Raw genomic sequence first — 115,343 nt, 5'->3', positions numbered from 1 at the left:
GGCGTCGTTGACGATCAGCAGCGGCCAGAGATACTGGTTGCAGCCATAGATAAAGGTGATGACGAACAGAGCCGCTAGGTTGGTTTTCGACAGCGGCAGCACGATATCCCAGAAAAAGCGCAGCGCGCTGGCGCCATCGATGCGCGCCGCTTCGAGCAGCTCGTCCGGCAGCGAAAGAAAGAACTGGCGGAACAAAAGGTCGCGGTGGCGGAAGCCGTCAGCAGCAGCGTCAGGCCGCTGTAGCTGTCGAGCAGGTTGAGATCGGCGATCACCTGCACCGTGAGAAAAATTCGCACCTCGACCGGCAGCATCAGGGTGATAAAGATCAGCCAGAGAAAGAGCGAGCGCAGTGGAAAGCGGAAACAGAATAGTCAGCACGCCCAGCACCAGCAGCGTGTGGCTGAAGATATCCAGCCCGCGACGATTTTCAATCATTGGTACTGTACCTTACGCTCAACGAAGCGGAACCGAATAACGGTCAGGCCGATCACCAACAGCATCAGCACCACCGACTGCGCCGCCGAGGATGAGAGATCCAGCCCGGTGAAGCCTTCGCGGTAGATTTTGTAGATCAGCGTCGTGGTGGCCTGCACCGGCCCGCAGCCGGTCGCGGCGTCGATCACCGGGAAGGTGTCGAAAAAGGCGTAAATCAGGTTCAACACCAGCAGAAAGAAGCTCACCGGCGTAATCAGCGGCAGTGACAGGTTGAAGAAGCGTCGCACCGGGCCGGCACTGTCGATCGCCGCCGCTTCCACCAGCGATTTGGGAATAGACTGCAGCGCGGCGAAAAAGAACCGGAAATTGTAGCTCATCTGCTGCCAGACCGACGCCACCACGATCAGAAACATCGCCTGGCCGCTGTTCTGCGCATAGTTCCAGTTGTAGCCCAGCTGGTTGAGGAAATGGCTAATCAGGCCGAGGCCGGGATTGAACAGGAACATCCACATGTCCGCCGCCACCGCGTAAGGCAGCAGCAGCAGCAGGGTCTGATAGAGTTTGCGCAGGCGAATCACGTAATCCACCAGCGCCGCCAGCAGCAGCGACAGCACCATGCCGCATACCGTTACCAGCATGCTGAACACCAGGGTGGTCCAGAAGGCGTCGAGATAGTAGCTGTCCTGAAACAGGCGCTTAAAGTTGTCTAAGCCGACAAAGGTGCTGGAGAGGCCAAAGGGATCGAGGCTCTGTAGCGAATACCACAAGGCTTCGCCAGCCGGCCAGAGAAAGAAAATGGCGGTAATCAGCAGCTGGGGTAACACCAACAGATAGGGTAAGGGACTGGTGCTAAACACCGGACGGGATGAAGACATAGCGTACTCTGTCAGAGATTGTGATCGGGGCCAGCAAGCGCTGGCCCCCTTTGCCGATCAGGGTTATTTCACCTGCTGCTCAAAGCGGCGCAGCAGTTCGTTGCCGCGTTTGGCAGCATTGTCGAGCGCGGACTGCGGCGACTGCTTGCCGTTCCAGACGCTTTCAAGCTCTTCGTCGACAATGGTGCGGATCTGCGGCATGTTGCCCAGGCGCATGCCTTTGGTAAACGGCAGCGGATCCTTGTTCAGCATCTGACGCGTGGCGATATCCGCGCCGGGGTTTTTGTCATAGAAGCCCTGCTGCTTGCTCAGCTCGTAGTCGGCGGTGTTGATCGGCAGGTAGCCGGTCTTCTAGTGCCACTCGGCGGCGATCTCCGGCTGCGCCAGGAACTGCATAAATTCCGCGACGCCCTCGTAGGTACCAGCGTCTTTGCCTTTCATCACCCACAGGCTGGCGCCGCCGATAATGGCGTTCTGCGGCGCGTTCGGCACGGTATCGTCATACGGCATCATGCCGACCCCGAAGTTAAATTTGGCGTAGTGCTTGATGTCCGCCAGCGAGCCGGACGAGGCGGTGGTAATGCCGCAGTCGCCGTTGTAGAACTTGGCGGTGGACTCGTCTTTACGACCGAAGTAGGTGAAGTCGCCTTTTTTGTTCATATCCTCCAGCATCTGGATATGGCGCACCTGCATCGGCTTATTGAACTCCAGTACCGCGTCGGTTCCGTCAAAACCGTTGTTTTTGCTGGCGACCGGCAGCGCATGCCAGTCGCTGAAGTTTTCAATCTGGATCCAGCCCTGCCAGCCGCTGGCGTAGCCGCAGCTGACGTCCGTTTTGCGCAGCGCGTCGGCGTCTTTCGCTAGCACTTGCCAGGTTTTCGGCGGCTAATTCGGGTTCAGGCCCGCTTTTTTAAAGGCGTCTTTGTTATAGTGGAGCATCGGCGTGGAGCTGTTGAACGGCTGCGAGATCAGGTGGCCGCTGGCATCGCTGTAGTAGCCCGCCACGGTCGGCACAAACTGTTTTTCATCAAACGGGATACCGGTATCCTGGAAGAACTGATGCACCGGCACGATGGCTTTCGACGCCATCATAGTGGCGGTACCGACCTCATACACTTGCAAAATGGCGAGCGCTTTGTGCTAGTACGTACCGCTGCGATCCCTACCGCAAGACTCTGTTCGTAGTTACCTTTGTAGGTAGGGACAATTTTATAGTCGGGATGTGCCTGGTTAAAACGTTGCGCCAGAGAGTCAACTTCTTTGCCTAACTCACCCTCCATAGAGGGCCAGAAAAGAATTTTAGTGGCGGCCAGCGCATTGCCGCTTATGGCCAGGCCCAGAACCGCACTCATTAGTGCTACGACGAAAAGTAAACACGGACATAGAATTTTCCTGTGCAGGTAGGTACGCGCGATATCACGCATTTTTTGTTCGCGAAGTAACATGATACGCGGAAATGACGGATTAATAACAGATAAATGACAGCCAGATGACGGCAGGATGAAGGGAAGAAGGTCTGTTTAAAGCTGATTAGCGAAACGGTTATGAAGCGCCCTGACCGCAATTTGCTAATGCACTTTTGTCGAGGGCCGTCGGCGGCGCAGCCAGTTCGGCACCGGCCAGCGTGCAGCATCCGGAGCGTACATGAGTACGTGAGAATTACTCGCTGTGCCCGCCCCCTCAGGGCCGCCCTTACAGGCGTTCAAGTTGCTAAAGCAACTTGTGCGAGCACTGCCCTAAGCCCCGAGATAGGCGCTGCGAACGGCTTCGTTGGAAAGCAGGGCTTCGCCTGTATCTTCAAGCACCACATGCCCGTTCTCCAGCACGTAGCCGCGATCCGCCAGCTTCAGCGCCTGGTTGGCGTTCTGCTCCACCAGAAAGATGGTCATATCCTCTTTGCGCAGCTGCTCAATGGTGTCGAAGATCTGCTGAATGATGATTGGCGCCAGTCCCAGCGACGGCTCATCCAGCAGCAGCAGGCGCGGCTGGCTCATCAGCGCGCGGCCGATCGCCAGCATCTGCTGCTCGCCGCCGGACATGGTGCCGGCGCGCTGGATTTTGCGCTCCGCCAGCCGCGGGAAGAGCTCATAGACGCGCGCGATGCGCGTCTGGTACTCCTGGCGGCTGGCGAAAAAGCCGCCCATCGCCAGATTCTCCTCTACCGTCATGCGCGAAAAGACGCGCCGTCCTTCCGGCACGATGGCGATCGCCTCGCGCATGATGCGCGCGGTCTGCCAGTCGGTAATCACTTTGCCGTCAAAGGTAATGCTGCCCTGAGTGGCGCGCGGCTCGCCGCACAGCGTGCCGAGCAGCGTGGTTTTGCCCGCGCCGTTGGCGCCGATCAGGGTGACGATTTCGCCCTGGCTGATATGCAGGCTGACGTTTTGCAGCGCCTGGATTTTGCCGTAGTGCGCGCTGACGTTGTTAACGGATAACATCGGGTTTGCCATGTTACGCCTCTCCTAAATAGGCTCGGATCACGTCCGGATTGTTACGCACCTCTTCCGGCGTGCCGTTGGCCAGCGGCGTACCCTGGTTCACCACATAGATACGGTCGGAAATGCCCATCACCAGCTTCATATCGTGTTCAATCAGCAGCACGGAAACCTTGTGCTCGCCGCGCAGTTCGGCGATCAGCTCGTCCAGTTCGTGCGTTTCTTTCGGGTTCAGCCCTGCCGCCGGTTCGTCCAGCATCAGGATCTCCGGCCGCGTCACCATGCAGCGCGCGATCTCCAGACGGCGCTGCTGGCCGTAGGCCAGATTACCCGCCTGACGGTTGGCAAGATCGAGCAGGCCGATGCGCGCCAGCCAAGTGGCGGCGCGATCCAGCACCTCGCTCTCGCCACGCCGGAACGCCGGGGTTTTAAACAGGCCGGAAAAGAGGCCGCTCTTCAGATGCTGATGCTGCGCCACCAGCAGGTTTTCGATCACCGTCATCTCGCGGAACAGGCGCACGTGCTGAAAGGTGCGTACCACGCCCATGCGGGCGATCTGCTGGCCGGGCAGGCCCTCAAGATGCTGCTCGCGCAGCTTGATGGTGCCGCCGGTCGGCTTGTAGAAGCCGGTCAGGCAGTTAAAGACGGTGGTTTTTCCCGCGCCGTTGGGGCCGATAAGCGAGACGATCTCCTGCGGGCGCAGCTCCAACGCCACATTGTTGACCGCCAGCAGGCCGCCGAAGCGCATCATCAGGCCTTCAACGGCTAATAAAGGCTGACTCATGCTGCTCTCCTTGTTTCTGCTTCAGTTTCAGGTGCGGACGCTTCATCGGCAGCAGCCCCTGCGGACGCCAGATCATCATCAGCACCATCAGGCCGCCCAGCACCAGCATACTGTATTCATTCAGATCGCGCATCAGCTCGCGCGACGCCACCAGTAGGATCGCCGCGAGGATCACGGCGAACTGCGAACCCATGCCACCCAGCACCACGATCGCCAGCACAAAGGCGGACTCGACGAAGGTAAAGGATTCCGGACTGACGAAGCCCTGGCGCGCGGCGAACAGCGTGCCGGCGAAGCCAGCGAAAGCGGCGCTGATGGTAAAGGCGGTCAGCTTGATGCGCGTCGGGCTGAGGCCCAGCGAGCGGCAGGCGATCTCATCTTCGCGCAACGCTTCCCACGCGCGGCCCAGCGGCATGCGCAGCAGGCGGTTGATCACAAACATTGTCAGCGCCACCAGCAGCAGCGCCACCAGGTAGAGGAAAATCACGCGGTCGCTGGGGTCATACTTCAGGCCGAAGAAGTCATGGAAGGTGCTCCAGCCGCCCTCGGAAACTTTGCGGCCGAACTCCAGGCCGAACAGCGAGGGTTTCGGGATATGCGCGATGCCGTTGGGGCCGCCGGTAATGGCGGTGTTGTTCAGCAGCAGAATACGCACGATCTCGCCGAAGCCGAGGGTGACGATCGCCAGGTAGTCGCCGCGCAGGCGCAGCACCGGAAAGCCGAGCAGCAGGCCGAACAGCGCCGCGACGATGCCCGCCAGCGGCAGACACTCCCAGAAGCCGAGGCCGAAATAGTGATTCAGCAACGCAAAAGTGTAGGCGCCGATGGCGTAGAAACCGCCGTAGCCGAGCACCAGCAAGCCGGAAAGACCGGCCACCACGTTCAGCCCCAGGCCGAGCATTACGTAGATCAGCGTCAGGGTGGCGATATCCACCGCGCCGCGCGACACAAAAAAGGGCCAGGCCACCGCTACCACCATCAGCACCAGCATAAACAGCTTCTGCTTAGGGCTTGAGCCATCAATACCGGGCAGCACCAGCGCCGTGCCAGAAATCTTCTTCAGGCCGCGCTGCCAGAACGGGCGCAGCAGCTGGAACAGAAACACCACGGCGCAGCCGACGAAAATCCAGTTCCAGCGCACCTCGCCGGCGCTATGCACCACCAGCTGCATGCTGTCAAGGCCGAGGCGCATGCCCATAAAGAAGCTCGCCAGCACCAGCAGCATCACGGATGAGAGCAGCGCGTTGATAAAGGAGGATTTCATACTTTCTCTACCTCCGGGCGGCCAAGAATGCCTGTCGGCATCACCAGCAGCACCACGATCAGCAGCGCGAAGGAGACCACGTCTTTATATTCGGTGCTGAGGTAGGCCGAGGTCAGCGCTTCGGCGATGCCGAGCACTAGGCCGCCGATCATTGCGCCCGGAATGCTGCCGATGCCGCCCAGCACCGCGGCGGTAAAGGCCTTCATTCCGGCCATAAAGCCGATAAAGGGGTTGATGGAGCCGTAGAACTGGCCGAGCAGCACGCCTGCTACCGCTGCCATTGCCGCGCCGATCACGAAGGTCAGAGAGATAACGCGGTCGGTATTGATGCCGAGCAGGCTCGCCATCTTCAGATCTTCGGCGCAGGCGCGGCAGGCGCGACCCATGCGCGAATAGCGGATAAACAGCGTCAGCGCCAACATTGCCAGCAGGGTCACCAGCCAGATGACGATCTGCATCGTCGATACCGTGGCGGCGAAGCCGTTGCTTTCGCCCAGCGTCCACTGCCCGTTGATCAGGCTCGGCAGCGCCAGATCGCGCGAGCCCTGCGTCAGGCTGACGTAGTTTTGCAGGAAGATCGACATGCCGATGGCGGAGATCAGCGCGATTAACCGCTTCGATGCGCGCACCGGCTTGTAGGCAACGCGCTCGATGCTCCAGCCGTAGGCGCTGGAGATCAGAATCGCCATAACGAAGCCGGCGGCGATCATCAGCCAGGCGGTGTCGATGCCCATCATCATCAGGGCGGCTATTACGATAAAGGAGACATAGCTGCCGATCATATAGACCTCGCCGTGGGCGAAGTTGATCATGCCGATAATGCCGTAAACCATGGTATAACCGATGGCAATCAGCGCATAGGTGCTGCCGAGGGTGACCCCGTTAAGCATCTGCTGAATAAAATAGAGAAACTGCTCGGACATAGTGAGGACCTGCTCAGGAGCAAAAAAAATCCCCTTTCTGCTCAACGGAAAGAGGCCAGGACAGAAGGGAGGCCGCCGCAAACCGGCGTGCCTCTCTTCCTTCCCTCCCTCTCCCGCCGGCAGGAGAGGGTCTGTTCAATTACTTAACGGCAGTAGAAGAGCCGTCTTTGTGCCACTTAAAAACGCCGAACTCGAAGCCTTTCAGATCGCCCTTCTGGTCCCAGCTCAGGTTTGCCATCACCGTCGGCACCGGCCCGCTGCCCTTCAGGCTTTTCACGATCTCTTCCGGCTCGTCGCTCTTGCTGCGCTCGATACCGGCCGTCAGCGACTGGATCGCCGCGTAGGTGGTCCAGACAAACGGACCGGTCGGATCTTTGCGGTTCTGCGCGCTGTTGGTTTTAATCGCGTCGACGATTGCCTTGTTTTCCGGCAGCTGGTCATAACGCTTCGGCAGCGTCACGTAGATGCCTTCAGACGCGTCGCCCGCGATGTTAGACAGTGAGGCGTTGCCCACGCCTTCCGGTCCCATAAAGCCGGCATTCAGACCAGCCGCCTTCGCCTGACGCAGGATCTGGCCCATTTCCGGGTAGTAGCCGCCGTAGTAAACGAAATTGACGTTCTCTTTTTTCAGGCGCGCGATCAGCGTAGAGAAATCTTTGTCGCCGGCGGTGATGCCTTCAAACAGCACCACGTTGCCGCCTTTGGCCTTCAGGGTTTTCTGGACCGACTCCGCCAGTCCCTGACCGTACTGCTGCTTGTCATGCACTACCGCGATACGCTTCGGCTTGATCTGGTCAAGGATATAGCTGGCGGCTGTCGGGCCCTGATCGGAGTCGAGGCCGGTGGTGCGCATAATGGTTTCATAGCCGCGTGCGGTCAACTCCGGCGCGGTTGCCGCCGGGGTGATCATCAGCACGCCTTCATCGTTATAGATATCAGACGCAGGCTGAGTAGAAGAGGAGCAAAGGTGGCCGATAACATATTTGATGGCGTCGTTGACGACCTTGTTCGCCACGGCGACAGCTTGTTTCGGGTCGCAGGCGTCGTCATACTCTACGCCCACTAGTTTGTTGCCGTTTACGCCGCCTTTAGCGTTGATATCCTTAATTGCCTGCGCAGCGCCGGTGAACTGCATATCGCCATACTGCGCGACCGGGCCGGTAATGGCGCCCACAATCGCAATTTTAATGTCGGCAGCCAGGGAGGCGTGGCTCATCGCCAGCGCAACGCAACCCGCCAGTAATGCGCGGCCTTTACTCATTTTCATGCAGACTTCCCCATCTTGTTGTGTCTGTGATTTGCTGTTGCTACCGGATAAAGCTGAAAAATGATGTGTTATTAAGCACTTAGCGAGCTGTCCGGTATTTGTTGGTAATAAGGCTTTATTTTTCAGGTTATTAAACAGGAAGTTTCTTCTGTAAATCAACTGACACATTGGGATACAGCCGCACTGAACAGCATAATCCTCTGGTTGTTCTGCAGGCTTGCCGCCATTTTCCCAGCGCGTTATGCTGGCTTTTGCGCCACTTGTTATTCTTTACTTCCATCATCCTAGCATCCAGACCATCTTTTGACCTGTTTTCATCATAAAAAAGTGACGGCGCTCTGACTGTCTAAATTCGCTACACTAGCCTCTTTCGATTAGTACAGGTGTTTATTATGAAACTCACGATTTTGCGCCTGACGACGCTGACGGCGCAGGACCAGAGCGATCTGGCGAAAATCTGGCCGGGGGAAGATCTGGCGCAGCTAAGCAGGGACTGAGTGAAAACCACCGGCTTTATGCGGCGCGCTTTAATGCGCGCCTGTTGGGCGCGTTAAAGCTGGAGATCGTCGGCACGCAGGGAAAGGTTTCGCAGCTGGAGGTGCACGAGGTAACGCGCCGTCGCGGCGTAGGTCAGTATCTACTGGAAGAGACCATGGCGCAGAACGGTTTGCTCTCCACATGGTGGGTGGCGGATGACGGCAGCGCGATCGCGCCGCCTTTATGCAGGCCTGCGGCTTTCGCGCACAGGTTGATGGCTAGGTAAAATAGCGAGCAAAAAAAGGGCGACTTCGCGTCGCCCATTTTCGTTATGCTTCTATCGCCATGCGCAGTTTTTCCATAGCGTTTTTCTCCAGCTGCCGCACACGCTCGGCCGAGACACCGTAGCGATCCGCCAGCTCCTGCAGCGTGGTTTTGTTCCCTTCGTCCAGCCAGCGAGCACGGATGATGTGCTGGCTGCGCTCGTCGAGGCCCAGCATCGCGTCATTCAGCTTGTCGGCGGCGTGCGCTTCCCAGTTATCCTCTTCGATGCCGTCGGCGAAGTCGGAGGTTTTATCCTGCAGATAGAGCACCGGCGCCATCGCTTTGCATTCGCCGCTCTCATCATCAGCGGACATATCAAAGGTCATATCCTGCGCGGCCATACGCGATTCCATTTCGCGCACGTCTTTGCTGCTTACGCCCAGTTCACGCGCCACCATCTCGACTTCGTCCTGGTTGAACCAGCCCAGACGCTGCTTGGTTTTACGCAGGTTAAAGAACAGCTTGCGCTGCGCTTTGGTGGTAGCGACCTTCACGATACGCCAGTTGCGCAGCACGTATTCGTGGATCTCGGCTTTAATCCAGTGCACGGCGAAGGAGACCAGACGTACGCCCACTTCAGGGTTAAAACGACGCACCGCCTTCATGAGGCCGATGTTGCCTTCCTGAATCAGGTCCGCCTGCGGCAGGCCGTAACCAGAGTAATTACGAGCGATATGAACTACAAAGCGCAGGTGAGACAGGATCAGCGTCTTGGCTGCATCCAGATCGCCCTGGTAATGCAGCCGTTCAGCCAGCGCTTTTTCCTCTTCTGCCGACAGCATCGGCCAGACGTTGGCAGCCCGAATGTAAGATTCTTGGTTGCTAAGAGGAGCAATAGCTAAAGTTTGCATTTCTTTGGTCATTCAAATCCTCACATAGTCATTAAGTTGCTGCATCTTCCCTTTACGCAGACGTTACCTTAAGTCAACGTCAGAGAAAATCCGAAAGCAATCTGTGCTACTTCGAGTAGCTAATTTATCCACAGGTCAAATTATAGCAGTGAATATTTTACACACAGATGACGAGGCAGGAAGAGAGGCGGTTTCTCTGCGCCCGGATCGTCGGCAGCAGAGGAATATTATATCAAAAAAACATTGCAGGCGGTTACTGAGGCGTAAAACGACGTAAATGTTGCACCGTCGACAGCCAGGCGGCGATCAGCAGCAGCAGCCCTTCGTCCCATGAAAAGCCCTCCAGCACGAAGGCGGTGCCGAAGACCTGCGCCACCACCGACTACAGGCACAGCACCAGCACCTCGGAGAGGATCAGCAACAACACCGCGCCGCTGAAGCCGAGCAGCGCGCCGCCGTAGAGGAACGGGCGCAGGATAAAGCCATCGGTGGCACCGATCAGCTTCTGCACGTTAATGGTGTCGCGCCGGGCGAAGATGCTCAGCCGCACGCTGTTGCCGATAACCAGGAACACCGCCACGATCATCAGGATGCCGATCATCGAGGCGACCTGACCCACCAGCCCGGTCAGCGCCGCAAGACGGGCGAACCCGCTGTCGTCCATGCGCACCTCATCGACGCCCTGCACCTTCGCTACCGTATCGTGCAGGTTTTGCATGGTGTCGGAGTTCTGAAAATTGAGCTTCGGCGTCACGATCGCCACCGCCGGCAGCGGGTTCTGCTCCAGCATATCCATCGTACCGCCAAAGCCCGACCAGTTGCGGAATTCGTTCAGCGCCTCTTCGCGCGTCAGATAGTTGATGCTGTCGACGCCGTCGACCTGCTTCAGCTGCGCCAACACATTTTTTTCCGCGGCGGTGTCGTCCAGCGTTTTCGAAAGATAGACAGTCAGCTGCGGCGCCGGTTACCACTGTGTCGCGGCCTGGCTGACGTTCTTCCACACCATATAGCAGACGCTGGGCAGCGTCAGCGAGATAGCGATAACTATGACCGTCAGCAGCGTCGCCAGCGGCTGGCGGTACATATCCGACAGGGTGCCGCGCCATGCGTAGCGCCACTGCTCTTGCCAGCCGCCCTTCAGTGCTTTGCTTTTGGACGGCGCTTTGGCTTTCGGCGCGGCGGGACGTTTATTGCGTCTATTTCGTGGCCTCCATGCAGGCGTCCCTGATTGAGCGTCATCACGCGATAGTGACGTCGCGCGAGCAGGCCGCTGTCGTGCGTCGCCATTAGTACCGTCACGCCCACGCGGTTGAACTCCTCAAACAGGCGCAAGATATCTTCCGACAGCGCGTCGTCGAGGTTGCCGGTCGGTTCATCCGCCAGCAGCACGACGGGCTTGTTCACCACGGCGCGCGCGATACCGACGCGCTGCTGTTCACCGCCGGAGAGTTGAATCGGAAAGCTTTTCTCCTTGTCGAGCAGGCCGACCTTATCCAGCGCAGCCGACACGCGACGGCGAATATCTTCGCCGCTGGCGCCGGAAATAATCAGCGGGATCGCCACGTTATTATAGACCGAGCGGTCCATCAGCAGGTGGTGATCCTGGAAGATCATGCCGATCTGTCGCCGCAGAAAGGCCACCTCGATGTTGCGCAGCCGGGAAATGTCGTGGCCGCTGAACCAGATTTGGCCCGCACTCGGCCGATCAATGCCACAAATCAGCTTCAGTAAGGTGCTCTTGCCCGCGCCGGAATGGCCGGTCAGAAACGCCATTTCGCCCGTGCGCAGATGAAAATCCACGCCCTGCAGCGCCTGACGTCCACCGAGATAGGCCTTACTGACCTCTTCAAAGCGAATTATCCCAATTAGTCCTCTTGGGCAAACAGTGACTCAATAAAATCCTCGGCCTTAAACGGCCGTAAATCTTCAATGCCTTCTCCGACGCCGATATAGCGTATCGGGATACCGAACTGATCGGCCACCGAAAAGATCACGCCGCCTTTCGCCGTGCCGTCCAGCTTGGTCAGGGTAATGCCGGTCAGGCCGACCGCTTCATGGAAAAGCTTCGCCTGGCTGATGGCGTTCTGGCCGGTGCTGGCGTCGATGGTGAGCATCACCTCGTGCGGCGCATCCATGTCCAGCTTTTTCATCACGCGGGTGATTTTCTTCAGCTCCTCCATCAGATGCGATTTGTTCTGCAAGCGTCCCGCCGTATCGGCGATCAGCACGTCGACGCTGCGCGCTTTCGCCGCCTGGATGGCGTCGAAAATCACCGAAGCGGAGTCTGCGCCGGTATGCTGCGCCACCACCGGAATGTGGTTGCGCTCGCCCCAGACCTGCAGTTGCTCGACGGCGGCCGCGCGGAAGGTGTCGCCTGCCGCCAGCATCACCGACTTGCCCTGCGCCTGATACTGGTGCGCCAACTTGCCTATGGTTGTGGTTTTGCCCACGCCGTTGACGCCGACCACCAGGATGACAAACGGCGCTTTGCCGCTGACGTCGAGCGGCGCGTCAACCTTCGCCAGGATGCCTGACATCTCCGCTTTCAGCACGCCGTAAAGCGCTTCCGCGTCACGCAGCTGCTTGCGGTTCGCCTGCTGCGTCAGGTTGGTGATAATGCGGCGCGTGGTTTCGACGCCAACGTCGGCGATCAGCAGCTGCTCTTCCAGCACTTCGAACAGATCGTCGTCGATTTTCTTGCCGCGGAACAGGCTGATAAAGCCGGATCCCAGATACTGGCGGGTCTTCACCAGGCTGCGCTTCAGACGCGCGAAGAAGCCCTCTTTGGGCGGGCGCTCCTGCTCCTGAGCGACGATCGGCGCGGCGGCGAGCGGCAGATCTCTGACGGTATATTGCGCTTCCGCCTGGTCTGCGGCCTGCACGCTGTTTTGCTGGCGCGCCGCGTCGGCAGCCATCTCTTCCTTACGGGGCGCCTCTTCGGCAGCCGCCGCAGCAATCTCATTCAGCTGGCGTGTCTCTTCGGCGGCAACCTCAGCCGCCGCCTCGTCCTGCGGCGCCTGCGCTAACGCCATCGCCGCCAGCTCGTCGTCATCCAGCAGCGGCTCCTCTTCCAGCAGCGTTTCCGGCAACATCTTCTCCACTACCGGTTGCGGCGCAAGGGGGGGCTCTTCTTCCGGCACGATCTCTTCCGACGGCGCGATAATCGCTGCGTCTTCTGCCGGATGATCGACCGTTTCCACGCCCAGCGCGGCGTCGAGCTGCGCGTCGGCAACCTTCTCGGTCACCTCGACGGTATGCGCCGCGTCCGCTTCCGCCTGCGCTAACGCCGGCTCTTCCGGCTGCTGCTCAGAGGGGTCCGCAGGCTGCTGCTTTTCTTCTTCTTTGCCAAATCCCAGCCAAGAAAAAAAGCCACGTTTTTTCTCTTTTGCCATTGTGTGACCACACTCCGCTATGGCGTCATCCTGGTCGGTCGCTGTTTCCAGGGGATAGAAATGAGTTCTGGTTTATCGCCAGCAGGGCGAAAAACGGCAGAATTATGTATTACTTCAGAAACTCATTAGTCTAACACTTTCCAGCCAGCGCACTACAGCACCCTTTTTTAACGTTTCTTCTCACCGATTAGCCCGTTAAACTACGCAATAAATTATGACGAGTTGTGAGCAAGATGAGTAACCCTCCTCGCAGCGCCGGACAGATCAAAATCATCGGCGGCCAGTGGCGCGGTCGCAAACTGCCGGTGCCGGACAGCGCCGGGCTTCGTCCTACCACCGCTCGCGTGCGTGAAACGCTGTTTAACTGGCTAGCGCCCGTGCTGCCGCAGGCGCGCTGTCTCGACTGCTTTACGGGCAGCGGCGCGCTCGGGCTGGAGGCTCTGTCGCGTCATGCGGCGTCGGTCACGCTGCTGGAGCTGGAGCGTCCCGTGGCGCAGCAGCTGGAAAAAAACGTGCAAACTCTGCGCGCCAGCGCGGCGAAAGTGGTCAACGCCAATACCCTCAGCTGGCTGGCGGCTGCCGGCGAGCCTTATGACGTGGTGTTCGTCGATCCGCCGTTTCGTAAAGGGCTGCTGGCGCAGACGCTACAATTGCTGGAGCAGAATCGCTGGCTGGCAGAGGAGGCGATGATCTACGTGGAAAGCGAAGTGGAACACGGCGCGCCGCCGGTGCCCGCCAGCTGGTCGCTGCACCGAGAAAAAATCGCCGGGCAAGTGGCGTATCGTTTATATCACCGACAACAGGAGACATCTGATGTTGCTTAATTTAGGTCGCCTGTTGACGCTGTGCATCTGGGCGTTTTTGCTGTTCAACCTAGTGGCTCCCTACCCGAAGCCGCTGCGCTACTTTATTCACTTTGCGCTCTTTTTCATGGTGCTGGTGCACGGCCTGCAGCTGACGCTGCTGCGCGCCACCCAGCCGAAAGACGCGCCGCCCATCGACCACTGGACGCAGACGAAGATCTTTCTGGTCGGCGTGTTTGAACTGCTGGCGTGGCAGAAAGCTAACTTTCCGAAGAAGAAGTAACAGAGAGCCAGCGCGCTGGCCGGGACGGAGAAGCATTCGCGCTGCGTCCCGTGCCCAGTTGCTGTCCGGGGCGGCAAGCAGGCCGCCTGTCGCGTCGCCTGCCCCGCCAACCTCGATTAACGCCCTGCTAGTTAACCGGCGTAAAGCTGACGAAGCGCGATCCCTGCATTTTCAGCTCGCCCCTGGCGCCGGTATCCATCTGGTTATAATCGCGATCACCGACAATCGCCTTGATATCTCGGGATGAAACCAGGCCTCATAGCGCATATCTTCGCCGGCGATCACTTCTCGCTGGCGAGATCGGCGACTGGGCTACGGGTATTCCCGCTTGGTTTTGACCTTCACCGTCAGGGTGCGCACCGGCGACACATCGTTGACGGCGGCTTCGCGTCGCTGCTTGATAAACTGCCGGGTCGCCAGAACGGCGATCACGGCCAGTACGATAAAAAAAGAGTAGCGGTGGTTTGCTCATGGTTTTTTCCGTCTTGTTCAGCCCTGAAAAGCAGTGTGAGGGAAGCATACAACCAGAGTTGCCTGATTGTCACATTGCAAGGCCGTAACCTAAACTGGGATCTACTTGTCGGGAATTTGACCATCTGATGGACAGGTTGTCCTTTAAGGGAGCTGCGATGCTTTGGTCCTTTCTTGCCGAACTTTTCTCTGGCTGGCTCTATGTAGACGCATCCTATCGCGGCCCGCATGGCAGCGCTGGCTGTTTAAGCCCATTACGCTACTATTGCTGGTAGGCTGGGCGTGGCAGGCGCCTGTGCTGCAGGCCACCGACTACCTGATCATGGCCGGGCTGGCGGCGACGCTGATCGGCGACGCGCTGCTGCTGCTGCCGCGTCAGCAGATGCTCTACGCGCTGGGCGCCTTTTTCCTTTCTTACCTGCTTTACACCCTCTACTTCGCCGCCAACATGACCATGACCTTCTACTGGCCGATTCCGCTGACGCTGCTGATTATCGGCGCGATCACCATCGCGACCATCTGGAGTCGACAGGAGACGCTGCGCTGGCCGATCTGCACCCTTATCGGCATGGCGTTGGTGATGACCTAGCTGGCTGCCGAGCAATATTTTTTCCGACCGAGCGACGACAGCTTTACGCTGATCGTAGGTGCTGGCCTGCTGCTGCTGGCAAATATTATCCGGTTCGTCAGCCATTTCCGTCGTCGCTTCCGCGTCGACAGAGCCATTATTGCCGCCTGCTATTTTGCCGGGCACTTTATGATCGTCCGCTCGCTCTGGCTGGTCTGAGATAACCGCGCTTGACTCTGGAGTCGACTCCAGAGTGTAGGATGCAGTAGCGGGCGGCGTCGCCCGCCCGTTACTGGAGGTTATATGCATCATTATCACGCCTGCGGCTACCAGCGCCACGCCCATTCAGCTACACCCCTGTGCGCCATCCTCAGCGCGTCGCCCACCAGCCTCACTGTTCGCGCCGCCTCGCCCGTTCAGCATTAATGCGGCGGTAATTGCTGCGCGACAGAGAGCAGCGTCGGCAGCGAGGACGACAGGCGGCCCGTCGCTTCTTCCGTTCAGCCTGAATGCGACAGCGGTTGCTGCACAACAGACAGCCGTGCCGATGGCACGTCTGACGACGAGGGCGACAGACTTCGCGCCGCCCAGCGGCTCAGCTGGCGCGTCAGCGGCATGGACGGCCCCGGCTGCGCCCGTACCCTTGAAACCGCCGTCGGCCAGTTGCTGGACGTCATTCGCGCGCGCGTAGTGTTCGCCAGTGAAAAGCTGCTGGTCGACGCCCGCGCCGATATCTCCGCCGCGGTAGAAAAGGCGGTTACGCGCGCTATTTTTCAGCTTTACCGCGACGCGCCGCCGCTGCTCGCCAGCGCGGCGCTGAGCCAGTTCGCCCCGCGCTGGGGCGACGGATTATTTATCCTCACCACGCTGGTGAGCTTATGGCCGGTGGCGCGTAGCGCATACCGGCGCGCGCGCAGCGGCGTGACGCAGTTGATGGCGCTGCGCCTGGAGAGCGCCACCAGCGTAGATCGTCTGGTTGAGATTGAGGTGACGTCAAAGCCGGGCGAAAGCACCATCGACCGCATTCTGACGCTGATAGAAGAGGCGGACAGCCATCGCGCGCCGGTAGAGCGCTTTATCGATCGCTTCAGTCGTCTCTATACGCCGCTGATTATGCTGCTGGCCGCGCTGGTAATGGTGCTACCGCCGCTGCTCGGTTTCGGCGACTGGCTGCCGTGGATCCACAAAGGGCTGACGCTGCTGCTGATCGGCTGTCCCTGCGCGCTGGTGATCGCCACGCCTGCGGCGATTACCTCCGGCCTCGCCGCCGTGCGCGCCATCACCTTCGACAAGACCGGCACCCTGACCGAGGGCAAGCCGCAGGTCACCGCAGTGTTCGCTTTCGCCACGGCGTCGGAGGATGAGCTGCTGGCGCTGGCGGCAGCGGTAGAACAGGGTTCAACCCATCCGCTGGCGGCGGCGATCGTGGCCGCTGCCGAGGCACGGCCGCTGACCATGCCGCAGGCGAGCGGTCAGAGGACGCTGGCGGGCAGCGGCGTCGCCGCGCGGATCGACGGCGCACAGGTGGAACTGCTGTCGCCAGGCCGCGCCGCCGCCCTGAACACCGCGCAGCGCGCGCAGATTGCGCAGCACGAAGCACAGGGACGAACGCTGGTGGCGATCCTGCGATTGCTGGCGAGCTGGGCATCGACTATCGCGCCGGCCTGCTACCCGCCGATAAAGTCAGCGGCCGTTCAGGCGCTGAGCCAGCAGCAGCCGCTGGCGATGGTCGGCGACGGCATCAATGATGCGCCCGCGATGAAAGCGGCCGCCGTCGGCATCGCCATGGGTAGCGGCAGCGACATCGCGCTGGAGAACGCCGACGCGGCGCTGACGCGCGATAACCTGCCGGCTGGCGTCGCTGCTGGCGCTGGCGCGGCGTACCCGCGCCACGCTACGGCAGAATATCGCCATCGCGCTGGGGCTGAAGGCGCTGTTTCTGGTGACGCCCCTGCTGGGCTTTACCGGCCTGTGGCTGGCGGTGCTCGCCGATTCCGGCGCGACGGTGCTGGTCACGGCGAACGCGCTACGCCTACTGTGCACGCGCTAGCCGACGCGCGATATCAGGCGCCGAGACCCTTCTGGATCAGATAGCGATAAGGTAGGGTTTCGGTCTGCTGCGCCAGCAGGCGGTGCTCCATAAAGCGGCAAAATCCGGGAATATCGCGTATGGTTGCGGGATCGTCGGCGACAATCAGCAGCGTCTCCCCGTCCTGCATGTTACGGACCGTTTTACGCATGATCATCACCGGTTCCGGACAGCGCAGGCCGAACACGTCAAGATGGTAATCGGCCGTCGGGAAGGTATCGCTCATAATACACTCGCTCTAAATCAGGGGTGCTCATTTTAGCGCGCAGCCCCTCAGACACAAGACGAGAACGATTGCGTTAAAATTAACCATTGCGTAAATAGCACAGCGCGGTAATATGCCGCGGTTTTTTAATTCGGCACCGTCACGCGGCTCTAGTTGCGAGGCAATGGGTTCCCTCACCCCAATATGAAAAAGGTCCACTATGATCGAATTCTCTCTGCGTCAGCGTCAGCACGCGCTGATCTGGCTCTCGCTGTTTCACCTGCTGATGATTATCTCCAGCAACTATCTGGTGCAGCTGCCGGTTTCCGTTTTTGGCTTCCATACCACCTGGGGCGAGTTCAGCTTCCCGTTTATCTTTCTGGCGACCGATCTAACGGTGCGGATTTTCGGCGCGCCGCTGGCGCGACGCATTATCCTTGCGGTGATGATCCCGGCGCTGTTCGTCTCCTATATGGTGTCGAGCCTGTTTTATCAGGGTCAGTAGCAGGGCTTAGCGGAGCTGCATAACGTCAATCTGTTCGTGGCACGCATCGCCTGCGCCAGCTTTATGGCCTACGCGCTGGGGCAGATCCTCGACGTGCACGTCTTTAACCGCCTGCACAAGCTGCCGCAGTGGTGGGCCGCGCCTGCCGCCGCCATGTTTCTCGGCAACGTCAGCGATACCCTCGCCTTCTTCTTTATCTTTATCGCGTTCGACAAGAGCACCGATCCCTTTATGGCAGCACACTGGGTCGAGATCGCGCTGGTGGACTACAGCTTATAAGGTCCTTATCTGCCTGGTATTCTTCCTGCCGGCCTATGGCGTTCTGCTTAACGCGATGCTGAAGCGCCTGGCGGAGCGCACGCAGCGTCCGCAGGTAAATTTTAGCTAATCCACCATAGAGCCTTTCTTCACGACCCGCTAAGATCTGCTGACAATCAGGCGGTTGCTTTTGCCGCCTGATTCACGTTGTATGAACGCCTTACTGAATGAAATAAAGGGATTCAGATGCAAAACTTAGTGAAATATACGGGTATCGGCTTGCTGGTGCTGGGCCTGGCGGCCTGCGACCAGAAGAAAGAAGAGACCACCGGCGGCAACAGCACCAGCGCCAGCGCCAGCTAGTCGGCGCAGACCGTGAACCTGATTGACGGCAAGCTGAGCTTCTCGCTGCCGGCCGGCATGTCGGACAAGAGCGGCAAGCTGGGCAACCAGACAACCAATATGCACGTCTACGCTGATGAAACCGGCGCGCGCGTCATTATCGTGATCGCCGGCGACGCCACCAACGAAGGGCTGGACGTGCTGGCACAGCGCCTGGAGCAGCAGCAGGTGGTTTCCAATTAAGGCGATTACCCTGAAAGATCAGCCTGCGCAGCGTCTCGACAGCGTGGTATCGGCTAATAACCAGACCTCCTGGTCCTCAATGGTTCTGGCGAAGGTCGACTGCAAGCTGCTGACGCTGCAGATTACCCTGCCGGGCGATAACCAGCAGCAGGCGCAGAGCGACGCGCACAGCATCGTTCAAAGCATCATGCTGAAATAAAGCTGTTTTAGCAGACGGCTAAACAGTTTAAGCGTGGGTGGTACCCTACCTAAATAAAAACGGCGGGAATCTTCCCGCCTTTTTTTGCCCTAACCGCGCGCGGCGCGCCAGTAGTCGATCAGCCGCAGATAGTTGCCCTTCACCTTCTCCACCAGCGCCGCATCGTCCAGCTCGCCCTGCAGCCACTGGTACGACGGCTGACCGAAAATGGTGCGGCCTACCGCGAAGCCCTTCACCCACGGTGCCTGCGCGGCGGCGGCGAAACCCGCCTTCAGCTTCTCCTCCGGTGCGTCGAGGCCCAGCAGCAGCACGCCGCGACAGTAGGGATCCTGCTGCTCAATCAGGCTGCCGATCGCCTGCCAGCTCGCGGCCGACAGCGGCGGCAGCTTCCACCAGTCAGGCTGGATGCCCAGCTGATAGAAGTGACTCAGCATATCCACATAGTAAGCTTCGTTATGATCCGGGTTGCTCTCTGGCAAGATCACCTCTAGCAGCAGCTCGTGCCCGCTTTTATTGCATCCCCTCCAGACGTCGAGGATCAGGTCATCCTGCTCTTTGCGCAGTTCGGCGCTGTCATGGGGATGGTAGAACACCAGGCATTTCACCACGTGCTCGGCGGGCCAGTCGATCAGCTGCGACCCGATGTTGCCGTGCTCAAGGCGCAGCGGACGCGAGCTGGGCAGCTCAATGGGACGGCCAATCCACCACCCTTTGCCGGTAATGGCGTTCAGCGCCTTCTGCCCATAGGTGGTATCGGCCAGAATGCCGCTCTTGCTCTCTAGCCCCGCCTCGCGCGCCGCCTCTTCGGCGGCCTTCAGCAGCAGCACTTTCAGTGCTGGAATCTTGCTCTCGTCCACGCCTGCTTCGCGCGCCATATCGGCCAGCTGTTTGCGATGGTCAAAGGCGAAGACGTTCAGCTCTAGCCACGCTTGCCTGCGCGTGGTGACGCGATGCAGATGGTTCAGGCGCGCGTCGAGATCGGGACGCTTAACGTCGCTATCGCGGCTGAGAAAGTCATCCAGCTCCGCTTTGGTCGGCATCGCCGGCGCGCAGCCGTGGCGCGATACCACCAGCGCGCCGCAGGCGTTGGCGTAGCGGCACGCCTGCTCCCAGCCCTCATCGTTGAGCCAGCCGCGCAGCAGACCGGACATAAAGGCATCACCCGCGCCCAGCACGTTAAGCACCTCGACGCGCACGCCGCTGTGCAACCGTGTCTCTTCCCAGAGGTCGGGGATCGCGCCGTCAAACACTACGCAGCCCAGCGGGCCGCGCTTGCACACCAGCGTCGCCTGTGTCGCCTGTCGCACGTTCTTCAGCGCGGCAAGCGTGTCGGTGCTGCCGCCCGCGATATGAAACTCCTCTTCCGTGCCGACGATCAGGTCGAAATAGTGCACCACTTCCTGCAGCTGTCGCGTGACCTGCTCCGACTCGATAAAGCGCGTCTCGCCGTCGCCCAGCGAAGTCAGGCCCCACAGTACCGGGCGATAGTCGATATCCAGCGCGGTGCGCAGGCCGTTGCGCTTCGCGATATCCAGCGCTTTCAGCACCGCGGCGCGCGTCTGCGGATGGGAAAGATGGGTGCCGGTGACGGCCACCGCGCGCGACGAGGTGATGTAGGCCTCGTCGATATCCTCCGGCACCAGCCCCATGTCGGCGCAGTTGTCGCGGTAGAAGATGAGCGGAAAGGTATCTTCATCTTTGATGCCCAAAATCACCAGCCCGGTCAGCCGCTGCTTATCGGTAATCAGGCCGTCGGTGTTGCATCCCACTCGATTAAGTTCTTCGCGCAAAAAGCGACCGTTATGCTCATCGCCCACGCGCGCCAGCATCGCTGATTTCAGTCCTTGGATCGCAGTGCCGTAGGCCACATTGCCGGAAGAGCCGCCAAGATATTTGGTAAAGGTGCTCATATCCTCCAGCCGCGCACCAATTTGCTGCCCATAAAGGTCAACGGCGATGCGTCCAATACAAATCACATCTAGCCGCTTTTGTTGTGTACTCATACCTGTGGTTTCCTTCTGTGATAAGCAGACTAGCGGGCAAGAGAGGCAACCTCCCGGCGTGGATCTGGTTTTGTTGCTTGCCAGACTGGCGATGGGGAGAGTATGAGGATTAAAAATTTTAAAGACAACATAAAGTGAAACATACATTGCGATTTTGTGAACCAAGTAAAACTCTGCACCGCCGGCGTAAAAGCCCTGAAACCCACAGCACGTTTCGCGACGCCAAAGGGTTATGAGGCAGATCGCAAGAAAGCGTCTGTAAATCCGTGAGGCTGCTGGTGCGAAATGAATTTTTCTCTTTAGGCGACGCAACCTGCCGCGCGTTTCACTTCCTCCTGCCTGAGCGCCGCTAATCCCCCTGTTTCGCGGTTAAATTTGATCTCAATCGCAAAATGAAATATTTCCTCTGTAATCATATTTTATGAAAAATATATTTACTTATATATAATCGTTTCACGTTTCAGTTACCTGCGGTCGCCCTACGCGGCACGCCACGTCGCTGACCTGCCACCAGGTTGCAGCATGTAGAGGAAAAGCATATGGCCACAAGCAGAATGACCACCGCCCAAGCGCTGGTTAAGTTTCTTGATAATCAATACATCGATGTCGATGGCGTGGAAACGAAGTTTGTGAAAGGCATCTTCGCCATTTTCGGCCACGGCAACGTGCTGGGGCTGGGACAGGCGCTGGAGCAGGACAGTGGCGATCTGGTTGTGCATCAGGGCCGCAACGAACAGGGCATGGCGCACGCGGCTATGGGCTTCGCCAAGCAGTCGCTGCGCCGCCAGATTATCGCCTGCAGCTCGTCGGTCGGCCCCGGCGCCGCCAATATGATCACCGCAGCGGCCACAGCCACCGCCAACCGCATTCCTCTGCTGCTGCTGCCGGGCGACGTTTTCGCCACGCGCCAGCCCGACCCAGTGCTGCAGCAGATCGAGCAGAGCCACGATCTCAGCATTAGCACCAATGACGCCTTCCGCGCCGTCAGCAAATACTGGGATCGTGTCAGCCGTCCCGAGCAGCTGATGAGCGCCTGCATCAACGCGCTGCGCGTTCTTACCGATCCCGCCGAAACCGGCGCGGTGACGCTGGCGCTGCCGCAGGATGTGCAGGGCGAAGTCTGGGATTTCCCGGACTACTTCTTCCAGAAGCGCGTGCACCGCCTCGATCGCCGCCTGCCGACCGCCGCGCAGCTTAGCGACGCGCTGGCGCTGATTGGCCGCAAGCGCAAGCCGCTGATCGTACTGGGCGGCGGCGTGAAGTACTCCGAGGCGGGCGAGGCGCTGCGCCAGTTCGCCGAGCGCTACCGGATCCCCTTCGCCGAAACCCAGGCGGGCAAAGGTACTATCGTCTCCGATCATCCGCTGAACGTCGGCGGCGTGGGCGAAACCGGCTGTCTGGCCGCCAACCTACTGGCGAAAGAGGCGGATCTGGTGATTGGCATCGGCACGCGCTACACCGATTTCACCACCGCGTCGAAATGGATCTTCCAGCATCCTGAGGTGAGATTCCTGAACGTCAACGTCAGCAACTTCGACAGCTACAAGCTGGACGGCGTGCAGCTGCTGGCCGACGCGCGCGAAGCCCTCGTCGCGCTCGACGCGGGGCTGGCGGATCAAGAGTACCGCAACGACTGGGGCGATCAGATCGCGCAGGCGCAGAGCAAGCTGCTGAAAGAGACGCAGCGCGTCTATCAGGTGGAGTACAGTGGCGAAGGCTTTATTCCAGAAATCGCCGACCACATCGATCGCGACGCGGTGTTCGCCGAATTCAATCGCCTTACCCAGTCGGTACTCACCCAGAGCCGCGTGCTCGGCACGCTAAACGAGCAGCTCCCAAAGGATGCGGTGATTGTGGCGGCAGCGGGCAGTCTGCCCGGCGATCTGCAGCGCGTCTGGCGCACCCGCGATTACAACGCCTATCACGTTGAGTATGGCTACTCCTGCATGGGCTATGAGGTCAACGCCGCGCTGGGCGCTAAGCTGGCGCAGCCGGAGCGCGAGGTCTACACGCTGGTGGGGGACGGCTCCTTTATGATGCTGCACTCGGAGCTGGTCACCTCGATCCAGGAGCGCGCCAAAATCAACGTGGTGCTGTTCGACAATATGACCAACGGCTGCATCAACAACCTGCAGATGGAACACGGCATGGACAGCTTCACCACCGAGTTCCGCTTCCGCAATCCTGAAGGCGGCAGGCTGGACGGCGGCTTTGTGCCGGTGGACTTCGCCGCCATCGCCGCGGGCTACGGCTGCAAAACCTGGCGCGTCACCACGCTGGAGCAGCTGGAAACCGCGCTGGAAGAGGCGCGTCACTCGCCGGTTTCCACCCTTATCGACATCAAAGTGTTGCCGAAAACCATGGTGCACAAATACTTTAGCTGGTGGCACGTCGGCGTCGCCCAGGCCTCTGATTCAGAACGCGTGCAGGCGGTGGCGGAGAAGCTCAACGCCCACCTCGACCAGGCGCGCAAATATTAATAATTGGCCGGCAGCCCCGGCCCTTTTCCTCGATACGAACCCTACAGGTGTAATTATGACTTTGAAACTTGGCGTTATCGGTACCGGCACAATCGGTCAGGAACACATTCGTCGCTGCAACAATGTCCTGCAGGGGGCAAAAGTGGTGGCGGTATCGGATATCAACGTCGACGGCGCGCGCCCCGCGCTGCAGCGCCTGAATATCGAGGCGGAAATCTATGCCGACGGTCATCAGGTGATCCAGTCGCCCGACGTCGAGGCGATTCTGGTGACCTCCTGGGATCCGACCCATGAAGAATTTACCCTGGCGGCCATCGCCGCTGGCAAGCCGGTGTTCTGCGAAAAACCGCTGGCGATGAGCGCAGAAGGCTGCCGCCGCGTGGTGGATGCCGAGATAAAGCACGGCAAACGCCTAGTGCAGGTCGGCTTTATGCGCCCTTACGATGCAGGCTATCGCGCGCTGAAAAAGGTAATTACCGAGGGCGCCATCGGCGAGCCGCTGATTCTGCACTGTGCGCACCGCAACCCCACCGTGCCGGAGAGCTACACCACCGACATGGCGATCACCAACACGCTGATCCACGAGCTGGACGTGCTACGCTGGCTGACCAATGACGACTATAAAAGCGTGCAGGTGGTCTTCCCACGCGTCACCTCGAAATCGCACGCGCACCTGAAGGATCCGCAAATCGTGCTGTTTGAAACGCAAAAAGGGGTGCGCATCGACGTCGAGATCTTCGTGAACTGCGCCTATGGCTATGACATTCAGTGCGAAGTGGTGGGCGAAACCGGCATCGCGAAGCTGCCGGAGCCGGCATCGGTGCAGATACGCAGCGAAGCCAAACTCTCCACCACCATCCTGACCGACTGGAAAGACCGTTTCATTGAGGCGTACGACGTTGAGCTGCAGGCCTTTATCAACGACGTGAAGGCGGACGAACTCACCGGCCCGTCAGCCTGGGACGGCTTTGCCGCCTCGGTGGCCGCCGACGCCTGCCTGAAGGCGCAGCAGAGCGGCGCCATCGAGCCGGTAGAGATGCCGCCGCGTCCGGCCTTCTACGACAAAAACTAAGCGTTTCCCTTTCCTTGTGGGCGGCGGCCGCCGCCCTGACCTGTCGGGATTAAACAGATGAACAAAGAGCACGTAAAACTGGCTATCGCGCCGATTGGCTGGACCAACGACGACATGCCGGAGCTGGGCAAAGAGAACACCTTTCAACAGACGGTGAGCGAGATGGCGCTGGCGGGCTTTACCGGCAGCGAAGTGGGCAGCAAATACCCGCGCGATCCGGCCATCCTGAAGCCGATGCTTGAGATTCGCGGTATCGAGATCTGCAACGCCTGGTTCAGCACCTTTTTCGCCAGCGGCAACAAGGCGAAAACCATCGGCGAGTTCGTTAACCATGTGAACTTCCTGCACGCCATGGGCGCGCGCGTGATCGGCTGTTCCGAGCAGAGCAAAAGCATTCAGGGCACTACGCTGCCGGTGCTGGAGCAGAAGCCGATCTTCAGCAACAAGGAGTGGCGTCTGACGGCGGAAGGCTACAACGAACTGGCAGAGATCGCCGCCGCGAAGGGGATGCGCGTGACGCTGCATCACCATATGGGCACCGGCATTCAGACCGTGGAGGAGATCGACCGCTTTATGGCACTGACCAACGATAACGTCGGTCTGCTCTACGATACCGGCCATATCTACTACTCCGAAGGGTCGCAGCAGGCGATGCTCGACGTGCTGCAAAAATATCTGCCGCGTATTTTCCATGTCCATCTCAAAGACGTGCGTGACGAGGTGGTGGTACAGGTGCGCGACCAGCATCTGTGCTTTCTTGACGGCGTGAAAAAAGGCACCTTCACCGTGCCGGGCGACGGCGTGATCGACTTCCAACCGGTGTTTAAAATCCTCGATGACTACGGCTATCGTGGCTGGATGGTGGTTGAGGCCGAGCAGGATCCGGCGCTGGCCAATCCGTTCGAATATGCAGTCAAGGCTCGCAAATATATTCGCGAGCATGCCGGCCTGTAACGCTTTTTCCCGCGCCGTCTTGCGCGTCGCTGCAGCGCGCAGGATCATTCAGATCCGCTTTATCTCTAGGTTTTCACCTCTTTTCCCCTCCGATTCCCTGCATTATGTGAGGTAATTCATAAACCCACGAAATAAAGCCCGCGTTGAGCGCAAACAAATGAAATTTTCCGTTCATCTGATACTATAGCGCTCATTATCCAGCCATGTTTCTTTTTTAACGGGCCGAAGTAATGACCAATACCCCTACCCAGCTATCCCTGTTACAGGATGATATTCGTCGCCGCTACGAAACGCTGAGCAAGCGCCTGAAGCAGGTGGCACGTTATATTCTCGATAACAGCAACTGCATTGCCTTTGATACTGTGGCCTCAATCGCCGCGCAGGCGGACGTGCCGCCTTCCACGCTGATCCGCTTCGCCAACGCCTTTGGCTTCAGCGGCTTTAACGAAATGAAACAGGTTTTCCGTCAGCATCTGATGGAAGAGACGGTCAACTATACCGAACGCGCGCGCCTGTTCCGTCAAACCGCTACCGATGACGCCACCTCCTCGCCGGAAAGCCCGGCGGAAATCCTCAACGTCTTTACCATGGTCAACAGCCAGGCGCTGCAGCAGCTGGCGATGCAGGTCAATCCCGACCAGCTGAACAAGGCAGTGCAGCTGATGAAGGACGCCGAGAATATCTATGTGATCGGCCTGCGCCGCTCGTTCAGCGTCGCCTCCTATCTCGTTTACGCGTTGCGCCATCTGGAGCGCCGTGCCTTCCTGATTGACGGACTCGGCGGCATGTTCACCGAGCAGTTCAGTCTGGTGACCCCCAAAGACGTAGTGATCGCCATCAGCTATTCACCCTACGCGCGCGAAGCGGTGGAACTGGTGGAGATGGGCGCGAAGCTCGACGCGCATCAAATCGCCATTACCGACAGCCAGGTCAGCCCGCTGGCGGCGTTCAGCGACGTCTGCTTTGTGGTGCGGGAAGCGCAGGTAGACGGCTTCCGCTCGCAGGTCGCCTCGCTCTGCCTGGCGCAGACGCTGGCGGTGTCGCTGGCGTTAAATAACGCCAGCGTCTGAGGACTGTTTTTAGCAGTAAAAAGGCAACCCTGTGGTTGCCCTTTTTCATTTCTGAACGCGGCCGCTAGTCGCGCGGATAGTTATCGCTGTTGACCCAGGCGTGGTCTTTCTCCCAGGTGAACTTCCACAGGCGTACTGGGCCTGCCATGACGTTCAGGTAGTAGTTGTTATAGCCGGCGAGCGTGGCGACCGGATGGTAGCCTCGCGGCACCGTCACCACGTCGCGGTTATAGGGCGCCATACACTCATCCAGGCTGCGGTCGTCGGTATAGACGCGCTGCATGGCAAAGCCCTGCTCGGGATCGAAACGGTGGTAGTAGGTCTCTTCCAGGTAGGTTTCCGCGTCGCTCTGCTCATGATCGTGCTTGTGGCTGGGATACGAGCTAGTGTCGCCCTCATAGGTATAGACCTCCACCACCAGCAGGCTGTCGGCCGGTTTGTCATCCGGCAGAATATTGTGCACCAGCCGCTTGTTGCGGCCCTTACCGCGCCGCTCCACGCCGACGTCGGCAGGCGCAATCAGCCGCGCCGGCAAGTTGCCCTGGCTGGGCGCATTGCACACCGCCAGTTCTAGATCGCTGTCGGCAACGATTTCCACCTCGTCGCCGTGCGGCACGTACACGGAATAGGGCGGCGTGCGCTCAAAGGGCGACATGCGTTTGCCGATGCCGGGAAACTCCGCATGGCGCGTTTTTACCGAGGCCAGCCCCGCCACCAGCACCAAGCAAAGCTCTTTATCACCGCTGCTCAGACGCAGGGTTTCGCCCTTTTTCAGCAGATAGGCATCAAAGCCGACATAGCGCCAGCCCGCGCTTTCCGGGGTAATGTGCTGAATGCGTCCCTGGCCGTCCGGCTGCTGCGCTTTTGCAAGTAAAGACATCCCCACTCTCCTTTTTAGCCTGAAAACAAGTCGCTACAGGCGCGTCGCCGCGGCCTGCAGCGATCGTAACCCTCAGCTGCGCTTAGCTCAGGGTCGGCATGCTGAATTCCGACACCGTCTGCTGGCCGCTCGGCCAGCGCGCCGTGGCGGTTTTCATGCGGGTATAGAAACGCACGCCGTCCGGGCCATGGACATTCAGCGCGCCGAACACCGAGCGCTTCCAGCCGCCGAAGCTGAGAAACGCCATCGGCACCGGTACCGGCACGTTGACGCCCACCATGCCCACCTCCACATCCTGCACAAACTCGCGCGCGGTGTGGCCGTTGCTGGTAAAAATGGCGCTGCCATTGCCGAACTCGTGGCTGTTCACCAGCTGCAGCGCGCTGGCGTAGTCCGGCGCGCGCATAATGCTCAGCACCGGCCCGAAAATCTCTTCGCGCCAGATGGTCATCTCTGAGGTCACATTATCGAACAGCGTGCCACCGACGTAGTAACCCTCAGCGTGGCCCGGCACCTGGAAGTTGCGGCCGTCGACCACCAGCTTCGCGCCCTCCTGCTCGCCCTTGTCGATATAGCCCAGCACCTTTTTCTGGTGCGCGGCCGACACCACCGGCCCCATATCATTCTCTTCTTCGCCCTGGTTAATGCCGGGACCGACGCGCAGCGCCTTGATCAGCGGCGTCAGGCGCGCAATCAGCTTGTCGGCGGTATCGTCGCCGACCGCAACCACTACCGGCAGCGCCATGCAGCGCTCGCCGGCGGAGCCGAACGCGCCGCCCATAATGGCGTTGACGGTGGCGTAGAGATCGGCGTCCGGCATCACGATGGCGTGGTTTTTCGCCGCGCCGAACGCCTGCACGCGTTTGCCGTGGGCGCTGGCGGTGGTGTAGATATGCTCGGCGACGCCGGAGGAGCCGACGAAGCTCACCGCCGCGATGCACGGATCTTTATACAGCTGCTCGGCGTCGTCGTTAGAGGAGTGCACCACGTTGAACACGCCGTCCGGCAGTCCCGCCTCTTTCAGTAGCTCCGCCATGCGTACCGCCGCAGAGGGATCGAGCGCCGGCGGCTTCAGCACGAAGGTGTTACCGCAGGCGAGCGCGATCGGGAACATCCACAGCGGCACCATCGCCGGGAAGTTGAATGGCGTAATGCCCGCCACTACGCCCACCGGCTGCATCAGCGAGTAGCTGTCGACGCCGGTGCCAACGCTGGCGGAATATTCGCCTTTGATCAGGTGCGGAATGCCGCAGGCGAACTCCACTACTTCGAGGCCGCGCGTCAGCTCGCCCTGCGCATCCGACCAGACCTTGCCATGCTCGGAAACAATCAGTTTGGCCAGTTCATCACGATGCTGTTCCATTAAGGCTTTGAAGTTAAACAAGACGCGGGCGCGGCGCAGCGGCGAGGTTTTCGACCATGCCGGAAAGGCCTGATGCGCGACGTTGATCGCCTCAGCCACTTCCGCGCCAGTACTCTGCGTCAGCTCGCGCACCACTTTGCCGGTTGCCGGATCGTAGACGGGAATGGTTTCGTTGCTGGCGCTGTAGGTAATCTGACCGCCAATGAAGTTTCCGATGATCGTCATGTTGTAGCCTCTTTGAATGTGTGATTTCCCTGCAGAGCCTTGGCGTGACGCCATGCTGTCTGATTGGGCAGGAGCAAAAGCGTGCTATAAAGCTATTATAGATGAAATTAATTTTTCAAATAAATCTTGCCGCGAAATTTCCTTTTAGCGGTGCAGATCGCATTTTCCTCTGCAAGCCGCGAAACCGCCTGCTGACAGGCGTTCAGGCGGCACCAGCGCGCGTCGTAGATGCGCGATCTCCTCTGATAAAACAGGACAAGCTGGACGGATCTGCCACGAAATATAAAATTATTGCGAGGCAGATCTCAACTCTTAAATTCCACAATTCACTATGTATGAAATAAATGTTTTCTTTGGCTCCAGCTGACTTCCTTTACTTTTTCGCACAGCTACAGGAGCCGCAGCATGGCCATCGATCCAACCCGTTTCTGTATTAACCGTAAAATTGCTCCCGGTCTGTCGCTGGAGGCCTTTTTTCAGCTGGTTCAGCGTATGGGTCTGAACAAGGTGGAGCTGCGCAATGACATGCCGAGCGGCAAGGTATGCGATGACCTGAGTTATGAACAGACGCGCGCGCTGCTGGAGAAATACCATATCGAGGTGGTGACCATTAATGCGCTCTACCCGTTCAACCGCGTCGATGAGGCGTTGCTGGCGAAGGCAGACGCGCTACTGCAGGACGCGCAGGCGATCGGCGCGAAAGCGCTGGTGATGTGCCCACTCAATGAAGGCGTCGCGATTGCGCCGGACGACACGCTGGCGGCGCTCGCCGCGCTCGCGCCGCGCTTTGCGCAACATGGCGTACAGGGACTGGTAGAGCCGCTGGGCTTCCCGGTCAGCTCGCTGCGCTCGGCGGTACAGGCGCAGCGGCTGATCCGCGACGCGCAGGCGCCGTTTAAGCTGGTGATCGACACCTTCCACCACTATCTCTACGAGCATGCCGAGCAGGAGTTCCCGGCAGAGATCGACGTCGAGATGATTGGGCTGGTGCACCTTTCCGGCGTGGAAGATACCCGCGCCACAGCTGAACTGACCGATGAAGAGCGCATTATGCTGAGCGATCGCGACGTGCTGAACAGCTTGGCGCAGGTGAAGCGGCTGGAGATGCTGGACTATAAGGGCGTCTACGCCTTCGAGCCGTTCTCCTCTGAATTGAACAGCTGGACGCCGGCTGAAATCGAACGCCAGATCCGCCACAGCATCGCGCTGCTGCAGGCCTGACCATCGCGCGGCGGCTCACGGGCCGCCGCGCCGCCCTACCCTTATCTGTGTCTTAAGACACATTTTTGGCCTCGGTCGGAGGCCGTTTTTTTATGGCTCTTTCACCTCCGCCGCCGTCTCAGGCGTGCGCCGAATAAGACGCAGCGTGCAGTACAGCCCCAGGCAGACCAGCAGCCCCGTCAGCAGATAGACCAGCGGCACCCGCGCGAAGCCCATAATAAATCCCGCCACCGGACCGGTAATCCCCAGCACTAGATCCATAAACGCCATGTAGGTCTCCAGCGCGCAGATGGCGATGATGATGGCAGAGAGCAGCAGCAAGCCGCCCTGGCGATAGATCATCAAGCCGAGCGGCGCCCTCAGCGCCATCGCGCCGTAGGTGCAGATGCCGTTCCACAAGATGACGCGGCCGATATGCAGCGAGCCGACGCGCGCCACGCCCCACAGCGAGGTGCCGGTCCCGGTAAAGCTCTGGCCGACGCAGAGGATCACTCGTCCGAGGCACAGCAGCGCCAGGCTGGCGAGGGGCGCGGCGGAGAGCCAGCTGGCCAGCAGATAGCAGAGACCGCTGATCAGCACCCCCGCCAGCCCCAGCACTACCAAGCGCTTCGGCCTCCAGATATCGGCGTAGCGTCCGGCATGCGGGCAGCTCAGCAGCGTCGCCAGATATTGCAGGCTGATCACGGCCCCTACCCAGAAGGCGCTGTAGACGAGCTGCTCATGCACCAGGCCAGGCAACGCCGCCAGCTGTAGCCCGATGGTGAGGTAGCTGGCGAAGTTATACATTACGATAGAGATAATCAGCAGCGTTAAGCCGATGCCTTTATGAGCAGGTTCCGCTGCGGGTTGGTCTGGCATGACAAATTTCGCTCGTGGTTGACGGAGATTGCTATACAGCTTGCCACCATAAGCGCCGCTTTTCGAGTCGTGACGCGTCTGCGTCGCCGCCCTGCTGGTCATCTTTTCGTCATAATGGCCGCCTAGACTCGCGCCAGCAAAGTCCCACAGAGGATAACTATCTGATGACGTCCCTGAGTTTTTAGGCGCGCGTAGCTGCCCGTCCCCCGCGTCTACGGCTGGAGCGGAGCGATGACGCGCGCCTCCCTGCCCATTCCCCCTGAAAGCAGTCAGCTGGTCGATCAACCAGCAGCGCATCCTGCACAACCTGTCGCTGCAGCTCGCCGCGGGCAAAACGCTGGCGCTGCCTGGCCCGTCCGGCTGCGGCTTCGTCGCCAGCGCGCAGCATATGCTGCCGCCGGAAACGCGCCAGCTCGGCATGGTGTTTCAGGACTACGCGCTCTGACCGCATATGAGCGTCGGCGAAAACGTCGCGTTTCTGCTGTGCATGCGCGGCGTCGCGAAAAAAACCCGCGAAGCGCTGGCGCGCGCTGGTGGCCGAACCCACCATCGTCCTGTTTGACGAAACGCTCTCGAACCTCGACCGCGCGCTGCTCGAAAGCCTGGTGCACAGCATGAAGGCGCTGCTGCGTCAGTCCGGCGCCACCGCCGTCTACGTCACGCACGATCGCGACGAGGCGCACATTATTGCCGATCGCATACTCCATCTGGCGCAGGGCCCGGTGGTTTCTTTTACCCACACCTCAGGGGATCCCCGTGCTTTTTCTCAAGCCCGTTAAAACAGGAGCCATAGCGACGATGCTGCTGACCGCTGCCGTGATGATGAATGATGCGCATGCGCTGACGGTTTACACTGCCGGCCCCGGCTTGCTGGCGAAAGGCCTGGCGAGCAGCTTCGAAAAGCAGACCGGCATCAAAGTGAATGTCTTTCAGGCCACCACCGGCAAGGTGATGGCGCGGCTGGAAGCGGAGCAGGCCGACGTGCTGATTTCCGCCTCCAGGGATACCACCGAAGCTTTGCAGCAGCGCGGCTAGCTGCTGCCCTACCAGAGTCGCTATGCCGACAAGGTGCCGGCGGCGTTTAAAAACGCCGTCCTATGTGGCGCAGGGTATTTCCGCGCTCGGCATCGTCTGGAATACCCAGAGCGGCACACCGAAGCCGAAAAGCTGGCAGGATCTGACCGGCCCGGCGTTCAAGGACAAGGTCACCACGCCTGATCCGGCGCTCTCCAGCGCGTCGCTCGATCTGCTGATGGGCCTGCAAAACGGCAAAGGCGAAAAGGCCTGGACGCTGTTCCGCCAGCTGAAAGAAAACGGCATGGCAATCAGCGGCCCGAACGAGCAGGCGCTGACGCCGGTGTTGCAGAGAGCTAAAGCCGCAGTGTTTGGCGCTGTAGACTACGTCACCTACAACAACATCGCCCAAGGCGAAGCGGTAAAGGTGATCTTCCCTGAGAGCGGCACCATGGTCGCGCCGCGTCCGTTGATGATCCTGAAAAGCAGCCAGCACGCGCAGGAGGCGAAGCAGTTTATCGACAACGTGCTCTCTGACGAGGGATAAAAGCAGGTGGCGAAGGCCTGACTGATGCCGGCGCGCACAAATATCCCGGCGCAGCGTCCGCTGATTACCGAGATTCGGCTGCTGCCGATGCAGCAGTCGGGCAATGCCGACCGTGCGTCGGTGCTGAAGCGCTTCGCGACGCTGTTTGCCCAGTAAGATGTCGCGTGCCCTGAACGGCCTGATCCTGCTGGCGCTGCCGCCGCTGTTCATCTTGCTGCAGGCGATCTTCCCGCAGCTGGGCGCTGGCAGCTGGCAGTGCGCGTTCAGCGCCCTGCCGCGCCTGTTCGCCGACGACGCGCTACTGGCTATGTGGAGCGGCACGCTGAAAGTGGGCGTCGGCGTGGTGCTGTGCAGCCTCGCCGTCGGGCTGCCGCTCGGCGTGCTGTGGGATCTGCTGTTTCTGGTGCCGTTCCTGACGCCGCCCTATATCGCGGCGCAGAACTGGACGCTAGCGCTGCAGCGCAACGGCTATCGCTCTATCTGCTCGATATCAAGTTTGCGCTGCTATGGGGCGTGGTGGCCTTTATCCTCAACTATATCCCCAACATCGGCCCGATCATCGCTGGCATCCCGCCGGTGCTGCAGGCGCTGCTGCTTAACAGCGTCCACGACGCGACGCTGGTGGCGGCGCTGTTTATCGTTATCCAAAGACGCCGTTGCCAGTGCGGATATCGACCCTGCCGGTCATATCCAGCGCGATCAGCGCCTCGCGGATCGGCTGACGCCGAGCTGTTTCGCCAGCTCGCGCTCCGGCGGTAGCGCCGCGCCCGACGCGAAATCGCCGCGTTGATGCTATCCATAATCGCACTGGCGATCTGGCGATAGAGACGTTCCGTTTTCAGCACGGGCAGCGCCATGGTATTTCTCCTGTCAGCAAAAGCGCAGCGTAGCATACGCCGTGCGCCGTTTCCGGCAGACGCAATTCGCGGCGCTGCAATCGCGATCACGGTCTTTGCCGTCAGGCTAGCATACTTTCGCTCTAGTGGCTTGCCTACTGGGCCAAACTCTCTGGCTAATGAAAATGGAACACACATGGCGCTGGTATGGCCCCAACGGATCCGGTCTCGTTAGACGATGCGCGCCAGGCGCTGCTGGCGGCAAAGGGGCTGGTCTGGTCTGTGGTGGAAAGCATTCCGATGCATGAGGCGATCAAGACGCAGCGCGGCGCGCCAACTATCAGCAGTCGATACGCAACCTGGCGGCGTGCGGCGTCGAGATCGTCTGCTACAACTTTATGCCGGTGCTCGACTGGACGGGCACCGATCTCGCCTGGACGCTGCCAGACGGTGCGAAAGCGCTGCGCTTCGACGCCAACGCCTTCGCTGCGTTCGAGCTGCATATTTTGCAGCGGCCCGGCGCGCAAGAGGACGATTCCGCAGCGGAGCAAGAAGCCGCCGCGCACTGCTTTGCCACGATGAGCTATGACGACAAGGCGCTGCTGACACGCAACATTATCACTAGCCTGCCGGGCGCGGAAGAGGGCTATACGCTGGAACTGGAGAAGAGGGCCACACGCTGGATCAGTTTCGCGCCCAGCTGGCGCAGTATGACAGGATCGACAAGGCGACGCTGCGCGAGCATATGACACATTTTCTTCTGCGCGCCATCGTGCCGGTGGCGGAAGCGGTCGGCGTGAAGCTGGCGGTGCATCCGGAAGATCCGCCGCGCCCTATTCTCGGCCTGCCGCGCATTATCTCCACGGAAGAGGATATGCAGTGGCTAAAAGAGACGGTGGACAGCCTGCACAACGGCTTCTGCTTCTGCACCGGCTCCTACGGCGTGCGCGCCGACAACAACCTGACGCAGATGGCGGCACGCTTTACAGATCGCATCAGCTTTATCCACCTGCGTGCCACGCAGCGCGAGGAGAACCCCAACAGTTTCCATGAGGCGGCGCATCTGGCAGGCGACGTAGAGTAGATATGGTGGGCGTAATCAGGGTGATTCTGGCTAGAGGAGCAACGCCATCGCCGCGCGGGTGAGAAGCATGCCATTCCGATGCGTCCCAACCACGGCCATCAGATGCTTGACGACCTGCACAAGCGCACCAATCCGGGCTACTTAGCGATTGGCCGCCTGAAGGGGCTGGCAGAGCTGCGCGGCGTCGAGCTGGCGCTGCGCCAGATGCTATTTAACGATTAACAGGCTGTACATCAGTGCATGGGCAAAGCGCCCATGCACTGTAATCGCCGCTACGTCCACCTTATTCGGCAGAATCTTCAGTGCGCTGAAGAGATCCGACACCTTCTGCACCTTCGCGATATCCTCCGCCGTTACGGCGCGAATGCCGTACGAAAGGTGCGCGGTAATCCTCTCCGCATCGGCAGGCGGCAGGCGCGTCAGCTGCACATAGACCTGATTATATTCCTCTTTATGGCTCAGCACCCAGGCGCGCGCCGTGCTGCTCGGCGATGCCGAGATAGGGATCGAAGGTAGCCCAGGCGCCGATCTGTCCGGCTTTAAAGGCGGCGCTGGCGTCGGTCGGCATCACAAATCGCATCGGCAAGCTGTCGCGCGGCACCTTTGCCTCCTCCTGCGCCTCATACAGCAAGTGCTGCGAGATGCTGCCGCGTGCCGAGGAGACCACCACCTCCTTGCCCGCCAGATCCTTGACGCTGCGCACCGGCGAATCGACGGGTACCACAAGCCCGTTCGATGCGGCGTCGCCGACGTTGGTGCCGATGATTTTCAGCGGCACGCCGCCGGAGGCGGCCATCAGCACCGGCAGGTCGCCGGCGTACGAGGTGTCAACCGCGCCGGCGCGCTGCGCTTCAAACAGCGGCGCCGCGCCCTGTAAGTTCACCCAGCGATAGTGGTAAGGCGCATCCTTCAGCACCCCAGACGCCTCCACCAGCGAGCGCAGATTGCGCGCCTGATCGCCCAGCACCAGCTTCACCCGGCTAAGATCCGGCGCGGCCTGCGCCATCGCGCTGGCGCCCAGCAGCAGCGCCGCCGCAAAGCCTTTTATTGCGTTCATCACGGCTCCTTACAGCACGTTGCGGCTGAGCTGGCGAATATAGGCATCCCAGTGCAGCTGATACTTTTTATTGCGGATGCTGTTGTCGAACGCCTGCGCCGCCTTCTCCGCCACCGCCTCCGGCAGCACGATCAGCGCCGCGCCGCCCGACTGGGCGGCCAGCTGCGCCTGACAGGCACGCTCGAGATAGTAGAGGTTATAAAACGCCTCTTCGATGCTGCCGCCTGAGGTCAGCACCCCCTGATTGTGCAGGAGCAGGGCGTTCAGGCTGCCGAGATCGGCGACAATGCGCTACTGTTCGTCGAGATCGAGCGCGATCCCCTCATGGTCGTGGTAGGCGACGCGGCTGTGAAAGAGGGTGCTGTGCTGAGAGATCATCAGCAGCCCCTGCAGCTGCGCCGACACACCGATGCCGGCGGCGGTATAGGTGTGCATGACCGTGTGGGCGTCCGGACGGGCGCGGTGGATGGCGCTGTGGATCACGAAGCCCTCCGGATTGATCCACAACCCCGTGGGATCCTCGACGATATAGCCGTCGATATCGATCTTGACCAGCGTTTCCGGCCGGATCTCGTCAAACGTCTGGCCATAGGCGTTGATCAAAAGCGAGCCAGCCGCACGCCAGCTTTTTCAAAGAGCAAATTTACCACGCGCAGTCGCAGCGCTACCCCATCAGCCTCACTATTTAAACGCCCGGCGCGGAGCTGACGCGCGCCTGGCGACAGGTGATGTTTATTTTCCTGCCGATGACGGCCATTCTCTCTATTTTGCTGATGGTGCTGGCCGCCAACTGGCTGCAGCGCCGCATCTCCTAGCTCGACGAGATCCGGCGCGCCATCCATGCGCATCAGTTTTCGGTGCACTATCAGCCGGTTTATAACAAACTTACCCAGAGCTGCACTGGCACCGAGGCGTTGCTACGCTGGACGCTGCCGAGCGGCGACGCCATCCGGCCCGATATCTTTATCAGCGCCGCCGAGGCGGAAGGCATGATCGTGCCGCTGACCCGCCATCTGCTCGATCTGATCGCCGACGACGTGCAGCACTGGCTGGTGGCGCCAGGCTTTCATATCGGCGTCAACGTCGCCGCCGAACATCTGCAACATCCGGCGTTAGTCGACGATATGCTCGCCTTTGCCGATAAAATTAAGCACACGCCGCTACAGATTACGCTAGAGCTGACCGAGCGCAGCCTTATCAAAGATGGTGAAGACGTGGCGAGAAAACTCGATCGCCTGCGCGCCGAAGGCATGAAGGTGGCGATTGACAATTTCGGCACCGGCCACTGCTCGCTGAGCTGTCTGCAAACCTTCTCGCTGGACTACCTCAAAATCGACCACGGCTTTATCAACGCCATCGAGTCGCTTTCTGGCGAAACGCCGGTACTGGATGCGATTATCACCCTCAGCCACAAGCTGCAGTTGGAGGTGCTGGGCGAAGGGGTGGAGACGGCGCTGCAGTATCGCTACCTGCACCAGCGCGGCGTCACCTTTATTCAGGGCTACTACGCCCGCCCAATGGATAACCGCGCGTTTGTCGCCTAGCTTGAGGAGCAGCAGTTTCAGCCGATGCGCATAGAGGAGATCTCCGTGATGCTTAACTGTACCCTTCTTGATGATTACCTGCAGGTCGCGCTGGGGCTGGCCGACTGGGACGCGGTGCGCACCTGCGCGCTAATTGGTGGCAACATGGTGAAGGTGGCGCAGGCGTTTGGCATGCTGATGCCGTCGCTGACGGCACTACTGGCGGCGAGCGACGTGGTGTCGCTGCATCTGGTGCTGAGCGAGCGCACGCGCTGCCTGCTGGATGCCGCCGCGCTGGCACAGATGAAGCCGGGCGCCCTGCAGGAGCATCACGACAATATCAAGCAGAAAATCAAGGATATCAATGCGAAGATCGCCCGCCAATCGGCGGGCTTTTTTCCCCGCCGCGCACATTCTTCATTCTCGCGCGTTAAGGAGTAAACTGTTGATACTTTTTTTTTCACCTGCGTAAGAATGACTATGTCTGAATTTTATCTGATCCAGCGTCCAAGAAGGCTGCGTGCCAGCCCGGCGATGCGTGAACTCTTCCAAGAAACCTCCCTAAGCCTGAACGATCTGGCGCTGCCGATTTTTGTTGAGGAAGGTGTTGACGACTACAAAGCGATGGAGGCGATGCCGGGCGTGATGCGCATTCCGGAAAAACGTCTCGCGTATGAGATCGAGCGTATCGCCAAAGCCGGCATCCGCTCGGTGATGACCTTCGGCATCTCGCACCACACCGACGCTACCGGCAGCGATGCCTGGAACGAAAACGGGCTGGTCGCGCGCATGTCGCGTATCTGTAAGGATACGGTGCCGGAAATGATCGTCATGTCCGATACCTGTTTTTGCGAATACACCAGCCACGGGCACTGCGGCGTGCTGTGCGATCACGGCGTCGACAACGACGCGACCCTGATTAATCTCGGTAAGCAAGCGGTAGTCGCGGCGACGGCGGGCGCGGATTTTATTGCGCCGTCGGCGGCGATGGATGGCCAGGTCAAGGCGATCCGCCAGGCGCTGGACGCGGCGGGCTTTACCCAGACCGCCATCATATCCTACTCCACCAAGTTCGCCTCATCGTTCTACGGCCCGTTCCGCGAAGCGGCCGGCACCGCGCTGAAAGGCGATCGCAAAACCTACCAGATGAACCCAATGAACCGTCGCGAAGCGATCCGCGAGTCGCTGATCGACGCCGCTGAAGGCGCAGATTCTCTGATGGTGAAACCGGCTGGCGCCTATCTTGACGTACTGCGCGAAATCCGCGACCGCACCGAGCTGCCGCTGGCGGCCTACCAGGTCAGCGGCGAGTACGCCATGATTAAATTCGCCGCGCAGGTGGGCGCGATTGACGAGCGCAACGTGGTGCTGGAAAGCCTGGGCGCCATTAAGCGCGCCGGCGCCGATGTGATTTTCAGCTACTTCGCCCTTGATCTCGCCGAACAAAAAGTGCTCTGATCCTCCCTGTGCCTGCGGTCGGCCATCGCAACGACCGCAGGCGTCTTTTCGCCTTTACGGCAACATCAGCTTCGCTTCACCTGTATAACTAACGATAAGAGTAACGCGATGAAAGCACCTCAACACCCAGCGAATGAGGCACAACGCCTTGTCCAGCTGCGCGAGATGAACATTCTCAACCCCCCCCCCTCCGGAAGAGCGCTTCGACCGCCTGACGCGCTTGGCGCGCAGTCTGTTCGATACGCCCGTCTCGCTGGTCAGCCTAGTCGATGCCAGCCAGCAGTGGTTTAAGTCGGTCGCGGGCGATTACTAGGCGTCCAGCACCTCGCGCGATATCTCATTTTGCGGCCACGTGCTCCTGCAGGAGGATGTGATGGTGGTAGAGGATGCGCTGCAGGATGAGCGCCTCCACGACAACCCGCTGGTGACGGGCAAGCCACATATTCGCTTCTATGCCGGCTGTCCGCTGCGCGGGCCGGGCGGCGTCAATGTCGGCACGCTCTGCATTCTCAGCCCGGAACCGCGCGCATTCGACGCCGACGATCGCGCCACGCTACGCGAGCTGGCGGCCTTTCAAGTCGCCACCTGCGACGAGATGACGCAGATCAACAACCGACGCGGCTTTATGACGCTCGGCCAGCTGGTGCTGAACGACTGCCTGCTGAAGCAGCGTCCCGCCTGCCTTACCTTTCTCGATCTCGACAAATGTAAGCTAATTAACGATACGCTCGGCCACCGCGAAGGCGATCGCGCACTGATGGACTTCGCCGACACCATGAAGGTCTCTTTCCGCAATTGGGATCTTTTTGCTCGTCTGGGCAATGGCGAATTTGTGGTGCGGTTTAACGGCCTGTGCCAGACCGATGCGGAAGCGCTGCTGGCGGAGTTTTCGCGCTCTCTCCAGCAGCAGACGGCAGGACTGAATCGCCGCTACGCGCTGCGCTTTTCATCCGGCGTAGTGGAATTTGATCACGCCCGCTCGCAGAGTCTGAAACAGCTGCTGGAAGCGAGCGACGCACGCATGTACGCCGCTAAATAAAAAAGAGAAAAAAGCGCAGGCGTGACCTGCGCGTGGTTAGCGCGAGGCGATCGCCTCGATGAGCGTCTGGTTAAACTTCTCAGGCGCCGCCATCTGCGGCGCATGCCCCATGCTGGGAAACTCGATCAGCCGCGAGCCGGGTATGCGCTTCGCGACATCCTTGCCCAGCACGTTGTAGTGGCCCAGCGTTGCCTTCACCTCCGTCAAGGCGATATCGCTGCCGATAGCGGTGGTGTCGGCGGTGCCGATCATCAACGTCGTCGGCACTTTCAGATCGCCGAACTCATAAAAGACCGGCTGAGTGAAGATCATGTCGTAGATCAGCGCCGAGTTCCACGCCACCTTTTTATGTCCCGGCCCGGCGTTCAGCCCCGCCAGCATATCCACCCACTTGTCATACTCCGGTTTCCACTGGCCGCTGTAGTAGGTGTGCTGCTCATACTTTTTGATACCCGCCGCGTCGAGCTTCAGCTCGCGTTGATACCACTGATCGACGCTGCGCCACGGCGCGCCTTTGGCTTTCCAGTCCTCCAGCCCGCTCGGGTTCACCAGCACCAGCTGCTGGGTGGCGTCAGGATACATCAGCGCGTAGCGCGTGGCGAGCATACCGCCGGTGGAGTGGCCGACGATAATGGCCTTTTTTACTCCCAGCTGCGCCAGTAGCTGATGCGTATTGTCCGCCAGCTGCTGGAAGCTGTACTGGTAGTTATCCGGCTTGCTGGCGCTGCAAAAGCCGATCTGGTCCGGCGCCACCACGCGATAGCCCGCCTGGCTCAGCGCGCGGATGCTCTCTTCCCAGGTGGCGCCGCAGAAGTTGTTGCCGTGCATCAGCACCACGGTCTGGCCGTTGGCCTTCTGCATCGGATTGACGTCCATATAGCCCATGCTGAGCGCCTGCTGCTGCGAGGAAAAGTTGAAATGCTGCAGCGTAAAAGGATAGCGGAACCCTTCTAGCTGCTCGCCATAAACGTTGGCGGCCAGCACGGGCGCGGCGGTGAATAACGCCATCGAGGCGCATAAGGCGGCGAGCGGTTTTTTCAGGCCAAAAGTCGGACGCATGCAGTACGATCTCCCTTCAGTTAAAAGAACGGCAGTATGGCACGCGCGCTGCCGTCAGGTATTGTTGTGCTGTGTCATGGCGAAAATTTTACACAGCAAGCATAGAGGGCAATGGGCGATCGCGCCTCTCTGCGCAGAGCGCGGCGGCTGTCGATATTATTGAGAATGGCTAACGTTTTTCTTTCATCACAAATTTTTATTTTACTCTTCTTTTTTATTTTGGCTAAACAGAAAGCAACATCCACTCCTCTTCGATAAAAAGCATCGATTTAGCGGCGCTCGCTGAAAAATAAAAATGCACTTTTTGATAATTCTTTACCGAACACGCGTATAGAGAAAGATTAACCTCTCTACTGTGCGCAATTTTTGATGAGGTGGATTATGCGCGAGAAAAAATATAATGAAGAGGTCATCGATACCCTTACCGACTGGATCAACAGCCATCTTGAATCAGCGATTGAGCATCGACGATATCGCTGAGAAATCAGGCTATTCCAAATGGTATTTACAGAAACTGTTTTGCGCTATCGTAAAAAAACGCTGGCGCGCTATATCCGCAAGCGAAAGCTGGCCGCCTGCGTACACGCGCTGAAAAACAGCTCGACGCCCATTATTACGCTGGCTTTGAAATACCATTTTAAAAGCCAGCAATCTTTTACGAGCTAATTTAAACAGGTGATGGGCTGCACGCCTTACGTTTGCCGCCGGCGTCAGCTGGAGGCGTATATTCAGGCGCAGCTGGAGGGTAATATTAATCCCTGCGCGCTCTGTCACCAGGCACAGCCAGCGACGGGCGGCCAGCAGCGCTTTACCTCAGCGCGTCTGGCTGTGTACAATATCGATACGCGGAGCCGTGTCATCGCGGCGATCGGGTCTGCAACACGTCCTGATCAATCCTCTTTAGCAGCGCTGTTTTACGGCTCGTCTGGCGTATAGTACTGCACACCGATTTTGATGCGCTCGCGCCCGCTGGCGACACGGTGGCGGTTGGTGTCGCGCAGGGAGTAGATACAGCCGCAATACTCCTGCTGATAAAAGCGTTCGCGCTTGCTGATCTCAATCATGCGCGCTGAACCGCCGCCTTTTCGCCAGTTGAATTCCCAGTAGAGCATGTCGGGATAGCGCGACGCCGCGCGCACGCCGCAGTCGTTGATCTGCTGCATATTCTTCCAGCGCGAGATGCCGAGCGAGCTGGTAATCACCGGAAAGCCGTTTTCATGGGCATAGAGCGCGGTGCGCTCAAAACGCATATCGAAACACATGGTGCAGCGTTCGCCGCGCTCTGGTGCCCACTCCATGCCTTTGGCGCGCTTGAACCAGTTGTCGCGATCGTAGTCCGCGTCGACGAAGGGCACGCCGAACTGCTCGGCAAAGCGGATATTCTCCTCTTTGCGCAGCTCATACTCTTTCAGCGGATGAATATTAGAATTGTAGAAAAAGATGGTGTAGTCGATGCCGGAGGCGAGCATCGCCTCCATCACCTCGCCCGAGCAGGGCGCGCAGCAGGAGTGCAACAGCACTTTATTGTGGCCGCCAGGCAGCGGCAGCGGCTTACGCTGAACGGGTTGAGACATAGTCGCTCCTTGTCAGAATATGCCATGAGTGTAGTGCGTTGCCGCCGCAGATGCAAAGGGGCCGCGACGCGCAGGTCAGCGGCGTGACATCCCCTGTCGCCGGGGAGAGCGCGTGGCGTGGCGCGCTGGTTTACCACTGCAACAGCTGTCCGGCGTAGTCAACGTAGTGGTGGCCGCCGCGTTTGCGATACGCTACCAGCCGCTGCACCAGCCCTTCGCCGCTCTGCTCGACCGTGACCGGCGCCGACTCGCCGCCCATATCGGTTTTCACCCAGCCCGGATGCAGCGACAGCAGCGTGCCGTTGTGCGCCTCTACCTGCGGCAGCAGCGCGCGGCTCAGCATATTGAGCGCCGACTTGCTGGCGGAATAGATTGGCATCGTCGCCGCGTCGTTCTCGTTCAGGCTGCCGAGAATCAAGGTTGTAAAGTCGATGACGCCGTTCTGCTTCGCCAGCAGCGGCAGCAGGGTTTCCGCGCAGCGCACCGGCGAAATGGCGTTGGTCAGGCACAGCTGCGCCAGCTCGGCATCACTGCTCTGCAACAGATTTTGCTGCGACGGGCCGGCGATGCCCGCGTTGATCAGAATGGCGTCGAACGAATCGCCCTGCAGCGCCGTCGCCAGCTGCCACACCTCATCCTGATGCGTCATATCCAGCGCGTGCCACTGTGCCGCCACCTCAGGCGCGCTGCTGCGATAGGTAGCGGTAACCTGCCAGCCCTGCGCCGCCAGCGCCTTAACCACTGCCAGACCGATGCCGCGCGAGGCGCCAATTACTAATGCTTTGCCTGCATATCCCGTTCCTCTTTGTGTGAAGTGACGTAATCAGCTTAGAGGCTGGCGGGTAAACGTGGGGACATCCGGTGCGATCGTGAGAAATTACCGGGCGCAGCGAGAAACTGGCGGCCGCGCTTTATCAGAATGCGCAGCAGCATCCGCGTCTCGCCATCGATTTGCTGCTGCGCCATATGGAGAGCGGCTACCAGCCCGACATCTGTCGGGCTGGTAAGGGGGCACTGCGGCTGTTTACGGCGGAGAATCTCGCGTAAAGGAGCCGTGTACCTCCATCGGCACGCCGTCGTGATGCGACATCGCCAGCGAGCTGGCGCTGGCGGGATCGAACAGCGACAGGCTTTAGATCTAATCCACCATCAGCACCTTATTACAGAACGCCATGGCGTTTTTCGGCTCGGAGGTCAGCGTAATGCAGTGATCGGCGTACCAGCAGCTGTAGTTGTGCTCAATCGATATGCTGAGCGTTTTGCTGTCGCGATAGCCGCTGAGCATCAGGATGAGCACGATATTGGCGGTGTTTTCATACTCAAAGGTGGCAGCGTGCACCACGCCCTCCTGCATGCACTGATAGAGCAGCTGCTCGACGCTGTTGGATTTGGAGAGCTAATGATAGATATCTTTGCGGACGCTGCTGTTCAGGCGCGCGCTCGCCAACCAGTTTGAGCGGTACATGCAGAACATCACCGCAAAGGCGAGCATCACCACTACCGGCGCCTGGATACCGAGAAAACTCCAGTTCATAAACTCCATCTGCCAGCGCAGATGTTCGCCCGGCACAACGTGCAGCGTGCTAGCGACGCTGGAAATAATCAGCAGGATCAGCAAGATAATAGCAGTCTCTAGCATCCCCTGCAACACGAAGATGCAGCCGTAGAGCGCAACGAGAAAATAGACGTCCCAGCCGAAGCTGCGGCGGATTTTAAAGTGGGGGAGATCGCGGCTGGTATACTAGTAGCCGCACACCATTAGCATTATGAATATCGCCGTTCCCATCTCAGACTCCTTTCAGCGAGTCGACATGGCGCTAAAAATCTTCATGCACTTACTCACTCAGCACATTCACCGAGGTGTTGCCGTCTTCATCGATAATGATGCGCTCGCCATCGGCGATAGAGTCGTTGATATCCTGGCGCGACATTCCTCGGATAAAGCTCCTGGGGCTGGAAAACAGGGAATGCAAAAAGGTGAGCATTGAGGGCGAATCTCCTCTATGATAAATTAGGAGCCTGAAATCCAGGCGGCAAATCGCGCCAGGCAGATTCGTCTAAAAGTGTTACGCGTCAGGGGATTAGCGAAGCGGTAGGGGAATGAACGAAGCGGTAACAGAGCAGCGAAGCGGATCGTGCCGGCGCAAACGCCCATGCGGAACTCCACGCCCATTGGAAGTTATAGCCGCCCAACCAGCCGGTCACGTCCACCACTTCGCCGATAAAATAGAGACCTAGCTCGTCACGGGCCTCCATGGTTTTCGATGACAGCTGCGTGGTATCGACGCCGCCCAGCGTCACCTCCGCCGTGCGATAGCCTTTGGTGCCGTTGGGCTGCACGCGCCACACTGGTGCAGCGTCTGCGCCAGCTCCGCCTGTTGCTTGCCGTTGAGCTGCTTCAGCGACACATCCGGCACCTGCCCTATCTCCTGCAGCACTTCCACCAGCCGCTTCGGCAAGAGCTTCGCCAGGCTGTTTTCAGGCTCAGGTTTGGGTGCGCCTCGCGCTGCGCGTTGATAACGTCATCAATCGAGGTGGCGGGCGACAGGTTGACGCTGACGTGCTCGCCCGGCTGCCAGTAGCTGGAGATCTACAGCACCGCCGGGCCGGAGAGGCCGCGGTGGGTAAAGAGCATAGCCTCTTTGAACTGCGTGCCATCCTGCGCTTCGATGGTAGGGTCCACCGCGACGCCGGAAAGGGTCTGTAGCCGCTCCAGCAGCGGCTTGTGCAGGGTAAACGGCACCCGCCCGGCGCGCGTCGGATAGACCTTCGGGCCGAACTGCTTGGCGATTTTATAGCCGAACGGCGAGGCGCCAAAGCCCGGTATGGAGAGACCGCCGCTGGCGATCACCAGCTTCTCCGCCTGCACCGCCACGCCGTTAAGCTGCAGTGTATAGCCGGCCGCGTCTCGCTCGACGCTCAGCACTTCGCTGCGCAGCCACAGCGTGACCAGGCCTTTTTTGCACTCCGCCATCAGTAGATCGACAATCTGCTGCGCCGAGTCGTCGCAAAACAGCTGGCCGAGCGTTTTTCGTGCCAGGCGATGCCGTGGCGGTTGACCAGATCGATAAAATCCCACTGGGTATAGCGCGCCAGCGCCGATTTGCAGAAGTGCGGATTGTGCGACAGTTAGGCGGCCGGCTCGGTGTACATATTGGTAAAGTTGCAGCGGCCGCCGCCCGACATCAGGATTTTGCGGCCGGGCTTTTTGCCGTTATCCAGCAGCAGCACGCGGCGGCCTCGCTGCCCGGCCTGCGCCGCGCAGAACAGTCCCGCCGCACCGGCGCCGATAATAATAACGTCAAACGTTTCCACTGCTCTACCCTGCCCGTTCTGAGAGGCGCTGATTGTAGTGGTCTACTCTGCCGGACGCCAGCATCAAAAAATTGTCGCAAATATATCACAATGTAAATAACTAATTTTAAAATACTTTTATCCGTACCGAACCATTTCGCGACATTCTTAAGTCAAAACAAGGCTATATTTTGCTTTCCCACACAGGGCGTTGTCGCAGATAATGCGCCGCGCTCATGTCCTCAAATAATGGCGTAATGTTTATGCTACATTTGTTCTTGTTCGCTGGTCTTGACCTCAGTACCGGCCTGTTATTGGTTCTTGCTCTGCTGTTTGTATTGTTTTACGAAGCAATCAACGGCTTCCACGATACGGCTAACGCCGTTGCCACCGTTATTTACACTCGCGCGATGCGCGCGCAGCTCGCTGTCATCATGGCAGGCGTGTTTAACTTCCTTGGCGTGTTGCTTGGCGGCTTAAGCGTGGCTTACGCCATTGTGCATATGCTGCCAACCGATCTGCTGCTGAACGTCGGCTCCGCCCACGGTCTGGCGATGGTCTTCTCCATGCTGCTGGCCTCCATTATCTGGAACCTCGGCACCTGGTATCTGGGCCTTCCCGCCTCCAGTTCGCACACGCTGATCGGCGCCATCATCGGCATCGGCCTGACCAACGCGCTGATGACCGGCACCTCGGTCATCGATGCGTTGAATATCCCGAAAGTCATCAATATCTTCCTATCGCTGATCCTGTCGCCGATTGTTGGCCTGATTATCGCAAGCAGCCTGATCTTCCTGCTGCGTCGCTACTGGAGCGGCACGAAAAAGCGCGCGCGCATCCATATGACGCCCGCCGATCGCGAAAAAATCGACGGCAAGAAAAAGCCGCCGTTCTGGACGCGTACCGCGCTGATTGTCTCCGCTATCGGCGTCAGCTATTCGCATGGCGCCAACGACGGCCAGAAGGGCATCGGCCTGATTATGCTGGTGCTGATTGGCATAGCGCCGGCGGGCTTCGTGGTGAACATGAACGCCAGCAGCTATGACATCACCCGCACGCGCGACGCGGTAAACCATCTGGAGCAGTACTATCAGCGCCATGGCGATGCGCTGACGCACGTCGTGCAGATGGCGCCGCCGGCGCTGCCGACGCCAGAAGAGACGCCGTCGGGCCCGCAGGCGTTCCACTGTGACAGCGCGCGTGCGCTGCAGGCGGTACAGCGCGCGCAGGGGCTGCTGAACACCAATCTACAAAGCTACGATCAGCTCACCGTGGAGCAGCGCAGCCAGATGCGCCGTCTGCTGCTCTGCATCGCTGACACCGCTGAAAAAACGGCGAAGCTGTCAGAAACCAGCGCTGAAGATAAGCGCTTCCTCGGCAAGCTAAAAGGCGATCTGCTGGGCACCATCGAATATACGCCGGTGTGGATTATCATGGCCGTCGCGCTGGCGCTTGGCATCGGCACCATGATCGGCTGGCGTCGCGTGGCGACAACAATCGGCGAAAAGATTGGTAAAAAAGGCATGACCTATGCGCAAGGCATGTCGGCGCAGGTAACGGCAGCGGTTTCTATCGGCATCGCCAGCTACACAGGGATGCCGGTTTCCACCACCCATATACTGTCGTCGTCGGTGGCGGGTACCATGCTGGTTGACGGCGGCGGGCTGCAGAGCCGAACCATTAAAAACATCGCCATGGCGTGGGTGTTTACGCTGCCGGTCTGCATCGTGCTGTCGGGCAGCCTCTACTGGCTGGTGCTGAAGCTGATCTAATCGGCTCCCACACCGCAAGGGCGACGCAAGTCGCCCTTTTTGTTTTAGTGCCAGATGGCCATGCAAATCAGGCTGAGGATCACCAGCCCGCACAGCGCGCTGGTCAGCATAAACTGCCCGCGCACTCGCTCGCAGCGGCGAATGAATTCGTCGTCGTGATGGTCGAGATAGCATTTCGCCCAGATATAACGCACTAACCGCACCTGTTTGCTCGGCTGGCCGTGCGAGGTAAAGAATCCCGCGCCATCAACGTACTGATAGAGCAAGGGATCGCAGCCTCGCAGCACCGCCAGCAGCGCGCGCAGAGAAGAGAAATAGCGCGCCATATTCACGATACACACCACACAAAGAGCCCAGAAAAGCGCGATAGTGCTGATCATATTCCCCTCCCGACTGGAGCCGCAGCGACAGGTTATGCGCGGCTGCGCTTAACGCTCCACGGTAAAAAGCCAAACGCTAAATGACCCGAACAGATCTGTTGTTTTTGACAAGCTTAAGCAGTCAGCGTCAGGTAAGAGTAACCGTTAATTTGTAGTGTAGGAGAAGTTTGAAAAATTTTTCCAGCGAGGATTTTCGTTCGCGGCGAGCGGAAAAGACGCTAAGCCTTGATCTTATTCATAACCGAAGCGCGTGCGAAAGCATTTGTAGGGCGTCGCCGCTATACTGGAAAGATAACAACAATCTGCTGGCCCAGCCCACAGAACATCTGGTAACGCATATCGCCCGTTCGCGTCATGGATTTCGCAGGCAATAACGCGACAGAAGACAGGTTGCTAACCTGAATCTTGTGAAAGGGGTTACATCATGGCTTATAAACATATCCTGATTGCAGTCAACCTTTCTCCCGAAAGTCAGTTTTACTGGTGGATAAAGCCGTTTCGCTGGCACGCCCCTACGACGTCAAAATTTCGTTAATCTACGTCGACGTTAACTATTCCGATCTCTATACCGGCCTGATTGACGTCAACCTTGGCGATATGCAAAAGCGCATCTCGGAGGAGACGCATGCTGCACTATGCGGTCTGTCGGAAGCGTCGGGTTATCCTATCAGCGAGACGCTGAGCGGCAGCGGCGATCTTGGCCAGGTGCCGGTGGACGCGATCAAAAAGTATGATGTGGATTTAGTGGTGTGCGGCCACCATCAGGATTTCTAGAGCAAGCTGATGTCATCGGCGCGCCAGCTGATCAACACGGTGCATATCGATATGCTGATTGTGCCGCTGCGCGACGAAGAGGACGAGTAAAGATCCCCTGCCATTCCTAGAGCCAGACTGAACAGCGGCTGACAGGGAACAGATCCGATGAAGAACGCACTTCAGCGTATTTGTATGGGCCGAGCGAGCAGAGAGGCGTAAAGCGACGCCTATCACCGACTATCATAGCTGATTCGATCGCCTCAGCTAACACCCATCAGCCTGTTTACCCTTTACGTCGCAAGCGGCGGATAAATATCGAAGCGATGGCTTTTCGTCACCACCGCCGACTGTGTTGCGATGCCCGCCAGCGGTGGCGCATAGTCGGGCCGCTTCACGACGATACGCTTTTTCGCCAAGCGACGCGCCGGCTCCAGCAGCGCGTCGGCGTCCTCATCGGTGCCCACTAGCGACTGAAACACCCGCATCTCCTTTTTCACCATTGCGCTCTTCTGCCGGTGCGGATACATCGGATCCAGATAGACCACGTCCGGCGCGGGTGTGATAGCGCCGAGCGCCTGCGCGCTAGGCGCGTGGATCAGCGTCAGCCGCTCCCACAGCCAGCCGCCAATCTCCGCATCCTGATAGCCGCGCTGCAGCCCGTCGTCTAGCAGCGCCGCGACGACCGGATGGCGTTCCAGCATACGTACTCGGCAGCCCACCGCCGCCAGCACAAAGGCGTCGCGTCCTAATCCTGCGGTGGCGTCCACCACGTCCGGCAGATAATCGCCCTTCACGCCGACCGCTTTGCCCACCGCCTCGCCGCGTCCGCCGCCGAATTTCCGCCGGTGTGCCATCGCGCCGGAGATGAAATCGACAAAAATGCCGCCCAGCTTCGGCTCGTCACGCTTGCGCAGCTCAAGATGCGTCGGCGTCTGCACCAGCGCCAGCGCGTTGTCCGCATCGTGCTCCAGCTGCCAGCGCTGCACCAGATGCGACAAGGCGCCGTCACCGGCGCCCGATTCATCAATCAAACAGATTTTCACTAACGCCGTTACCCCTGGATACCGTAGTGTTCCAGCATCGCGTCGAGCTGCGGTTCGCGGCCGCGGAAGCGTTTGAACAGCTCTATCGGCTCTTCCGACCCGCCGCGCGTCAGGATGTTGTCGAGGAACGACTGGCCGGTCTGCCGGTTGAAGATGCCCTCTTCTTCAAAGCGCGAATAGGCATCCGCCGCCAGCACGTTTGCCCACAGATAGCTATAGTAGCCCGCCGCGTAGCCGCCCGCGAAGATATGGCTGAAGGCGTGCGGGAAACGGCCCCATTCCGAGCTCGGCACCACCGCCACCAGCTTTTTCACTTCGCGCAGTGTTTCGAGGATCTGCGCGCCTTGCGCCGGATCGAACTCGGCGTGCAGGCGGAAGTCGAACAGGCCGAACTCCAGCTGGCGCAGGATAAACAGCGCCGCCTGGTCGTTCTTCGCCGCCAGCATCTTGTCGAGCAGCGCTTTCGGCAGCGGCTCGCCGGTTTCATAGTGGCCGGAGATAAACGCCAGCGCGTCCGGCTCCCAGCACCAGTTCTCCATAAACTGGCTCGGCAGCTCCACCGCATCCCACGGCACGCCGCTGATGCCAGAGACGCCCGGGGTTTCGATGCGCGTCAGCATATGGTGCAGGCCGTGACCGAACTCGTGGAACAGGGTAGTAACTTCGTCGTGGGTAAACAGCGCCGGCTTGCCGTTGACCGGACGGTTGAAGTTACAGGTCAAGTAGGCGACCGGCTTCTGCAGCGTGCCGTCAGCCTTGCGCATCTGGCCGACGCAGTCATCCATCCAGGCGCCGCCGCGCTTGTGCTCGCGCGCGTAGAGGTCGAGATAGAAGCTGCCACGCAGCTCGCCGCTTTCGTCAAACAAGTCGAAGAAGCGCACGTCGGGATGGTAAACGTCGACGTCGGTGCGCTCTTTGGCGGTGATTCCGTAGATGCGCTTCACTACTTCAAACAAGCCGTTAACGGCGCGCGCTTCCGGGAAGTAAGGACGCAGCTGTTCGTCGCTGATGGTGTAGAGGTGCTGCTTCTGCTTCTCGCCGTAGTAGGTGAGATCCCACGGATTCAGCTCGCTGACGCCGTACTCTTTCTCGGCGAAGGCGCGCAGCTGCGCCAGCTCTTTTTCCGCCTGCGGCCGGGCGCGCTTCGCCAGATCGTTCAGGAAGTCGAGCACTTGCGCCGGGTTTTCTGCCATTTTGGTGGCCAGCGATTTGTCGGCGTAGGAGTCGAAGCCCAGCAGCTGCGCCAACTCGTGACGCAGCGCCAGCTCTTCCGCCATGATCGGGCCGTTGTCCCATTTACCGGCGTTCGGCCCCTGATCGGAGGCGCGCGTCGAGTAGGCGCGATACATCTCTTCACGTAGCGCGGCGTTGTCGCAGTAGGTCATTACCGGCAGGTAGCTCGGAATATCCAGCGTCAGCAGCCAGCCTTCCTGCTCTTTGGCTTCGGCCTGCGATTTCGCCGTCGCCAGCGCGCTTTCCGGCATGCCGGCCAGTTCGCTCTCGTCGGTGATCAGCTTGCTCCAGCCCATGGTGGCGTCGAGCACGTTGTTGCTGTAGGCAGAGCCGAGTTCAGAGAGGCGCGCGGCGATTTCGCCGTAGCGCTTCTGCTTCTCTTTATCAAGGCCGATGCCGGAAAACTCGAAGTCGCGCAGGGCGTTATCCACCGATTTTTTCTGCGCCACGTCGAGTGCGGCGAAGCTTTCGCCCTCTTTCAGATCGCGGTAAGCCTGATACAGCCCGGCGTGCTGGCCGACCCAGGTGCTGTACTCAGAGAGCAGCGGCAGCGTCTCTTCATAGGCTTGACGCAGCTCTGGGCTGTTTTTTACCGAGTTAAGATGGCTGACCGGTGAGAAAATGCGGCCCAGGCGATCATCCGCCTCGGCCAGCGGCTGCACCAGATTCGCCCAGGTGTAGGGCGCGCCCTGCGCCACGACTTTCTCTACTGTCGCACGGCATTCGTTCAGCGCCTCGGCGACGGCAGGCAGCACATGCTCAGGCTGAATGGCGGAAAAAGGCGGCAGCGTAAAAGGCTGGAGTAACGGATTGGTCATAGTGCAGTCCTTGTTCAATGTATGGGGCGCGACAGCGCGCGCAACGCAATCGTATTAACATGCGGTTAAGTGTAGCGAAAATCAATGGCGGCCCCGACTGAGCGGCGAAGAAACAGCTGGGCGCGCGCCGCGTCTGAGGATCGACCAGCATTTTTCCCCTTCAGCAGGTATGATCGTGCTTACTTGCAGTACGCCCTTTTTTACGCCAACCGCGGAATCTCCACTGTTATGCTGAGCTATCGCCACAGTTTTCACGCCGGCAACCATGCCGATGAACACACCGTACAGAGCCTGATCATTAGCGCGCTGCAAGGGAAAGAGAAGCCGTTTCCCTGTCTCGACAGCCACGCAGGCGCAGGCAGCTACCTGCTGAGCGGCGAGCACGCCGAACGCACCGGTGAATATCTGGAAGGCATCGCCTGCATCTGGCAGCAGCCGGACGCGCCGGAACTGCTGAAGCCCTACTTCAAAGCCATTCGCGACCTCAACCACAGCGGCACGCTGCGCTACTATCCCGGCTCGCCGCTGATTGCGCGTCATCTGCTGCACGCAGAGGATAAGCTGCAGCTCACCGAACTGCACCCGAGCGACTCCCCCCCCCCCCCTGCTGCGCGGCGATTTCCTGAAAGACAGCCGCGCCCGCGTCGAGCGCATCGATAGCTATCAGCAGCTGAAGGCGAAGCTGCCGCCGCCGACCCGCCGCGGCATGATCCTGATCGATCCGCCCTACGAGCTGAAAAGCGACTACCAAGCGGTGGTCAAAGCGATTCACGAAGGCCACAAGCGCTTCGCGACCGGCGTCTGCGCGATCTGGAGGCGACCGGCATTCGCAATATTCGGCAGATCGAGCTGGCCATGCGTCCCGACAGCGATCAGCGCGGCATGATCGTCATTAACCCACCGTGGAAGCTGGCGCAGCAGATGAACGATCTGCTGCCGTGGCTGCACAAGAAGCTGGTGCCGACCGGCACTGGACACTACAGCGTGACGCAGATCGTCGCGGAGTAATATTGCCGTATGTCAACGCTGGCCGACCTGTCAGTCTGGATAGTGCTGGCCTGCGCGCTGGTGCTGATGCAGCAGATTGTTACGGTCGCCGCGCTGCCTCTGCTGGCCTGGCTGCGCCGACGCGGCATCGCGCAGCGCAGCGACGAACTGGCGCTGGCGGCTATTGCCGTTGAATTGTTTCTGCGCCTTTTCCCCGGTTTCCAGCGCGTGCCGCAGCTCAATGGCGCGCCGATTGGGCCGCACAGCCTGCCTGGCGCCTTCAGCTTCAACGCCGATAAGGCGCTGATTCCCTTTGTGCTGTTGGCCTGCGCGCCGTCGCTATTTCGCGCCCGCACCTGCCCGCCGCGCCGCACGCTGGCGTGGCTGGCGCTGCTGCCGGGCGGACTCGGCTTCGAGCGCCACCTGCCGGACTGGCTGGGACGCTTTATGCTGGCAAATCTCTTTTTCGTCGCGCTGGCGGAGGAGGCATTTTTTCGCGGCTATCTGCAGCAGCGGCTGCGCGCCAGGCTGGGCCGCCCGACGGCGCTGCTGCTGAGCGCGCTGCCGGTGCTGTTCGCTGCGCTGGCCGGCGCTGCAGCGCTAGCGCACGGGCCAAGGCTACAGCGTAAATACCGCCAGATCGTGCGCCAGTTCGGTGTCGGGAAACACCGAGCGGCACTCCTCCAGCAAACGCGGCATATCGCGCGGCAGATAGCGCGAGCTGAAATGGGTCACGATCAGGCGTTTCGCGCCCGCCTCTTTCGCCGCCTGCGCCGCCTGCAGCGTGGTGGAGTGGCCGCGCCCATTAGCCTTCTCCTGCAGCGCCGCCTCCAGCGTGGCCTCATGCACCATTAGATCGACATCCGCCGCCAGCTGCAGCGCCATCGGCGTCGGCGCGGTATCGCCGAAAATGGCCAGCGTTTTGCCTTTGGTCGCCGGGCCGAGATATTCCGCGCCGTTAATCACCCGGCCATCTTCCAGCGTCACAATCTCTCCCGCTTTCAGCTGCTTATACCAGGGTCCGCGCGGCACGCCCTCCTCTTTCAGGCGCGCGGCGTCGAGAAAGCCCGGCTTGTCGTGCTGCTCAATGCGGTAGCCGAAGCAGGTGAGCGGATGCACCAGCGGCCAAGCGCTGACGCGGAACTCGCCGTCGTCGAGCACCGTGCCCGCCTCGATCTCAACAATCCCCAGCGGATAGTCGGTATAGGAGCCGCTCAGCGACAGCGCGGTCTCCACGAAAAGTTTGATGCCCGGCGGGCCGTAAATGGTCAGCGGCTCGGTGATGCCGCCCATGGAGCGGCTGGTCAACAGACCCGGCAGGCCGAAAAGATGGTCACCGTGCAGGTGGGTAATAAAAATTTTATTCATGCGCCCCGGCCTGAGCGGCGAACGCATGTACTGGAGCTGCGTCCCTTCGCCGCAGTCGAACAGCCAGGTGTCGCCGCGCGGCGAGTGGGTAAAGGCGATAGAGGTGACGTTGCGTTGCAGGCTGGGCGCGCCGCCGCCAGTGCCGAGAAATGTAAACCGCATGCTATGCTTCCCTGTCAGTGATGGGAGGAATTCAACCCTATTACAATCATAGGTGCAAACTTTGCGCCGTCTCGTCTCTCAGCGTTACAATCCCGACCAGACTCTCGTAACCGGATGGATACACAATGACACGACACTATGATTATCTCGCCATTAGCGGCGGCATCGCTTCGATTAACCGCGCCGCGATATATAGCCAGAAATGCGCCCTGATTGAAGCCAAAGAGCTGGGCGGCACCTGCGTAAAAGAGGGTTGTGTTCCGAAAAAGGTAATGTGGCATGCGGCGCAAATTGCCGAGGCGATCCATCTTTACAGTCCGGATTACGGCTTCGATACCACGGTAAACCATTTCGACTGGAAGACGCTGGTGAAAAACCGCAGCGCCTATATCGACCGTATCCATACCTCTTACGACAAAGTACTGGGCAAAAACAACGTTGAAGTTATAAAGGGTTCGCTCGCTTCATCGACGCGCATACCGTGGAGGTGAACGGCGAGCGCATCACTGCCGATCACCTCCTGATCGCCACCGGCGGCCGCCCGAGCCACCCGGACATGCCGGGCGCAGAGTATAGCATCGACTCCGACGGCTTCTTTGAACTGGAAGCGCTGCCGAAGCACACCGCCGTCGTCGGCGCGGGCTATATTGCTGTCGAACTGGCGGGCGTGGTCAACGCGCTGGGCTCAGAGACGCACCTGTTCGTGCGTAAGCATGCGCCGCTACGCAGCTTCGACCCGCTGCTCACCCAGACGCTGGTTGAGGTAATGCATTTTGAAGGCTCGACGCTGCACATCAACGCCGTGCCAAAGGCGGTGATTAAAAACGCAGACGGCAGCCTGACGCTGCAGCTGAAAGATGGTCGCAAGCAGACCGTGGAGTTGCCTAGTGTGGGCAATTGACCGTGAGCCGTCGACCGATAACCTGAATCTGGACGTTACCGGCATTGAGCTGAATGAGAAAGGCTACATCAAGGTCGATAAATATCAGAACACCAACGTCAGCAACCTCTTATGCTGTTGGCGACAATACCGGCGCGGTCGAGCTGACGCCGGTTGCGGTCGCAGCAGGCCGTCGTCTTTCCGAGCGCTTGTTCAACCACAAGCCGGATGAGCATCTCGACTACAACAATATCCCGACCGTGGTGTTCAGCCATCCGCCGATCGGCACCGTGGGTCTCACCGAGCCGCAGGCGCGCAAGCAGTACGGCGACAAGCAGGTGAAGATCTATACATCTACCTTCACATACCTTCACAGCGATGTACACCGCCGTGACGCAGCATCGCCAGCCGTGCCGCATGAAGCTGGTGTGCGCCGGCCCGGAAGAGAAAATCGTTGGCATTCACGGCATCGGCTTTGGCATGGATGAGATGCTGTAGGGCTTCGCGGTAGCGCTGAAGATGGGCGCGACCAAGAAAGACTTCGACAATACCATGGCGACTCACCCCACGGCGGCGGAAGAGTTTGTCACAATGGGCTAAAGATTATCGGCGGGCCAGCCAATGCTGCCCCTGCTAATCTCTGACCGGAGTTGCATCAGGCGTTTCGTTCACTGGCCTGAACGCGGTTCAGCTCTTCTTCAGTCAAGCCGGTGGCCTACATAATCGCCTCGCGCGGCATTTTCATTTTCAGCAGGCTGAGTGCGACTTTAACTATGCCTTAACGCTTTTTCCTTCGAGTCTGCTTTCCTGCTTAAGCTGTTCTGCAATGGTCATCAGTGCATCCTTCTGTTGCGGCATCCGCTGTGCCATCTCGTGGAGAAAGGCGCCACCATCGGTGGCCTCCCCTGCCTGAACAATATAGTGTCCCAGCGTTAATATCTGGGAAGAAGAGAGCCAGCCCGCCAGTAAAACTGACGTCAGCCTGTCTATTACCTCCGCCAGGTCCCGCTGATGGATATGCTTTTGCAGCAGAGTGAGCGCCGGCATGCTGCGATGCTCAGAGGTCTCTTCATCCGGTATCACGGTAACGTCCACAGCGGAAACGCGTTGCCATAGACGCTTTCCGCCAGCGCCAGATCGCTAAATTTGTCCAGCCAGCGGGTAAGGAAAGGGATAAGGGCTGCGCTTGCCAGCGTAAAATAGCAGCGGAACGACCAGCGGCAGCTTTTTGTGCCCCGCCAGATGACGCTTCATGGCGGCCACAGCATAGCGCATCAGTCGAAACGCCATGTGCCTGTCGGGCGTGGACTGATGTTCAATCAGCACATGCACATAGCCGTCATCGCCGCGGCGGGTTTTCAGACTGAACAGCACGTCGCTGAAGTACTGACGCAGGTCGTCCTCAACGAAAGAGCCGGACTCAAGCTTCAGCGTGCTGAGATCGCACAGAGCACGCAGTTCGGCAGGAAGGTGGAGTTCTATAAAGTTGCGAGCGACGCTGGGCTGGCCGAGAAACTGCCGGAAAGTCGCATCGTGCGGGGTCGGGGTTCTGTTTTTCTTCTTCATCTTTCCTGACACTGAAAAAACATGCGCAGATCCTGACACAGAAGAAAGAACCCGTCATTAGCAAGACAGGTAAAGAGGAGCCGGGGGAAGCGTATGTATGAGAGTAAGGCCGCAATATGCGGCCTCTTTTCTCTCGCGGCGGCGACCGTCGCTCGATCAGCAAAAACAGGTAAAAGTCCATCGCGGGACTTTTACCTGTTTACCCCTTATTGCAGCCTGACTAAGGCCTGGCGCGCCAGCGCCTTGTGCACCATGGTGTAGGCGTAATCCACGCCCATGCCGTAGGCGCCGCTGTGTTCACGCACCAGATCCATCACCGCGTCGTAGGTCTCTTTACGCGACCAGTCACGCTGGTACTCGAGAAGCACCTGCTGCCAGGTGACCGGAATCGTGCCGGCCTGCACCATGCGCTGCATGGAGCGTTCGTAGGCGTCCACGCTGGTGCCGCCGGAGGTGTCGGTCACTACGTAAACCTCGTAGCCCGCTTTCAGCGCCATCAGCGCCGGGAACGTCAGACAAACTTCGGTCCAGAGCGCCGAGATCACTTGCTTCTTACGCCCGGTTTTCTCTACCGACTCGACAAGTTTCGCATCTTCCCTAGAGTTCATCGAGGTGCGCTCAATCGGCTTCGATTCCGGATGCACCGCCAGCAGCTCCGGCCAGATATAGCCGCTAAAGCTTTCGGTTTCGACCGAGATGTAAATCACCGGCACGTTAAAGATTTTTCCCGCCTTGGCCAGGGCGACGGTATTATTTTTTAAGCTGATGGCGATCAATATTGGCGACGCCGAATGACATCTGCGGCTGGTGGTCGATAAAAATCAGTAGTTGAGTTCTGTGGGTCCAGCGGGTCGAATTTAGACATTGTAGTGTTCCTCTCAAGGAGGTTGAATATTGTGTTTCCGTTGAGATGAACTTTACGCAGACCCGCCGCCAGGAGATAACGGAAAGAATTTTACAACTTATCAAAATTTCTTTTAGATAGTTGATAATAAAAAATTTTATCCATGCAGCAGCGGGAAAATCGCGCCATTATTCGCGTTCGTCGCGTCGGCGAAGTAGGCTTAACGCATATAAAAACGACCTGCTCATCGCACTCACTATGATTGTTCGTCCTGACCAACACTGGTTTTGTCGGCTGCTGGGCTGGCACGGCTCGGTGCTGCCGAAAATCGGCTTTCGACTGTCGCTGAATCTGGCAATCTCCCTGACCGCCATCGTCTGCTATCCGTGGTATGAATCGCTCAGCATTCACCTTACGACCGCGCCTTTCAGCCTGCTCGGCGTGGCGCTGGCGATTTTTCTCGGCTTTCGCAACAACGCCAGCTATGCGCGCTTTACCGAAGCGCGCACGCTCTGTAGCAATATGCTGATTACCCACCGCTCGCTGCTGCGCCAAGTAAAAAGCGTGCCGCTGGAGAAAGAAGAGGCGCGCGAATTCGCCGCGCTGCAGATAGCGTTCAGCTACAGCATGAAGCACCAGCTGCGCGAAAGCGAGGCGCGCGCCGATCTGACGCGGCTGCTGCTGCCGCGCTGGCGCGACGCGGTGCTGGCCAGTCCGATGCCGGCCAGCAGGACGCTGCTGTGCATAGGGCAGTGGCTGGGGGAGCAGCGCCAGCAGGGAAAGGTCTCCGATATTCTCTGGCAGAGCATGGATGAAAACCTCAACCGCCTGTCGCAGACGCTGGGCGACTGCGAGCGCATCGCCTCGACGCAGATCCCCTTCGCCTACTCGCTGATCCTGCACCGCACCGTTTCCCTGTTCTGCACCCTGCAGCCGTTTGCGCTGGTAAACGATCAGCTCGGCATGACGCCGCTGGTGTCGATGTTTATCTCCTATACCTTTCTGGCGCTAGAGTAGGTATCGGAAGAGCTGGAGGATCCCTTCGGCGTTGAGGCCAACGATCTGCCACTTAACGTCCTGTGCGTCAGCATCTAGCGCAGCCTGTGGGAGATGAACGACGACTTTCCGCTGCCGCCCGCGCTGGAGCCGGACCGCTGTCGCATCCTGACCTGATCAGCTGAGGCGGTCGAGCCAGCGCACGTAGGCCTGGTCCCACAGCACGGCGGGGGATCCCGCTTTGCCGAGGCCAAAACCGTAGCCGCCGCGGCTGATTTCGATCAGCTCGACCGGCACGCGGTTGCGGCGACAGGTATCGCGCATCAGCTCGGTATTAAAGGGGTTGGAAACGGGGTCATCTTCCGCCTGCGCCAGGAAGGTGGGCAGATAGCTGCGGGTAACGTAGTTCTGCACTGACCAGCTCGCCTCTTCGGCGGGCGAGGCGTTGTTGCCTACCAGAATGCGGTGCGTTGTGGTGTGGGTATAGGGCGCTTCCAGCGTAATGACTGGATAGATCAGGCCGACGCTGTCGACTTTCGGCACCACCTGATCGAGCGCGTCCTGCGCGGAATAGGAGCGGAAATCGGGTCGCTCAGCGGCCATGCCAAGCAGATGGCCACCTGCTGAAAAGCCCAGCACTGTACCTTGCGCTCAAACGAGCGCACTGGCCGAATAGCGCGCTGCGCATCCTGCAGCGGTGCCAGATGGCCCGCCTGCCAATTCTCTTCTGGTAGCCGATAGCTCAGCACGTAGGCGGTGTAGCCGTTGCTGTTGAGCCAGCGCGCCACGGGCCAGGCCTCGCACCCTATGCCGATAAACTTGTAGCCGCCGCCGCCGGCGATCAGCACCGCTTCGCCGTTGGGGTTTCCTGGCCGAAAGCGCTGAATGGCCAGGCTGGCCACATTGCCCCAAGATCCATGCTTATTGACGCGCAACGGCCCCGGGCCCGCCGCCTGGCGGCTCGTCCGGCCACAGCGGAATAACCTCGTCGCGAGCAAAAAGCTGGCCTGTTGTCATAGAGAGAGAAGAGCTGCCCTGAAACCGAGAAGGAAGTGTCGACGCGTGATCATGATGCCCGTTGAGTCAATACCAGTATGCTGATTCAGACGCGCCTGCCTGCGGCGGCGCTGTTATTATGTGATGTTAATCAACTGTTGGCGATTATGTACGCAATTCGGGGAAAAACGCCACAAAAAAACGTGCCCTCAGGACGCGTTTTTAGCGCGACAGACCTCAACGGCCGCGCTTAATCTTCCTGCTGGAACTGCGTCATGACAGTCTGTTCGCACTGCTGCTCGTTGGCGCGCAGTTTGCCGCGCTCATCTTCTTCCCAGCGGCAGCCTGGCGTTCGCCACTTCATTCGCTACATCCTCGTCGAACTGCGGCTGGTTCATCGCGCTGGAGGATTTGCTCATCGCCGTGTAGCTTTTCATCTTTTTTTTGCACGTAGGAATCCGCCGTGCCGACCTGCGTTTCGCCGCTGACGATATGGCAGAGCTGGCTGGCGTAGACGTTCTCCTGCGGAATATTGGTGTCGTCATCCGCGGCCAGCGCGGCGGATGAGGCCAGCAGCCCCAGTAGAATCAATAATGGCTTTTCATATTTGCTCCTGTTTTAATCGGGTGACGGTTTACTCATCGTTCTGCCGGGCGGAAAGGCGCGCGGTACGCCAGTTCAGCTGCGGCGTTACCGTCACGCCATGAATCACAATGCTGCACACCACCAGTGTCAGCGCCATATCGACCATTGTTTCGGCCTGCTGTCCCGCCATGCCGTATACTCAGGCGAAGGCGATATAGTTAATACTGCCGATGCTGCAGATCACCAGCCAACCGATCAGCAGGCGTCGCATGATCGGCATGCCGCAGTGCAGCGTCGTCAGCCATACCGCCAGCGGGCGCACTACGAAAAACAGCAGCAGCGCAAGAATAATTGCCGTCAAGGTTCCAGTGGTGCGCCAGCGTGACGCCCAGCACCACCATCATTGCTGCCGCCAGCAGGCGCTCAATAGTATCACCAAACGACAGGGCTTCGCTGACCACCAGCCCCACCGACTTCACACCATGCCGCCGCTTTCACCGGCGTGCTCAAGGCGGTTATTGGGATTGACCAGTGCCTCGGCGGGCAGCACGCGCTCCTCTTCGCTCAGCTCTTCCGGCTGATGAGCTTTGAACACCCGCAGCTCGGCGCGGCGAAGGTGGCGAGAAAGCCAGAGGCGCCGATCGCCTCCACCGCCGCATAGCTGAGGGCGATCAGCGCCAGCGCGAGGAAATCATTGGGCGCCACATCGCCGTGCGCACTGCGCAGCCGCACCGCCAGCAAGCCGGCCAGCCGTCCAAACATGAAGCCCAGTCCCAGCCCGCCGACGATGCCCCAGATCACCTCAATCACCGTCCAGTGACCGAAGCTGCTCCAGGTGAGGCTTTCGCCGTTAAACAGCAGCAGAGCCGGGATCATCAGCGGCAGCGCCGACCTGTCGTTCATGCCCGCCTCGCTAGAGAGCGCCACGCGCAGCGCGTCGTCATCGCGTGCGTCGTTGACGGAAATCAGGCTCGCCAGCACGGGATCGGTCGGCGCAACGATGGCGCCGAACGCCAGCGCCATCGGCCAGTCAAAGCCGGTCAGCCAGTGGACCAGCAGCGTCATGCCGCCAACCGTTAGCAGCATGGCGGGAAAGGCGAGATGCATGCCGACGCGCCAGCTGTGCGCGCGCAGCGGCAGGCGCAGCTTGAGCCCGGTAATAAACAGCGAGGCGGCCATGGTGATTTCGATGATATGCGCGGCGGCTTCCGCATGCTGCAGAATATCTATCTGCATCACGTCGAATACCCAGGGTGCGCAGAGGATGCCAGCTAGCAGATAAAGCCCAAATGAGGTCACCGGCCCGCGGTGGATCCACCCCGAAGCCAGCCACAGGCAGCCGGTGGCCGCCATCCAGGCAAGAAAATCCATAATGCTTCGTTTTTCTTAGCTAATATACTAAGCTTGGCACAAGCGAGCGGAAGCGGGAGCAGTTCTTCAAATGGCGGCTCGCCAGGCGCAGCGCGAGGCTGGCAGCGCCGGCCAGCGTGGCGAGCGTCACGACGCCGTTCCTGCCCCAGCGCGCCAGCGCCATACTGCCGAGCGCGGCGCCGGTCGCCATGCCGATAAACACTACGGTGAACAGCAGCGCGTTCAGGCGGCTGCGCGCTTCCGGCGCCTGGCTGTAGACCAGCGTCTGATGCGCCACCAGCGTCACCTGCACGCCGAGATCGAAGCCGACGGTGCTGAGCACAATCAGCGCCAGCGTTGACCAGAAGGCGCTAAAGCCCACCGACAGCTGCTCCTGCGCCAGCGCGACGGAGGCGGGCACGATATCCTGCGCCACGGTAGCGGTCAGCCCGGTAACGAAGCTGGCGATCAGCAGCGCGCTCAGACCGCCGGAGAAGCCGCACAGCAGCAGCCCTTTGATCAGGATAATGGTCCGGCGATCGTGCCGATCGCCCCGCGGCGCCAGCAGCAGAATGCCTAGCGCGTACCCCGCCTGCATCAGCATCGGCACCATGCCGACCGCGCCGGCGCCAACGAGAAACGCTTTGCTGATTATATCCAGCATTGGCTGGCTGTAGTAAATCGAAGCGACGCTCAGTCCCGCGCCGGCGGCGAGAGTAAAGACCAGCGGAGCGGGAGGGCTTTCGGCCGGGCGGGCCGCAACGCTATTGATGGCTGACATAGTGAGATTCTCCAAAGGTGTCTGGCGCTTAGTAAAGCGGATTGCCGCCATACGTTATAGACTGGTGAAAAGCAAAACCGTTATGCGTGGTGCGTATGAGCAATCTCTCCACTCCCGATCGCATCGAGCTGATGCAAACCTTTATCCGCATTGTCGAGAGCGGCAGCCTGTCGGCGGAGCAGCTCAATACACGCAGCCCCCCGTCAACCGTCGCCTGCAGGCGCTGGAGCAGCGTCTGGGACTGAAGCTGTGAAGCTGACCGACGACGAGCGCTGCTACGCCCAGGCGCGGCGACTGCTGGCAACCTGGCACGCGCTGGAGGATGAGCTGACCCACGCCAACGACGAGCCGGTCGGCACACTGCGGTGCGCTTGCCGCGCGCCTTCGGCCAGGATCAGCTGGTCGCGCCGCTGGTGGAGTACCTGATGCGCTATCCGCGCCTTAACGTAGAGTGGATACTCAATGACCGCACGCCGGACTTTATCGCCGAGAACGTCGATTGCGCGATTCAGGTCGGCGTACAGAGCTATCCCGCCGTGGTGGCGATCCTGCTGGCGGAAGTGCCGCGCATCGTGGTCGCCACCCCAGGCCTGCTGGCGCAGCATGCAACGGTCGAGGCAGTAGAGCAGCTGGCGGATCTGCCCTGGCTGGCGCTGACCAGCTTTTACCGTAACGAGATCGCGCTGCAGCGCATTGACGATGGCCAGCCGGTGAACCTGGCGATTACGCCGCGCCTGAGCAGCGACAGCCTCTATGTGGTACGCAAGGCGGAGTTGATGGGCATGGGCGCAGCGATTATGTCGTCGTGGGTGGGGCAGGACGACCTGGCGCGCGGCGATTTAATCCAGCTGACGCCCGCTTGGCAGGCGCCGCTGCTGCCGGTGTGGCTCACCTATCCCTGGGCGAGCTACTACCCGGCGCGGCTGCAGAAATTTTTCGAGATGGTGCAGGAAGTGATACCGCAGCTGACCGGCACGCGGCCAGCCGGGGCAGTTCAGCACTAAGCGGCGGAGCCGCCTGTCAGCCGTTACGAGGCGTTTTTGTCGCTCTTCGACATGTTGTCCAGCCAGCCCATCACAAAGGCGGAGAGCACAAAGGTGAGGTGGATAATCACGTACCACATCAGCTTGTCATTGGGCACGTTGCGCGCCTCCATAAACACACGCAGCAGATGGATAGAGGAGATGGCGACAATCGAGGCCGCGACCTTGTTTTTTAGCGAGCCGGAGTCCATCTTGCCGAGCCAGCTCAGCTTCTCTTTGTGATCGTCGATATCCAGCTTGGAGACGAAGTTCTCATAGCCGGAGAGCATCACCATCACCAGCAGGCAGCCCACCAGCGTCATGTCCACCAGCGACAGCAGCAGCAGGATCAGATCGTTTTCCGCAATGCTAAGAATATTGGGCAGTAGGTGAAAATTTCTTCAAAAAACTTAATCGTCAGCGCCAGCAAACCCAGCCAAAGTCCAACGTAAACCGGAGCCAGCAACCAGCGCGACGCATACATCAGGTTTTCGGTAAAACGTTCCATAATTTCCCACAGATAATCAGACAGGTCGGCAGTATAACCCATCATCTGTGAAGTTATTTCAGCGCCTCTTCAGAAATTTCAGGCGCGGGCGGCAGCGGCAGGCGAAACGCCACGCCGCCCTCGATGCGGATTTCCGCCCAGATGCAGCCGCCGTGGCTCTCGACGATGGTTTTGCAGATCGCCAGCCCCAGCCCGCCCCCCGGCACCGACGACGCCTTGTCGCCGCGCGCGAACTTGTCGAAGATGCGCGTCAGATCCTCGTCAGCGATGCCCGGCCCGTTATCCTAGACCGCCATTTCAAGGCGGTGGCCGTCGCGCCAGACGCGGATGCCGCGCTGGTCGCTGTTGCCGGCATACTTCAGGCTGTTTTCGATCAGGTTGGTCAGCACCCGCTCCAGCAGCGCGCTGTCGCCCTTGATCAGCACCAGAGCCGAGGACAGATCGCGCGCCACCTCATGCCCCTTCAACGATGGCGCCATGCTGCTGAGCGCGCCGCCGACCAGTTCGTCCAGCGCCAGCCACTCTTCGCACAGGTTCAGCCCGCCCGACTGGATGCGCGCCATATCGAGCATATTGCTCACCAGCCGAATGGTACTCAGCGTCTGCTAGCGGTTCTGGTTCGCCTGGGTGACATATTTCGACTCTTCGCTGGCCAGATCGAGCATCAGCATCTCCGCCTGGCCGAACAGTACAGTGAGCGGCGTGCGCAGATCGTGCGACAGCGCAGAGAGCAGCATGTTGCGCAGCTGCTCGCGTTCCGCCGCCAGTCGTGACGACGCCTCGCTCTGCGACAGCGCCACGCGCTCCAGCGCGTTGGCGATCAGCACGGTAAAGGTCTCCATCAGCCGATGCTGCTCCGGGATCATCAGCTGGCGCAGGTTTTACGGCTCCTACCACCAGCAAGCCGCGACACCAGCTGCCGCTTTTCAGCGGCAGGATCTGGTAGGGCACGGCGGGCAGCGTATGGGTGCCCGCGCCGGTGGGCTGCCCTTTGCTGAAGCTCCATTTGGCGATAGCGCGATCTGGCTCGCTGCCCGGCGTCGCCGCACCGGTGGCGTGCAGTTCGCCCTGCTCGTCCGGCAGCAGCAGCAGGCTAAGTGCCTGCAGGGTAACCTCGATAACCCGCTGACTGGTGGCGGCGATATCCCGCGGCGTCAGCGCGCTGCCGAGCGATTTCGCTATCTCATAAAGGTGACGCGCGCGCTAGCGGTCAAGTTGCCGACGATTACACCCACCGCCAGCATCACCGCGAAGGTCACCAGATACTGCAAATCGGAGACCGCCACCGTGCCGGTCGGCGCGACGAAAAAGAGGTCGAAGGCGAGAATGTTCATCACCGTGGCGATTACCGACGGCCAGCGCCCGTAGCGCAGCGCGATAATCACCACCGCCAGCAGGTAGATCACGACGCCGTTGGCAGTGTCTAATCCAGCCAGCAGCCAGTGACCGGCGGCAGTGACCAGGATGCACAACAGCAGTGCCATCAGCACGCCGCGCAGCGGCACGCGCCATTTATCGCCGCCCGCGCGCGTCGGCTAACGGCGGCGTCTCGCTGACCGGCTCGTCCAGCGCCACCACCAGCAGATCGAGATCCGGCCCCAGCTTGCCGAGGCGCGTGGCGAAGTTGTCGCGACGCCAGCTCGCGCAGGGCGAACAGGTTGCCCTTGCGAAAAAAGTTTTCGATGGCGAGCTCGGCGCGATCGCCAACGTAGACCTTGCCCTCTTTCAGGCGCTGGCACAGGTCGTCCGGCGGCAGATCCACCAGCACCACCTAGTCGGCGCTGTCGAAAAAGGGGGCGGGCACGGTTTCGCGCACGCGAATGCCGGTCACGCCACCCACCACGTCGTTGAGGCTTTCCAGATGCTGCACGTTGACGGTGGTGATGACGTCGATGCCCGCGTCGAGCAATCCTGCAAGCGTTTGGGATGGCGTGAGCCCTGCACGTTGGTGTGCGCCAGCTCGTCCATCAGGATCAGCGCCGCGTCGAGATCGAACTCCGCGTGGCGCGAGCTGCCGGTGGGCCGTCACGGCAGCACGGGCAGGCCCTGCAGCAGGCTAGCGGTCCCTTCCCGGCCGTGCGTCTCCATCACGCCGATCAGCACATCCAGCCCCTGCGCGCGCAGCCGCTTCGCCTCCTGCAGCATGGCCCAGGTTTTTCCCACACCCGCGCAGGCGCCGAAGTAGATTTTCAGCTTGCCGCGGTGTCCGTCGGCCTGTTGCAGCAGCAGCGCGTCGGGATCGGGGTGTTCACGTTCGTCGTTCATCGCATCCTTCAGGGTTGGGTCAGCGCGTCCAGCGCCAGATTAAGCCACAGCACGTTGACGGTGGGATCGCCGCTAAAGGCGAGCAGTGGCCGCGCCGTATTGGCGTCGATCAGCATCTCGACTGTTTCCAGCGGCAGCTGGCGCGCCGCCGAGACGCGACGAGCCTGCCAGATCGCGGCGGCGGGCGAAATCGCCGGGTCGAGGCCACTGGCCGAGACGGTGACCAGATCCACCGGCACCGCGAGCGGCGCCAGCGGGTTAACGGCGCTTAGCGCGACGACGCGTTCCGCCACTGCCCTGTCCAGCGCCGGGTGGCTTGCCGCCAGGTTGCTGCCGCTCGACGCCTGCGCGTTGTAAGGGCCGTCGCCAGTCGCCGGTCGCCGGTCGCCGGTCGCCGGTCGCCGGTCGCCGACGGACGACCCCAGAAATAGCCGAGCCGGGTAAAGTTCTGGCCGATTAGCGCCGAACCGTGCTGTTCAATCAGCGAGCCGTTGGCCTGCGCCGGAAACAGCCACTGCGCCAAGCCGGTAGTAAGCAACGGGTAACCCACGCCGGTCACCAGCGTGAGCAGCAGTAAAACTAACATTGCCGAACGTAACTGACTCATTTTTTTTCTCCTTACGCCAGACCCAGCAGCACCAGCAGCCCGCCCACGCCATACACCAGCAGGTTGCGACGCAGCAGCACCGCCGCGCTCAGCGGCCGATAGCTCTCACGCCGCGCAGCGCCAGCGGGATCAGGAACACAATCACCAGCGCGTTAAAGATCACCGCCGAGATAATGGCCGACGACGGCGAATGCAGCTGCATCACGTTGAGCTGGTTGAGCTGAGGCCAAGTCGCCGCTAAGGCCGCCAGGATAATGCCGAAATATTTGGCGACGTCGTTGGCGATGCTGAAGGTGGTGAGCAAGCCGTGCGTCATCAGCATCTGCTTAGTGGGGTTGGAGTCGAGATCCACCATGTTGTCCGCCTGCGCCAGCGCCGGCGCGTCGTTGGTGCCGTCGCCGGTCATCGCCACCAGCCGCCCTTCCACCTGATACTGGCGGATCAGCGCCAGCTTCACTTCCGGTGTCGCTTCCGAAAGACAGTCGTCCACCCCCGCTTCGGCGGCGATGGCCGCCGCGGTCAGCGGGTTGTCGCCGGTGATCATCATGGTTTTAATGCCCATCTTACGCAGCTCGGCGAAGCGCTCTTTGATGCCGCCTTTGACGATATCCTTCAGCGCCACCACGCCGAGCACCCTCGCGCCCTCCGCCACCATCAGCGGCGTGCCGCCTGCGCGCGCCACCTCTTCCATCAGTGCATTGACCTCCGTCGGGAAACGGCCGCTGTTGGCCTCGATATGGCGCTTCACCGAGTCCACCGCGCCCTTGCGGATCAGGCGGTTCTGCACGTTGACGCCGCTTATGCGCGTCTGCGCAGAGAAGGGAATAAAGCTCGCGCCCATGCTGTTCAGGTCACGCTCGCGCAGGTTGAAGCGCTGCTTCGCCAGCACTACGATGCTGCGGCCCTCCGGGGTTTCATCCGCCAGTGAGGCGAGCTGCACCGCGTCGGCCAGCTGCTCTTCGCTGACGCCCGGCGCGGGCAGAAACTGCGTCGCCTGGCTGTTGCCGAGCGTAATGGTGCCGGTCTTGTCGAGCATCAGCACATCGACGTCCCCCGCCGCCTCTACCGCGCGGCCGCTGGTGGCGATAACGTTGGCGCCCAGTATGCGGCTCATGCCCGCCACGCAGATGGCGGAGAGCAGGCCGCCGATGGTGGTCGGGATCAAGCAGACCAGCAGCGCCACCAGCACCGTGACGCTGACCGCCGTGCCGGCCCAGGCGGTAGAGGGCCACAGCGTAGCGGTAGCCAGCAGAAACACGATTGTCAGCGACACCAGCAGAATGGTCAGCGCAATCTCGTTCGGGGTTTTACGCCGCTTCGCCCCTTCCACCATAGCGATCATGCGCTCGAGGAAGGTTTCGCCAGGATTAACTCTGCACTGGATCACCAGCCAGTCGGAGAGAATGCGCGTGCCGCCGGTTACCGAGGCGAAATCGCCGCCCGACTCACGGATTACCGGCGCCGATTCGCCGGTGATGGCGCTCTCGTCCACTGACGCGCCGCCCGCCAGCACCAGGTCGCCCTTGCGCAGACTGTCGGCCGGCACCTGCTGCCACTGCGCGCCGTAGCGCGCCTCGGCGATGTTGGCGAACAGCACGGTGAACCCGAGCCAGAGGGCGATGGCGCCGGTAAAGCGCGCGCTGCCGTCGAGCCAGCCGACCGCCATGCCCATGGCCAGCAGCGTGGTCAGCAGGCTGCCGAGCCAGACCACGAACATCACCGGGTTGCGCCACTGTACGCGCGGATCGAGCTTTTTCAGCGCGACGCGCAGCAGCGCGACAAACAGCGGGCCGTAAGTCGGCAGCGGCCGTTGCCCGCCGGCTGCGCCTTTTTCACCGCCATGCTGCCCGCCAGCGCCATCACCGGAATGATGATGCCGAAGCAGCCAACCAGCATGCAGAACGCCAGCAGCAGGTTCCAGAACAGCATATTAGCGCTCAGACCCGTAAAGGCGCTGCCGTTGTTGTTCGCAGCAGAGGAGACGGCATAGAGCACCTCGCTAAAGCCGTGCAGGCCCGGATTCGCCATTCCCGCGCGGCCCCGCCTCGCTCATCATCGCCAGCGCGATGAGCTTCATCTCGCGCACCTCGATCTTTTTGCCGAGATACTCCGGCGAGCGGCCAATCATCAGGCCGGCGATAAACACCGCCAGCACCACAAACAGCAGCATGCCAGCCCCGCGCCGACGCCGCCGAACACCACTTCGCCTAGCTGCATCAGCCACTTCGGCACCATACCCGCCCAGCGCGAAAAAGGAGTCGTGCATCGCGTTCACCGCGCCGCACGACGCGGCGGTGGTAATCACCGCGAACAGGCTGGAGTTAAGGATGCCGAAGCGCGTCTCTTTGCCTTCCCCATATTGAGTTCGCTGTCGGTGCCGAGTGGGAGCAGATGCGGGTTGCCCTGCGTCTCCGCCCACATTACCGCCGCCACCGCCGCGACGAACATCAGCGACATGGTCCAGAACAGCATCTGGCCCTGACGACGATCGCGCACAGTCTGGCCGAAGGCGAAGCAGAGCGCCGCCGGGATGGGGAAAATCGCCAGCATCTGCACAAAGTTGGTCAGCGCGTTGGGATTTTCGAACGGATGCGCCGAGTTGGTGTTAAAGAAGCCGCCGCCGTTGGTGCCGAGCATTTTAATCGCCTCTTGCGACGCCACCGGCCCCATCGCCAGCGTCTGCTGCGCCCCTTTCAGCGTGATCACCGTCTGGTACGGCAGGAAATTCTGGATGCTGCCCTGGCTGACAAACAGCAGCGCCATCAGCAAACTGAGCGGCAGCAGCAGATAGAGCATGATGCGCGTCAGATCGCGCCAGGCGTTGCCGAGAGCGTCGGCGGTGCGGCTGGCGAAGCCGCGGATCAAGGCTAAGGCAACGGCGATACCGGTGGCGGCCGAGACGAAGTTCTGCACCGTCAGCCCCACCATCTGGCTAAAGTAGCTCAGCGTGCTCTCGCCGCCGTAGGACTGCCAGTTGGTGTTGGTGACGAAGCTGACCGCCGTATTGAGCGCCAGGTGCCAGCTCAGCGCGGGCAGCTGCTGCGGATTGAGCGGCAGCCTGTCCTGCAGCAGCAGAATCGCCATAAGCAGCGCGAGGCCAAGCAGGTTAAACAGCAGGATCGCCAGCAGGCATTGCGCCCACGCTCACCGCGACCTCCAGAGTTCAGGGTTTGACTGTAGCCTGCGCCTGTCGGCATAAAGAAGCGGTTAAATTGCGTGGCGCGCGCGTAAAAAAGTTATAAAAACGCCTGAAAAATAGGCTGATGAAGGGTGTACGCGCTGTTTGCAGCGAATAAACGCGGTGCGGCTTGCGCTTTGTCGCTTGGCGGATGCGGCTCAACGGCTGTCGCATATCGCGGCGGGTCAACGCCAACAGCCTGGGCGACAAGGCCTGGCGCCCGTCTCGCGTCGCGGTGGGGAACCGCGCGAGGCGGCGCTACGCGCCAGCGTCTAAGGCGTTCAGACGCTTTCCTGCGCCCAGACGCGGTTAAGATCAGCATTTTTCCAGAGCGGGCTCTCTTCTGCGCCAATGATGCTGTCGGTGCAGAAGCTGTCGCCGAGATCGATGCGCTCCGGCTTGACGTCGCGCTGGGCGTGCAGCGACCAGAAGGCGTGCACTACCGGCTTCAGCAGCGAGCGCTCGCCCGCCTTGACCACCAGCGCCACGCGGCCGGACGCCAGCCGCACCAGCGAGCCCACCGGATAGATGCAAAGATATGCAGAATCTGGCTGTCGAAGTGGCCGCGCCAGCTCAGCATATTGTGCATCGCCTCGGCGGGCGTCCAGCCCTTGCGGTAGACGCGCATCGAGATGAGCGCGTCGTAGACGTCGCACACCGCGGCCATGCGCGATTAGAGCGAGATCGCCTCGCCTCTCAGCCGGTGCGGATAGCCGCTACCGTCGTACTTTTCATGGTGATGCAACGCGATATCCAGCAGATCGTCATCGGCGTCCGCCTCCATCAGCATCTGCGCGCCGATGACCGGATGCTGGCGCATCACCTAAAACTCCTCGTCAGTGAGCTTGCCTGATTTGTTGAGGATCTCCAGCGGCACTGCCGCCTTGCCGACGTCGTGCAGCAGGCCGCCCATGCCGACGCGCCGCACCTGTTTCTCATCCAGCTCGAGCTGCCGTCCCAGCAAGATCATCAACCCGCAAACCGCCATCGAGTACAGCCGAGTGTAGTCGTCATGGTTTTTCAGCCGCGCCACGCTCAGCAGCACGGTCGGCTCGCGGCGGATAGAGCCGGCGATATCGTCCACCAGGTCAAGCGTGTCCGCCAGGTTCAGACTATAGCCGAGGCGCGCCTCGCTGAACATCGCCATGACCTGCGGCTTGCCCTGCTGGAAAATCTGCTGCGCCTGGTCCAGCTCCTGGAAAAAAGGGGTGCGCGGAACCGGCTTTCGGGCACGCGACGGCGCGGTCGGCGCCTGCACCGATTTATTCAGATCGATCCAGATCTGTTGGATCCCCTCATTGAGTAACATAGCGATCTGCCGCGGATCGGTCACCAGCAAACCTCAAACTTGTGGATAAACATCCCTGGCCGCAGTTCGTCAACGGTGATTTGCTTAATCACGATATCTCTCCTAAGGATCGCTCCCGATAGAGGTATCGGCAAGTGCGCAATTTTTCTTCAGGGGGGAAGTAACAGGTCGGCGCAGTGCGCGCCGACCGGCGGGAACCTTATACCGCTTTGATACCGCGCGCCGCTTTTTGCTCTTCGCGCGCGGCCTCTGGCGTCTGCGCTTCGCCGACGCGCGTGATTGGCCCCACCACGAACAGGAACAGGAACAGGAACAGCAGCGGCGTGACAAAGCCGGCGATATTGCTGACGCCGTTAAATATGCCGCCTTGCAAGGCCCACGCGCCTCTTTCGGCGCGGTGTCGCTGATCACCTTCCAGGTGCCAGCGCCCGCCGCGACGCCTTTGCCGAAAAAGGCGATAGGCGCACCAGAGCATGCGGCTAACGCCGATGCCGCCCAGCACGAAGAAGGGCCACTCCCAGCCGAAACGCGACACCAGCCAGCCGGAAAGGGGCGAAAATCGCTACGGCGAAGTATTGCGCCGTGCTGAACAGCGCGGAAGCGCGTCCGCACTCGGCGCCGGGGAACCACATAATCACCACGCGCGCGTTGGCAGGAAAGGCCGGCGCCTCTATCAGCCCCAGCGCGAAGCGCAGCGTAAACATCAGCACCAGCGCGGCGGTCATGCCGCCAGCCATTTGGCCGACGAAGCCCATGGCAATAGTGGAAAGCGACCAGAGCGCCAGCGTAATACCATAGATTTTCTTCGCACCGAAGCGCTCGAGCAGCAGGCCGCCGGGGATCTGACCGATCACATAGGCCCAGCTAAAGGTGGAAAGGATCAACCCAGGCTGGATCGCCGACAGGCCGAACTCATGGCGTGCTACGCTATGAAACGCAGCTGCGCATGCACCGCATTTTAGATCATTTCATTGATTATATCGCTTTTTTATCATAGAAGCGCGCGGCTCTTCAGCGGCGGCGCGCTCGCATGGCGCACGCCGACGGTGCCTGCCGCGAGAGCAGCAGTGAGGCCGCTCAATGCTGATAACGGGAAACGGACAGGTGGCACCATCGTGGATGGCTACACCAATATCGCCACCCTCAAGCTTTTCGCCCATAACGATTTAGAAAAACGCTATGCGCGCGACGCGATTCAGGAGCAGACCGACAAGAACTATCGTCTGAGTCGCATGGTCACCAGCATGGACATGACGATCTCTACGCTTAACGGCCTGCTTATCGTCTCTACCTGTGGCCTCGCGCTGTGGCTGTGGAGCCAGTCGCTGAGCAGCGTCGGCGCCATCGCGCTGGCGACCGGCCTGGTGGTGCGGCTGGTGAATATGTCCGGCTGGATCATGTGGGTAGTGAACGGCATTTTTGAAAATATCGGCACGGTGCAGGACGGCATCAACACCATCGCCCAGCCGCTCAACGTGCAGGATGCGCCGCAGGCGAAAACGCTGCAGGTGACGCGCGGCCAGATCCGCTATGAGGATATCCGCTTCGACTACGGCGGTGACCATCAGGTGATTAACCGCCTTAACCTTACCATCAAGCCCGGCGAGAAAATCGCCCTGATCGGCCCCTCCGGCGCGGGGAAATCGACGCTGGTCAATCTGCTGCTGCGCCTCTACGACCTGAACGGCGGCCTCATCGTTATCGACGATCAGAATATCGCTGAGGTGACCTAGGCGAGTCTGCGCAACCAGAGCGGCATGATTACGCAGGATACCTCGCTGCTGCACCGCTCTATCCGCGAAAACCTGCTCTATGGCCGTCCCGATGCCACGGAGGAGGAGCTACAGGCGGCGATCCACCGCGCGCGCCGATGAATTTATTCCGCGCCTGTATGACGCCGAAGGCCGAACCGGACTGGATACGCACGTCAGCGAACGCGGCGTAAAGCTCTCCGGCAGCCAGCACCAGCACATCGCCATCACCCGCGTGCTGCTGAAAGATGCGCCGATCCTGATTATGGACGAGGCGACCTCGGCACTCGACTCCGAGGTCGAGGGGGCGATTCAGGAGAGCCTGGAGACGCTGATTGCGGGCAAAACAGTGATTGCGATTGCGCACCGCCTCTCCACCATTGCCAAAATTGATCGGCTGGTGTTACTCGATAAGGGGCATATCGTCGAAATAGGCAACCATAGCGAGCTGCTGGAGCACAGCGGCCTCTATGCGCGCCTGTGGCGGCACCAGACCAGCGGTTTCGTCGGCGATCACTGATCGCCGCGACGATACGGCAGGGCGTCGCGCGCCTCAACGGCCCAGGTGCGCATCCCTTCCCGCTCCTGCTGCAGAAAATCGGCCACCGCATCGTGCTGCCCCGGATGCGCCAGATAGTGCTATGAGGTGGTGAGCTGCGGCTCAAAGCCGCGCACCAGCTTGTGCTCGCCCTGCGCGCCGGCGTCGAAGCGCGTCAGACCGGCGGCGATAGCGGCGTAGTCCACGCCCTGATAGAAATAGGTTTCAAAGTGCAGGCGGTCAAACTCCGCCAGACAGCCCCAGTAGCAGCCGTAGAGCGTCTCGCCGTCCACTAGACAAAAGGCCATCGCCGCCGGCTGTTGTTGCAAAAAGGCGATCGCCACGAGAATGCTGTACGGCATCCGCGCTGCCAGCAGGCTGAAAAAGGCGCGCGTCAAATAGGGGCGCTGGCCGCGCACCGCATAGATATTGGCGTAGCAGGTATAGACGAAATCCCACTGATCCTCGCACAGCTCGTCGCCGCGATACCAGACAAATTCAAAGCAGCTCTGCACCACCAGCTCGTGCTCTTTGCGCAGCTGCTTGCGCTTGCGCGACATCAGGGTGTCGAGAAAATCCTGAAAGTCGCGGTAGCCGCGATTGTGCCAGTGATACTGGCAGCCGAGCCGCATCAGCCAGTCGGGCTGCTCGCCCAGCACGCGTGCGCCGGTCACCGGCGAAAAGGGAATGGCGCCCAGCCACTTCTGATAGTAGCGGATGCCGGCACGCTGGCAGGCGTCCGCCCAGGCGTGCTCGAAGACATATTCGCCCTACGAGTTGCGCTTGCGGTAGCCGGGCAACGCCGCGCGCCATTTTCGCGCCACAGCAGATGGTCCGGCTGCCAGCCGCTCTCGGCGCGCACGCTGCCGCTCTCCTCCAGCGTCAGCAGAAAGGCATGACGTAAAAAGGGCTGATCGTCGGGCAGCAGCGCGTCCCATTCAGCGGCATCGACATCCGCCAGCGAACCGAGGTGAAGCAGAGACATGCAGAACTGTAGGGGAGAAAAGCGAGAGGGCGATGGCACCGAATGTGAAGCGATAAAAATCGCCTCCGACAGCCGCGCGCGGCGCACCTCCGCCTCGGCGAAGCGCACGCGCCGCCTGCCGGGCGGCGGCATCGCCTGTTGCCGCGCCATCCGCGCCGCCCGCACGACTATCCGTTGCTCAACCTCGCGCTGTAGGGCATGCTGTCGCTTTCCGCGGCGTGCGCGAGGCGGTGAATGTCGGGCACGGCAAACAGGGCCTCGATTCCATTCTGGCGCTCAATTCCTGCGGGATGATGCCAACAGGCACGTATATCAGTGAGCAGTTTTTTTTAAGGAGCAGCGGATGGCAAAAGCGTTAGTGATTTTTCTGCATGGCGTCGGCAGTAACGGCGAGAATTTAGCGGCGCTGGGCCGTAACTGGGCGCCGCTGTTGCCCGACGTTATCTTCGCCGCGCCCGATGCGCCCTTCGCTTTTCCACACGGCGCAGGTTTTGAGTGGTTTAGCCTTGATGGCGTAACGCCAGAAAACCGGCCGGGGCGGGTGCGCGCCGCGCGCGCCGCCTTCGACGCCACGTTGGTGGCGATACTCGCGCAGCATGCGCTGCGCGACCGGTGGGACAAGGTGCTGCTGGTCGGCTTTTCGCAGGGATCGATTATGGCGCTCGATGCGCTGGCGTCAGGACGCTTCCCGCTAGCAGGCGTGGTGGCGTTCTCTGGCCGGCTGGCGTTTGACGAGCCGCTGTCGCCTCTGGTTCAGACGCCCGTGCTGCTTATCCACGGTCACGCCGACCCGGTGATCCCGTGGCACGAAAGCGAATCCGCCGCGCAGCGCCTGAAAGCTGCCGGCGTGCCCCTTGAGCTACAGCTTGAACCCCGGACGGAGCACACCATTTCCGCACAGGGCGCGATGCGCGCCGCCGCCTTTATCGCGCAGTGTCTTCAGGATTAGGGCCAGAAACGCCGTAGCGCCGCATACGCCTGCTGCGCCGCCTCGCGCGGCGGCAGGCGCTTCAGGTCGTCGTTAAACACCTCGATTCCCACCGGTCCCTGATAGCCGGCGCTCTTCAGCTTATCGATAAAGCTGCCAACGTCGATAATGCCCGCGCCGGGCAGCTGGCGCTGATGTTTAGCAATAACCATGATCGCCTCTTTGTCCCGCGGCGACGGCTGAGCCGCCATATCGCACAGCTGCACTTCATAAATGCGCTCGGCGGGAATGTTGTCGAGTTGCGAGGCGTCGCCGCCCAGAGCGCAGATATGAAACAGATCCACCACCAGCCCGATATTGGGCTGATCCAGCCGCTTCAGCCGCTCCCATGCTAGCGGCAGCGTATTATCGACGCTGCACCAGGCCATCGGTTCATACATGATGCGCATATCGAAGCGCCCTACCTCCGTCGCCAGCCAGCAGAGATCCTCGTCGATTTGCGCCGCCACCGCATCCGCGCGCGTGGTGGCGGGCGCCTGAATGGTGTCGCAGTCCAGCGCCTGCGCCATCGCGATAAACTGGCGCAGCTCGTCGCGTTTTTGCTGCCGCAGCGCGCCGGGCGCACCGGTGAAATCGCGCAGCACCTGCAGGTTAGTGAAGCCCGGCCCCTGCTGCGCCAGCCGCGCCGCGCCGCCTTCGCACGCCTCGACGTCTTCACGCCAGATTTCCACCTGATCGAATCCCGCGTCGCGCGCCGCCTGTAGCTTCTCTTCGGGTTTGCCACTTAACAGCACCAGGTTAAGGAATGCAGGTTGAGTCATGAACGTCCTCCTTAATTGTCAGGAATCATCGGTTGTCGCAGCCGCGGCAGGCGTCTGCGACGCGATATTTGCGCTCAGCCGATCAGATTCACCAGCGCGAAGCCAGCAAAGGTCATCAGCAGCGATCCGGTGACGTGCACCAGCACGCTCGCCATCGCCCACAAATACTTATCTGATTGTAGCAACATGAGAATTTCTGCTGAGAAGGTCGTTAGTCCGCCGCACAAGCCAGTGACGATCAGCAGCTTCCAGGCGGGATCGAGCTGGGGATATTTGATAAACCAGGCGAGCGCCGTGCCGATAAGAAAGCCGCCCGCCAGGTTCACCAGCAGCGTGACCGGCAGCAGCGAGGGAAACAGTGTGTTAAAGCGCAGCGAAATCAGCCAGCGCAGCGTACAGCCTGCGGCGCCGCCCAGCACCACGGCGAACAGTGACTTCAACATGAATGGACTCCTGTAGTCAGCGATCGCGCAGGGTCGTGGTGGAGGGAAAAGAGCCTGACACACCAGTAACGCCTGCGAGAGGATTAGGGTTAATGTCAGGCGTCATCAGCCGCTGGGATCGCCAGCTGGCGGTTGGAAAAGGTGGCACGTCATCACCTTAAGGCGTTGATAATACGATGCTGGGAAGGAAGTGACAAGCGGCTCAGGCGAGCAGCAGGCGGTGGAAAAGAAGCGTGTCAGCAGATGGCCGCGTAAAGTGCCTTAAGGAAAAAGAACATCTTTTTCAGCAACATTTAATAATTTTTATGTAGTCAGAGCAGGTCTGAATAATTTTCTCGTCGTTGGTGATTAGAAAAAGGCTTTCTGCGCGGGCCTGCGATACCAGCAGGCGGTCAAAAAAGTCTTAATGTCGGATGGCGTAGGCATGACGAGCTGTAATGGCCAGTTCAATATAGCCCGCCGCTGTTAACCCTTGCGTGAGTTCGGCAGGGTCAAAACAAAAATCGGGCTTACCTGAATCTGCCTTGATCGCAATTTTCTGTATCGACGCGGGCGAGTAGTAAAGCCGGTTATTGTGGTCGGCCAGAATCGCGATTGTCTCTTTATTGAGTTTTTCAGGCTGCCAGGCTATCCAGATAAGCGCATGCGTATCAATTAAATATCTGCCCGCCAGCAGAGAGGAAGCGTTATTTTTCTTCGCCGTCACGTTTGCGATTTCCGTAGAACAGATCTTCAATCTGGTCGGCGTGCAGCGCGTTAAAGTTGTCTGGCACGCTGCTTTCGCCCTTTCCTTGCATAAAGCCAATACGCGGCGATTTCTCCGCTGGGGTCAGAGGAACCAGCTTCGCCATGGGCTGACCGTTGCGGGCGATAATGTATTCCTCGACCGTCGCCGCGACATTCGCAACCAGCTTAGAGACGTTCGTTTTTGCATCGCACAGGTTCAACTTTTGCATAAAACCTCTTTTGGTTGTTCAAGTTAGTCGCCCATTATGGCTTCTGTTAGTCTAAAGAGATCGGCTTTTCTGGTCAATTTCTATTCAAAACGTACCGATTACATCCACGCTGCCTTTCTCCGGGGCGTGCTTTAAGGAGCCTCTATGCGCACTCTGATTTTCGACACCGATATCGGCGTAGACGACGCGTTTACGCTGGCCTATGCGGCGCGTGCACAGCGCCTGCTGGGCATTACCACGATGTTCGGCAACATGGCGGTGGGCCAGGTGGTGAAAAACGCGCGCCTGTTTTGCGAGAAGATGCAGATCGATGCGCCGATCTATCACAGATGTTAGCGTCCGCTGGCGCTGGCGCCGAGCGACCCGGTGAAGCTGCGCGGCGAGGATGGGCTGGGCGACGCTTTCGCCAATGCCTACGACGAGACGGCGCCGGACGCCGTCTCTTTTATTATCGACAGCGTGCGCGCGCAGCCGCACACCATCACGCTGGTGGCGATTGGCCCGCTGACCAATATCGCCAGCGCCATCAATCAGGCGCCCAATATTATTCCGCTGGTCAAAGAGCTGGTGATCATGGGCGGCGCGTTCCGCACCGACGGCCACAGCCGCAACGTCACGCCCTTCGCCGAGTTCAATATCTGGAAAGATCCGCATGCCGCCGATCAGGTGCTCAGCTCGGCGCTGAAGGTGGTCGTGATGCCGCTCGACGTCACGCATAAGGTGTTTATCAGCGGCGAAGAGGTGCGCCAGTTTGGGCAACCGGTGCTGAACGCCATCGTGCGGCCCTATCTCGCCTACAGCCTGCAAGAAAGAGGGCTTTGAAGGCATGGCGCTGCACGACACGCTGGCGATCGCCTGGCTCTGCCAGCCCGAGGCGTTTCAGCTGGCGGAAGGTCCGCTGCGCGCCCTCACCGAGGGCATCGCGCGCGGGCAGACGGTGCGTAAGCTGAGCGCGCTGGCGTCGCGCAACGATCCCTTTCGCGGCCTGCCCGCTCAGCGCGTGGCGCTGGGCGTCGATGCGGCGCAGGTGCGCGCGGCGGAATTCACTGGTGTCCGCCACCGCGACCTTCGCCCCCGCCGCCGCGGCAATCGCCGCCACGCCGAGGCCAATCGGCCCGGCATCCACCACCAGCACATGCTCGTCGGCGCTAACGTTTGCGCGGTGCACCACATGCGCGTTGATGGCGAACGGCTCAATCAGCGCCACGGCGTCCGGCGCCACCTCATAAACCCGCAGCAGGTTCCTGGTCGGCACGGCGAGAAATTCGCAGAAGCCGCCATCCTGATGCACGCAGCAAATTACCGAAATGTTTTCGCAGCAGTTGGTTTTGCCGCTCTGGCAGGTATCACAGCGCAGGCAGGAGAGACAGGAGATCAGCGCCACGCGCTGGCCCGGCGCAACGTTTTCCACGCCCGCGGCCGGCGCGGGCTTGTCGCGCGTCGCCCAGACCATTTTTTCGGTTCTGCGATGACCAAGGTTTTCATTGTCGTCATAGTGATTCTCCGGTTGTCCTGACGCAGTTATGGCGAATTGCCCGCGTGCGAGCCGTTTTGCCGGCGCGATCTGTGAGGCGTAGCGATTTTTTTGGCTCTCAATGGTTTTTAGTAAATAAAAAACCAAAGAGCGACCGCCGTGAGCCGAAACCTGAATCTGCGCCAGAACGTGATTAACCAGATGCTGGAGGGGATCGCCCAGCGCCATATCCGTTCGCCGCTGCCCGCCCAGGCGGCGTTGGCGGAGATGTTCAATATCAGCCGCACCACGGTGCGCCATACGCTGCAATACCTGCATCAGCGCGGCATTCTGGAGAAAGTGGCGGACACCTATGTAATTGTGCGCGAGCCGCAGGAAGAGGATGGCTTCAGCGAGCTGACCTCGCCGATCGAGCAGCAGGCCAGCCAGTTTGAGCAGGCGTTTTTCGAGATGATCAACCAGCGCTAGCTGCTGCCGGGCGACGCCTTCAGCTAGCTGCAGCTGTCGCAGCGGATGAAGGTCAGCACGCTGGTGGTGCGCGAATTTCTGCTGCGCTTTATGCGCTACGATCTGCTGGACCGCCACCGCGCGCTGCGCGATACCATCGCCAGTTCGCCGCGCTGTACAAGGAGCTGCATTCGCTGATCCTCTCTGTCGCCAACAACCCCTTCTTCAACCACTCGCTGGAGATTGTATCGGTGATTTTCACTCGTACTATCAGTGGGATGAGCGCGATCTCAAGCAGCGCAACTCGTGGCGCTGGAAGAGCATATGGCGCTGCTTTCGGCGCTGATCGGCCGCTAAGATGTGGATGCGCTGCTGGCGCTGCACACCCATCTCGCTACCGCCAAATCATCAATGGCGCGCTCTATCCGCCAGTACAATTAGGAAACATCTCTGCAAGGTTTGCATTACCTCCGGCATGCTGCTGTCGGCCGCCTTTACCGCTTTCGTCACGCGCGCGACCGATACCACCAGCGCGGTGACGCTGATCGTCATGGCGCTGTTCTGCATCTACTTTGCCGGCACCTCCTGCTGGGGGCTGATCCACACCAACGTCACGGCGCGCATGACCGCCTCGGTCGGCAGCATTCAGAACTTCGCCAGCTTTGTCTTCGCCTCGTTTGCGCCGGTGATCACGGGCTGGGTGCTGGATACCACGAAGTCGTTCAGCCTGGCGCTGATGATCTGCGCCGGCATCGCCGTAGTGGGCGCGCTCGCCTATCTGGTGCTGGTGCGCAAGCCGATTACTGACGGCGCGTAAGCTAGGCGCTGCAGGCGCGTAAACGCACAGCCGGGCTCAAAGCGCCCGGTTTTTTTGCCTCAGAGCGTGTGCAGATTGACACCGTGGCGCGCGCCGTAGCGCTCAATGCCGGCGATCACCTTCTCGACGCTCAGCGGCGGCGTCGGAGCGAAAAGCGGTGCCCGCTCGCGCAGCACGGCGTCGAAGCGGGCAAAGGTGGCGAAATCCTGCGGGTAGCGCTCGGTGGCGACGCCGACGAAGGCGCCTTCATGGGTGGGCGCGCGCCAGCAGGCTCTCCCAGCGTGCAATCGGTGCCATGCCGATACTCTCCGTGCCGTGCGAAAACAGCATCATGTCGATATCACGGTAGCGCGGCTGGCGATCTAGGAAGCGCGCCAGCGTGGCCGCGGACGGTTCGGTGTTAAACAGTATTCAGAACGGAATCGCGTGCTGGCGCAGCGTCCACTAGGGATCCATCAGCAGAAAGCTGTCCACCGTCAGGCGCGTGGCGTGTACGCCCGCCGCCAGATACCAGTCGCGATAAATTTCCGCCACCATAAAGCTCAGCGCCTCCGGATCCTCATAGCGAATCTCTAGCAGCCGCCAGCCCTGTGCGTCCGCCATCTTTTTCAGCGGCGCTTTAATGTACTCGTCCAGCCCCCACTCCGCTTCCGGCACGCTGTCGGTGGGCGCGGGCGCGTTCCAGCGGCTGCGCTCGATGCCGTAGCGCGCCAGCAGCTCCGCCACGCGGCCGCCGCCCTGCAAATACTCTTTTTCCGTCGCCCCGCCCAGCGCGCCGAACTAAAGAACGAGCGATCGCTGGTGCGCGTTACCGGCCACTGTCGCGTACAGTGGCTGACGAACAGCGTGCCGGTGCCCGGCAGGCTACGCATCAGGAACTCATTGAATGCCATCGGCAGCGTGCAGCTTCAGGCGAAAGTAGCTCATTTGGTCGAGCATCAGCCGGTCCTGACTAGGATCCTGCATGTGGTGCACCGCCAGACGCGGCTAGGCCGCCAGCAGCGCCGGCGCCACCGCTTTGTCCTGCTCGAAGCCCGCCTGCGCGTCGTCAGGATCGTTATGCGGCGAGCGCACCGGGCAGAGAAAGGTCTGCGGCAGCCAGGGCAAGCCCATGGCCGCAGTGAGATGGGTGAGCGCGCCGTTGGTGGAACCGATAAAGGCGGCGGGATAGTCGCGCTCCGGATATTCGCCCACCATCCATTCCGCAATCCCCTCCATGTCCAGATCGCCCGCCTGTGCCTCAGTGATCCCTTCCGCCATGCCGCCGATGGCGTAGCCCCACTCTTTCAGCCGGGTCGGCAGCCGGTTCAACGACGGCAGCAGGCGATCCAGCATTGGCGACTGGCTCGGGCTGTCGAAGGGTTTGTCATGCAGGGCATGGGCCAGCGCCATCAGCATGGTGGCGGCAGAGTCAAAGCGGGCAATGCCCTTCGGCGGTTTACTCATCCCGATTTTCCTGCTGAATACGCGCCACAAAGGGGCGGATGGCGTGGCAAAAACTCCACGGATAGACGTAGTGCCGCTGCGCAGCGTCAGCACCTTGCTGCGCGGCAGCAGTGTGCCCAGCTCCTCGACCCAGCGCGCGGGCGAAACTGCGTCGCGCGGGCCGCGCAGCAGCAGGGTGGGCGCCGTGATATAGGGCAGGCGATGTTCGATGCGGTCGTGCATCATCACGCGCATGGTTTTAAACGCGCGCTAGAGACCCGCCTTGGCGTAGTCGACGCGCGACAGCGACGCGGGCGAACGGTGGCGCTCAAGCCGGCCGTTGCGCCAGTCACGCCACGCCTGGCGCAGCAGGCTGTGCGCGTGGCGATCTCAGGTGTAACGTGGACTGCGGACTGCGGCCGGTCGCGCTGGCTGATCAGCATCACCTCGAACGGCAGCGGCTGCGTCACCGGCAGCAGCTTGAGCTGATCGGCGTAGCGGCAGGCGGTAAAGAGATCGACCACGTCGACGCCGCCGCCCGCCAGCACCATGTCGGCAATCACGGAATAGGTTTTGATCGAGAGCGAGACCGCCGGATAGAGCCGCTTGTCTTACGGCGCGCGATGCAGCACGCGGCCGAGCGGCTCCTCAGCCTGCATCAGCAGCAGGTTGTTGGCGCAGAGCCACGCCAGCGACACCGGCTCCTGTCGCGCCAGGTGAGGCGGCAGCAGCGCCACCATCGAAAAGTGAAACAGCGGCTCCGCCAGCAGATCCGCATCGACCTGCTGGCCGAACACCAGCGCGAAGTCGAGCTGGTCGTCGAGAATGCTGCGGCACAGGGGCAAGAAATGTTCGGTCACCAGCTCGACGTTGACCGCCGCCGCCTGCTGCCGGTAGCGCACCAGCGCGAGCGCCATCACCATCTGGCCGAAGGCGTGCGCCGCAGCTGATTGATCGCCTGCAGACAGTGGTCAATGGCCTGAAAGACTTCGATATGGCGCAGACGCATCGCTATTCGCCCCAGGTCGCTTCCAGCACGCGCAACCAGCTGCCGTAGCAGAGTTTATGCAGCAGCGCGGGCGCGTAGCCGCGCGCCGCCAGCGCCGCCGTCAGTAGCGGAAGTCGTCCGGCATGGTGGCGCCGTCGAGATCGGAGCCGAAACCGACACCATCTTCTCCTGCTTTGTCGAGAAGATACTCGACATGGCGGAAAATCTGATCAAGCGAGGTCGGCGCGTCGCGCCTGCCGTCTTCACGCAGGAAAGGCACGGCGAAGTTGAAGCCGACGAAGCCGCGCGTTTCGGCAATCGCCGCCAGCTGGCGATCGGTGAGGTTGCTCGACTGGACGCTAAGCGTGTGGGCATTCGAATGGCTCGCTACCAGCGACGCGTCACTGATGGCGGCGGTATGCCAGAAGCCTTTCTCATCCATATGGGAGAGATCAACCAGAATGCGGCGGCGATTGCAGTCGCGCACCAGCTGCTTGCCCGCCTCGGTCAGCCCGTTGCCGAGATCGGGCGACGAGGGATAGCGAAACGGCACGCCGTCGCCGCACTGATTCGGTCGGCTCCACAGCGGCCCGAGGCTGCGCAGGCCGCTGGCGTAAAACAGATCGAGCAGCTCGCCGTCACCGTCCAGCGCCTCCGCCCCTTCGATATGCATCACCACTGCCAGCGTATCGCTCGCCATACAGGCGCGAATATCGCGCATGCTGCGGCAAATTTTGATTTTTCCCTGCGACGCCTGCTCGATGCGCAACAGCAGCGCCAGCATGGAAAAGGTGGCGTCGCGCTAATGATTTCCTGAGGAAAATCAAGGGGGGTTTGGCGAGTTTCTTGCAGCGTCTTCCATCATCGTCGCGGCGACGGTGGGATGTGAAGGCCCCCAGACGGCGAAAATGCCGCCAGCCATCTTACCCTGGCGCAGACGCGGAAAATCGAGCTGACCCGACGCTGTGCCCTGCAAAAACGCGTTAACCGCATCGGCGCGGTGATGCTGCCACAGTCGGCACAGCAAATCGTTATGACCATCAAATTCCAGGACTGCGGGCCATGCCGCCTGGTGATTTTCCGACATCTTTTCCATCCGTCTGTAAAGGAGATCGCACAAAAGCGGCCCGCGAACGGCGCTGGCGCACTTAAAGTAGAGCACAGCGGTTTTGTGCAACCGGGAAGCGTTTATTAATCCTCCCGGCCCCGACACATGTCAAGACAAAAACGCGCAGATTATGAATTTTATATTAACTATCAATTGGTTGGATCTGATATGATCACCAAAAGAAGCTTTGTCGCAGGATGCAGCGCCGTGCCCTTTTTATCTTACCTCAGCCTGAACGTTGCCTCCGCCGCCACGCCGCCGAGTATGCTGGTGATGGAGATGCAGTTCGACAATATCACCAGTCTCGATCCCCATGAGAGCTTTTAGGCGACCGGCAGCCAGATCTGCGGCAACCTCTATCAGAAGCTGGTGCAGCCCGATCCGCAGCAGGCGGATAAAGTGATCGGCATGCTGGCAACCAGCTGGCAGGCCAACGCTGACAATACCGTTTTCACCTTTTATCTCGATCCGGCGGCGACCTTTGCCGACGGCACGCCGGTCACCGCGGAGGACGCGGCCTTTTCCCTTGAGCGCACCGTTAAGCTCGATAAAAGCCCGGCGTTTATCATCAACCAGTTCGGCTTCACCAAAGAGAACGTCACCGACAGGATTAAGGCGAAAAATGCCCATACGCTGGAGATGACGTTGGGCGCGCCCGCCTCTGAGTCGTTCCTGCTCTACTGCCTCTCCGCCACGGTCGGCAGCGTCGTATCGAAAGTAGCGACGTGACGCTGGTGAAGTAGCCGCTGTCGGCCATTATGCTGATGTCCTGCAATACCACGCATGAGACGCTGCAAAAGCCGCAGGTGTGGCAGGCGCTGAAGTGGGCCATCGACTACGACAGCATTCAGAAAAATATCCTGTCGCTGACCTACAACGTTCACCAAAGCTTTTTGCCCTCTGGCTTCCCGGCGGCGCTGGACGACGCCCCGTTTCACCGCGACGTGGCCAAAGCTAAGGCGCTGCTAGCGAAGGCGCGGGCTACCCGGACGGCTTTCGATATCACCCTCGAACACTACTCGATGCAGCCCTATCCCGATATCGCGCAGGCGATTCAGACCCAGCTCAGCACCATCGGCATTAAGGTGTCGCTGATCGCCTCGGAGAATCGGCAGGTGCTGACCAAGATGCACGCGCGTCAGCATCAGCTGGCGATCACCTCCTGGGGAGCGGACTACTTCGATCCCAACTCCAACACCGAGGCGTTCTATGTCAATACCGACAACAGCGCCGGCGCGCGCAACCACACCCTGGCATGGCGCTGCGGCTGGTCAGACGAAGAGTTTAACCAGCTCACCGCGCAGGCGCTGCACGAAAGCGACCCGACGCAGCGCCTCGCGCTTTATCAAAAAATCCAGCAGCTGCACCGCAAGAAAAGCCCGTTTATTTTTATGATGCAGCAGATCCAGACCACCGCCTACGCGAAAAACCTCACTGACGTGCATATGACCGTGCTGGAGCAGTGGCCCTAGCTGCAGGTGAAAAAAGCATGACGGGCGCGCTCAAACGTGGCGCCAGTACGTTGGGCAGCCTGCTGCTGACGCTGTTCGGCCTGACGGTGCTGACCTTTTTTATCGGGCGCGTGATGCCGACCGATCCGGTGCTGGCGACGGTCGGCGACAACGCGCCGCAGTCGGTGGTGGAGCACGTGCGCGCGGAAATGGGGCTGGATCAGCCGCTCTACTTGCAGTTCGGCCACTATATCTCAACCAGCTGCAGCGCACGGTGATATGCTGCGCGTCGCCCATCACATCGCCGCGCAGCAGCGGAAAGCGCTGGGGCCAGCGCTGGTCGCATATATCGCCCGGCTTCGGCACCGCCGCCAGCAGCGCGCAGGTATAGTCATGCTGCGGCGCGGCGAAAATCGCCTGCACCGGCCCCTGCTCAACCACGTTGCCGCGATACATCACCACCACGCGATCCGCGACTTCCGCCACCACGCCCATGTCATGGGGAATAAACAGCACCGCCATACGCTTTTCGTGCTGCAGCTCGCGCAGGATATGCAGAATGCGCGCCTGCACCGTCATGTCGAGCGCGGTGGTCGGCTCGTCCGCGATCAGCAGCTGCGGATCGCACGCCAGCGCCTGCGCAATCATCACGCGCTGTCGCATGCCGCCGGAGAACGCGTGCGGATAGCTTTTCATGACCCGATCGACGTCGGCGATGCGCACCTGGCGCAGCAGCGACCGGGCGCGGGCCTGCGCCTCGGCGCCGGAGCAGAGCTGATGGTCGCGCAGCGATTCGGTAAGCTGATCGTCTACGCGCAGCACCGGATTGAGCGAGGTCATTGGCTCCTGAAAAATCATCGCCATTTCGCGGCCGCACAGCCTGCGCCGCCGCTCGTCGCAGAGTTGGCTGAGATCGTGCGTTGTGCCGGCGCGGTCGCGAAAGCAGATCGCGCCGCCCAGCAGGCCCATGACCGCCAGCGAGGTCACCGATTTGCCCGAGCCGCTCTCGCCGACCACCGCCACGATTTCGCCTGGCTGAATGGCGAAGGAGACGTCGTGCAGCGCTTGATGCGCGCCGCTGCGCCCGCGAAAGCTGATGCTGAGGTGTTCTATCGCCAGCACCGGCTCGCCGTCCGGGTCAGCAACGCCAGCGGCGTCAGGCAGAGAAGTGTGCGTCATCGCGGCTTCCGTTGCGTTTACAGCCAGATTCAGCCTTGTGAACAGAAGAGAAAGGGCGAGCTGTCCGCCGCCAGCCAGATGGGGCCGTCGAGATCGACATGCTCCGCCTGTAGCGCGACCGGCAACGCCACCTCCATCGCCAGCGCCTCCGTCAGGCCGCCGCACTTGTCGAGCTTGATGTTGATCATCTCGTAGCGATCGCGCAGCGCGGCGATATCGCGCCGCGTGTGGCAGCTTTCGTCGGTGCAGAGCGGAATCGGATGGGCGATGTGTTGCAGAGCGGCATCCTCGCCCGCCGGCAGCGGCTGTTCGAGCATCACGACGCGGTAGGGCAGCAGCGCCGCGAACAGCGGCGGCAGCGCCAGCCCGCTCCACGCCTCGTTGGCGTCGACGATCAGCGTAGCGTCGGGCGCCGCGCGGCGAATAGCGGCCACCTTGTCGACGATCGCTTCGCGGTCGAGCTTGATTTTGAGCAGCGGTGCGGGTGCCGCGCGCAATGGCGAAGGGCCGCGGCAGCGTCAGCACTTCTGTCAGCATGCGGCGCATATCAGCCTCGCTCTTTCAGCAGCGCGGCAATCGCCTCAATACCGAAGCGCACCGGATCCGTCGCGGGCACGCCGAAGGTGTCGCTGAGCTGCGCGCAGTAGTCGCGCGCTTCCGCTTCGCTGAAGTTGAAGGTATTGATGGCGAAGCCCGCCAGCTGTGGGTTGTCGCTGGTGACCATCGCCGCGCGCAGGTTAGCTTCGACGCAGTCGGCCAGGCCGACCATCAGCTGGTGCGGCAGATGGCGCAGCCGGCGAGAGCGCCTCCGCCGCGCCGGCGATGGAATCGGCGACCACCGCGTTGATGGCGATGCCCGCGCCGGCGACCAGAATGCCGGTCTGCCCGGTGGCGCGAAAGTCCGCCTTCATGCCATGCTCACGCATGGCGGCTTCCAGCGCCAGCGAGGTGTACATTTTGCCGACGGAACAGTCTGTGCCGACGGTGAGCACGCGCTTGCCGCTGCGTTTTTTGCCGCTGCCCACGCTGAGCGTCGGCCGCATATGGCGAATATCGAACAGCGCGACGCCGTGCGCCTCTGCCAGCGCCGGCTCGTCCGCCAGGCGATGATGCAGGCCGCTGGCCACGTTCATGCCCGCGTTGATCGCCGCGGTCACGCTCTCAAGCCAGTGCTGCGGCAGATAGCCGCCCGCGTTGGCGGTGCCGAGTACAGCGTTTTTGCGCCGCGCGCCTTCGCCGTGGCAATATCCAGCTCTTCCAGGCCCAGGGAGACGGTGCAGTCGGGCAGGCGAATCTCGCCGACGCACTGTTCAGGCAGCCACACCTGGATGCCGCGCGCGGTTTTCGCCGCCAGCGGATCGGTGACGTCGCCGAGAAACAGCAGATAGGGGTAAGGAATCAGCATAATACGCTCTCTTTCAGACAGGGTTGAGGGGCTGAAGCGCACTATTTCACGCCAATAATGGCGCGACGAATGCTTGTTTAGTTGTCGGGTATAACCTGCGGCTATAGCGCAAGGCGGCGCTAATGGTAAAAGCGTAAACAGGCTGTACAGAGGGGATATCAGGGGAAAAGGTGGTAAGAAAAGCGTATGGCAGTGGTCATCACGGCGCGGTCTCTGGCCGCGGTGACCAGCGTGCGACGGCGTAGAGAAGGACTAAGGCGCGACGTCGCAGGGAAGATCAATACATGGCACCCGGTAGGCATATTTAAAGGTTTTGACATAAGCGCGGAAGACATATTTAACAAAGCGTTTCATGAGATACCCGTTTCAAAATTAGTTGAAGAAATGCAGCGAAAGTATAACTTCTGCCCATTTTGCAGGTAATGAATTTTGAGGTATATCACAAAAACCGCATTAATTTGCCTGAGACGACGTGCTCATCAGGCAAAGGGATGGAGATGCTGAAGAAGAATGGTCGAGCCGATAGCGATCAGCACCAAGCCGCCAAGTACTTCCGCCCACTTGCCCAGCACCGGACCCACCAGACGCCCCACCAGCACGCCGGTGGTCGCCATTACCGTTGTGGCCATGCCGATGGTCAGCGCGGTGGCGACGATATTGACCTGAAGAAAGGCGAGGCCCACGCCCACCGCCAGCGCGTCGATGCTGGTTGCCACTGCGGTCATCGCCAGCACGAGAAAGCCGTAGCTTTGCGGCGCTTCGCACGGCCCCGCCGTCGCCGTCTGGCGCAGACCCTGCATCATCATGCGGCCGCCGAGAAAAGCGAGCAGCGTAAACGCGACCCAGTGGTCCCAGGCCATGACATAGCGGCTGGCGGCCAGCCCGGCAGCCCAGCCGATCAGCGGCGTCAGCGCTTCAGTTGCTCCGAAAATCAGGCCGGTGCGCAGCGCTTCCCGGAAGCCGGGCCGGTGCAGCGCCGCGCCTTTGCTAAGCGCAGCGGCGAAGGCGTCCATCGACATGCCGAAAGCAAGGATCAGGGTTGCGATAAAAGTCATAACGGTCATAGTCAGGTCAAATAGCGGATGAAACGCACCTTTTAACCTGCTTTTTGTTCAGTCTGGTAAAAGTGCGCGCAGTCTAGCACGCATCCAGCCTGTTAAAAAGTCATTAAAATCAGTAATTTAATTATAGAAAATGCTATAAATTTTAACTTCCGCTATGTTTTACCGTAAAGCCGGTGGTAGTAAAGCCTTTTCTTCACTGCCTTACGGATCACTTTGCCCTGCGGTCGGGCGTCTCAGGAGTTGAACCTGGCAGGCTATTCCCGGAGACATAGCCGCGCCGATCACTGCGGAACCTACTTTCGGGCTGACCGTGGCGCGCAGCCTGACTCAGCACCTGCACCTGCAGGACATCAACCAGCTCTTATTTTTGCGTCTGGTTTCTGCTGTTGGGCGCGGTAGAGTTTTTTGTTATCCGCTTTATCTGGCGCCGCTGGTTCCGTAGCTAAACGTGGCGCCTGCCAGGCGCTGTCCGTTATGCCTGCGAAAGCAGGCCAAAAACACAAAAATGTAACATTACTTTTACAGAATCGGCTGAAAAGGTACGCGTTGGCAAAAATCCTTTATCGTCGCCCTGCATAATAATCGTTTTAAATCAGTAATTTATAAAGTTTGGCGATTTTCGCCTCGCTCCCTGCCCGGCACTGCCATTGTGCATTTACGCAACATAATCTTTGTTTAACCTGCTGAATTTTTGGTAAAAAATCTCTTATCACCGCGCCCCGCGATGAGTAATTCTTATGCTGAATCATTTCCGCATTTAAAAAATAAACAAATGTTTAAACCAGAGACGAGAATATTATATTCAACAGACAAAGCATAACGTGCAGTTAACCTACATCCCGCTTAAACGAACCTGAGTCTTAACCTTTGAGAAATAGCTCAACGCGCTTCTGAGAAGCGCGACTATTTCGCCTGCGAACCTATTGAGAATCAGTTCAACACAGAGAGAGGAGATCTCGCCTCATGTGCAATACAGTAGTAAACCTTACGCTCGCGATGAGCGCCATTGGCACGGAAAAACCGCAGATGTCCGAGCGTAACGACGTTGACGTGCTGCTGATCGGCGCGGGCGTGATGAGCGCGACGCTGGGCGCCTGGCTACAAGGAGCTGGAGGCGGACTAGACCGTCGAGATGGTCGAGCAGCTGGATAGCGTGGCGGAAGAGTCCTCTAACGGCTGGAACAACGCCGGTACCGGCCATGCCTCGCTGGCAGAGCTGAACTATACGCCGCAAAAGGCGGACGGCAGCATCGACATCACGAAAGCGGTGACGATCAACGAATTTTTCCAGATTTCCCGTCAGTTCCTCGCCTATCAGGTGCAGAAAGGCCACCTGCGCAAGCCGGAAACCTTTATCAACAGCACACCGCACATGAGTTTCGTATGGGACGACGAGAACATCACCTTCTTGCGCAAGCGTTATCAGGCGCTGCAAAAAAGCACGCTGTTCCGCGGCATGGCATATTCCGAAGATCCGCAGCATATTGCCGAGTGGATCCCGCTGGTGATGAAAGGGCGCGACCGCCAGCAAAAAGTGGCGGCGACCTAGACGGAGATGGGCACCGACGTCAACTTTGGCGAAGTTACCCGCTAGCTGATCGCCTCGCTGGAAAACAGCCGGGCTTTCGTCTGCGACTGCGTCAGGAAGTGCGCGATCTTAAGCGGTTGAACGACGGCCGCTGGCAGGCGACGCTGCATTTGCTGGCGACGGGCGAGACGCGCCTTCTAAAGGCGAAAAATATTTTTATCGGCGCGGGCGGCGCGGCGCTGCCGCTGCTGCAGAAAAGCGGCATTCCAGAGGTCGCCGGCTATGCAGGCTTCCCGGTTGGCGCGCCGCCGATGTCGGTGCCGCACGTCGACACCCGCGTGCTGGACGGCAAGCAGGTGCTGCTGTTCGGGCCGTTTGCCACCTTCTCTACCAAGTTCCTTAAGCAGGGTTCGCTGCTGGATATGTTTGGCTCGCTGAACGGCGGCAACCTGTTGCCAATGACGCAGGTCGGGCTGAAAAACTTCGATCTGGTGAAATACCTGGTCGATCAGGTGTTGCAGAGCGACGCCGACCGCACGGAGGCGCAGCCGGACGACTGGCGTCTGGTGACGGCGGGCCAGCGCGTGCAGATTATCAAGAAAGATGCCAAAGAGGGCGGCGTGCTGCGTCTCGGTACGGAAGTGGTCACCTCGCAGGACGGCACGATTTCCGCGCTGCTTGGCGCATCGCCGGGCGCCTCTACCGCCGCGCCGATTATGCTGGAGCTGATGGCGAAGGCCTGGCCGGAGCAGATGGCTTCCGTCGAGTGGCAGAGCCGCATCCGCGCCGTGGTGCCTTCGTGGGGCCGCAAGCTCAACGGTGACGTGGCGCTGACGGAGAAAGTGCTGGCGGATACCAGCCGCATCCTCAAGCTCGCCAACTCGCCGGTTATCCCAGGCGCGGCGAACGACGAAAGACGCGAAACCGCGCGACGTTGTCAGTGAGTAACGTATTTTGCTGAAAAAGCCTCGCAAAGGCGAGACTTTTTTTTTGCGCCCGTGGCGCCCGAGCCGGAAAGATGTTTACCTGTCACCGTTTCGCTAACCAGGAGAATGTCCGATGCCACAACCGACCGCCGCCAACGAGCTGCACTTACTGGATCGCTACTGGCGCGCCGCTAACGACCTTTCCGTCGGGAAGATCTACCTGATGGCGAACCCGCTGCTGCACGAGCCGCTGCAGCCAGAGCATATCAAGCCTCGCCTGCTCGGCCACTGGGGGGGCACGACGCCGGAGATTAACTTTATTTACGTTCACCTGAACCGCATCATCCGCCAGCGCGATGTCAACCTGATCTACGTTTGCGGCCCTGGACACGGCGGCCCCGGCATGGTGGCGAATACCTGGCTTGAAGGCAGCTACAGCGAAATCTACCCTCACGTCAGCGAAGATGCCGAAGGGATGCAGCGGCTGTTTAAACAGTTCTCTTTTCCCGGCGGCATTCCCAGCCACGCGGCGCCGGAAACGCCGGGATCGATCAACGAAGGGGGCGAGCAGGGCTACTCGCTGTCGCACGCCTTTGACGCGGCACTCGATCATTCGGATCTGATCGTACCCTACGTGATCGGCGACGGCGAAGCGGAAACCGGCCCGCTGGCGGCAAGCTGGCACGGCATTAAGTTCCTTAACCCGGTGCGCGACGGCGCGGTGCTGCCGATTCTGCACCTGAACGGCTACAAGATCGCCAACCCCACCATTCTGGGCCGCGCCAGCGACGACGATCTGCACCAGCTGTTCAGCGGCTACGGCGATGAGCCGCTGTTTGTCAGCGGCCACGAGCCGGAGGATCTGTTTGACGCGCAAGGCCGTCTGAAACCAGAACTGCGCGCGCTGGCGCCGCAGGGCGATAAGCGCATGGGCGCCTCGCCCTACGCCAACGGCGGCCTGCTGCACTGCGAGCTGGATACGCCCGATATCTGCGACTTCGCCTTCGACGTCAAAGAGCCGGGTTCGCAGCTGGCGCAGGCCACCGAACAGTTTGGCCGCTACCTGACGGCGATATTTGAACGCAACCAAGATAATTTCCGGCTGTTCGGCCCGGACGAAACCGCCTCGAACCGGCTGTCGCCAGTGTTTGACGTCACCAGCCGCACCTGGCTGGAGCCGATCAAATCCTATGACGAGCAAGCTGGCGCCGATGGTCGGGTAATAGAAATCCTCAGTGAACATCAGTGCCAGGGCTGGCTGGAAGGCTATCTGCTGACTGGCCGCCACGGCCTGTTCAACTGCTATGAAGCCTTTATCCATATCGTCGATTCGATGTTTAACCAGCACGTCAAATGGCTGAAGGTGACGCGCAAGCTGGGCTGGCGCAAGCCGGTGGCATCGCTTAACTATCTACTCTCGTCGCACGTCTGGCTTAAGGATCACAACGGCTACAGCCATCAGGATCCCGGCTTTATGGATCACGTCGCCAATAAAAAGGCGGATATCGTGCGCATTTATCTGCCGCCGGACGCCAATACCCTATTCTGGGTCGGCGACCACTGTTTACGCACCTGGGATCGCATCAACGTAATTGTGGCGGGTAAGCAGCCGTCGGCGCAGTGGCTGGATATGGAGAGCGCCATCGCGCACTGCGAAGCGGGCATGGGCAAATGGCGCTGGGCCGGCACCACGCCGCAGGGCGAGGAGCCGGACGTGGTGATGGCGTGCGCCGGCGACGTACCGATGCTGGAGACGCTGGCGGCGGTGGATCTGCTGCGCGACTACCTGCCCAATCTGCGCATCCGCGTGGTCAACATGGTGAATTTGATGGCGCTGCAGACGCAGGAGCAGCATCCCCACGGCAAAAGCGAGGAGGAGTTCGACGCGCTGTTCACCCTCGACAAGCCGGTGATCTTCGCCTTCCACGGCTACCCGACGCTAGTGCATCGTCTGACCTACCAGCGCAACAACCACCGTAACTTCCACGTGCGCGGCTTTAACGAAGAAGGCACCACCACCACGCCGTCCGATATGACGGTGCTTAACGAGCTGGACCGCTACCATCTGGCGCAGGAGGCGATTCTGCGCGTGTCGGGGCTGGCGGAGCAGTATCCAGAACTGCTCGACGACCTGCACTGCAGGAGCGCATCGGCGAGCATTATCGCTACGTGCGCGAATATGGCGAAGACGTACCGGAAGTGCGCAACTGGAAATGGCCGTCGCAGACCGGCGAGGGCGCGCCGGACTAGCGCAGCGCCTCCAGCAGCATCCACACCGTGGTGGCGATCAGGGAGAGCGCCATCACGGCTGTTGAAGAGCTGGCGCTTCCACGCTGTCTGCAGGTGCGTTCCCAGCCGATCGCCCAGCGCCGCACAGATCAGGATGCAGGGCAAATTCACCAGCGCGAAGCCGAGCATTACCGGCAGCAAACCGCTTTGCGCGCTCCACAGCAGCGCCACGTTGCTCGCCATCAGCCAGGCTTTGGGATTCAGCGTCTGAAAGCCGACCGCGCCCGCTATCGACATCGGCTGCGCTTTTTCCCGCCGCGACGGGGCGACGGGGCGCCACAGCTTCCACGACAGCCAGGGCAGATAGGCGCAGCCCGCCAGCGTCAACGGCACCCTAACCGCGCTAATCCAGCTCAGCAGCCACTCCAGCACCAGTACCGCCAGCGCGGTTTGCAGCAGGCAGTCGAGCAGCACGCCGGCGATCACCGGCAGCGTGCGGTGTAGGCCGAAGTTCACGCCGGAGGTGGCCAGCAGCAGGTTATTGGGGCCTGGGGTAATCGACATCACGGTGACGTAGCTGAAAAAAGAGGGATCGAGCATCACGGCGTTCTCGCAGAGGAAAGTGTTTACTCATGCTAGAGCCTGCGAAGTTCTGGTAACAGAGACACAAAAACACTATTGTCATGGTTACAGTTTATCTTTTCGACAATTGTACCCATGACCTGCGGAGGCTTTTGTGTCCCTTACTTCGTCTGGCGATCGGCCTCTCTATCACTCACCAGCTTGCCGACAGCCTCGCGGCGGCGATCCATAGGGGCACGCTAAAGCCCGGCAAGCGGCTGCCCGCCATCCGCCGCGTCGCGCAAACGCATCAGATCAGAATCAATACCGTGCTCAATGCCTAGCAGATGCTGGAAGATCGCGGCCTGATCTAAGCACGGCCGCAGTCAGGCTACTATGTGCGCAGCGTGCTGCACGCCGTCACGCCTGCCGAGCCGCAACGCGCGCGCATCAAAGACCACAGCAGTGAAAAGCTCGCTCTGATCGAGCAGGTATTTGCCGCGTAGAACCATCCCGACTACGTCAATATTTCGCTCGCCTGTCCGCAGGATGGCGAACTGTATCCCTCGGCGCGACTGAGCCGCATTACCGCCTCGCTGCTGCGGCGCGATCTCTACCTAATCGGACGCTATGCGCTGCCGCCAGGTAGTGAGCGCTTACGGGAGGAGATTGCGCGCCGCGCGCTGCACGCCGGCGTCTCGCTGACCAGCGAGCAGATTACCCTGACCCACGGCTGTATGGAGGCGCTACAGCTGGCACTGCGCGCCGTTACCTGGCCCGGCGACTGCGTTGGCCAGGAGTCGCCGACCTACTTTTTCCTGTTTCCACTGCTGGCGTCGCTGGGGTTGAAGGCGCTGGAAACCCCTACCGATCCGCAGCATGGCCTGTCGCTCGACGCGCTGGAGATGCTGCTGCAGGAGCAGCGCATTCAGGCGCTGATCGCCATGCCGAGCGCGCAGAATCCGCTGGGCTACTGCATGTCGCGGCAGAACAAGCAGCGGCTGGCGAAGCTAGTGAATACTTACAAGGTTCCGCTGCTGGAGGATGGGCTGTATGACGAGCTGCAGTTCGACTGGCAGCTCTCGCCTGCAGTGAAGTCGTTCGACAGCGACGGCTGGGTGATTTACTGCACCAGCTTCACCAAAACGGTGGCGCCCGATTTCCGTATCGGCCGGATCGCGGCTGCTGTCGGAAACCCTGGCGGAGTTTCTCGCCAGCGGCGGCTACGATCACCATTTGCGCACGCTGCGCCGCCGCTACTCCGCCAATATGGACGAGGCGCGCGGTTTGATCGCCCGCTATTTTCCGCAGGGCACGCGCGCAACGCTGCCGCGCGGCGGCTTTGTATTCTGGGTTGAACTGCCGGAGAAAGTCGATACGCTGGCGATGTTCCATCGGCTACTGCAGGAGCAGATTTGCGTGACGCCCGGCGCGCTCTACTCGCTGAGCGAGCGCTATAACCATGCTCTACGCCTCTCCTGCTGCTATCCCTTTGACGACCGCTACAGCTGGGCGCTGAAGCGCGCCGGTGCCGTCGCCTGCTAGCTGGCAGCACTGCCGCCCGGACACGATCAGGGTTTGCCGTTGCGGCCCCAGACGGTGTAGGGATGACCTTCCGTCAGGCGCTCGTAGTAGTGACGCACCGCGGGCAGCGTGGGATGATCCAGCGAGGTTTCAAACCAGCGGTTCACCGCCAGCCCGACGCCGATATCTGCCAGGGTAAAGTTGCGGCCTGCGACGTAGGTGCCCGGTTTTCTCCAACTGCTGGTTGAGAATGCCCATGGTGTGCGACCAGCCCTTGCAGGCCACCGCCAGCAGGCGCGGATCCTGATGCGGGGGGAGTTGCGCACCAGCGACATATAGACGTAGCGCCACGAGGTATTCATCTCGGTGGACTGCCAGTCCATCCACTGATCGATGGGCGCACGGATTTTGCGGGTAGAGCCAGTCGCCCTCATAGGCGTTGGCCAAGTAGCGCAGGATGGCGTTCAATTCCCACATCACAAGATCGTCGTCGATCAGGACGGGAATCCTCGCATTGGGGTTGAGCGCCAGGAACTCCGCTTTGTGCAGGGAGTCTGGCGCAACGCCCCACTCTTCGAGCTCGAATTCGAGATCCAGTTCGTCACACAGCCAGAGCACTTTGCGCACGTTGATTGACGAATCGCGCCCAAGAATTTTCAGCATAACGGTCTCCTGCGGGGATTGTTAACATATTGATAACCCTATCGCGGAATAAACGCAAATGCCGCAGGCGGAGTTTCTCTGATGAAAGGAGCATACATGAAAGTCGTGTTTAAGCAGGTCGATGTGTTTACCTCGTCAGCCTTTAACGGCAATCCGCTGGCGGTCATTATGGATGCGCAGGGGCTGAGCGATGAGCAGCTGCTGGCCATCGCCCGCTGGACCAATCTATCGGAAACCACCTTTGTGCTGCCGCAGCAGCATCCCGAGGCCGACTAACGAGTGCGCATTTTTACCGTAGAGGGCGAGCTGCCGTTTGCCGGACATCCCACGCTGGACACGGCGCACGCGTTGCTGGAGGCGGGTTGGCCGCTGAAAAACCCCGGCAGCATCGTGCAGGAGTGTAGCGTCGGCAACATAACGGTACGCATCGGCGCGGAAGGCTCGCTGGCATTTGCCGCGCCGCAGGCGACCATCACGCCTTTTACCGATGCGCTGATGAGCAATGCGCTGAGCAGCGGCGCCTTTGACACTACGCAGACGCCGGTAGTAGTGGACATGGGCATCCGCTTTTTACTAGTGCCGATGATCAGCGGCGACGCCGTGCTGGCAATCAAGCCGGTGGTCAGCGATTTGCAGCGCCTGCTGGCCCATGCGGGCGTCACCGGCGTAATGCCGTTCGGTCCGCTGCCCGACGGCGCAGGCGAGCAGTATGAGGTGCGCGGCCTGCTGGTGGAGCACGGCAGCCTGACGGAAGATCCCATCACCGGCAGCGCCAACGCCTGTCTGGCGCGCTACTTTGCCGCCCAGGGTCAGCACCGCAATTACCGCGCCCGTCAGGGCACGGTAATTCAGCGGCAGGGACGGATCGAGGTGCGCTATGAGGGCGACACCATCTGGATTGGCGGCAAAACCGTGACGGTCATTGACGGCACTATTGCGCTGTAGGCAAAGCAAGCACTCACCTGCTGGCTTTTTACAGCGCCTGGCCGCCTGACGCCTCGATGCGCTGGGCGTTGATCCCGCCGGTTTCATCGCTCAGAATAGCGCTGATGGCGTCGCCGATATCGTCCGGCTGGCCAACGCGTCCCAGCGCGGTAATCGCCGCAATGGTGTCGTTGATCTCCTTGTTATCGCGCACGCGACCGCCTCCGAAGTCGGTCTCGATGGCGCTCGGCGCCAGGATATTAACGCGAATGCGGCGCTCTCCCAGCTCTTTCGCCTGGTAGCGCGTCAGCAACTCCATCGCACCCTTCATCGAGGCGTAGGTGCTGGAGCCGGGATAGGTCATGCGCGTCAGCCCGCTGGAGATATTCAGGATGCGCCCGCCGTCGTTGATCAGCGGCAGCAGCTTCTGGGTCAGAAAGTAGGGCCCTTTAAAAGGGACAGCAACCAGCGCGTCGAACTCCTCTTCGGTGGTCTCGCTGAACGGCTTATAGTGGCCGTGACCGGCGTTGTTCACTAAATAATCAAAGCGGTCGCGCTGCCACCCTTTTTCCAGCGCCACTTTGACCTGCGCGACAAAGCCGTCGAACTGGCGACTGTCGCCGACATCCAGACGCAGCGCCACCGCGCGGCGGCCCAGCGCCTCAATTTCCTTCACCACCGCCTGCGTCTCTTCTTCGTGACTGCAGTAGGTAAAGAGGATATGCGTGCCCTTCTGCGCCAGTTTTAACGCAGCATTCTTGCCTAAACCGCGGTTTGCGCCTGTGATCACTGCAATTTTATTACTCATGTTTCTTACTTGTTGCAAAATTGAACACCTTTGCAGGATATGCTTTAAAAACTGATCTATAAACGCAGTGGAATACGCAGCCCTGTTTCATTTACAACAACAATCGGTGCACAACATGGACAAAATTCACGCAATGTAGTTTTTTGTGCGGGTGGCGAAAATGGACAGTTTCATCCGCGCGGCAGAGAGTGTATGCCTGCCGAAAGGCAGCGTGTCGCGTCAGCTACAGGCGCTGGAGAATCAGATGGGCACACGGCTGCTGCATCGCACCACGCGCCGCGTTCAGCTTACCCAGGATGGGCTGGTCTACTACGATCGCTGTCTCGATCTGCTATCGATGATCGACGATATGGAAGGCCTGTTTCAGCACAATCCCGCCACCCTCAGCGGCAAGCTGCGCGTCGATATGTCCGTCGCGATGGCGACCAATTTTATCCTGCCGCGCCTGCCGGAGTTTTTTCAGCACTGTCCCGGCGTAGAGATCGAGCTGAGCAGCAGCGACCGCATGGTGGATGTGATCCGCGAAGGCTTTGTGACTGTGTGATCCGCGTGGACGAGCTGAAAGACTCCGGCCTGATTGCGCGCAAAATCGGCACCTATACCTTGATCAACTGCGCCAGCCCTAGCTACCTTTCTCGCTTCGGCATGCCGACGCGGCTGGAAGATCTCTCCTCGCACGCCGTGGTGCACTACTCGCAGCGCTCGGCCAGCCGTCGCTCGGCTTTGAATATTTCGACGGCAAGCAGTGCCACTACGTGCAGACCGGCGGCGTGGTGACGGTCAATAGCACCGGAACCTATCGCGCCGCCTGTCTGGCCGGACTGGGCATTATCCAGGTGCCGGCGATAGGCATCCAGCTGCTGCTGGAGTCGGGCCAGCTGGTGAAGGTACTGCATCACTTTCCCGCCAAGCCGATGCCGATTTCTCTGCTCAATCCCCACCGGCGCGACGTAGCGCGCCGCGTGCGGGTGTTTATGGAGTGGCTGAGTCAGGTGTAGCAGGAGTATGTCACCTGAATGGCTATAATTGCTTTTTCATGTTAAAAGCAGGATGATCACGGTCTATGACGGACAAACAGGAAACTTCGATTCACGCCGACGCGCCCAAGCCGCTGATTGACATTCACACCGGCAACAAAACCGTCGACGGCTCTATCCATCGCGTATCGCGCTTTGCCGCCTGGTTTCAGGCGATTCCAGCGGTGGCGCATTTTATTTGCGCGCTGGAGCGCTTTAACGATCGCCTCGGCAGCCAGTTCGGCGCGGCCATTACCTATTTCTCATTTTTGTCGCTGATCCCGATTTTGATGGTGTCGTTCGCCGCCGTCGGCTTTGTGCTGGCGTCGAACCAGGATCTGCTGTCGGAGCTGATCATCAAGATCGTCAACAGCATTAGCGATCCCACGCTCGCCACCACATTGAAAAATACCGTGAATACCGCCATTCAGCAGCGCGCCACCGTCGGCATCACCGGTCTGCTACTGGCGCTCTACTCCGGCATCAACTGGATGGGCAACCTGCGTGAAGCGGTGCGCGCGCAATCGCGCGACGTTTGGGAGCGAAAGTCGGACGATCAGGAGAAGTTCTGGAAAAAATATCTGAGCGACCTGCTGTCGCTAATTGGCCTGATGCTGGCGCTGGTGATCACCCTGTCGCTGACCTCTATCGCCGGCGCGGCGCAAACGGCGATCGTCAACGCGCTGGGGCTGGGGGACATCGAATGGCTGCGTCCGGCGATGACCATCATTGCGCTCGCCATTTCGATCGCGGCCAACTATATGCTGTTTTTGTGGATTTTCTGGATACTGCCGCGCCACAAGCCGCGCAAGAAGGCGCTGTTGCGCGGCACGCTGCTGGCGGCCATCGGCTTCGAGGTGATTAAGTTTATCATGACGCTGACGCTGCCGAAGTTGGCCTCCTCGCCTTCCGGCGCCGCCTTCGGCTCCGTGCTGGGCCTGATGGCGTTCTTCTACTTTTTTGCTCACCTGACGCTGTTTTGCGCCGCCTGGATCGCCACCGCGAAATATAAAGACGATCCGCAACTGCCGGAAGGCGGCCGCGCTTCCCATCGCCGCGCGTGATAAAGGGCGAAGGATAGCGAAAAATTTTCCCTTTGGCTATTTAATGTGCAATCTGCAGGATGAATAGCTGAAGCGTCACTTTTATTTGCCATTTTTATAGAGATTCCCGCTGCAAAATGCGGGCTTATCCCTGCCTTAATCCACATATTCCTTTTCAGCGTACATTATCCACTTTTTCGCCGACAAAGCCTGTTCTGGCGCGGGTTTTCGCCGTTGAATGGCGCATCGCAGGTGCGTAATATTCCCTGTCTCTATTTACAATTAAGAAACAGTTATGCAAGCCTCCATCACAGAACCTCTGAAAAAGTCACAAGACGATACGCCAATGAACTCGCGCGGCAAAGTCGTGGTGGCCTCGCTGGTCGGTACGGCGATTGAATTCTTCGACTTCTATATTTACGCCACCGCGGCCGTCATTGTTTTCCCGCATATTTTTTTCCGCAGGGCGATAACACCGTGGCGACGCTGCAGTCGCTGGCGACCTTCGCCATCGTAGCACGCCCGATCGGTTCCGCCGTGCTCGGCCACTTCGGCGACCGCGTCGGACGTAAAGCGACGCTGGTGGCGTCGCTGCTGACCATGGGCATCTCGACGGTGGCGATCAGGCTGCTGCCCGGCTACCAGTCGATCGGCGTGGCGGCACCGCTGGCTGGCGCTGGCGCGCTTCGGCCAGGGGCTTGGCCTCGGCGGCAAATGGGGCGGCGCGGCGCTGCTGGCGACGGAAAACACGCCGGCGAAAAAGCGCGCGCTTTGTGGCTCCTTTCCGCAGCTCGGCGCGCCTATCGGCTTCTTCATTCGCCAACGGCACCTTCCTGCTGCTCTCCTGGCTGCTGACCGACGAGCAGTTTATGCTGAGGGGCTGGCGCGTGCCCTTTATCCTCTCGGCGGTGCTGGTGCTCATCGGCCTGTATGTGCACGTTTCGCTGTATGAAAGCCCGGTGTTCGCCAAGGTGCAGAAAGGGAAGAAGCAGGTACAGGTGCCGATCACTGTGCTGCTAAGCAAGCATCTGACCGCGACCATTCTCGGCACCTTTATCATGCTGGCGACCTATACGCTGTTCTACATTATGACGGTCTACTCCATGAGCTACGGCACTGCACCCGCGCCGGTCGGCCTCGGCTTCTCGCGCAACAGCTTCCTATGGATGCTGATGGTGGCGGTCATCGGCTTTGGCGTGATGGTGCCGATCGCCGGTCTGCTGGCGGATCGCTTTGGCCGTCGTAAAACCATGATCGTGATTACGCTGATGATTATCGCCTTCCTGCTCCCGTCGATGCTTAATTCCGGCTCGCAGGCGCTGGTGATGGCCTTCCTGCTGCTCGGCCTGAGCGTGATGGGGCTGACCTTCGGTCCGATGGGCGTGCTGCTGCCGGAGCTGTTCCCGACGGAAGTGCGTTATACCGGCGCCTAATTCTCCTATAACCTGTCGTCGATTCTTGGCGCGTCGGTGGCGCCCTATATCGCCACCTGGCTGAACGCCAACTACGGCCTGCAGGCGGTAGGCTACTATCTGGCAGCGATGGCGGTGCTGACGCCGATCGCCTGCAAAGAGACGCGCCATCAGACGCTCGATGAAGCGGTGTAACCACGCACGACCCGGCTGAGGGCGAGTTTTTTATGCCGCGCTATAGTGCGTTTTTTCACTCTCAGGAAAAGCGCGATGGCGACTGCAGCCTCTCTGTTCGACCGCCACCTTCCCAGCGTTAAGCAACTCCAGTGTTTTCTTGCCGTCGCGCAGGAGCTGAATTTTCGCCGGGCCATCGAGCGCCTCAACATGACGCAGCCGCCGCTGACGCGCCAGATCAAAAGTCTGGAAGCGCGGCTGAACCAGCAGCTGTAAGCCGCACCACGCACGAGGTATGCCTGACGGAGGCGGGGTCGCGCGCTGGCGCGCAAGGCGGAGAGCATTCTGCGCGATCTCAGCGCCCTGCATGCCGATCCGCTGCTTAATCCGCCGCGTCTGCGCATTGGCCTAACGCGCATGCTTAATTTCGAACGCATTAAGCCGGTTGGCGCGCGGCTTGCTCAGCTGGGCGCCCGTGATGAGATCGATTCGCCCGATTTAACTCCGTCCAGCTGTTGCAGCGCCTGACGCAAAATCGCCTGGATATGGCGCTGACGGGGGGGGGCGGGCCGCGAAGAGAACGTTCACTATCGCTGGCTCTGCCGCGAGCCGCTGCTGCTCGCCATGCCTGCCGCGCATCCCGCCAGCCAGCACGCCCAAGTTTCGCTTGAGCAGGTCAACGACTTGCCGCTTCTCTGGTTTCCGCGCAGCGCCAATCCGGCGTTTTAGGATAAGTGCGAGCAGGCGTTTACCGCGATGGCGACGCCGCTGAAGCGGGTCAAAGAACCAGAGGATTCGCTGGCGATGCTGACTCATATCGCCCGGGGCCAGGGCGTGGCGCTGATGCGTCGCTACCCGGTGCGACGACGTGCGCCCGGCGGTGCGCAGGCGCAACGCCTGCTGTGCGACAGCGCCGCTGACGACGCCCCGCCGCCCGCTTCCTGATACCTTTTCAGCATCACAAAAACGGCAATTCCTCACGTATCGTCCTATTGGAACAATCGGGATCTGACCTGAACACAGAAGAGCGCAATGAGACACCGTTATTTAACCTCCGAACTGCCGGTCAGCGCCATTGGCTACGGCGCGATGGGGCTGAGCGAATTTTACGGCGAAGCGGATGACGTCAGTCGCTGCTGCTGCTGCAGAAGCTGATCGAGCTGGATGTGACCTTTATCGACACGGCGAACCAGTATGGCCGCGGTCACAATGAAGCACTGATCGGCCGCTTTCTGGCCGGGCTGGATAACGCCACGCGCGACCGACTGACCATCGCCACCAAGTGCGGCATTTATCGCGCGCCCGATGCCTCCTACGCCCGCTCCATCAACAACGAGCTGACTATATCACCTGCTGCTGCCACGACTCGCTGAAGCGCCTTGTCGTGGAGCGCATCGATCTCTTTTACCTGCACCGCATCAGTCAGGCGACGCCGATCGAAGAGTGCATGGTGTGCCTCAGCCGCCTGGTGCAAGAGGGCAAGATCAACCACGTCGGGCTGTGCGAAGCCTCCGCTACCACCCTGCGTCGGGCGCACGCGGTGCATCCCGTCGCCGCGTTGCAGACGGAGTATTCGCTGTGGACGCGCGACGTCGAAGCGGAAATTTTGCCGACGCTAAAGCAGCTTGGCATTGGGCTTGTCGCCTATCCCCCTTTGGGACGCAGCTTCCTGACCGGAAAATACCGTCATAACAGCGACTTTGCCGTGGATGATTTTCGCAAAAAAAATCCGTGCTTTCTGCAGGGCAGCCTCGACCACTATGCCGCGCTGCTGGAAGCGGTACGCCCGCTGACGGAGAAGTTCCGCTGTACATCAGGTCAGATCGCGCTGGCCTGGCTGCTGGCGCAGTATGAAAAGCTGGTGCCAATCCCCGACACCAAACGCGTTCACTATCTGACGGAGAATGCGCAGGCGGCGAATATCTCGCTGGAAGAGACGATATCGCGCTGCTGAATCAGGTTCATCACCAGGTGCAGGGCGGCGAGCGCTATAGCGAAGAGGGTATGAAGGGCGTTAACGGCTGACGGCGACAAAAAACCCCGGCAAGCCGGGGTTTGTTTATGCTGAAAAGTGGCGCAGGCGTTTAGCCAGCAACGGCGATACGCTTCATGTCGGTCATGTAGCCGCGCAGCTTACGGCCGACCGCTTCGATCGGATGCTGGCGAATCGCTTCGTTGACGTCGCGCAGTTGCGCGTTGTCCACCTGCGCGCCTTCGACCGCGCTGCCCAGGTCGCCCGGCTGCAGTGTGGTCATAAACTCCTGCAGCAGCGGAACTGCGGCAAAGGAGAAGAGGTAGTTGCCGTACTCGGCGGTATCGGAGATCACCACGTTCATCTCATACAGACGCTTACGCGCGATGGTGTTGGCAATCAGCGGCAGCTCGTGCAGCGATTCGTAGTAGGCGGACTCTTCGATAATGCCCGCGGAAACCATGGTTTCGAACGCCAGCTCAACGCCTGCTTTCACCATCGCTACCATCAGCACACCTTTATCATAGTACTCGTGCTCTTCGATTTTGCCCTCGAACTGCGGCGCGGTTTCAAACGCTGTTTTGCCGGTCTCTTCACGCCAGGTCAGCAGTTTTTTGTCGTCGTTGGCCCAGTCTGCCATCATGCCGGAGGAGAATTCGCCGGAGATGATGTCGTCCATGTGCTTCTGGAACAGCGGCGCCATGATCTCTTTCAGCTGCTCTGACAGCGCATAGGCGCGCAGTTTCGCCGGGTTAGAGAGGCGATCCATCATGAGCGTAATGCCGCCGAACTTCAGGGATTCGGTGATGGTTTCCCAGCCGAACTGGATCAGTTTTTCGGTGTAAGCCGCGTCGTGACCTTCCGCCACCAGCTTGTCGAAGCAGAGCAGCGAGCCCGCCTGCAGCATGCCGCACAGAATGGTCTGCTCGCCCATCAGGTCAGATTTCACTTCTGCAACGAAAGAGGATTCCAGCACGCCTGCGCGGTCGCCGCCGGTGGCTGCCGCCCAGGCTTTGGCGATCGCCATGCCTTCGCCTTTCGGATCGTTTTCCGGATGTACGGCGATCAGTGTCGGTACGCCGAAACCGCGTTTGTACTCTTCGCGCACTTCGGTGCCCGGGCATTTCGGCGCCACCATCACCACGGTGATGTCTTTACGGACGGTTTCGCCCACTTCCACAATGTTGAAACCGTGCGAGTAGCCCAGCGCCGCGCCGTCTTTCATCAGCGGCTGCACCGCCTGCACCACGGCAGAGTGCTGTTTGTCCGGCGTCAGGTTGACCACCAGATCCGCCTGCGGGATCAGCTCTTCATAGGTGCCGACCTTAAAGCCGTTCTCGGTCGCCTTGCGCCAGGAGGCGCGCTTCTCGGCGATCGCTTCGGCGCGCAGCGCGTAGAAGACGTCCAGACCGGAATCACGCATGTTCAGGCCCTGATTCAGGCCCTGCGCGCCGCAGCCCACGATGACCACTTTTTTCCCTTTCAGGAAGCTGGCGCCGTCGGCGAATTCATCGCGCGCCATAAAGCGACATTTGCCTAACTGCGCTAACTGGTTGCGCAGATTCAGTGTGTTGAAGTAGTTAGCCATGGGCACTCCGGTCATATGTTGTGTTTGCTTTTGTCCTGTAACGATGCTGCCAGCAGCTCCGCGAATGACCCCATCATATGACAGGAAATCTGTTGCTTAAATTGATATATTAGCAAGGGCACATTGCAAAATTTGCAACAATATCTTAGGGGTCAACGCGTATGGATTTACGAGATCTGAAGCTATTTCTTCATCTGGCGGAAAGCTGCCACTTTGGCCGCACCGCGCGCGCCATGCACGTCAGCCCGTCTACGCTATCGCGCCAGATTCAGCGCCTTGAAGAGGATGTAGGCCACGCGCTGTTTCTGCGCGACAACCGTACCGTGACCCTGACCGAAGCGGGCGAGCGGCTGCGCCAGTTCGCGCAGCAGACTCTGTTACAGTACCAGCAGCTGCGCCACGTCATGGATCTCAACGGCCCGTCGCTGAGCGGCGAGCTGCGCCTGTTCTGCTCGGTCACCGCCGCCTACAGCCATCTGCCACCGATTCTGGATCGCTTTCGCGCCGAGCATCCGCAGGTGGAGATCAAGCTCACCACCGGCGACGCCGCTGACGCCATCGAGATGGTGCAGTCCGGCGAGGCGGATCTGGCGATCGCCGGGCGTCCCGAGTCGCTGCCCGCCAGCATCGACTTTACGCCGCTGGGCCTGATCCCACTGGTGCTGATCGCCCCGGCGCTGCCCTGTCCGATTCGCAGCCAGGCGACGCAGGAGCAGCCCGACTGGGCGCAGATCCCCTTTATCCTGCCCGACCAGGGGCCGGCGCGGCGCGGCATCGATCTCTGGTTTCGCCGCCGCCGCATCCCCAACCCGCTGATTTACGCCACGGTGTCGGGTCATGAGGCGATTGTGTCGATGGTGGCGCTCGGCTGCGGCATCGCGCTGCTGCCGGACGTGGTGCTGGAGAACAGCCCGGAGCAGGTGCGCAATCGCGTGTTGACGCTGGAGAACGTAGAATCGTTGGCGCCGCTGGAGCTGGGCGTGTGCGTACAAAAAAAGCGGCTCGGGGAGCCGCTGATTCACGCCTTCTGGCACCTGCTGTAGCTACTGCCCGGCGAGGAAGAAACGGAACGCCGGGTTGTTGGCCTCGTCGTGGAAGTCATAACCCAGCTCGTTGAGGTAGGTCTCAAAATGCGGTTCGTTGTCGCTGATCTCAAATGCCGCCAGCACGCGGCCGTAGTCGGTACCGTGGCTGCGGTAGTGGAACAGCGAGATATTCCAGTGGGTGCCGAGGGTCTGCAGGAACTTCAGCAGCGCGCCGGGCGCCTCCGGGAACTCAAAGCTGAACAGGCGCTCGCGCAGCGGCTTCGACGGACGTCCGCCCACCATATAGCGCACGTGCAGCTTCGCCATCTCATCATCGGAGAGGTCTACCACCTGATAGCCGCCCTGGATAAGCTGGCTGATGATCTCGCCGCGCTCCTCCAGCCCGCGCGTCAGGCGCACACCGACAAAGATGCAGGCGTTGTTGGCATCAGCGTAGCGATAGTTGAACTCAGTCACCGCCCGTCCGCCCAGCGTCTGGCAGAACTTCAGGAAGCTGCCCTGCTGTTCCGGAATGGTCACCGCCAGCAACGCCTCGCGCTGCTCGCCCAGCTCGCAGCGCTCGGAGACGTAGCGCAAGCCGTAAAAGTTGACGTTGGCGCCCGACAGGATATGCGTCAGCCGCTCGCCCTTGATGTCGTGCTGCTGGATATATTTCTTCATGCCCGCCAGCGCCAGCGCGCCTGACGGCTCCGCGACCCCACGCACGTCTTCAAACAGATCTTTCATCGCCGCGCAGATAGCGTCGCTGTCGACGGTGATGATGTCATCGAGATATTCCTGGCACAGGCGGAAGGTTTCGCTGCCGATGCGCTTCACCGCCACGCCTTCGGCAAACAGCCCGACGCGCGGTAGATCCACCGGCTCGCCCGCTTCCAGCGCCGCCTTTAGGCAGGCGGAGTCTTGCGACTCCACAGCGATCACCTTAATTTGCGGCATCAGCTGCTTGATCAGCACCGCCACGCCCGCCACCAGCCCGCCGCCGCCGACCGGCACGAAGACGCGATCAAGATGCGCGTCCTGCTGCAGCAGCTCCATCGCCAGCGTGCCCTGACCGGCAATCACCGCCGGATGGTCGAACGGCGGCACAAAGGTGTAGCCCTGCTGCTCCGCCAGCTCAATCGCTTTGGCTTTCGCCTCGTCGAAGTTGGCGCCGTAGAGATAAGCCTCACCGCCAAATGCGCGCACCGCATCAACCTTGATATCCGCCGTGGCTACCGGCATCACAATCAGCGATTTGATGCCGAGCCGGCTGGCGGAGAGCGCCACGCCCTGCGCGTGGTTGCCGGCCGACGCCGTCACCACGCCGCGCGCTTTCTGCTCTTCGTTCAGCCCGGCAATCATCGCGTAGGCGCCGCGCAGCTTGAAGCTGTGCACCGGCTGGCAATCCTCGCGCTTCACCAGAATGGTGTTGCCGAGACGCAATGAAATTTTTTCCATTTTCTGCAGCGGCGTCACCTGTGCGACTTCATACACCGGCGAGCGCAGCACTGCGCGCAAATATTCCGCGCCGCAGGGCGACGCGGGTAGCGGTTGGGCCTCAGCCATCATTAGCCTCCCAGTTTGCTCTTGTCGCGCACCGCGCCTTTGTCGGCGCTGGTGGCGAGACACGCATAGGCGCGCAGCGCGAATGACACCTGACGCATGCGGCCGTGCGGCGTATAGGCCGCCTCGCCGCGCGCTTCTTCCTCTTCGTGACGCGCATGCAGTTCGTTGTCTGGCACCGCCAGCTTAATGCTGCGGTTCGGGATATCGATTTCGATGATGTCGCCATCTTTCACCAGCGCGATGGTGCCGCCGCTAGCCGCTTCCGGCGAGGCGTGACCGATCGACAAGCCGGAGGTACCGCCGGAGAATCGGCCATCGGTGATCAGCGCGCAGCTTTTTCCGAGGCCCATCGACTTCAGGTAGGTGGTGGGATAAAGCATTTCCTGCATGCCCGGTCCGCCTTTCGGCCCTTCGTAGCGGATAACCACCACGTCGCCCGCCACTACTTTGCCTCCTAGGATCGCCTCAACCGCGTCATCCTGGCTTTCATAAATCTTCGCCGGGCCTTTGAAGGTGAGGATCTCTTTGTCCACGCCGGCGGTTTTCACGATGCAGCCATCTTCCGCCAAGTTGCCGTAGAGCACCGCCAAGCCGCCATCCTGCGAATAGCCGTGTTCGCGGGTGCGGATACATCCCTCAGCGCGATCGTCATCCAGCGTGTCCCAGCGGCAATTTTGCGAGAAGGCCTGCGTGGTGCGGATGCCCGCCGGACCGGCGCGGAACATATCCTTCACCGTCTGGTCTTTGGTCAGCATGATGTCGTACTGATCGAGCGTTTCGCGCATCGTCTGCTGCAGAATATTGCGGGCGCTGGTGTCGATTAGACCGGCGCGATCCAGCTCGCCGAGAATGCCTATTACGCCGCCGGCGCGATGCACATCTTCCATATGGTATTTCGGGGTGCTCGGCGCCACTTTGCAGAGCTGAGGCACTTTGCGCGACAGACGGTCGATATCGGAGATGTTGAAGTCGATATCGCCTTCCTGCGCGGCGGCCAGCAGGTGCAGAACGGTGTTGGTGGAGCCGCCCATGGCGATATCGAGCGTCATGGCGTTTTCAAAGGCCGATTTGGTGGCGATGTTGCGCGGCAGCATGTTCTCGTCATCCTGCTCATAATAGCGCTTGGTCAGGCTCACGATGCGCTTGCCGGCATTGATAAACAGCTCTTTGCGGTCGGCATGGGTCGCCAGCAGCGAGCCGTTGCCCGGCTGCGAAAGGCCCAGCGCTTCGGTCAGGCAGTTCATCGAGTTGGCGGTGAACATGCCGGAGCAGGAGCCGCAGGTCGGACAGGCGGAGCGTTCGATCTTCTCGCTGTCGGCGTCGCTGACGTTGGGGTTGGCGCCCTGAATCATCGCGTCGACCAGATCCAGCTTAATGATTTTTTCGGAGAGTTTGGTTTTCCCCGCTTCCATCGGTCCGCCGGAAACGAAGATCACCGGAATATTGAGGCGCAGGGACGCCATCAGCATCCCCGGAGTGATTTTGTCGCAGTTGGAGATACAGACCATGGCGTCGGCGCAGTGCGCGTTAACCATATATTCTACCGAGTCGGCGATCAGCTCGCGCGACGGCAGTGAATAGAGCATGCCGCCATGGCCCATGGCGATCCCGTCATCCACCGCGATGGTGTTGAACTCTCTGGCCACGCCGCCCGCTGCTTCGATCTGTTCGGCGACCAGCTTGCCGAGATCGCGCAGGTGTACGTGGCCTGGAACAAATTGGGTGAATGAGTTGACCACGGCGATAATCGGCTTGCCGAAATCGGCGTCGGTCATTCCTGTCGCGCGCCACAAGGCACGGGCACCTGCCATGTTGCGGCTATGGGTGGTGGTGGCGGAACGGTACTTAGGCATGCTCTGTTTACTCCAGTCTGAAAAATGACGCGGGCACTGCTGCACCCACGTTACTGTCTTATTATGGGTTAACCTGATCCAGCCAGCCGTATTTGTCTTCGGTTTCGCCAGTGAACAGGCCGAAGAAGGCTTTCTGGATTTGCGTGGTTACCGGGCCGCGCTTGCCCTCGCCCACCTGAATGCCGTCGACGCTGCGCACCGGAGTGATCTCGGCGGCGGTGCCGGACATAAAGATTTCGTCAGCCAGATAGAGCGACTCGCGCGACAGCACCTGCTCGCGCACTTTGATACCCAGATCCTGCGCCAGCTTGATGATGGCGTCGCGGGTGATGCCCGGCAGTGCGGAAGAGGTAAACGGCGGCGTAAACAGGATGCCGTCTTTCACTTCGAACAGGTTTTCGCCCGCGCCTTCGGAGATGTAGCCGTTGGTGTCGAGCGCGATGCCTTCCTGATAGCCGTGGCGGCGCGCTTCGCTGCCCACCAGCAGTGAGGAGAGGTAGTTGCCGCCCGCTTTGGCCGCGGTCGGCAGGGTGTTCGGTGCAACGCGGTTCCAGGAGGAGACCATAGCGTTGATGCCGTTCTCCAGCGCTTCCGCGCCTAGATAGGCGCCCCACGGGAAGGCGGCAATAATTACGTCGGTAGTGTAGCCGTCCGGCGGGTTGACACCCAGGCCCACGTCGCCAACAAACGCCAGCGGACGGATGTAGGCGCTTTTCAGATTGTTGTCACGCAGCACTTTGCGGGTCGCTTCCGTTAGCTCTTCAACGCTGTATTTCAACGGGAAACGGTAGATTTTGGCGGAGTCGTGCAGACGCTGCATGTGTTCACGGTGGCGGAATACGACCGGGCCTTTGTATGAGTCGTAGCATCGCACGCCCTCGAACACGGACGTGCCGTAGTGCAGCGCGTGAGACATGACGCTGACCTTCGCCTCTTCCCACTTTACCATCTCCCCGTTGAACCAAATAAAGTCTGCTTTCTTCGTGCTCATTCTTATTTCCTTTCGCGACTAAGCGCGGATTTGTTGTGTTGCATGTTGTTGGATCTGGACGCACGCGACATCCATCAGTTTGCTTAACTGCGAAGACAGCAAATCGACTGAACGCTGGCTGGCAACGGTCATTTCGATATTCACATTCTCGGCGTTAGCCACTGTTGCCATATTCATCGCACAGACTTGAAAGCCGCGATGGCGGACGATGCGTAAAATGCGCTCCAATATTTCAGGACGAAAGCGGGCTTCGATAGACAATTGATGCTGGTTCATACGGTTTTCTCCATCATGTTTGCGTTGCTAGCGCCAGGCGGCACCAGTGGCCAGACGTTTTCATGCTCATCAATCGCAACATGCAGGAAGTAGGAACCTTCGCTGTTCAGCAGAGCATCAAGTGCGGCGTCGACCTCGTCTTTACGGGTAATACGCTGGCCGGGAATATCGAACGCGCTGGCCAGCGTCAGAAAATCGGGATTGTCGGTCAGAATTGTTTCACTGTAGCGACCATCGAAAAAGAGCTGCTGCCACTGGCGCACCATGCCGAGACGCTGGTTATCCAGCAACAGGATTTTTACCGGCAGCTTTTTGCGCTTGATGGTGCCCAGTTCCTGAATGTTCATCATGATCGACCCATCGCCCGATATGCAGATCACGGTATCGTCAGGACGGGCGACCTGCGCGCCGACCGCGGCCGGCAGGCCGAAGCCCATGGTGCCGAGGCCGCTGGAGGTGATGAAGTTCTCCGGTGCGCGGAAGTTCATATGCTGCGCGGTCCACATCTGGTGCTGGCCGACGTCGGTGGTAACCACGGAGCTGACCGGCAGGCGGTCTGACAGCTGCTTCAGAAGCAGGGGCGCATAGATCGCCTCGCCGGGATGATCGTAGCGCCAGGTGAATTCCGCCTTCATCGCTTTGACTTCGCTACGCCAGCCGTCGATGTGCAGCGGCATGCTCAGCGCCGGCAGCATCTGATTCAGATCGCCCTGCAACGAGACGTGGGCGCGGCGCAGTTTGTTCAGCTCCGTCGGATCGATATCGAGATGGATGACGCTGGCGTGCGGCGCGAAGGTGTCCAGCTTGCCGGTCACGCGGTCGTCGAAGCGCGCGCCGACGGCGATCAGTAGATCGCTGGACTGAACTGCAAGGTTGGCCGCTTTGGTGCCGTGCATGCCGAGCATGCCAAGGTAAACGTCGCTTTCGCTATCGGCGCTGCCCAGCCCTTTCAGCGTGCAAACCATGGGAATGCCGGTCTGCTGCGCCATTGCGCGCAGCGCGGGCACTGCCTGCGCCATGCCGACGCCGCCGCCGATATAGAGTATCGGCTTTTGCGACTGCGCCATTAGCGCGCGCGCTTCTTCAATATGCTGTGGCGAATGCGCGGTCTGTTCTTCAACCGGCAGCAAGTGCGGCGTCAACTCGCCGCTGGCGATTTGAATGTCTTTTGGAATATCAACCAATACCGGGCCGGGACGGCCTGACTGCGCGATGGCGAAGGCTTCCGCCATTACGGAGGGCAAATCATCCAGCGATTCAACCAGAAAGCTGTGTTTAGTGCAGGCCAGCGACAGGCCTAATACGTCAATCTCCTGAAAGGCGTCGGTGCCGATAAACGCCGAAGAGACCTGCCCGGTGATGGCGACGACCGGTACGGAGTCCATAATTGCGTCGGCCAGACCGGTGATTAAGTTCGTCGCGCCAGGCCCGGAGGTGGCGATGCAGACGCCGGTTTTTCCGGTCGCGCGGGCATAGCCGATCGCCGCAACCACCGCGCCTTGTTCATGACGACACAGTAGGTGTTCCACGCCGCCATCGTAGAGCGCATCGTACACTGGCATGATGGCGCCGCCAGGATAGCCAAATACGGTTTCGACACCCTGCACGCGTAAAGCCTGAACTACCCACTGTGCACCTGTCATGTGTTATTCTCCTGTATCCTTAGGGGAACAACAGAATCTTATGCTACTGCTCACTGTTTGCTCCCCGGTAATTAGCCTGATATTTGCACTGGTCGAAAAAAACCCCCGGACCTTTCGGTGCGGGGGTTTTCGAATTCCAGGCTTGATTTTTTAAGCCTTTCTTTCTCCAAGCATAGCCCCGCACGATGGGTTAATAATTACCACCATGCTAATCACGACTAGGCTAACCACTTGTAGAAGGGCTTTCATCTGTTGTCTATTTTTTCATTTGTTCGAAGTAATACCTACAGACCTATCACAGTTACGGGTGCCGTGACAACTTTTCCATCAGATTTTTTTATGCCTGCGCGCGCCGCCAGACGATATCCCGCTGTAAAGCAAGGCTTATTCTAGATGGTGATAAATATTCATCACGACCGTGCCACAACCATAAACAGTCAATTTGCGAGCAGTGCTGAAGAAAAATGTAGCTGGCTGTATTAGCGCCCTCTTTATTTCGGCGGGCCTTAGCATTGTGACTATCCGCAGTAGCCCCCTTGCCGCGAGTAGTTCACCATCGCTGCATTAAGGAGCGGTTATGACACTATCCAGAGTACTGACCCGGGCGGCGATAGGTGTGGAGAATCCCAGCCCAACCGGACATTATCAGGGTCAGCACTGTCGCTGTTCGCCTCAGCAGGCGCTGCGCTATTTAAGGAAGCTTTCCGGACCTTTCCTCGATCGCTTGGTCTGTCGATAGAGGTACCTCTGCTGCCGAGCGGAACCTTGAGCAATCGACCAGCTGCCGGGGAGAGCTCAGCCAGCGTAGGTGAACGTGTAACAGCGGCGCGCGATCAGCAGCTGGCGCGCGAAGGGAAAATCAATGCGCATCTCAATAACCGAGAGATTAGAAAATGGTGCGATATTGCTAAGGATGATGAGGAGAGGCTAGAGACAATACTTAATCAGCTGGGGCTTTCCGTACGCGCTTGGCAGCGTATTCTGAGGGTCGCGTGCATTATTGCCGATCTGACCGGCGCGGAGAGTATTGGCCGTATGCATCTTCAGGAGGCGATGGGCTATCGTACTATTGATCTGATAGGCTGAAGATTTATCTGCATCGTAACCTGGAATAAAAAATGGAGCTTAACGCCCCATTCTGTTTAATCATCGCTGTCGCTGTAATCTTCCACGCTGTCCATCTGCGGCTTGCCGCCTGACAGGGTGTGAAAGCGCTTCGGACGCTTAATGCGAGCAGTATATTTAAACCATACTCGCTCAGCTTCGGTTTGCGGCTCACGCAATCCACGACATACTTCCAGAAACTGATGTTCTTCTGCGGTTATCGGCTTACGCTTCGCTAAATCGAGTTCGTTGAAGGCGAAACCATGACGTTCCAGCAGTTGGGCTTCTTTAATGGTGAAGTCACCATGGCGCGAGAACCCGCGCGGATAATGTTTGTTATCAAAGAAACGATTTGTGGTTGAGAAGCTTTCCGCCATCTTACACGCTCCTGATTCTCTTATGGCCGAGCTATTAATGGCGCGGAGTATTAGATAGGCTTGACAGAGTGTAAAACAAAACATTTAAATCTATACGACAAACATTTTGGGAGAAAACTGTGGATACGGAATTACTGAAAACTTTCCTGGAAGTGAGCAGAACTCGCCATTTCGGGCGCGCTGCCGAAGCACTTTATCTCACGCAGTCCGCCGTCAGTTTTCGCATCCGTCAGCTGGAAAATCAGCTGGGCGTTAACCTTTTTACTCGTCACCGCAATAACATACGTCTGACATCGGCAGGCAAACGCCTGCTGCCCTATGCGGAAAGTCTGATGAGTACTTGGCTGATGGCGAAGAAAGAGGTATCGCATACGCAGCAGCACCATGAGCTGTCGATAGGGGCCAGTGCGTCGCTGTGGGAGGCTTATCTGACGCCGTGGCTGCAAACGCTCTATGAGGACCGGGAGAGTCTGCATCTTGAAGCGCGCGTAGCGCAGCGTCATTTGCTGGTTAAGCAACTTCATGAACGGCAGCTTGATCTGCTGATTACGACTGAAGCGCCCAAAATGGATGAGCTGACCAGCCAACAGATTGGCCATATCTCTCTGGCGCTTTTCCGGGCGCGTAAAACTGAAAAACGAGAAAAGTATGACTATATCAAGCTGGAATGGGGCGCTGATTTTCATCAGCATGAGAGCTACCTCTCCGGCGGCGATGATGTGCCGGTTTTGACCACCACTTCGGCACAGATGACGCGCGAGCTGCTTTATACGACAGGCGCATGCGCCTTTTTACCGGACTTCTGGCACAGCTTGTACAGTGATCTGATGATAATTCCGGATACGCCAGTAGCCGTGCGTCCGTTATATGCGGTATGGCTGCAGAACAGCGATCAGCAGGCGCACATTCGGCAGTTGCTTAAGTTTCCCGTACTGGCGCGCTGACAGGCGTGAGTGAGGGCTAAAACGAGGCTGATCCAATCGGCCTTTTTTATTGGATAGCAGGAAAACAATCCTTTGCTTCGGCATTGTTTTTTTCTGGCAGGGGCGGAGGGACTTGAACCCCCAACACCCGGTTTTGGAGACCGGTGCTCTACCAATTGAACTACGCCCCTAAATTAGGGTGGCGGTGCGGACGGGACTCGAACCCGCGCCCCCCGGCGTGACAGGCCGGTATTCTAACCGACTGAACTACCGCACCACCGAATACTGCTGCTACCAGCGGAGTCTCGCTGATAACCGGTGTCTGCCCTCGCGGGCAGGTACCAAACTGAATGCCTGGCAGTTTCCTACTCTCGCGTGGGGAGGCCCCGCACTACCATCGGCGCTACGGCGTTTCACTTCTGAGTTC

At 60.1% G+C, this 115,343-nt stretch carries 67 protein-coding genes, 2 tRNA genes, 1 rRNA gene, 61 pseudogenes and 1 riboswitch (1 of these 132 running past the window's edge); of the genes and pseudogenes, 52 read left to right on the top strand and 79 right to left on the bottom strand.

Annotation, left to right across the window (positions count from 1 at the left end; translation table 11 throughout):
• The 8 genes and pseudogenes from EIO60_RS14165 to EIO60_RS14130 all read right to left on the bottom strand — a co-directional run.
• Positions 1 to 362, bottom strand: a pseudogene (locus EIO60_RS14165) (ABC transporter permease subunit) (its annotated part extends 63 nt beyond the left edge of the window); the annotation flags it as partial.
• Positions 363 to 431: 69 nt separating this feature from the next.
• Positions 432 to 1,310: a sn-glycerol-3-phosphate ABC transporter permease UgpA gene (ugpA, locus tag EIO60_RS14160; RefSeq protein ID WP_258577164.1), complete on the bottom strand. Its 879-nt coding sequence runs from the start codon at positions 1,308 to 1,310 to the stop codon at positions 432 to 434.
• A 63-nt stretch (positions 1,311 to 1,373) separates the two neighbouring features.
• Positions 1,374 to 2,693 (bottom strand): annotated as a pseudogene (gene ugpB, locus EIO60_RS14155) (sn-glycerol-3-phosphate ABC transporter substrate-binding protein UgpB).
• Between the two features lie 353 nt (positions 2,694 to 3,046).
• Positions 3,047 to 3,760: a high-affinity branched-chain amino acid ABC transporter ATP-binding protein LivF gene (gene livF, locus EIO60_RS14150; RefSeq protein ID WP_258577163.1), complete on the bottom strand. Its 714-nt coding sequence runs from the start codon at positions 3,758 to 3,760 to the stop codon at positions 3,047 to 3,049.
• Position 3,761: 1 nt separating this feature from the next.
• Positions 3,762 to 4,529: a high-affinity branched-chain amino acid ABC transporter ATP-binding protein LivG gene (gene livG, locus EIO60_RS14145; RefSeq protein ID WP_258577162.1), complete on the bottom strand. Its 768-nt coding sequence runs from the start codon at positions 4,527 to 4,529 to the stop codon at positions 3,762 to 3,764.
• On the bottom strand, positions 4,504 to 5,793 hold the full coding sequence (locus tag EIO60_RS14140; RefSeq protein WP_258577161.1) for a high-affinity branched-chain amino acid ABC transporter permease LivM: 1,290 nt from the start codon (positions 5,791 to 5,793) through the stop codon (positions 4,504 to 4,506). The genes livG and EIO60_RS14140 overlap by 26 nt, the downstream gene beginning before the upstream one ends.
• Complete coding sequence (gene livH, locus EIO60_RS14135; protein ID WP_258577160.1) at positions 5,790 to 6,716, bottom strand: high-affinity branched-chain amino acid ABC transporter permease LivH; 927 nt, start codon at positions 6,714 to 6,716, stop codon at positions 5,790 to 5,792. Before livH ends, EIO60_RS14140 begins: the two co-directional genes overlap by 4 nt.
• A gap of 139 nt (positions 6,717 to 6,855) precedes the next feature.
• Entirely contained in the window at positions 6,856 to 7,983 is a 1,128-nt protein-coding gene (locus EIO60_RS14130; RefSeq protein ID WP_258577159.1) for a branched-chain amino acid ABC transporter substrate-binding protein, read from the bottom strand.
• Between the two features lie 392 nt (positions 7,984 to 8,375).
• Here EIO60_RS14130 and panM point away from each other — a divergent pair.
• Positions 8,376 to 8,742: pseudogene (gene panM, locus EIO60_RS14125) on the top strand (aspartate 1-decarboxylase autocleavage activator PanM).
• A 47-nt stretch (positions 8,743 to 8,789) separates the two neighbouring features.
• On the opposite strand, the gene rpoH reads toward panM, so the two are convergent.
• The 4 genes and pseudogenes from rpoH to ftsY form a co-directional block, all read right to left on the bottom strand.
• Positions 8,790 to 9,647, bottom strand: coding sequence for an RNA polymerase sigma factor RpoH (gene rpoH, locus EIO60_RS14120; RefSeq protein ID WP_258577158.1), 858 nt, complete (start codon positions 9,645 to 9,647; stop codon positions 8,790 to 8,792).
• Between the two features lie 241 nt (positions 9,648 to 9,888).
• Positions 9,889 to 10,776, bottom strand: a pseudogene (gene ftsX / locus EIO60_RS14115) (permease-like cell division protein FtsX).
• Complete coding sequence (gene ftsE / locus EIO60_RS14110) at positions 10,773 to 11,495, bottom strand: cell division ATP-binding protein FtsE (protein WP_258577218.1); 723 nt, start codon at positions 11,493 to 11,495, stop codon at positions 10,773 to 10,775. Before ftsE ends, ftsX begins: the two are co-directional and overlap by 4 nt.
• Positions 11,496 to 11,500: 5 nt before the next feature.
• Entirely contained in the window at positions 11,501 to 13,027 is a 1,527-nt protein-coding gene (gene ftsY, locus EIO60_RS14105) for a signal recognition particle-docking protein FtsY (protein ID WP_258577157.1), read from the bottom strand.
• A gap of 233 nt (positions 13,028 to 13,260) precedes the next feature.
• Here ftsY and rsmD point away from each other — a divergent pair, with 233 nt between their 5' ends.
• Both rsmD and EIO60_RS14095 read left to right on the top strand, forming a co-directional pair.
• Positions 13,261 to 13,851: a 16S rRNA (guanine(966)-N(2))-methyltransferase gene (gene rsmD / locus EIO60_RS14100; RefSeq protein WP_258577156.1), complete on the top strand. Its 591-nt coding sequence runs from the start codon at positions 13,261 to 13,263 to the stop codon at positions 13,849 to 13,851.
• Positions 13,841 to 14,113, top strand: coding sequence for a DUF1145 family protein (locus tag EIO60_RS14095; RefSeq protein WP_258577155.1), 273 nt, complete (start codon positions 13,841 to 13,843; stop codon positions 14,111 to 14,113). Before rsmD ends, EIO60_RS14095 begins: the two co-directional genes overlap by 11 nt.
• A 127-nt stretch (positions 14,114 to 14,240) precedes the next feature.
• Here the strand turns inward: EIO60_RS14095 and EIO60_RS14090 are convergent.
• Positions 14,241 to 14,585: pseudogene (locus EIO60_RS14090) on the bottom strand (DUF2500 domain-containing protein).
• A gap of 157 nt (positions 14,586 to 14,742) precedes the next feature.
• Between EIO60_RS14090 and EIO60_RS14085 the strand changes: the two are divergent.
• Positions 14,743 to 15,371, top strand: a pseudogene (locus tag EIO60_RS14085) (lysoplasmalogenase).
• 270 nt (positions 15,372 to 15,641) lie between these two features.
• Positions 15,642 to 17,202: pseudogene (locus tag EIO60_RS16265) on the top strand (HAD-IC family P-type ATPase); the annotation flags it as partial.
• 13 nt (positions 17,203 to 17,215) lie between these two features.
• On the opposite strand, the gene tusA reads toward EIO60_RS16265, so the two are convergent.
• The gene (gene tusA, locus EIO60_RS14075) at positions 17,216 to 17,467 is read right to left on the bottom strand and encodes a sulfurtransferase TusA (RefSeq protein WP_258577154.1); all 252 of its coding nucleotides are present in this window, start codon (positions 17,465 to 17,467) and stop codon (positions 17,216 to 17,218) included.
• A 199-nt stretch (positions 17,468 to 17,666) separates the two neighbouring features.
• Here tusA and EIO60_RS14070 point away from each other — a divergent pair.
• A pseudogene (locus EIO60_RS14070) lies at positions 17,667 to 18,339 on the top strand (7-cyano-7-deazaguanine/7-aminomethyl-7-deazaguanine transporter).
• Positions 18,340 to 18,455: 116 nt separating this feature from the next.
• A pseudogene (locus EIO60_RS14065) lies at positions 18,456 to 18,993 on the top strand (DcrB family lipoprotein).
• Between the two features lie 89 nt (positions 18,994 to 19,082).
• On the opposite strand, the gene EIO60_RS14060 reads toward EIO60_RS14065, so the two are convergent.
• Positions 19,083 to 20,996, bottom strand: a complete 1,914-nt coding sequence (locus EIO60_RS14060; RefSeq protein WP_258577153.1) for a bifunctional 5-dehydro-2-deoxygluconokinase/5-dehydro-2-deoxyphosphogluconate aldolase — start codon at positions 20,994 to 20,996, stop codon at positions 19,083 to 19,085.
• A gap of 539 nt (positions 20,997 to 21,535) precedes the next feature.
• Between EIO60_RS14060 and iolD the strand changes: the two genes are divergently transcribed.
• The 4 genes from iolD (at position 21,536) to EIO60_RS14040 (ending at position 26,572) form a co-directional block, all read left to right on the top strand.
• Positions 21,536 to 23,476 carry a 3D-(3,5/4)-trihydroxycyclohexane-1,2-dione acylhydrolase (decyclizing) gene (gene iolD, locus EIO60_RS14055; protein ID WP_258577152.1) on the top strand — a complete coding sequence of 647 codons (1,941 nt, stop codon included), beginning with the start codon at positions 21,536 to 21,538 and terminating at the stop codon, positions 23,474 to 23,476.
• A 55-nt stretch (positions 23,477 to 23,531) separates the two neighbouring features.
• Positions 23,532 to 24,548, top strand: a complete 1,017-nt coding sequence (gene iolG, locus EIO60_RS14050; protein ID WP_258577151.1) for a bifunctional inositol 2-dehydrogenase/D-chiro-inositol 1-dehydrogenase — start codon at positions 23,532 to 23,534, stop codon at positions 24,546 to 24,548.
• A gap of 57 nt (positions 24,549 to 24,605) precedes the next feature.
• Entirely contained in the window at positions 24,606 to 25,502 is an 897-nt protein-coding gene (iolE, locus tag EIO60_RS14045) for a myo-inosose-2 dehydratase (RefSeq protein ID WP_258577150.1), read from the top strand.
• A gap of 230 nt (positions 25,503 to 25,732) precedes the next feature.
• Complete coding sequence (locus EIO60_RS14040; protein ID WP_258577149.1) at positions 25,733 to 26,572, top strand: MurR/RpiR family transcriptional regulator; 840 nt, start codon at positions 25,733 to 25,735, stop codon at positions 26,570 to 26,572.
• A 64-nt stretch (positions 26,573 to 26,636) separates the two neighbouring features.
• Here the strand turns inward: EIO60_RS14040 and iolB are convergent, their stop codons facing one another.
• Together iolB and EIO60_RS14030 are read right to left on the bottom strand one after the other, a co-directional pair.
• Positions 26,637 to 27,452, bottom strand: a complete 816-nt coding sequence (gene iolB, locus EIO60_RS14035; RefSeq protein ID WP_258577148.1) for a 5-deoxy-glucuronate isomerase — start codon at positions 27,450 to 27,452, stop codon at positions 26,637 to 26,639.
• Positions 27,453 to 27,534: 82 nt separating this feature from the next.
• A complete protein-coding gene (locus EIO60_RS14030; RefSeq protein ID WP_258577147.1) occupies positions 27,535 to 29,040 on the bottom strand; it encodes a CoA-acylating methylmalonate-semialdehyde dehydrogenase in 1,506 nt (501 codons plus the stop codon).
• 405 nt (positions 29,041 to 29,445) lie between these two features.
• On the opposite strand from EIO60_RS14030, the gene EIO60_RS14025 reads away from it, so the two are divergent.
• Positions 29,446 to 30,261: a TIM barrel protein gene (locus EIO60_RS14025; protein ID WP_258577146.1), complete on the top strand. Its 816-nt coding sequence runs from the start codon at positions 29,446 to 29,448 to the stop codon at positions 30,259 to 30,261.
• Between the two features lie 264 nt (positions 30,262 to 30,525).
• Here EIO60_RS14025 and EIO60_RS14020 read toward each other — a convergent pair.
• Positions 30,526 to 31,119, bottom strand: a pseudogene (locus EIO60_RS14020) (MFS transporter); the annotation flags it as partial.
• 259 nt (positions 31,120 to 31,378) lie between these two features.
• Here EIO60_RS14020 and EIO60_RS14015 point away from each other — a divergent pair.
• The 4 pseudogenes from EIO60_RS14015 to EIO60_RS14000 all read left to right on the top strand — a co-directional run.
• Positions 31,379 to 31,898: pseudogene (locus EIO60_RS14015) on the top strand (ATP-binding cassette domain-containing protein).
• Positions 31,899 to 31,917: 19 nt separating this feature from the next.
• Positions 31,918 to 32,836: pseudogene (locus EIO60_RS14010) on the top strand (ABC transporter substrate-binding protein).
• 1 nt (position 32,837) lies between these two features.
• Positions 32,838 to 33,152, top strand: a pseudogene (locus tag EIO60_RS14005) (iron ABC transporter permease); the annotation flags it as partial.
• Positions 33,146 to 33,325 (top strand): annotated as a pseudogene (locus EIO60_RS14000) (AI-2E family transporter); the annotation flags it as partial. The pseudogenes EIO60_RS14005 and EIO60_RS14000, both read left to right, overlap by 7 nt.
• Position 33,326: 1 nt before the next feature.
• Here EIO60_RS14000 and EIO60_RS13995 read toward each other — a convergent pair.
• Positions 33,327 to 33,537, bottom strand: a pseudogene (locus EIO60_RS13995) (FadR/GntR family transcriptional regulator); the annotation flags it as partial.
• Between the two features lie 329 nt (positions 33,538 to 33,866).
• On the opposite strand from EIO60_RS13995, the gene EIO60_RS16955 reads away from it, so the two are divergent.
• A complete protein-coding gene (locus EIO60_RS16955) occupies positions 33,867 to 34,265 on the top strand; it encodes a mannonate dehydratase (protein WP_374058205.1) in 399 nt (132 codons plus the stop codon).
• A pseudogene (gene uxuA / locus EIO60_RS16950) lies at positions 34,196 to 34,822 on the top strand (mannonate dehydratase). Before EIO60_RS16955 ends, uxuA begins: the two are co-directional and overlap by 70 nt.
• Here the strand turns inward: uxuA and EIO60_RS13985 are convergent.
• The 3 genes and pseudogenes from EIO60_RS13985 to EIO60_RS13975 all read right to left on the bottom strand — a co-directional run bounded on the left by EIO60_RS13985 (position 34,808) and on the right by EIO60_RS13975 (position 36,260).
• A complete protein-coding gene (locus EIO60_RS13985) occupies positions 34,808 to 35,065 on the bottom strand; it encodes a type 2 periplasmic-binding domain-containing protein (protein WP_258577144.1) in 258 nt (85 codons plus the stop codon). The pseudogene uxuA and the gene EIO60_RS13985 overlap by 15 nt on opposite strands.
• Entirely contained in the window at positions 35,052 to 35,657 is a 606-nt protein-coding gene (locus EIO60_RS13980; RefSeq protein ID WP_258577143.1) for an ABC transporter substrate-binding protein, read from the bottom strand. The genes EIO60_RS13985 and EIO60_RS13980 overlap by 14 nt, the downstream gene beginning before the upstream one ends.
• Before the next feature lie 9 nt (positions 35,658 to 35,666).
• Positions 35,667 to 36,260 (bottom strand): annotated as a pseudogene (locus EIO60_RS13975) (class II aldolase/adducin family protein).
• Positions 36,261 to 36,286: 26 nt separating this feature from the next.
• On the opposite strand from EIO60_RS13975, the pseudogene EIO60_RS13970 reads away from it, so the two are divergent.
• The 4 genes and pseudogenes from EIO60_RS13970 to EIO60_RS13955 form a co-directional block, all read left to right on the top strand.
• A pseudogene (locus EIO60_RS13970) lies at positions 36,287 to 37,201 on the top strand (EAL domain-containing protein); the annotation flags it as partial.
• 24 nt (positions 37,202 to 37,225) lie between these two features.
• Positions 37,226 to 37,621, top strand: a complete 396-nt coding sequence (locus EIO60_RS16945) for an NAD(P)-dependent oxidoreductase (RefSeq protein ID WP_374058202.1) — start codon at positions 37,226 to 37,228, stop codon at positions 37,619 to 37,621.
• 39 nt (positions 37,622 to 37,660) lie between these two features.
• Positions 37,661 to 38,638 (top strand): porphobilinogen synthase, encoded by a 978-nt coding sequence (gene hemB, locus EIO60_RS13960; RefSeq protein ID WP_258577142.1) that lies wholly within the window; start codon positions 37,661 to 37,663, stop codon positions 38,636 to 38,638.
• A 352-nt stretch (positions 38,639 to 38,990) separates the two neighbouring features.
• Complete coding sequence (locus EIO60_RS13955) at positions 38,991 to 39,677, top strand: sensor domain-containing diguanylate cyclase (RefSeq protein ID WP_374058201.1); 687 nt, start codon at positions 38,991 to 38,993, stop codon at positions 39,675 to 39,677.
• 36 nt (positions 39,678 to 39,713) lie between these two features.
• Here the strand turns inward: EIO60_RS13955 and EIO60_RS13950 are convergent, their stop codons facing one another.
• Positions 39,714 to 40,736 carry an alpha/beta fold hydrolase gene (locus EIO60_RS13950; protein ID WP_258577141.1) on the bottom strand — a complete coding sequence of 341 codons (1,023 nt, stop codon included), beginning with the start codon at positions 40,734 to 40,736 and terminating at the stop codon, positions 39,714 to 39,716.
• 381 nt (positions 40,737 to 41,117) lie between these two features.
• On the opposite strand from EIO60_RS13950, the pseudogene EIO60_RS13945 reads away from it, so the two are divergent.
• Positions 41,118 to 41,672, top strand: a pseudogene (locus tag EIO60_RS13945) (helix-turn-helix domain-containing protein).
• On the opposite strand, the gene EIO60_RS13940 reads toward EIO60_RS13945, so the two are convergent.
• From EIO60_RS13940 to EIO60_RS16930, 6 genes and pseudogenes are all read right to left on the bottom strand, one after another.
• Positions 41,651 to 42,310: an epoxyqueuosine reductase QueH gene (locus EIO60_RS13940; protein ID WP_258577140.1), complete on the bottom strand. Its 660-nt coding sequence runs from the start codon at positions 42,308 to 42,310 to the stop codon at positions 41,651 to 41,653. The pseudogene EIO60_RS13945 and the gene EIO60_RS13940 overlap by 22 nt on opposite strands.
• A gap of 130 nt (positions 42,311 to 42,440) precedes the next feature.
• Positions 42,441 to 43,082, bottom strand: coding sequence for an SDR family NAD(P)-dependent oxidoreductase (locus EIO60_RS13935; protein WP_258577217.1), 642 nt, complete (start codon positions 43,080 to 43,082; stop codon positions 42,441 to 42,443).
• A 252-nt stretch (positions 43,083 to 43,334) separates the two neighbouring features.
• Positions 43,335 to 44,021 (bottom strand): annotated as a pseudogene (locus tag EIO60_RS13930) (hypothetical protein).
• Between the two features lie 362 nt (positions 44,022 to 44,383).
• Positions 44,384 to 44,659 (bottom strand): NAD(P)/FAD-dependent oxidoreductase, encoded by a 276-nt coding sequence (locus tag EIO60_RS16940; RefSeq protein WP_374058200.1) that lies wholly within the window; start codon positions 44,657 to 44,659, stop codon positions 44,384 to 44,386.
• Positions 44,608 to 45,389, bottom strand: a pseudogene (locus EIO60_RS16935) (NAD(P)/FAD-dependent oxidoreductase). The gene EIO60_RS16940 and the pseudogene EIO60_RS16935 overlap by 52 nt, the downstream one beginning before the upstream one ends.
• Positions 45,390 to 45,439: 50 nt before the next feature.
• Complete coding sequence (locus tag EIO60_RS16930) at positions 45,440 to 45,625, bottom strand: FAD-dependent oxidoreductase (protein WP_374058199.1); 186 nt, start codon at positions 45,623 to 45,625, stop codon at positions 45,440 to 45,442.
• 242 nt (positions 45,626 to 45,867) lie between these two features.
• Here EIO60_RS16930 and pitA point away from each other — a divergent pair, with 242 nt between their 5' ends.
• On the top strand, positions 45,868 to 47,376 hold the full coding sequence (pitA, locus tag EIO60_RS13920) for an inorganic phosphate transporter PitA (RefSeq protein ID WP_258577139.1): 1,509 nt from the start codon (positions 45,868 to 45,870) through the stop codon (positions 47,374 to 47,376).
• A gap of 44 nt (positions 47,377 to 47,420) precedes the next feature.
• On the opposite strand, the gene uspB is transcribed toward pitA, so the two are convergent.
• Positions 47,421 to 47,756: a universal stress protein UspB gene (gene uspB, locus EIO60_RS13915; protein ID WP_258577138.1), complete on the bottom strand. Its 336-nt coding sequence runs from the start codon at positions 47,754 to 47,756 to the stop codon at positions 47,421 to 47,423.
• Positions 47,757 to 48,180: 424 nt separating this feature from the next.
• On the opposite strand from uspB, the pseudogene uspA reads away from it, so the two are divergent.
• Positions 48,181 to 48,620: pseudogene (gene uspA, locus EIO60_RS13910) on the top strand (universal stress protein UspA).
• A 182-nt stretch (positions 48,621 to 48,802) separates the two neighbouring features.
• Here the strand turns inward: uspA and rsmJ are convergent.
• Positions 48,803 to 49,555 (bottom strand): 16S rRNA (guanine(1516)-N(2))-methyltransferase RsmJ, encoded by a 753-nt coding sequence (gene rsmJ / locus EIO60_RS13905; RefSeq protein WP_258577137.1) that lies wholly within the window; start codon positions 49,553 to 49,555, stop codon positions 48,803 to 48,805.
• A gap of 8 nt (positions 49,556 to 49,563) precedes the next feature.
• Positions 49,564 to 51,606, bottom strand: coding sequence for an oligopeptidase A (gene prlC, locus EIO60_RS13900; RefSeq protein ID WP_258577136.1), 2,043 nt, complete (start codon positions 51,604 to 51,606; stop codon positions 49,564 to 49,566).
• A gap of 228 nt (positions 51,607 to 51,834) precedes the next feature.
• Between prlC and EIO60_RS13895 the strand changes: the two are divergent.
• Positions 51,835 to 52,614, top strand: a pseudogene (locus tag EIO60_RS13895) (23S rRNA (adenine(2030)-N(6))-methyltransferase RlmJ).
• A 30-nt stretch (positions 52,615 to 52,644) separates the two neighbouring features.
• On the opposite strand, the gene EIO60_RS13890 reads toward EIO60_RS13895, so the two are convergent.
• Positions 52,645 to 52,857: a hypothetical protein gene (locus EIO60_RS13890; RefSeq protein WP_258577222.1), complete on the bottom strand. Its 213-nt coding sequence runs from the start codon at positions 52,855 to 52,857 to the stop codon at positions 52,645 to 52,647.
• Between the two features lie 183 nt (positions 52,858 to 53,040).
• Between EIO60_RS13890 and EIO60_RS16925 the strand changes: the two are divergent.
• A pseudogene (locus tag EIO60_RS16925) lies at positions 53,041 to 53,172 on the top strand (CPBP family glutamic-type intramembrane protease); the annotation flags it as partial.
• A 39-nt stretch (positions 53,173 to 53,211) separates the two neighbouring features.
• Here the strand turns inward: EIO60_RS16925 and rnz are convergent.
• Positions 53,212 to 54,123 carry a ribonuclease Z gene (gene rnz / locus EIO60_RS13880; protein WP_258577135.1) on the bottom strand — a complete coding sequence of 304 codons (912 nt, stop codon included), beginning with the start codon at positions 54,121 to 54,123 and terminating at the stop codon, positions 53,212 to 53,214.
• A 125-nt stretch (positions 54,124 to 54,248) separates the two neighbouring features.
• Between rnz and gorA the strand changes: the two are divergent.
• Positions 54,249 to 55,603: pseudogene (gene gorA, locus EIO60_RS13875) on the top strand (glutathione-disulfide reductase).
• A gap of 171 nt (positions 55,604 to 55,774) precedes the next feature.
• Here the strand turns inward: gorA and EIO60_RS13870 are convergent.
• Positions 55,775 to 56,569, bottom strand: a pseudogene (locus tag EIO60_RS13870) (Rpn family recombination-promoting nuclease/putative transposase).
• Between the two features lie 206 nt (positions 56,570 to 56,775).
• A pseudogene (locus EIO60_RS13865) lies at positions 56,776 to 57,434 on the bottom strand (hydrolase).
• 237 nt (positions 57,435 to 57,671) lie between these two features.
• Between EIO60_RS13865 and EIO60_RS13860 the strand changes: the two are divergent.
• Positions 57,672 to 58,586 (top strand): annotated as a pseudogene (locus EIO60_RS13860) (bestrophin family protein).
• On the opposite strand, the pseudogene EIO60_RS13855 reads toward EIO60_RS13860, so the two are convergent.
• From EIO60_RS13855 to EIO60_RS13840, 4 genes and pseudogenes are all read right to left on the bottom strand, one after another.
• Positions 58,587 to 59,479, bottom strand: a pseudogene (locus tag EIO60_RS13855) (alpha/beta hydrolase).
• Between the two features lie 176 nt (positions 59,480 to 59,655).
• A pseudogene (locus EIO60_RS13850) lies at positions 59,656 to 59,996 on the bottom strand (hypothetical protein).
• A gap of 43 nt (positions 59,997 to 60,039) precedes the next feature.
• A pseudogene (locus tag EIO60_RS13845) lies at positions 60,040 to 61,361 on the bottom strand (cation:proton antiporter).
• Between the two features lie 19 nt (positions 61,362 to 61,380).
• On the bottom strand, positions 61,381 to 62,121 hold the full coding sequence (locus EIO60_RS13840; protein WP_258577133.1) for an MFS transporter: 741 nt from the start codon (positions 62,119 to 62,121) through the stop codon (positions 61,381 to 61,383).
• 95 nt (positions 62,122 to 62,216) lie between these two features.
• Here EIO60_RS13840 and EIO60_RS13835 point away from each other — a divergent pair.
• Positions 62,217 to 63,125 (top strand): annotated as a pseudogene (locus EIO60_RS13835) (LysR family transcriptional regulator).
• A 23-nt stretch (positions 63,126 to 63,148) separates the two neighbouring features.
• Here the strand turns inward: EIO60_RS13835 and EIO60_RS13830 are convergent.
• The 9 genes and pseudogenes from EIO60_RS13830 to EIO60_RS13775 all read right to left on the bottom strand — a co-directional run.
• A pseudogene (locus EIO60_RS13830) lies at positions 63,149 to 63,651 on the bottom strand (TIGR00645 family protein).
• Between the two features lie 53 nt (positions 63,652 to 63,704).
• A pseudogene (locus EIO60_RS13825) lies at positions 63,705 to 65,916 on the bottom strand (DUF4118 domain-containing protein).
• Positions 65,917 to 65,924: 8 nt separating this feature from the next.
• Positions 65,925 to 66,523 (bottom strand): annotated as a pseudogene (gene kdpC, locus EIO60_RS13820) (potassium-transporting ATPase subunit KdpC).
• A gap of 11 nt (positions 66,524 to 66,534) precedes the next feature.
• Positions 66,535 to 68,240 (bottom strand): annotated as a pseudogene (kdpB, locus tag EIO60_RS13815) (potassium-transporting ATPase subunit KdpB).
• Between the two features lie 38 nt (positions 68,241 to 68,278).
• Complete coding sequence (locus tag EIO60_RS13810) at positions 68,279 to 68,551, bottom strand: potassium-transporting ATPase subunit KdpA (RefSeq protein WP_258577132.1); 273 nt, start codon at positions 68,549 to 68,551, stop codon at positions 68,279 to 68,281.
• On the bottom strand, positions 68,523 to 68,942 hold the full coding sequence (locus EIO60_RS13805; RefSeq protein WP_258577131.1) for a potassium-transporting ATPase subunit KdpA: 420 nt from the start codon (positions 68,940 to 68,942) through the stop codon (positions 68,523 to 68,525). The genes EIO60_RS13810 and EIO60_RS13805 overlap by 29 nt, the downstream gene beginning before the upstream one ends.
• Positions 68,825 to 69,607, bottom strand: coding sequence for a potassium-transporting ATPase subunit KdpA (kdpA, locus tag EIO60_RS13800; protein WP_258577130.1), 783 nt, complete (start codon positions 69,605 to 69,607; stop codon positions 68,825 to 68,827). Before kdpA ends, EIO60_RS13805 begins: the two co-directional genes overlap by 118 nt.
• Positions 69,608 to 69,982: 375 nt before the next feature.
• Positions 69,983 to 71,102, bottom strand: a pseudogene (locus EIO60_RS16255) (HD-GYP domain-containing protein).
• 107 nt (positions 71,103 to 71,209) lie between these two features.
• Positions 71,210 to 71,939: pseudogene (locus tag EIO60_RS13775) on the bottom strand (MFS transporter); the annotation flags it as partial.
• 177 nt (positions 71,940 to 72,116) lie between these two features.
• On the opposite strand from EIO60_RS13775, the pseudogene EIO60_RS13770 reads away from it, so the two are divergent.
• A pseudogene (locus EIO60_RS13770) lies at positions 72,117 to 73,281 on the top strand (ABC transporter ATP-binding protein); the annotation flags it as partial.
• On the opposite strand, the pseudogene EIO60_RS13765 reads toward EIO60_RS13770, so the two are convergent.
• Positions 73,275 to 74,284: pseudogene (locus tag EIO60_RS13765) on the bottom strand (GNAT family N-acetyltransferase). The pseudogenes EIO60_RS13770 and EIO60_RS13765 sit on opposite strands and share 7 nt — an antisense overlap.
• 343 nt (positions 74,285 to 74,627) lie before the next feature.
• Here EIO60_RS13765 and EIO60_RS13760 point away from each other — a divergent pair.
• Positions 74,628 to 75,233 (top strand): alpha/beta hydrolase, encoded by a 606-nt coding sequence (locus EIO60_RS13760; RefSeq protein WP_258577126.1) that lies wholly within the window; start codon positions 74,628 to 74,630, stop codon positions 75,231 to 75,233.
• Here the strand turns inward: EIO60_RS13760 and EIO60_RS13755 are convergent.
• From EIO60_RS13755 to EIO60_RS13740, 4 genes are all read right to left on the bottom strand, one after another.
• Complete coding sequence (locus EIO60_RS13755) at positions 75,230 to 76,033, bottom strand: sugar phosphate isomerase/epimerase family protein (RefSeq protein ID WP_258577125.1); 804 nt, start codon at positions 76,031 to 76,033, stop codon at positions 75,230 to 75,232. The genes EIO60_RS13760 and EIO60_RS13755 overlap by 4 nt on opposite strands.
• 74 nt (positions 76,034 to 76,107) lie before the next feature.
• Positions 76,108 to 76,476: a fluoride efflux transporter CrcB gene (crcB, locus tag EIO60_RS13750; protein ID WP_258577124.1), complete on the bottom strand. Its 369-nt coding sequence runs from the start codon at positions 76,474 to 76,476 to the stop codon at positions 76,108 to 76,110.
• An 89-nt stretch (positions 76,477 to 76,565) separates the two neighbouring features.
• Positions 76,566 to 76,642, bottom strand: a riboswitch (Fluoride riboswitch).
• A gap of 237 nt (positions 76,643 to 76,879) precedes the next feature.
• Positions 76,880 to 77,182 carry a PIN domain-containing protein gene (locus tag EIO60_RS13745; protein ID WP_258577123.1) on the bottom strand — a complete coding sequence of 101 codons (303 nt, stop codon included), beginning with the start codon at positions 77,180 to 77,182 and terminating at the stop codon, positions 76,880 to 76,882.
• Positions 77,163 to 77,423: a type II toxin-antitoxin system Phd/YefM family antitoxin gene (locus tag EIO60_RS13740; RefSeq protein WP_258577122.1), complete on the bottom strand. Its 261-nt coding sequence runs from the start codon at positions 77,421 to 77,423 to the stop codon at positions 77,163 to 77,165. The genes EIO60_RS13745 and EIO60_RS13740 overlap by 20 nt, the downstream gene beginning before the upstream one ends.
• Positions 77,424 to 77,576: 153 nt before the next feature.
• Between EIO60_RS13740 and EIO60_RS13735 the strand changes: the two are divergent.
• Positions 77,577 to 78,477: pseudogene (locus EIO60_RS13735) on the top strand (nucleoside hydrolase); the annotation flags it as partial.
• Here EIO60_RS13735 and EIO60_RS13730 read toward each other — a convergent pair.
• Positions 78,457 to 78,926: pseudogene (locus EIO60_RS13730) on the bottom strand (alcohol dehydrogenase catalytic domain-containing protein); the annotation flags it as partial. The pseudogenes EIO60_RS13735 and EIO60_RS13730 overlap by 21 nt on opposite strands.
• 139 nt (positions 78,927 to 79,065) lie before the next feature.
• On the opposite strand from EIO60_RS13730, the pseudogene EIO60_RS13725 reads away from it, so the two are divergent.
• Positions 79,066 to 79,794: pseudogene (locus tag EIO60_RS13725) on the top strand (FadR/GntR family transcriptional regulator).
• Between the two features lie 13 nt (positions 79,795 to 79,807).
• Positions 79,808 to 80,170: pseudogene (locus tag EIO60_RS13720) on the top strand (MFS transporter); the annotation flags it as partial.
• Positions 80,171 to 80,229: 59 nt separating this feature from the next.
• Here EIO60_RS13720 and EIO60_RS13715 read toward each other — a convergent pair.
• The 6 genes and pseudogenes from EIO60_RS13715 to EIO60_RS17320 form a co-directional block, all read right to left on the bottom strand.
• Positions 80,230 to 80,457: a hypothetical protein gene (locus EIO60_RS13715; RefSeq protein ID WP_258577121.1), complete on the bottom strand. Its 228-nt coding sequence runs from the start codon at positions 80,455 to 80,457 to the stop codon at positions 80,230 to 80,232.
• 157 nt (positions 80,458 to 80,614) lie between these two features.
• Positions 80,615 to 80,914, bottom strand: a complete 300-nt coding sequence (locus EIO60_RS13710) for a hypothetical protein (RefSeq protein WP_258577120.1) — start codon at positions 80,912 to 80,914, stop codon at positions 80,615 to 80,617.
• 243 nt (positions 80,915 to 81,157) lie between these two features.
• On the bottom strand, positions 81,158 to 81,850 hold the full coding sequence (locus EIO60_RS13705) for an alpha/beta fold hydrolase (protein WP_258577119.1): 693 nt from the start codon (positions 81,848 to 81,850) through the stop codon (positions 81,158 to 81,160).
• A gap of 133 nt (positions 81,851 to 81,983) precedes the next feature.
• A pseudogene (locus EIO60_RS13700) lies at positions 81,984 to 82,539 on the bottom strand (substrate-binding domain-containing protein); the annotation flags it as partial.
• A gap of 165 nt (positions 82,540 to 82,704) precedes the next feature.
• Positions 82,705 to 83,367: a dipeptidase gene (locus tag EIO60_RS13695; RefSeq protein WP_508278755.1), complete on the bottom strand. Its 663-nt coding sequence runs from the start codon at positions 83,365 to 83,367 to the stop codon at positions 82,705 to 82,707.
• 39 nt (positions 83,368 to 83,406) lie between these two features.
• Positions 83,407 to 83,670 (bottom strand): hypothetical protein, encoded by a 264-nt coding sequence (locus EIO60_RS17320; protein ID WP_508278754.1) that lies wholly within the window; start codon positions 83,668 to 83,670, stop codon positions 83,407 to 83,409.
• Between the two features lie 189 nt (positions 83,671 to 83,859).
• On the opposite strand from EIO60_RS17320, the gene EIO60_RS16920 reads away from it, so the two are divergent.
• The 4 genes and pseudogenes from EIO60_RS16920 to EIO60_RS16245 form a co-directional block, all read left to right on the top strand.
• Complete coding sequence (locus EIO60_RS16920) at positions 83,860 to 84,018, top strand: hypothetical protein (protein WP_258577118.1); 159 nt, start codon at positions 83,860 to 83,862, stop codon at positions 84,016 to 84,018.
• A gap of 42 nt (positions 84,019 to 84,060) precedes the next feature.
• Positions 84,061 to 84,420 (top strand): ABC transporter substrate-binding protein, encoded by a 360-nt coding sequence (locus tag EIO60_RS16915; RefSeq protein WP_258577117.1) that lies wholly within the window; start codon positions 84,061 to 84,063, stop codon positions 84,418 to 84,420.
• 35 nt (positions 84,421 to 84,455) lie between these two features.
• A complete protein-coding gene (locus EIO60_RS16910) occupies positions 84,456 to 85,163 on the top strand; it encodes an ABC transporter substrate-binding protein (RefSeq protein ID WP_258577116.1) in 708 nt (235 codons plus the stop codon).
• 17 nt (positions 85,164 to 85,180) lie between these two features.
• Positions 85,181 to 85,399, top strand: a pseudogene (locus tag EIO60_RS16245) (ABC transporter permease); the annotation flags it as partial.
• A 52-nt stretch (positions 85,400 to 85,451) separates the two neighbouring features.
• Here EIO60_RS16245 and EIO60_RS13670 read toward each other — a convergent pair.
• From EIO60_RS13670 to mntP, 4 genes and pseudogenes are all read right to left on the bottom strand, one after another.
• Positions 85,452 to 86,321 (bottom strand): annotated as a pseudogene (locus tag EIO60_RS13670) (ABC transporter ATP-binding protein); the annotation flags it as partial.
• A gap of 29 nt (positions 86,322 to 86,350) precedes the next feature.
• A pseudogene (locus EIO60_RS13665) lies at positions 86,351 to 86,803 on the bottom strand (enolase C-terminal domain-like protein); the annotation flags it as partial.
• Between the two features lie 65 nt (positions 86,804 to 86,868).
• A pseudogene (locus tag EIO60_RS13660) lies at positions 86,869 to 87,726 on the bottom strand (N-acetyltransferase DgcN family protein).
• Positions 87,727 to 88,205: 479 nt separating this feature from the next.
• Positions 88,206 to 88,781, bottom strand: a complete 576-nt coding sequence (gene mntP / locus EIO60_RS13655) for a manganese efflux pump MntP (RefSeq protein WP_258577115.1) — start codon at positions 88,779 to 88,781, stop codon at positions 88,206 to 88,208.
• Positions 88,782 to 89,058: 277 nt separating this feature from the next.
• Here mntP and EIO60_RS13650 point away from each other — a divergent pair.
• The 3 pseudogenes from EIO60_RS13650 (at position 89,059) to EIO60_RS13640 (ending at position 93,494) form a co-directional block, all read left to right on the top strand.
• Positions 89,059 to 89,236: pseudogene (locus EIO60_RS13650) on the top strand (DUF1158 family protein).
• A gap of 517 nt (positions 89,237 to 89,753) precedes the next feature.
• Positions 89,754 to 91,262: pseudogene (locus tag EIO60_RS13645) on the top strand (malate:quinone oxidoreductase).
• A 115-nt stretch (positions 91,263 to 91,377) separates the two neighbouring features.
• Positions 91,378 to 93,494 (top strand): annotated as a pseudogene (locus EIO60_RS13640) (phosphoketolase family protein).
• On the opposite strand, the pseudogene EIO60_RS13635 reads toward EIO60_RS13640, so the two are convergent.
• Positions 93,491 to 94,073, bottom strand: a pseudogene (locus EIO60_RS13635) (LysE family translocator). The pseudogenes EIO60_RS13640 and EIO60_RS13635 overlap by 4 nt on opposite strands.
• Before the next feature lie 152 nt (positions 94,074 to 94,225).
• Between EIO60_RS13635 and EIO60_RS13630 the strand changes: the two are divergent.
• Positions 94,226 to 95,579 (top strand): annotated as a pseudogene (locus EIO60_RS13630) (aminotransferase-like domain-containing protein).
• 26 nt (positions 95,580 to 95,605) lie between these two features.
• Here EIO60_RS13630 and EIO60_RS13625 read toward each other — a convergent pair.
• Positions 95,606 to 96,221, bottom strand: a pseudogene (locus EIO60_RS13625) (glutathione S-transferase family protein).
• 96 nt (positions 96,222 to 96,317) lie between these two features.
• Here EIO60_RS13625 and EIO60_RS13620 point away from each other — a divergent pair.
• Positions 96,318 to 97,166, top strand: a pseudogene (locus tag EIO60_RS13620) (PhzF family protein).
• A gap of 28 nt (positions 97,167 to 97,194) precedes the next feature.
• Here the strand turns inward: EIO60_RS13620 and EIO60_RS13615 are convergent.
• Positions 97,195 to 97,953 (bottom strand): SDR family NAD(P)-dependent oxidoreductase, encoded by a 759-nt coding sequence (locus tag EIO60_RS13615; RefSeq protein WP_258577114.1) that lies wholly within the window; start codon positions 97,951 to 97,953, stop codon positions 97,195 to 97,197.
• 160 nt (positions 97,954 to 98,113) lie between these two features.
• On the opposite strand from EIO60_RS13615, the pseudogene EIO60_RS13610 reads away from it, so the two are divergent.
• From EIO60_RS13610 to EIO60_RS13580, 5 genes and pseudogenes are all read left to right on the top strand, one after another.
• Positions 98,114 to 98,951, top strand: a pseudogene (locus EIO60_RS13610) (LysR family transcriptional regulator).
• Between the two features lie 65 nt (positions 98,952 to 99,016).
• Positions 99,017 to 100,033 (top strand): inner membrane protein YhjD, encoded by a 1,017-nt coding sequence (gene yhjD, locus EIO60_RS13605; RefSeq protein ID WP_258577113.1) that lies wholly within the window; start codon positions 99,017 to 99,019, stop codon positions 100,031 to 100,033.
• A gap of 274 nt (positions 100,034 to 100,307) precedes the next feature.
• Positions 100,308 to 101,619, top strand: a pseudogene (locus EIO60_RS13600) (MFS transporter).
• A gap of 75 nt (positions 101,620 to 101,694) precedes the next feature.
• A pseudogene (locus tag EIO60_RS16905) lies at positions 101,695 to 102,444 on the top strand (LysR family transcriptional regulator); the annotation flags it as partial.
• A gap of 186 nt (positions 102,445 to 102,630) precedes the next feature.
• A pseudogene (locus EIO60_RS13580) lies at positions 102,631 to 103,623 on the top strand (aldo/keto reductase).
• Positions 103,624 to 103,682: 59 nt separating this feature from the next.
• Here the strand turns inward: EIO60_RS13580 and ilvC are convergent.
• Positions 103,683 to 105,158 (bottom strand): ketol-acid reductoisomerase, encoded by a 1,476-nt coding sequence (gene ilvC / locus EIO60_RS13575; RefSeq protein WP_258577110.1) that lies wholly within the window; start codon positions 105,156 to 105,158, stop codon positions 103,683 to 103,685.
• A gap of 161 nt (positions 105,159 to 105,319) precedes the next feature.
• Between ilvC and ilvY the strand changes: the two genes are divergently transcribed.
• Positions 105,320 to 106,201, top strand: coding sequence for an HTH-type transcriptional activator IlvY (gene ilvY, locus EIO60_RS13570; protein WP_258577109.1), 882 nt, complete (start codon positions 105,320 to 105,322; stop codon positions 106,199 to 106,201).
• Here the strand turns inward: ilvY and ilvA are convergent, their stop codons facing one another.
• The 6 genes from ilvA to ilvL all read right to left on the bottom strand — a co-directional run bounded on the left by ilvA (position 106,202) and on the right by ilvL (position 112,761).
• Positions 106,202 to 107,752: a threonine ammonia-lyase, biosynthetic gene (ilvA, locus tag EIO60_RS13565; protein ID WP_258577108.1), complete on the bottom strand. Its 1,551-nt coding sequence runs from the start codon at positions 107,750 to 107,752 to the stop codon at positions 106,202 to 106,204. It abuts the gene before it with no gap.
• Positions 107,752 to 109,602, bottom strand: a complete 1,851-nt coding sequence (ilvD, locus tag EIO60_RS13560; protein ID WP_258577107.1) for a dihydroxy-acid dehydratase — start codon at positions 109,600 to 109,602, stop codon at positions 107,752 to 107,754. Before ilvD ends, ilvA begins: the two co-directional genes overlap by 1 nt.
• Positions 109,603 to 109,663: 61 nt before the next feature.
• A complete protein-coding gene (locus tag EIO60_RS13555) occupies positions 109,664 to 110,593 on the bottom strand; it encodes a branched-chain amino acid transaminase (protein WP_258577106.1) in 930 nt (309 codons plus the stop codon).
• Positions 110,594 to 110,611: 18 nt separating this feature from the next.
• On the bottom strand, positions 110,612 to 110,869 hold the full coding sequence (gene ilvM / locus EIO60_RS13550) for an acetolactate synthase 2 small subunit (protein ID WP_258577105.1): 258 nt from the start codon (positions 110,867 to 110,869) through the stop codon (positions 110,612 to 110,614).
• Positions 110,866 to 112,512 carry an acetolactate synthase 2 catalytic subunit gene (gene ilvG / locus EIO60_RS13545; RefSeq protein ID WP_258577104.1) on the bottom strand — a complete coding sequence of 549 codons (1,647 nt, stop codon included), beginning with the start codon at positions 112,510 to 112,512 and terminating at the stop codon, positions 110,866 to 110,868. The genes ilvM and ilvG overlap by 4 nt, the downstream gene beginning before the upstream one ends.
• Positions 112,513 to 112,662: 150 nt before the next feature.
• Positions 112,663 to 112,761, bottom strand: a complete 99-nt coding sequence (gene ilvL, locus EIO60_RS13540) for an ilv operon leader peptide (protein ID WP_258577103.1) — start codon at positions 112,759 to 112,761, stop codon at positions 112,663 to 112,665.
• 361 nt (positions 112,762 to 113,122) lie between these two features.
• Here ilvL and EIO60_RS13535 point away from each other — a divergent pair.
• Positions 113,123 to 113,627, top strand: a pseudogene (locus EIO60_RS13535) (magnesium chelatase subunit ChlI family protein); the annotation flags it as partial.
• 27 nt (positions 113,628 to 113,654) lie between these two features.
• Here the strand turns inward: EIO60_RS13535 and EIO60_RS13530 are convergent.
• Positions 113,655 to 113,993 carry a MaoP family protein gene (locus EIO60_RS13530; protein ID WP_258577102.1) on the bottom strand — a complete coding sequence of 113 codons (339 nt, stop codon included), beginning with the start codon at positions 113,991 to 113,993 and terminating at the stop codon, positions 113,655 to 113,657.
• A 119-nt stretch (positions 113,994 to 114,112) separates the two neighbouring features.
• On the opposite strand from EIO60_RS13530, the gene hdfR reads away from it, so the two are divergent.
• On the top strand, positions 114,113 to 114,937 hold the full coding sequence (gene hdfR, locus EIO60_RS13525; RefSeq protein WP_258577101.1) for an HTH-type transcriptional regulator HdfR: 825 nt from the start codon (positions 114,113 to 114,115) through the stop codon (positions 114,935 to 114,937).
• A gap of 94 nt (positions 114,938 to 115,031) precedes the next feature.
• Here the strand turns inward: hdfR and EIO60_RS13520 are convergent.
• The 3 genes from EIO60_RS13520 to rrf form a co-directional block, all read right to left on the bottom strand.
• Positions 115,032 to 115,107, bottom strand: a tRNA-Trp gene (locus tag EIO60_RS13520).
• Positions 115,108 to 115,116: 9 nt separating this feature from the next.
• Positions 115,117 to 115,193 (bottom strand) — tRNA-Asp (locus tag EIO60_RS13515).
• 75 nt (positions 115,194 to 115,268) lie between these two features.
• Positions 115,269 to 115,343: ribosomal RNA gene (gene rrf, locus EIO60_RS17180) — 5S ribosomal RNA — on the bottom strand; the annotation flags it as partial.

The sequence above is a fragment of the Candidatus Pantoea persica genome (genome assembly GCF_013753875.1).
Lineage (GTDB): Bacteria > Pseudomonadota > Gammaproteobacteria > Enterobacterales > Enterobacteriaceae > Pantoea > Pantoea persica.
The sequence above is the reverse complement of the archived record's forward strand: the minus strand, read 5'-3'. Positions and strand labels throughout refer to the sequence as shown.

What these genes read in the sequence shown, in the direction of transcription:
- ugpA (WP_258577164.1), bottom strand. Translation starts at nt 1,310, where the DNA reads ATGTCTTCATCCCGTCCGGTGTTTAGCACCAGTCCCTTACCCTATCTG.
- livF (WP_258577163.1), bottom strand. Translation starts at nt 3,760, where the DNA reads ATGGCAAACCCGATGTTATCCGTTAACAACGTCAGCGCGCACTACGGC.
- livG (WP_258577162.1), bottom strand. Translation starts at nt 4,529, where the DNA reads ATGAGTCAGCCTTTATTAGCCGTTGAAGGCCTGATGATGCGCTTCGGC.
- EIO60_RS14140 (WP_258577161.1), bottom strand. Translation starts at nt 5,793, where the DNA reads ATGAAATCCTCCTTTATCAACGCGCTGCTCTCATCCGTGATGCTGCTG.
- livH (WP_258577160.1), bottom strand. Translation starts at nt 6,716, where the DNA reads ATGTCCGAGCAGTTTCTCTATTTTATTCAGCAGATGCTTAACGGGGTC.
- EIO60_RS14130 (WP_258577159.1), bottom strand. Translation starts at nt 7,983, where the DNA reads ATGAAAATGAGTAAAGGCCGCGCATTACTGGCGGGTTGCGTTGCGCTG.
- rpoH (WP_258577158.1), bottom strand. Translation starts at nt 9,647, where the DNA reads ATGACCAAAGAAATGCAAACTTTAGCTATTGCTCCTCTTAGCAACCAA.
- ftsY (WP_258577157.1), bottom strand. Translation starts at nt 13,027, where the DNA reads ATGGCAAAAGAGAAAAAACGTGGCTTTTTTTCTTGGCTGGGATTTGGC.
- rsmD (WP_258577156.1), top strand. Translation starts at nt 13,261, where the DNA reads ATGAGTAACCCTCCTCGCAGCGCCGGACAGATCAAAATCATCGGCGGC.
- EIO60_RS14095 (WP_258577155.1), top strand. Translation starts at nt 13,841, where the DNA reads ATGTTGCTTAATTTAGGTCGCCTGTTGACGCTGTGCATCTGGGCGTTT.
- tusA (WP_258577154.1), bottom strand. Translation starts at nt 17,467, where the DNA reads ATGAGCGATACCTTCCCGACGGCCGATTACCATCTTGACGTGTTCGGC.
- EIO60_RS14060 (WP_258577153.1), bottom strand. Translation starts at nt 20,996, where the DNA reads ATGAGTACACAACAAAAGCGGCTAGATGTGATTTGTATTGGACGCATC.
- iolD (WP_258577152.1), top strand. Translation starts at nt 21,536, where the DNA reads ATGGCCACAAGCAGAATGACCACCGCCCAAGCGCTGGTTAAGTTTCTT.
- iolG (WP_258577151.1), top strand. Translation starts at nt 23,532, where the DNA reads ATGACTTTGAAACTTGGCGTTATCGGTACCGGCACAATCGGTCAGGAA.
- iolE (WP_258577150.1), top strand. Translation starts at nt 24,606, where the DNA reads ATGAACAAAGAGCACGTAAAACTGGCTATCGCGCCGATTGGCTGGACC.
- EIO60_RS14040 (WP_258577149.1), top strand. Translation starts at nt 25,733, where the DNA reads ATGACCAATACCCCTACCCAGCTATCCCTGTTACAGGATGATATTCGT.
- iolB (WP_258577148.1), bottom strand. Translation starts at nt 27,452, where the DNA reads ATGTCTTTACTTGCAAAAGCGCAGCAGCCGGACGGCCAGGGACGCATT.
- EIO60_RS14030 (WP_258577147.1), bottom strand. Translation starts at nt 29,040, where the DNA reads ATGACGATCATCGGAAACTTCATTGGCGGTCAGATTACCTACAGCGCC.
- EIO60_RS14025 (WP_258577146.1), top strand. Translation starts at nt 29,446, where the DNA reads ATGGCCATCGATCCAACCCGTTTCTGTATTAACCGTAAAATTGCTCCC.
- EIO60_RS13980 (WP_258577143.1), bottom strand. Translation starts at nt 35,657, where the DNA reads ATGAACGCAATAAAAGGCTTTGCGGCGGCGCTGCTGCTGGGCGCCAGC.
- EIO60_RS16945 (WP_374058202.1), top strand. Translation starts at nt 37,226, where the DNA reads ATGCGCATAGAGGAGATCTCCGTGATGCTTAACTGTACCCTTCTTGAT.
- hemB (WP_258577142.1), top strand. Translation starts at nt 37,661, where the DNA reads ATGTCTGAATTTTATCTGATCCAGCGTCCAAGAAGGCTGCGTGCCAGC.
- EIO60_RS13950 (WP_258577141.1), bottom strand. Translation starts at nt 40,736, where the DNA reads ATGCGTCCGACTTTTGGCCTGAAAAAACCGCTCGCCGCCTTATGCGCC.
- EIO60_RS13940 (WP_258577140.1), bottom strand. Translation starts at nt 42,310, where the DNA reads ATGTCTCAACCCGTTCAGCGTAAGCCGCTGCCGCTGCCTGGCGGCCAC.
- pitA (WP_258577139.1), top strand. Translation starts at nt 45,868, where the DNA reads ATGCTACATTTGTTCTTGTTCGCTGGTCTTGACCTCAGTACCGGCCTG.
- uspB (WP_258577138.1), bottom strand. Translation starts at nt 47,756, where the DNA reads ATGATCAGCACTATCGCGCTTTTCTGGGCTCTTTGTGTGGTGTGTATC.
- prlC (WP_258577136.1), bottom strand. Translation starts at nt 51,606, where the DNA reads ATGACCAATCCGTTACTCCAGCCTTTTACGCTGCCGCCTTTTTCCGCC.
- rnz (WP_258577135.1), bottom strand. Translation starts at nt 54,123, where the DNA reads ATGCGGTTTACATTTCTCGGCACTGGCGGCGGCGCGCCCAGCCTGCAA.
- EIO60_RS13840 (WP_258577133.1), bottom strand. Translation starts at nt 62,121, where the DNA reads ATGTCAGCCATCAATAGCGTTGCGGCCCGCCCGGCCGAAAGCCCTCCC.
- EIO60_RS13810 (WP_258577132.1), bottom strand. Translation starts at nt 68,551, where the DNA reads ATGGCGAATCCGGGCCTGCACGGCTTTAGCGAGGTGCTCTATGCCGTC.
- kdpA (WP_258577130.1), bottom strand. Translation starts at nt 69,607, where the DNA reads ATGGCGATTCTGCTGCTGCAGGACAGGCTGCCGCTCAATCCGCAGCAG.
- EIO60_RS13760 (WP_258577126.1), top strand. Translation starts at nt 74,628, where the DNA reads ATGGCAAAAGCGTTAGTGATTTTTCTGCATGGCGTCGGCAGTAACGGC.
- EIO60_RS13755 (WP_258577125.1), bottom strand. Translation starts at nt 76,033, where the DNA reads ATGACTCAACCTGCATTCCTTAACCTGGTGCTGTTAAGTGGCAAACCC.
- crcB (WP_258577124.1), bottom strand. Translation starts at nt 76,476, where the DNA reads ATGTTGAAGTCACTGTTCGCCGTGGTGCTGGGCGGCGCCGCAGGCTGT.
- EIO60_RS13705 (WP_258577119.1), bottom strand. Translation starts at nt 81,850, where the DNA reads ATGCGCGTGATGATGCACGACCGCATCGAACATCGCCTGCCCTATATC.
- EIO60_RS13695 (WP_508278755.1), bottom strand. Translation starts at nt 83,367, where the DNA reads ATGCTGGCGCTGCTGTTGCGCATCGAGCAGGCGTCGCAGGGAAAAATC.
- EIO60_RS17320 (WP_508278754.1), bottom strand. Translation starts at nt 83,670, where the DNA reads ATGTCGGAAAATCACCAGGCGGCATGGCCCGCAGTCCTGGAATTTGAT.
- EIO60_RS16920 (WP_258577118.1), top strand. Translation starts at nt 83,860, where the DNA reads ATGATCACCAAAAGAAGCTTTGTCGCAGGATGCAGCGCCGTGCCCTTT.
- EIO60_RS16910 (WP_258577116.1), top strand. Translation starts at nt 84,456, where the DNA reads ATGTCCTGCAATACCACGCATGAGACGCTGCAAAAGCCGCAGGTGTGG.
- mntP (WP_258577115.1), bottom strand. Translation starts at nt 88,781, where the DNA reads ATGACTTTTATCGCAACCCTGATCCTTGCTTTCGGCATGTCGATGGAC.
- EIO60_RS13615 (WP_258577114.1), bottom strand. Translation starts at nt 97,953, where the DNA reads ATGAGTAATAAAATTGCAGTGATCACAGGCGCAAACCGCGGTTTAGGC.
- yhjD (WP_258577113.1), top strand. Translation starts at nt 99,017, where the DNA reads ATGACGGACAAACAGGAAACTTCGATTCACGCCGACGCGCCCAAGCCG.
- ilvC (WP_258577110.1), bottom strand. Translation starts at nt 105,158, where the DNA reads ATGGCTAACTACTTCAACACACTGAATCTGCGCAACCAGTTAGCGCAG.
- ilvY (WP_258577109.1), top strand. Translation starts at nt 105,320, where the DNA reads ATGGATTTACGAGATCTGAAGCTATTTCTTCATCTGGCGGAAAGCTGC.
- ilvA (WP_258577108.1), bottom strand. Translation starts at nt 107,752, where the DNA reads ATGATGGCTGAGGCCCAACCGCTACCCGCGTCGCCCTGCGGCGCGGAA.
- ilvD (WP_258577107.1), bottom strand. Translation starts at nt 109,602, where the DNA reads ATGCCTAAGTACCGTTCCGCCACCACCACCCATAGCCGCAACATGGCA.
- EIO60_RS13555 (WP_258577106.1), bottom strand. Translation starts at nt 110,593, where the DNA reads ATGAGCACGAAGAAAGCAGACTTTATTTGGTTCAACGGGGAGATGGTA.
- ilvM (WP_258577105.1), bottom strand. Translation starts at nt 110,869, where the DNA reads ATGAACCAGCATCAATTGTCTATCGAAGCCCGCTTTCGTCCTGAAATA.
- ilvG (WP_258577104.1), bottom strand. Translation starts at nt 112,512, where the DNA reads ATGACAGGTGCACAGTGGGTAGTTCAGGCTTTACGCGTGCAGGGTGTC.
- ilvL (WP_258577103.1), bottom strand. Translation starts at nt 112,761, where the DNA reads ATGAAAGCCCTTCTACAAGTGGTTAGCCTAGTCGTGATTAGCATGGTG.
- EIO60_RS13530 (WP_258577102.1), bottom strand. Translation starts at nt 113,993, where the DNA reads ATGGCGGAAAGCTTCTCAACCACAAATCGTTTCTTTGATAACAAACAT.